General features: G+C 64.8%; 106 protein-coding genes and 3 tRNA genes (2 of these 109 only partly in view). 54 read left to right on the top strand and 55 right to left on the bottom strand.

Features of this window, described 5'->3' with window-relative positions:
- Positions 1–1350 carry the 3' portion of an acyl-CoA dehydrogenase gene (locus ACIGJG_RS13110; protein ID WP_220630948.1) on the top strand. It extends 435 nt beyond the left edge of the window, so the window shows 1350 of its 1785 coding nt (coding positions 436–1785); its start codon lies off the left edge, out of view; its stop codon occupies positions 1348–1350.
- 77 nt (positions 1351–1427) lie between these two features.
- On the opposite strand, the gene ACIGJG_RS13105 is transcribed toward ACIGJG_RS13110, so the two are convergent.
- Positions 1428–2732 (bottom strand): D-amino acid dehydrogenase, encoded by a 1305-nt coding sequence (locus ACIGJG_RS13105; protein WP_011298696.1) that lies wholly within the window; start codon positions 2730–2732, stop codon positions 1428–1430.
- Positions 2733–2842: 110 nt separating this feature from the next.
- Here ACIGJG_RS13105 and ACIGJG_RS13100 point away from each other — a divergent pair, with 110 nt between their 5' ends.
- Positions 2843–3346 (top strand): Lrp/AsnC ligand binding domain-containing protein, encoded by a 504-nt coding sequence (locus tag ACIGJG_RS13100; protein WP_011298695.1) that lies wholly within the window; start codon positions 2843–2845, stop codon positions 3344–3346.
- Between the two features lie 2 nt (positions 3347–3348).
- Positions 3349–4602: a PA0069 family radical SAM protein gene (locus ACIGJG_RS13095; protein ID WP_011298694.1), complete on the top strand. Its 1254-nt coding sequence runs from the start codon at positions 3349–3351 to the stop codon at positions 4600–4602.
- Between the two features lie 335 nt (positions 4603–4937).
- Here ACIGJG_RS13095 and ACIGJG_RS13090 read toward each other — a convergent pair whose 3' ends face one another.
- The 5 genes from ACIGJG_RS13090 to ACIGJG_RS13070 form a co-directional block, all read right to left on the bottom strand.
- Positions 4938–5846, bottom strand: a complete 909-nt coding sequence (locus tag ACIGJG_RS13090) for a LysR family transcriptional regulator (RefSeq protein WP_011298693.1) — start codon at positions 5844–5846, stop codon at positions 4938–4940.
- 24 nt (positions 5847–5870) lie between these two features.
- Positions 5871–6365, bottom strand: a complete 495-nt coding sequence (locus ACIGJG_RS13085) for a TM2 domain-containing protein (protein WP_011298692.1) — start codon at positions 6363–6365, stop codon at positions 5871–5873.
- A 139-nt stretch (positions 6366–6504) separates the two neighbouring features.
- Positions 6505–6663, bottom strand: coding sequence for a hypothetical protein (locus ACIGJG_RS13080; protein ID WP_220630947.1), 159 nt, complete (start codon positions 6661–6663; stop codon positions 6505–6507).
- A 221-nt stretch (positions 6664–6884) separates the two neighbouring features.
- Positions 6885–7289, bottom strand: a complete 405-nt coding sequence (locus ACIGJG_RS13075; protein WP_011298691.1) for a hypothetical protein — start codon at positions 7287–7289, stop codon at positions 6885–6887.
- 143 nt (positions 7290–7432) lie between these two features.
- Positions 7433–8560 carry a PQQ-dependent sugar dehydrogenase gene (locus ACIGJG_RS13070; RefSeq protein ID WP_041680026.1) on the bottom strand — a complete coding sequence of 376 codons (1128 nt, stop codon included), beginning with the start codon at positions 8558–8560 and terminating at the stop codon, positions 7433–7435.
- A 142-nt stretch (positions 8561–8702) separates the two neighbouring features.
- Here ACIGJG_RS13070 and rpsP point away from each other — a divergent pair, with 142 nt between their 5' ends.
- The 5 genes from rpsP to ACIGJG_RS13045 all read left to right on the top strand — a co-directional run bounded on the left by rpsP (position 8703) and on the right by ACIGJG_RS13045 (position 11766).
- The gene (gene rpsP, locus ACIGJG_RS13065; RefSeq protein WP_011298689.1) at positions 8703–8957 is read left to right on the top strand and encodes a 30S ribosomal protein S16; all 255 of its coding nucleotides are present in this window, start codon (positions 8703–8705) and stop codon (positions 8955–8957) included.
- 48 nt (positions 8958–9005) lie between these two features.
- Positions 9006–9671, top strand: a complete 666-nt coding sequence (gene rimM / locus ACIGJG_RS13060; RefSeq protein WP_011298688.1) for a ribosome maturation factor RimM — start codon at positions 9006–9008, stop codon at positions 9669–9671.
- Positions 9672–9706: 35 nt separating this feature from the next.
- Positions 9707–10489, top strand: coding sequence for a tRNA (guanosine(37)-N1)-methyltransferase TrmD (trmD, locus tag ACIGJG_RS13055; RefSeq protein WP_011298687.1), 783 nt, complete (start codon positions 9707–9709; stop codon positions 10487–10489).
- A gap of 75 nt (positions 10490–10564) precedes the next feature.
- The gene (gene rplS, locus ACIGJG_RS13050; RefSeq protein ID WP_011298686.1) at positions 10565–10948 is read left to right on the top strand and encodes a 50S ribosomal protein L19; all 384 of its coding nucleotides are present in this window, start codon (positions 10565–10567) and stop codon (positions 10946–10948) included.
- Between the two features lie 137 nt (positions 10949–11085).
- On the top strand, positions 11086–11766 hold the full coding sequence (locus ACIGJG_RS13045; RefSeq protein WP_011298685.1) for a CoA pyrophosphatase: 681 nt from the start codon (positions 11086–11088) through the stop codon (positions 11764–11766).
- An 11-nt stretch (positions 11767–11777) separates the two neighbouring features.
- Here ACIGJG_RS13045 and ACIGJG_RS13040 read toward each other — a convergent pair whose 3' ends face one another.
- Positions 11778–12626: a sulfurtransferase gene (locus tag ACIGJG_RS13040; protein WP_483672431.1), complete on the bottom strand. Its 849-nt coding sequence runs from the start codon at positions 12624–12626 to the stop codon at positions 11778–11780.
- Between the two features lie 183 nt (positions 12627–12809).
- On the opposite strand from ACIGJG_RS13040, the gene dnaE reads away from it, so the two are divergent.
- The 3 genes from dnaE to ACIGJG_RS13025 all read left to right on the top strand — a co-directional run bounded on the left by dnaE (position 12810) and on the right by ACIGJG_RS13025 (position 18998).
- The gene (gene dnaE, locus ACIGJG_RS13035; protein ID WP_483672430.1) at positions 12810–16328 is read left to right on the top strand and encodes a DNA polymerase III subunit alpha; all 3519 of its coding nucleotides are present in this window, start codon (positions 12810–12812) and stop codon (positions 16326–16328) included.
- A gap of 286 nt (positions 16329–16614) precedes the next feature.
- On the top strand, positions 16615–18324 hold the full coding sequence (gene msbA / locus ACIGJG_RS13030; protein WP_258234460.1) for a lipid A export permease/ATP-binding protein MsbA: 1710 nt from the start codon (positions 16615–16617) through the stop codon (positions 18322–18324).
- A gap of 83 nt (positions 18325–18407) precedes the next feature.
- Positions 18408–18998: a peroxidase-related enzyme gene (locus ACIGJG_RS13025; RefSeq protein ID WP_011298681.1), complete on the top strand. Its 591-nt coding sequence runs from the start codon at positions 18408–18410 to the stop codon at positions 18996–18998.
- Between the two features lie 28 nt (positions 18999–19026).
- On the opposite strand, the gene ACIGJG_RS13020 is transcribed toward ACIGJG_RS13025, so the two are convergent.
- The gene (locus ACIGJG_RS13020; RefSeq protein WP_140949062.1) at positions 19027–19536 is read right to left on the bottom strand and encodes a hypothetical protein; all 510 of its coding nucleotides are present in this window, start codon (positions 19534–19536) and stop codon (positions 19027–19029) included.
- Positions 19537–19898: 362 nt separating this feature from the next.
- Between ACIGJG_RS13020 and alr the strand changes: the two genes are divergently transcribed.
- Together alr and ACIGJG_RS13010 are read left to right on the top strand one after the other, a co-directional pair.
- Positions 19899–20999, top strand: a complete 1101-nt coding sequence (alr, locus tag ACIGJG_RS13015) for an alanine racemase (protein ID WP_483673080.1) — start codon at positions 19899–19901, stop codon at positions 20997–20999.
- A 444-nt stretch (positions 21000–21443) separates the two neighbouring features.
- Entirely contained in the window at positions 21444–22724 is a 1281-nt protein-coding gene (locus ACIGJG_RS13010; protein ID WP_483672429.1) for a glycosyltransferase family 87 protein, read from the top strand.
- Between the two features lie 89 nt (positions 22725–22813).
- On the opposite strand, the gene rng is transcribed toward ACIGJG_RS13010, so the two are convergent.
- The 8 genes from rng to ACIGJG_RS12970 all read right to left on the bottom strand — a co-directional run bounded on the left by rng (position 22814) and on the right by ACIGJG_RS12970 (position 30226).
- Positions 22814–24274, bottom strand: a complete 1461-nt coding sequence (gene rng, locus ACIGJG_RS13005; RefSeq protein ID WP_011298678.1) for a ribonuclease G — start codon at positions 24272–24274, stop codon at positions 22814–22816.
- Between the two features lie 74 nt (positions 24275–24348).
- On the bottom strand, positions 24349–24951 hold the full coding sequence (locus ACIGJG_RS13000) for a Maf family protein (RefSeq protein WP_011298677.1): 603 nt from the start codon (positions 24949–24951) through the stop codon (positions 24349–24351).
- An 89-nt stretch (positions 24952–25040) separates the two neighbouring features.
- On the bottom strand, positions 25041–25520 hold the full coding sequence (gene rlmH, locus ACIGJG_RS12995) for a 23S rRNA (pseudouridine(1915)-N(3))-methyltransferase RlmH (RefSeq protein ID WP_483672428.1): 480 nt from the start codon (positions 25518–25520) through the stop codon (positions 25041–25043).
- Positions 25521–25567: 47 nt separating this feature from the next.
- Positions 25568–26293 carry a ribosome silencing factor gene (gene rsfS / locus ACIGJG_RS12990; RefSeq protein WP_011298675.1) on the bottom strand — a complete coding sequence of 242 codons (726 nt, stop codon included), beginning with the start codon at positions 26291–26293 and terminating at the stop codon, positions 25568–25570.
- Between the two features lie 42 nt (positions 26294–26335).
- Positions 26336–27055 (bottom strand): nicotinate-nucleotide adenylyltransferase, encoded by a 720-nt coding sequence (locus tag ACIGJG_RS12985; RefSeq protein ID WP_011298674.1) that lies wholly within the window; start codon positions 27053–27055, stop codon positions 26336–26338.
- A 10-nt stretch (positions 27056–27065) separates the two neighbouring features.
- The gene (gene hemF, locus ACIGJG_RS12980; RefSeq protein WP_011298673.1) at positions 27066–27977 is read right to left on the bottom strand and encodes an oxygen-dependent coproporphyrinogen oxidase; all 912 of its coding nucleotides are present in this window, start codon (positions 27975–27977) and stop codon (positions 27066–27068) included.
- 176 nt (positions 27978–28153) lie between these two features.
- Positions 28154–29422 carry a phosphoribosylamine--glycine ligase gene (purD, locus tag ACIGJG_RS12975; RefSeq protein ID WP_140949065.1) on the bottom strand — a complete coding sequence of 423 codons (1269 nt, stop codon included), beginning with the start codon at positions 29420–29422 and terminating at the stop codon, positions 28154–28156.
- A gap of 78 nt (positions 29423–29500) precedes the next feature.
- Positions 29501–30226 (bottom strand): YebC/PmpR family DNA-binding transcriptional regulator, encoded by a 726-nt coding sequence (locus ACIGJG_RS12970; RefSeq protein ID WP_011298671.1) that lies wholly within the window; start codon positions 30224–30226, stop codon positions 29501–29503.
- A gap of 197 nt (positions 30227–30423) precedes the next feature.
- On the opposite strand from ACIGJG_RS12970, the gene ACIGJG_RS12965 reads away from it, so the two are divergent.
- Positions 30424–31959 (top strand): helicase HerA-like C-terminal domain-containing protein, encoded by a 1536-nt coding sequence (locus tag ACIGJG_RS12965; RefSeq protein WP_483672427.1) that lies wholly within the window; start codon positions 30424–30426, stop codon positions 31957–31959.
- A gap of 6 nt (positions 31960–31965) precedes the next feature.
- On the opposite strand, the gene ACIGJG_RS12960 is transcribed toward ACIGJG_RS12965, so the two are convergent.
- From ACIGJG_RS12960 to ACIGJG_RS12935, 6 genes are all read right to left on the bottom strand, one after another.
- On the bottom strand, positions 31966–32148 hold the full coding sequence (locus ACIGJG_RS12960) for a DUF3149 domain-containing protein (protein WP_011298669.1): 183 nt from the start codon (positions 32146–32148) through the stop codon (positions 31966–31968).
- A gap of 147 nt (positions 32149–32295) precedes the next feature.
- Positions 32296–32946, bottom strand: a complete 651-nt coding sequence (upp, locus tag ACIGJG_RS12955) for a uracil phosphoribosyltransferase (protein WP_011298668.1) — start codon at positions 32944–32946, stop codon at positions 32296–32298.
- 115 nt (positions 32947–33061) lie between these two features.
- Positions 33062–34375 (bottom strand): MFS transporter, encoded by a 1314-nt coding sequence (locus ACIGJG_RS12950; protein WP_011298667.1) that lies wholly within the window; start codon positions 34373–34375, stop codon positions 33062–33064.
- Between the two features lie 543 nt (positions 34376–34918).
- Positions 34919–37825: a c-type cytochrome gene (locus tag ACIGJG_RS12945; protein ID WP_483673079.1), complete on the bottom strand. Its 2907-nt coding sequence runs from the start codon at positions 37823–37825 to the stop codon at positions 34919–34921.
- A 20-nt stretch (positions 37826–37845) separates the two neighbouring features.
- Positions 37846–38343, bottom strand: coding sequence for a (2Fe-2S)-binding protein (locus ACIGJG_RS12940; protein ID WP_041680023.1), 498 nt, complete (start codon positions 38341–38343; stop codon positions 37846–37848).
- A gap of 128 nt (positions 38344–38471) precedes the next feature.
- On the bottom strand, positions 38472–39632 hold the full coding sequence (locus ACIGJG_RS12935) for an FAD-dependent oxidoreductase (RefSeq protein WP_011298664.1): 1161 nt from the start codon (positions 39630–39632) through the stop codon (positions 38472–38474).
- A 366-nt stretch (positions 39633–39998) separates the two neighbouring features.
- Here ACIGJG_RS12935 and ACIGJG_RS12930 point away from each other — a divergent pair, with 366 nt between their 5' ends.
- Genes ACIGJG_RS12930 through ACIGJG_RS12915 form a run of 4 tightly spaced genes read left to right on the top strand, consistent with a single transcriptional unit; the run spans position 39999 to position 43338 of the window.
- Positions 39999–40751 carry a maleate cis-trans isomerase family protein gene (locus tag ACIGJG_RS12930; protein WP_011298663.1) on the top strand — a complete coding sequence of 251 codons (753 nt, stop codon included), beginning with the start codon at positions 39999–40001 and terminating at the stop codon, positions 40749–40751.
- Positions 40752–40761: 10 nt separating this feature from the next.
- Positions 40762–41592 carry an alpha/beta fold hydrolase gene (locus tag ACIGJG_RS12925; protein WP_483672426.1) on the top strand — a complete coding sequence of 277 codons (831 nt, stop codon included), beginning with the start codon at positions 40762–40764 and terminating at the stop codon, positions 41590–41592.
- A gap of 23 nt (positions 41593–41615) precedes the next feature.
- Positions 41616–42695, top strand: coding sequence for a 2,5-dihydroxypyridine 5,6-dioxygenase NicX family protein (locus tag ACIGJG_RS12920; protein WP_220630941.1), 1080 nt, complete (start codon positions 41616–41618; stop codon positions 42693–42695).
- Positions 42688–43338, top strand: a complete 651-nt coding sequence (locus ACIGJG_RS12915; protein ID WP_011298660.1) for an N-carbamoylsarcosine amidohydrolase — start codon at positions 42688–42690, stop codon at positions 43336–43338. The genes ACIGJG_RS12920 and ACIGJG_RS12915 overlap by 8 nt, the downstream gene beginning before the upstream one ends.
- A 39-nt stretch (positions 43339–43377) precedes the next feature.
- On the opposite strand, the gene ACIGJG_RS12910 is transcribed toward ACIGJG_RS12915, so the two are convergent.
- Positions 43378–44115 (bottom strand): TetR/AcrR family transcriptional regulator, encoded by a 738-nt coding sequence (locus ACIGJG_RS12910; protein WP_140952317.1) that lies wholly within the window; start codon positions 44113–44115, stop codon positions 43378–43380.
- A 95-nt stretch (positions 44116–44210) separates the two neighbouring features.
- On the opposite strand from ACIGJG_RS12910, the gene ACIGJG_RS12905 reads away from it, so the two are divergent.
- A complete protein-coding gene (locus ACIGJG_RS12905) occupies positions 44211–46490 on the top strand; it encodes a xanthine dehydrogenase family protein molybdopterin-binding subunit (protein ID WP_483672425.1) in 2280 nt (759 codons plus the stop codon).
- Positions 46491–46563: 73 nt separating this feature from the next.
- On the opposite strand, the gene ACIGJG_RS12900 is transcribed toward ACIGJG_RS12905, so the two are convergent.
- Together ACIGJG_RS12900 and ACIGJG_RS12895 are read right to left on the bottom strand one after the other, a co-directional pair.
- Entirely contained in the window at positions 46564–47040 is a 477-nt protein-coding gene (locus tag ACIGJG_RS12900; protein WP_011298657.1) for a MarR family winged helix-turn-helix transcriptional regulator, read from the bottom strand.
- A 52-nt stretch (positions 47041–47092) separates the two neighbouring features.
- Positions 47093–48103, bottom strand: a complete 1011-nt coding sequence (locus tag ACIGJG_RS12895; protein ID WP_483672424.1) for a Bug family tripartite tricarboxylate transporter substrate binding protein — start codon at positions 48101–48103, stop codon at positions 47093–47095.
- Positions 48104–48350: 247 nt separating this feature from the next.
- On the opposite strand from ACIGJG_RS12895, the gene ACIGJG_RS12890 reads away from it, so the two are divergent.
- The 4 genes from ACIGJG_RS12890 (at position 48351) to ACIGJG_RS12875 (ending at position 51578) form a co-directional block, all read left to right on the top strand.
- Positions 48351–49250, top strand: coding sequence for a DMT family transporter (locus tag ACIGJG_RS12890; RefSeq protein WP_011298655.1), 900 nt, complete (start codon positions 48351–48353; stop codon positions 49248–49250).
- A 74-nt stretch (positions 49251–49324) separates the two neighbouring features.
- Positions 49325–50113: an SDR family oxidoreductase gene (locus tag ACIGJG_RS12885; RefSeq protein WP_011298654.1), complete on the top strand. Its 789-nt coding sequence runs from the start codon at positions 49325–49327 to the stop codon at positions 50111–50113.
- A 62-nt stretch (positions 50114–50175) separates the two neighbouring features.
- On the top strand, positions 50176–50568 hold the full coding sequence (locus ACIGJG_RS12880; RefSeq protein WP_011298653.1) for a methylglyoxal synthase: 393 nt from the start codon (positions 50176–50178) through the stop codon (positions 50566–50568).
- Between the two features lie 32 nt (positions 50569–50600).
- Positions 50601–51578, top strand: a complete 978-nt coding sequence (locus ACIGJG_RS12875; protein WP_041679680.1) for a quinone oxidoreductase family protein — start codon at positions 50601–50603, stop codon at positions 51576–51578.
- A gap of 67 nt (positions 51579–51645) precedes the next feature.
- Here ACIGJG_RS12875 and ACIGJG_RS12870 read toward each other — a convergent pair whose 3' ends face one another.
- The 6 genes from ACIGJG_RS12870 to ACIGJG_RS12845 form a co-directional block, all read right to left on the bottom strand.
- Complete coding sequence (locus ACIGJG_RS12870) at positions 51646–51939, bottom strand: YkvA family protein (RefSeq protein WP_011298651.1); 294 nt, start codon at positions 51937–51939, stop codon at positions 51646–51648.
- 181 nt (positions 51940–52120) lie between these two features.
- Complete coding sequence (locus ACIGJG_RS12865) at positions 52121–53266, bottom strand: BMP family ABC transporter substrate-binding protein (RefSeq protein ID WP_483672423.1); 1146 nt, start codon at positions 53264–53266, stop codon at positions 52121–52123.
- Between the two features lie 67 nt (positions 53267–53333).
- Complete coding sequence (locus ACIGJG_RS12860; RefSeq protein WP_011298649.1) at positions 53334–54254, bottom strand: ABC transporter permease; 921 nt, start codon at positions 54252–54254, stop codon at positions 53334–53336.
- A gap of 17 nt (positions 54255–54271) precedes the next feature.
- Positions 54272–55381, bottom strand: a complete 1110-nt coding sequence (locus tag ACIGJG_RS12855; protein WP_011298648.1) for an ABC transporter permease — start codon at positions 55379–55381, stop codon at positions 54272–54274.
- A complete protein-coding gene (locus ACIGJG_RS12850) occupies positions 55374–56948 on the bottom strand; it encodes an ABC transporter ATP-binding protein (protein WP_483672422.1) in 1575 nt (524 codons plus the stop codon). Before ACIGJG_RS12850 ends, ACIGJG_RS12855 begins: the two co-directional genes overlap by 8 nt.
- 300 nt (positions 56949–57248) lie before the next feature.
- Complete coding sequence (locus ACIGJG_RS12845; RefSeq protein ID WP_041680021.1) at positions 57249–58178, bottom strand: pirin family protein; 930 nt, start codon at positions 58176–58178, stop codon at positions 57249–57251.
- 692 nt (positions 58179–58870) lie between these two features.
- On the opposite strand from ACIGJG_RS12845, the gene ACIGJG_RS12840 reads away from it, so the two are divergent.
- The 5 genes from ACIGJG_RS12840 to ACIGJG_RS12820 are packed head-to-tail and all read left to right on the top strand — an operon-like array spanning position 58871 to position 62781.
- Positions 58871–59587: an ABC transporter permease gene (locus ACIGJG_RS12840; protein ID WP_483672421.1), complete on the top strand. Its 717-nt coding sequence runs from the start codon at positions 58871–58873 to the stop codon at positions 59585–59587.
- A gap of 22 nt (positions 59588–59609) precedes the next feature.
- Complete coding sequence (locus ACIGJG_RS12835) at positions 59610–60557, top strand: glycine betaine ABC transporter substrate-binding protein (RefSeq protein ID WP_011298644.1); 948 nt, start codon at positions 59610–59612, stop codon at positions 60555–60557.
- 10 nt (positions 60558–60567) lie between these two features.
- A complete protein-coding gene (locus ACIGJG_RS12830) occupies positions 60568–61218 on the top strand; it encodes an ABC transporter permease (RefSeq protein ID WP_483672420.1) in 651 nt (216 codons plus the stop codon).
- Complete coding sequence (locus ACIGJG_RS12825) at positions 61215–62381, top strand: osmoprotectant ABC transporter ATP-binding protein OsmV (protein ID WP_011298642.1); 1167 nt, start codon at positions 61215–61217, stop codon at positions 62379–62381. Before ACIGJG_RS12830 ends, ACIGJG_RS12825 begins: the two co-directional genes overlap by 4 nt.
- Before the next feature lie 31 nt (positions 62382–62412).
- Positions 62413–62781, top strand: a complete 369-nt coding sequence (locus tag ACIGJG_RS12820) for a hypothetical protein (protein ID WP_011298641.1) — start codon at positions 62413–62415, stop codon at positions 62779–62781.
- Between the two features lie 6 nt (positions 62782–62787).
- On the opposite strand, the gene ACIGJG_RS12815 is transcribed toward ACIGJG_RS12820, so the two are convergent.
- Positions 62788–64185 (bottom strand): heavy metal sensor histidine kinase, encoded by a 1398-nt coding sequence (locus ACIGJG_RS12815; protein WP_011298640.1) that lies wholly within the window; start codon positions 64183–64185, stop codon positions 62788–62790.
- Entirely contained in the window at positions 64185–64871 is a 687-nt protein-coding gene (locus ACIGJG_RS12810; protein WP_011298639.1) for a heavy metal response regulator transcription factor, read from the bottom strand. The genes ACIGJG_RS12815 and ACIGJG_RS12810 overlap by 1 nt, the downstream gene beginning before the upstream one ends.
- 188 nt (positions 64872–65059) lie before the next feature.
- Here ACIGJG_RS12810 and ACIGJG_RS12805 point away from each other — a divergent pair, with 188 nt between their 5' ends.
- From ACIGJG_RS12805 to ACIGJG_RS12785, 5 genes are read left to right on the top strand one after another with little or no spacing between them, the layout of a single operon-like run.
- Entirely contained in the window at positions 65060–66856 is a 1797-nt protein-coding gene (locus ACIGJG_RS12805) for a copper resistance system multicopper oxidase (protein WP_483672419.1), read from the top strand.
- The gene (locus ACIGJG_RS12800; protein ID WP_220630933.1) at positions 66856–67869 is read left to right on the top strand and encodes a copper resistance protein B; all 1014 of its coding nucleotides are present in this window, start codon (positions 66856–66858) and stop codon (positions 67867–67869) included. The genes ACIGJG_RS12805 and ACIGJG_RS12800 overlap by 1 nt, the downstream gene beginning before the upstream one ends.
- 44 nt (positions 67870–67913) lie before the next feature.
- Complete coding sequence (copC, locus tag ACIGJG_RS12795) at positions 67914–68300, top strand: copper homeostasis periplasmic binding protein CopC (protein WP_011298636.1); 387 nt, start codon at positions 67914–67916, stop codon at positions 68298–68300.
- Positions 68301–68304: 4 nt separating this feature from the next.
- On the top strand, positions 68305–69216 hold the full coding sequence (gene copD / locus ACIGJG_RS12790; protein WP_220630932.1) for a copper homeostasis membrane protein CopD: 912 nt from the start codon (positions 68305–68307) through the stop codon (positions 69214–69216).
- Between the two features lie 41 nt (positions 69217–69257).
- Complete coding sequence (locus ACIGJG_RS12785; protein WP_011298634.1) at positions 69258–69740, top strand: DUF411 domain-containing protein; 483 nt, start codon at positions 69258–69260, stop codon at positions 69738–69740.
- On the opposite strand, the gene ACIGJG_RS12780 is transcribed toward ACIGJG_RS12785, so the two are convergent.
- Both ACIGJG_RS12780 and ACIGJG_RS12775 read right to left on the bottom strand, forming a co-directional pair.
- Positions 69725–70789, bottom strand: coding sequence for an ATP-grasp domain-containing protein (locus ACIGJG_RS12780; RefSeq protein ID WP_011298633.1), 1065 nt, complete (start codon positions 70787–70789; stop codon positions 69725–69727). The genes ACIGJG_RS12785 and ACIGJG_RS12780 overlap by 16 nt on opposite strands.
- Before the next feature lie 285 nt (positions 70790–71074).
- Positions 71075–71734: a sugar transferase gene (locus ACIGJG_RS12775; protein ID WP_011298632.1), complete on the bottom strand. Its 660-nt coding sequence runs from the start codon at positions 71732–71734 to the stop codon at positions 71075–71077.
- A gap of 325 nt (positions 71735–72059) precedes the next feature.
- Between ACIGJG_RS12775 and ACIGJG_RS12770 the strand changes: the two genes are divergently transcribed.
- Positions 72060–73400, top strand: a complete 1341-nt coding sequence (locus ACIGJG_RS12770) for an NAD(P)-binding domain-containing protein (protein WP_011298631.1) — start codon at positions 72060–72062, stop codon at positions 73398–73400.
- A gap of 72 nt (positions 73401–73472) precedes the next feature.
- Here the strand turns inward: ACIGJG_RS12770 and ACIGJG_RS12765 are convergent, their stop codons facing one another.
- Both ACIGJG_RS12765 and ACIGJG_RS12760 read right to left on the bottom strand, forming a co-directional pair.
- On the bottom strand, positions 73473–74054 hold the full coding sequence (locus ACIGJG_RS12765; RefSeq protein ID WP_140952352.1) for a DUF1294 domain-containing protein: 582 nt from the start codon (positions 74052–74054) through the stop codon (positions 73473–73475).
- Positions 74055–74159: 105 nt separating this feature from the next.
- Positions 74160–74249: transfer RNA gene (locus ACIGJG_RS12760), tRNA-Ser, on the bottom strand.
- A gap of 244 nt (positions 74250–74493) precedes the next feature.
- Between ACIGJG_RS12760 and ACIGJG_RS12755 the strand changes: the two genes are divergently transcribed.
- A complete protein-coding gene (locus ACIGJG_RS12755) occupies positions 74494–75027 on the top strand; it encodes an outer membrane lipoprotein (protein ID WP_140949872.1) in 534 nt (177 codons plus the stop codon).
- A 79-nt stretch (positions 75028–75106) separates the two neighbouring features.
- On the opposite strand, the gene hemW is transcribed toward ACIGJG_RS12755, so the two are convergent.
- The 5 genes from hemW to ACIGJG_RS12730 all read right to left on the bottom strand — a co-directional run bounded on the left by hemW (position 75107) and on the right by ACIGJG_RS12730 (position 79825).
- Positions 75107–76348, bottom strand: a complete 1242-nt coding sequence (gene hemW / locus ACIGJG_RS12750) for a radical SAM family heme chaperone HemW (RefSeq protein WP_483672418.1) — start codon at positions 76346–76348, stop codon at positions 75107–75109.
- A complete protein-coding gene (rdgB, locus tag ACIGJG_RS12745) occupies positions 76345–76962 on the bottom strand; it encodes an RdgB/HAM1 family non-canonical purine NTP pyrophosphatase (RefSeq protein WP_140949870.1) in 618 nt (205 codons plus the stop codon). Before rdgB ends, hemW begins: the two co-directional genes overlap by 4 nt.
- A 15-nt stretch (positions 76963–76977) precedes the next feature.
- On the bottom strand, positions 76978–77697 hold the full coding sequence (gene rph / locus ACIGJG_RS12740; protein ID WP_140949868.1) for a ribonuclease PH: 720 nt from the start codon (positions 77695–77697) through the stop codon (positions 76978–76980).
- 82 nt (positions 77698–77779) lie between these two features.
- On the bottom strand, positions 77780–78694 hold the full coding sequence (locus ACIGJG_RS12735; RefSeq protein WP_011298626.1) for a PP2C family protein-serine/threonine phosphatase: 915 nt from the start codon (positions 78692–78694) through the stop codon (positions 77780–77782).
- 66 nt (positions 78695–78760) lie between these two features.
- The gene (locus tag ACIGJG_RS12730) at positions 78761–79825 is read right to left on the bottom strand and encodes a serine/threonine protein kinase (RefSeq protein ID WP_011298625.1); all 1065 of its coding nucleotides are present in this window, start codon (positions 79823–79825) and stop codon (positions 78761–78763) included.
- A gap of 156 nt (positions 79826–79981) precedes the next feature.
- Here ACIGJG_RS12730 and ACIGJG_RS12725 point away from each other — a divergent pair, with 156 nt between their 5' ends.
- From ACIGJG_RS12725 to ACIGJG_RS12710, 4 genes are all read left to right on the top strand, one after another.
- The gene (locus ACIGJG_RS12725) at positions 79982–80917 is read left to right on the top strand and encodes a YicC/YloC family endoribonuclease (RefSeq protein ID WP_011298624.1); all 936 of its coding nucleotides are present in this window, start codon (positions 79982–79984) and stop codon (positions 80915–80917) included.
- 62 nt (positions 80918–80979) lie between these two features.
- The gene (gene gmk, locus ACIGJG_RS12720; RefSeq protein ID WP_483672417.1) at positions 80980–81630 is read left to right on the top strand and encodes a guanylate kinase; all 651 of its coding nucleotides are present in this window, start codon (positions 80980–80982) and stop codon (positions 81628–81630) included.
- A 91-nt stretch (positions 81631–81721) separates the two neighbouring features.
- Positions 81722–81925: a DNA-directed RNA polymerase subunit omega gene (gene rpoZ, locus ACIGJG_RS12715; RefSeq protein WP_006578656.1), complete on the top strand. Its 204-nt coding sequence runs from the start codon at positions 81722–81724 to the stop codon at positions 81923–81925.
- Between the two features lie 196 nt (positions 81926–82121).
- Positions 82122–84545, top strand: coding sequence for a RelA/SpoT family protein (locus ACIGJG_RS12710; protein ID WP_011298622.1), 2424 nt, complete (start codon positions 82122–82124; stop codon positions 84543–84545).
- Positions 84546–84562: 17 nt separating this feature from the next.
- Here the strand turns inward: ACIGJG_RS12710 and greB are convergent, their stop codons facing one another.
- A complete protein-coding gene (gene greB / locus ACIGJG_RS12705) occupies positions 84563–85129 on the bottom strand; it encodes a transcription elongation factor GreB (RefSeq protein WP_011298621.1) in 567 nt (188 codons plus the stop codon).
- A 133-nt stretch (positions 85130–85262) separates the two neighbouring features.
- On the opposite strand from greB, the gene ACIGJG_RS12700 reads away from it, so the two are divergent.
- The 4 genes from ACIGJG_RS12700 to ACIGJG_RS12685 all read left to right on the top strand — a co-directional run bounded on the left by ACIGJG_RS12700 (position 85263) and on the right by ACIGJG_RS12685 (position 86509).
- Positions 85263–85339 (top strand) — tRNA-Arg (locus tag ACIGJG_RS12700).
- A 241-nt stretch (positions 85340–85580) separates the two neighbouring features.
- Positions 85581–85868: a hypothetical protein gene (locus ACIGJG_RS12695; protein ID WP_011298620.1), complete on the top strand. Its 288-nt coding sequence runs from the start codon at positions 85581–85583 to the stop codon at positions 85866–85868.
- Positions 85869–86081: 213 nt separating this feature from the next.
- A complete protein-coding gene (locus ACIGJG_RS12690; RefSeq protein WP_011298619.1) occupies positions 86082–86321 on the top strand; it encodes a hypothetical protein in 240 nt (79 codons plus the stop codon).
- A gap of 112 nt (positions 86322–86433) precedes the next feature.
- Positions 86434–86509: transfer RNA gene (locus ACIGJG_RS12685), tRNA-Met, on the top strand.
- A gap of 146 nt (positions 86510–86655) precedes the next feature.
- On the opposite strand, the gene ACIGJG_RS12680 is transcribed toward ACIGJG_RS12685, so the two are convergent.
- Positions 86656–86925, bottom strand: a complete 270-nt coding sequence (locus ACIGJG_RS12680; RefSeq protein ID WP_011298618.1) for a hypothetical protein — start codon at positions 86923–86925, stop codon at positions 86656–86658.
- A gap of 96 nt (positions 86926–87021) precedes the next feature.
- Complete coding sequence (locus ACIGJG_RS12675; RefSeq protein ID WP_140949862.1) at positions 87022–87324, bottom strand: hypothetical protein; 303 nt, start codon at positions 87322–87324, stop codon at positions 87022–87024.
- Between the two features lie 358 nt (positions 87325–87682).
- Here ACIGJG_RS12675 and ACIGJG_RS12670 point away from each other — a divergent pair, with 358 nt between their 5' ends.
- The 3 genes from ACIGJG_RS12670 to lpxO all read left to right on the top strand — a co-directional run bounded on the left by ACIGJG_RS12670 (position 87683) and on the right by lpxO (position 90493).
- On the top strand, positions 87683–89095 hold the full coding sequence (locus ACIGJG_RS12670; RefSeq protein WP_011298616.1) for a DUF2252 domain-containing protein: 1413 nt from the start codon (positions 87683–87685) through the stop codon (positions 89093–89095).
- Positions 89096–89142: 47 nt separating this feature from the next.
- A complete protein-coding gene (locus ACIGJG_RS12665) occupies positions 89143–89448 on the top strand; it encodes a hypothetical protein (protein WP_011298615.1) in 306 nt (101 codons plus the stop codon).
- A 142-nt stretch (positions 89449–89590) separates the two neighbouring features.
- The gene (gene lpxO / locus ACIGJG_RS12660; protein ID WP_011298614.1) at positions 89591–90493 is read left to right on the top strand and encodes a lipid A hydroxylase LpxO; all 903 of its coding nucleotides are present in this window, start codon (positions 89591–89593) and stop codon (positions 90491–90493) included.
- Between the two features lie 69 nt (positions 90494–90562).
- Here lpxO and ACIGJG_RS12655 read toward each other — a convergent pair whose 3' ends face one another.
- The 3 genes from ACIGJG_RS12655 to ACIGJG_RS12645 all read right to left on the bottom strand — a co-directional run bounded on the left by ACIGJG_RS12655 (position 90563) and on the right by ACIGJG_RS12645 (position 93907).
- On the bottom strand, positions 90563–92038 hold the full coding sequence (locus tag ACIGJG_RS12655) for a sensor domain-containing diguanylate cyclase (RefSeq protein ID WP_041679678.1): 1476 nt from the start codon (positions 92036–92038) through the stop codon (positions 90563–90565).
- A 154-nt stretch (positions 92039–92192) separates the two neighbouring features.
- The gene (locus ACIGJG_RS12650; RefSeq protein WP_166487015.1) at positions 92193–92366 is read right to left on the bottom strand and encodes a hypothetical protein; all 174 of its coding nucleotides are present in this window, start codon (positions 92364–92366) and stop codon (positions 92193–92195) included.
- 104 nt (positions 92367–92470) lie between these two features.
- A complete protein-coding gene (locus tag ACIGJG_RS12645; RefSeq protein ID WP_011298611.1) occupies positions 92471–93907 on the bottom strand; it encodes an aminotransferase-like domain-containing protein in 1437 nt (478 codons plus the stop codon).
- A gap of 177 nt (positions 93908–94084) precedes the next feature.
- Between ACIGJG_RS12645 and ACIGJG_RS12640 the strand changes: the two genes are divergently transcribed.
- Together ACIGJG_RS12640 and ACIGJG_RS12635 are read left to right on the top strand one after the other, a co-directional pair.
- Positions 94085–94450 (top strand): hypothetical protein, encoded by a 366-nt coding sequence (locus ACIGJG_RS12640; protein ID WP_140949861.1) that lies wholly within the window; start codon positions 94085–94087, stop codon positions 94448–94450.
- Between the two features lie 120 nt (positions 94451–94570).
- Positions 94571–96187: an NAD(P)/FAD-dependent oxidoreductase gene (locus tag ACIGJG_RS12635; protein ID WP_011298610.1), complete on the top strand. Its 1617-nt coding sequence runs from the start codon at positions 94571–94573 to the stop codon at positions 96185–96187.
- Here the strand turns inward: ACIGJG_RS12635 and ACIGJG_RS12630 are convergent.
- Complete coding sequence (locus ACIGJG_RS12630; protein WP_483672416.1) at positions 96174–97448, bottom strand: TIGR03862 family flavoprotein; 1275 nt, start codon at positions 97446–97448, stop codon at positions 96174–96176. The two genes, ACIGJG_RS12635 and ACIGJG_RS12630, sit on opposite strands and share 14 nt — an antisense overlap.
- Positions 97449–97533: 85 nt before the next feature.
- On the opposite strand from ACIGJG_RS12630, the gene ACIGJG_RS12625 reads away from it, so the two are divergent.
- Positions 97534–98124, top strand: coding sequence for a DUF1415 domain-containing protein (locus tag ACIGJG_RS12625; RefSeq protein WP_011298608.1), 591 nt, complete (start codon positions 97534–97536; stop codon positions 98122–98124).
- A 9-nt stretch (positions 98125–98133) separates the two neighbouring features.
- On the opposite strand, the gene ACIGJG_RS12620 is transcribed toward ACIGJG_RS12625, so the two are convergent.
- A complete protein-coding gene (locus tag ACIGJG_RS12620) occupies positions 98134–98967 on the bottom strand; it encodes a class I SAM-dependent methyltransferase (RefSeq protein WP_140949856.1) in 834 nt (277 codons plus the stop codon).
- A gap of 259 nt (positions 98968–99226) precedes the next feature.
- Between ACIGJG_RS12620 and ACIGJG_RS12615 the strand changes: the two genes are divergently transcribed.
- The 4 genes from ACIGJG_RS12615 (at position 99227) to ACIGJG_RS12600 (ending at position 103867) form a co-directional block, all read left to right on the top strand.
- A complete protein-coding gene (locus ACIGJG_RS12615; protein WP_483672415.1) occupies positions 99227–100843 on the top strand; it encodes a DUF342 domain-containing protein in 1617 nt (538 codons plus the stop codon).
- A gap of 320 nt (positions 100844–101163) precedes the next feature.
- Positions 101164–101511: an ArsR/SmtB family transcription factor gene (locus tag ACIGJG_RS12610; RefSeq protein ID WP_011298605.1), complete on the top strand. Its 348-nt coding sequence runs from the start codon at positions 101164–101166 to the stop codon at positions 101509–101511.
- Entirely contained in the window at positions 101501–101974 is a 474-nt protein-coding gene (locus tag ACIGJG_RS12605; RefSeq protein WP_011298604.1) for an SRPBCC family protein, read from the top strand. Before ACIGJG_RS12610 ends, ACIGJG_RS12605 begins: the two co-directional genes overlap by 11 nt.
- A gap of 336 nt (positions 101975–102310) precedes the next feature.
- Positions 102311–103867 (top strand): methyl-accepting chemotaxis protein, encoded by a 1557-nt coding sequence (locus ACIGJG_RS12600; RefSeq protein ID WP_483672414.1) that lies wholly within the window; start codon positions 102311–102313, stop codon positions 103865–103867.
- A 20-nt stretch (positions 103868–103887) separates the two neighbouring features.
- On the opposite strand, the gene ACIGJG_RS12595 is transcribed toward ACIGJG_RS12600, so the two are convergent.
- From ACIGJG_RS12595 to ACIGJG_RS12580, 4 genes are all read right to left on the bottom strand, one after another.
- The gene (locus ACIGJG_RS12595; RefSeq protein WP_011298602.1) at positions 103888–105618 is read right to left on the bottom strand and encodes an acetyl/propionyl/methylcrotonyl-CoA carboxylase subunit alpha; all 1731 of its coding nucleotides are present in this window, start codon (positions 105616–105618) and stop codon (positions 103888–103890) included.
- Positions 105615–107276 (bottom strand): 5-oxoprolinase subunit PxpB, encoded by a 1662-nt coding sequence (gene pxpB / locus ACIGJG_RS12590; protein ID WP_483672413.1) that lies wholly within the window; start codon positions 107274–107276, stop codon positions 105615–105617. Before pxpB ends, ACIGJG_RS12595 begins: the two co-directional genes overlap by 4 nt.
- 18 nt (positions 107277–107294) lie before the next feature.
- On the bottom strand, positions 107295–108107 hold the full coding sequence (locus ACIGJG_RS12585) for a putative hydro-lyase (RefSeq protein ID WP_140949849.1): 813 nt from the start codon (positions 108105–108107) through the stop codon (positions 107295–107297).
- Between the two features lie 63 nt (positions 108108–108170).
- Positions 108171–109460 carry an MFS transporter gene (locus tag ACIGJG_RS12580; RefSeq protein WP_011298599.1) on the bottom strand — a complete coding sequence of 430 codons (1290 nt, stop codon included), beginning with the start codon at positions 109458–109460 and terminating at the stop codon, positions 108171–108173.
- Between the two features lie 372 nt (positions 109461–109832).
- Here ACIGJG_RS12580 and ACIGJG_RS12575 point away from each other — a divergent pair, with 372 nt between their 5' ends.
- Entirely contained in the window at positions 109833–110501 is a 669-nt protein-coding gene (locus ACIGJG_RS12575; RefSeq protein WP_011298598.1) for a GntR family transcriptional regulator, read from the top strand.
- Between the two features lie 273 nt (positions 110502–110774).
- Here the strand turns inward: ACIGJG_RS12575 and ACIGJG_RS12570 are convergent, their stop codons facing one another.
- Positions 110775–111035, bottom strand: partial view of a hypothetical protein gene (locus ACIGJG_RS12570; RefSeq protein ID WP_011298597.1) — the 3' portion only. Its footprint extends 72 nt past the window's final position; the window shows 261 of its 333 coding nt (coding positions 73–333); its start codon lies off the right edge, out of view; it ends in the stop codon at positions 110775–110777.

The raw sequence follows: 111035 nt of genomic DNA, 5'->3' as shown, positions 1-111035 counted from the left end.
GCTACCTTCCTGCCCAAGCTGATTTCCGGCGAGTGGACCGGCACCATGAACCTGACCGAGCCGCAGGCCGGTTCGGACCTGGCCGCGGTGCGCACGCGTGCCGAACCGCAGGGCGACGGTACGTACAAGGTATTCGGCACCAAGATCTTCATCACCTATGGCGAGCACGACATGGCGGACAACATCGTCCACCTCGTGCTGGCGCGTACGCCGAATGCGCCCGAAGGCGTGAAGGGCATCTCGCTGTTCATCGTGCCGAAGTTCATGGTCAATGCAGACGGCTCGCTCGGCGCGCGCAACGACGCGCATTGCGTGTCGATCGAGCACAAGCTGGGCATCAAGGCCAGCCCGACCGCGGTGCTACAGTTTGGCGACCACGGCGGTGCCATCGGTACGCTGGTGGGTGAAGAGAACCGCGGCCTCGAGTACATGTTCATCATGATGAACTCGGCGCGTTTCGCGGTCGGCATGCAGGGCATCGCGGTCTCCGAACGTGCTTACCAGCAGGCCGTGGCCTATGCGCGCGAACGCGTGCAAAGCCGCCCGGTCGACGGCTCGGCGCGCGAGGCGGTGACGATCATCCATCATCCCGACGTCAAGCGGATGCTGATGACGATGCGCGGCCTGATCGAAGGCGCGCGCTCGGTGGCCTACGTGGCGGCCGCTACCTGCGATGCCGCGCACAACCATGCGGACGAAGCCGTGCGCACGAAGAACCAGGCGCTCTACGAGTTCCTGGTGCCAATCGTGAAAGGCTGGAGCACGGAGCTTTCGATCGATGTGACGAGCCTGGGCGTGCAGGTGCATGGCGGCATGGGCTTCATCGAGGAAACCGGGGCGGCCCAGCACTACCGCGACGCACGCATCCTGCCGATCTACGAAGGCACGACGGCCATCCAGGCCAATGACCTCGTCGGCCGCAAGACGGTGCGTGATGGCGGTGCCGTCGCGCGTGCCTTCTGCGCCAGCATTGCCGAAACCGAAGCGGCGCTCGGCAAGCATGGCGGTGCCGCGTTCACGGCCGTTCAGGCGCAACTGGCCAAGGGCCGTGCTGCGCTGGAAGCGGTTGTCGAGTTCGTGGTTGCCAATGCCAAGTCAGACCCGAACGCAGTGTTCGCCGGCAGCGTGCCATACCTGAAGCTGTGCGGCATCGTGTTCTCGGGCTGGCAGTTGGGCCGCGCGATGCTGGCGGCCGATGCAAAGCGCGCTGAAGATCCTGGCTTCCATGATGCCAAGATCGCGACGGCGCACTTCTTTGCGGAGCACATCCTGTCGCAGGCGTCCGCGCTGCGCGATGCCATCGTCGCGGGTGCCGCGCCGGTGAATGCTGTCTCGCCCGATCAGTTCTGATGCGGCGGTTCTCTGCAAATAAAAAGGGCGGCCCGTCGGGTCGCCCTTTTTGCTGGTGTGGCGCGCTGCGCCGAAGGTCAAGCCGTAGCGGGACGCGGGGCGCCCTGCATGCGCTGCGGCTTCAGGTAGCGCCCGACTGACAGGTCATCGGCGCGGATCGCGGGCGAGCGGCCCGATACCAGGTCGGACAGCAACTTGCCCGAGCCGCACGCCATGGTCCAGCCAAGGGTGCCGTGACCCGTGTTCAGCCACAGGCCGCGCACCTGAGTCGGGCCGACGATCGGTGTGCCGTCCGGCGTCATTGGGCGCAGGCCGGTCCAGAAGGTGGCCTCGCTGACGTCGCCGGCGCCCGGGAACAGGTCGGTCACGACGTGCTCGAGCGTGCGGCGCTTGGCCGGATCGAGCGAGCGGTCGTAGCCAACGATCTGCGCCATGCCGCCGACGCGAATGCGGTCCTCGAAACGCGTGATCGCCACCTTGTAGGTTTCGTCGAGCACGGTCGACACCGGGCTGCGCGCGGCGTCAGTCATCGGCACCGTGATTGAGAAGCCTTTGAGCGGATAGACCGGCAGGTTCGACATGCCATGCAGGAACGGCTTGACGAGCTGCGTCGACCAGCTGCCGAGTGCTACCACGACGAGGTCGGCCGCGATCGGCTCGCCGTCCACCACGGCGCCGGTTACGGCGTCGCCCTGGGTCATGAGGCTGTTGATCGAACGGTTGTACTGGAATTTCACGCCCAGCGCCTCGGCCATGGCTGCCAGCTGTCGGGTAAACAGCTGGCAGTCGCCGGTTTCATCGTTGGGCAGGCGCAGGCCTCCGGTCAGCTTGTGGCTGACGGCGGCCAGCGCCGGTTCGCTCGCGGCGAGTTCTTCGCGCGAAAGCAACTGGTAGGGCACGCCGGCTTCTTCAAGCACCGCGATGTCCTTGGCGGCGCCATCAAGCTGGTCCTGCGTGCGGAAAACTTGCAGCGTCCCGTGCTGGCGGCCTTCATACGCAATGCCGGTGTCGGCGCGCAGCGCCCGGATGCAGTCGCGGCTGTATTCGGCCAGACGGACCATGCGCTCCTTGTTGACCGCGTAGCGCTCGGCGCTGCAGTTCTGCAGCATTTGCCACATCCACTGCAACTGGAACAGGGTCCCGTCCGGGCGGATCGACAGTGGGGCATGTTCCTGGAACATCCACTTGATCGCCTTCAGAGGCACGCCAGGAGCCGCCCATGGCGACGCATAGCCGGGCGAGATCTGCCCGGCATTGGCAAAGCTGGTGCCAAGCGCGGGCCCCGCCTCGCGATCGACAACGGTCACTTCGTGACCGGCTTTGGCCAGATACCACGCACTGGTGACGCCGATAACGCCACTACCAAGTACGAGAACGCGCATGTTTCGGGGGCTCCTAACCAGGATGTCAGGGTATTGAAGGATTTGTCTCTATACTATTGAAACTAATCCAGTCATAGTTATTGAATTTCTCAGAAAAACAGGAATAAGTCATGAGAACGAGTCGCCAGCCCGTCCGCGCCCTTGACCGGCTCGACCGCAAGATCCTCGCGCTGCTGCAGGCTGACGGCCGGATGTCGATGAAGGACCTGGCCGAGGCAGTCGGGCTGACCATCACGCCATGCATCGAGCGCGTCAAGCGCATGGAGCGCGATGGTGTCATCATGGGCTACTACGCACGGCTCAATCCGACTCTGCTGGGCAGCGCGCTGCTGGTGTTTGTCGAGATCTCGCTGGGGAACAAGTCGGGCAATATGTTCGAGCAGTTCCGCCGCGAAGTGCTGCGGATTCCCGAAGTGCTCGAGTGCCACCTGGTGTCGGGCGATTTCGACTACCTGATCAAGGCGCGCATCCGGGAGATCGGCGAATACCGGCGGCTGCTCGGCGACATCCTGCTGCAGTTGCCCGGTGCGGCGCAGTCGAAGAGCTATGTGGTGATGGAAGAGATCAAGGAGACGCTGGCCATTTCCGTGGAGGAGAAGGCCCAGTCAGCCTGACGATGAGACGTTCCCCGCCGGATTCCGCCCCCGATACCCGCCGTGAGAGTCGACGCGAACGCGATGCCGATGACGTTGGCATCGCGGAAGGCACTCGTGCGCCCGTGGCACGCAAGGGGCGCGGCGCGGTCAGCAATATCCAGGGCCGATATGAACGCGATCAGCGCGAGCCGTTCGATGATGGCTGGTGCGCGGCCAGCTACGACGAGGGTGCCGAAACCGGTGATCCCGTTGAAGCTACCAGGCCAGTCATTCCAATCGTACCGGCCGACGCGGAGACGCCCCCGCCGCTGCGCACCGAAGTCACGATCGAGCGCGCACGGTCAATTCTTACGCGCAACGCGTCGCCGGATATCCCGTTCGACGTTTCGCTGAATCCATATCGCGGTTGCGAACACGGGTGCATTTACTGCTTTGCGCGGCCCACGCATGCCTACCTCGACCTCTCGCCGGGACTCGATTTCGAGACCCGGCTGTACGCCAAGACCAACGCCGCCGAACGGCTGCGGGAAGCGCTGATGCGGCCCTCCTACCGGTGTGAGACGATTGCACTGGGCGTCAATACCGACGCGTACCAGCCTATCGAGCGCGAGTATCGGGTGACGCGTGGGATCCTTGAAGTCTTGAGCGAGTGCAACCATCCTGTTGCCCTGATAACGAAATCGTCGCTGATCGAGCGCGACATCGACCTGCTCGCGCCGATGGCGTCCAAAGGGCTGGCCGTGGCCGCGGCGACGATCACCACACTCGATGCCGGTATCGCCCGTACGCTTGAGCCACGCGCGGCGACGCCATCGCGTCGGCTGCGCACCATCCGGACGTTGACGGAGGCGGGCATCCCGGTCGGCGTGAGCATTGCACCGGTGATCCCGTTCATCACCGAACCTGATCTGGAGCGCGTGCTCGAAGCCGCGCGCGAAGCCGGCGCGGTGTATGCGAATTACATCGTGCTGCGACTGCCCTGGGAAGTTCACCCGCTCTTCGAGGAGTGGTTGCAGGCCCATTTTCCGGACCGTGCAGAGCGGGTGATGAACCGTGTGCGCGACATGCGCGCGGGCAAGGCCTATGACGCGAGCTTTGCCACACGCATGCGCGGGACTGGGGTGTGGGCCGACCTGATGCGCCAGCGCTTCTATAAGGCGGCAGACCGGCTGGGATACCGTTACAACCGGTTCGAACTCGATACGTCGCGTTTCCGCGTGCCGCCCAGCTGGACGACCGTCGCGGACGACGACGCGCAAGGCACCTTGTTCTGACTGCTCGCGGCCGCTTCCTGGTCGCCGATCATGCTGCTTGCCAACTCCAGCGCGGCCCTCGCGCGGGCCGCGGGCAGGCCCGAAGACAGCGCCAGCCTGACGGCGATGGCCGCCAGGCGTCCTTCTTCATACGTAGGCATGTCAGTCTTGCTCCTTTGCACAGTCGGTGTCATGGCCGGCCGGGCTGGTTACCGCCAGAAGCCAGCGGGGTGCTTCCAGTATGGGCGATTTGCACGGAAGAGGAACCTGACATCGGCGGGGTTTGCGCGCGGACAAGTTGGAAGGGGATCGCACTGGACATTGCCAGAAGCGCCAGCGCCGTGTGGCGTGGCGTCTCAGGCGCGGTCCCGGTCCCAGTAGGGCGGATTGCCGAAGCGTGCCGCAAAGAAGTCGACGAAGGCTCGTGTCTTGGCGGGAACAAGATGGCGGCTCGGATAGACCGCCCAGATGGAAACGGCCGGCAGGACCGGATACTCGTCGAGCACGGTCACGAGTTGTCCGCTTCGCAGCAGGGCGCCCACATCCCAGGTCGACTTGAGCGCGATGCCCATGCCTGCCACCAGTGCATCGCGGATGACTTCGCCGTTGTCCACGCGCAGGTTGCCATGCACGGTGACCGCGGTTTCCCCGAGCGGCGTGTCGAAGCGCCAGGCGGACTGGTCGCCGAGAATGAGGCAATTGTGCGTGCGCAGGTCATCGGGATGCTTTGGGATGCCGTGCGCGGCGAGGTAAGAGGGCGCCGCACAGATCACCCGGCGGCTTGGCGCAAGCGCGCGGGCCACGAGCGAGGAGTCTGGCAAAGCGCCCATGCGCAACGCCACGTCGATGCCTGCGTCGACAAGCGGCACGACCTGATCGCTGAGGCGGAGGTCGAGCCGTATCTCAGGATACGTTTCGAGAAAAGCCGGAATGGCCGGCGACACATGCTGCCGCCCGAACGAAGCTGGCGCGGTGACGCGCAGCAACCCGTGCGGTGCCCGCGCCCCTTTGCCGACCGACTGTTCGGCGGCCTCGGCGGTGGCTAGCAGCTGCTGCGCGTGTTCGATGAAGCGCTCGCCATCGGCGGTCAGCGACAACCGGCGCGTGGTCCGGTGCAGCAGGCGTGTGCCGAGGGTTTGTTCGAGCCTGGCGAGGCGCGCGCTCGCCGTGGAGGTGGACAGTTGCAGGTCGCGCGCGGCGGCGGACAGGTTGCCCAGCGACGCCGCGCGCGTAAAGACCGCGACGTCGAGCAGGTCGAAGTACATGGCTGCCCGACGCCGCTGGAATGGCTACTGGGACAGCGCGCGTGCCGCTTCGACCTGCGACTCGAAGAAGGTCTGGAAGCTGATGGCCAGTCCGGCCATCAGCAGGCCCGTGCCGATCAGCAGCGACAGGATCACCAGGATCACCACGGGCCAGCCCGAACGCGTGGGCGGGCCACCCGGATTGAAGCGGGCATCCCATTTGTCATCGGGCCGCAGTCCAAAGACGATCGCGGCGAGGAACGCGCTAATCACCGACGCGCCGCCGGCCACGGCGAAGGTCCAGTTCAACGCGGGCGAGCCGGTCTCGGTCACCATCGAGGCAACACCGATCACGCCGGCCAGCGTGGACAGCAGATGAAGCCAGCCGTACTGGTCGCGCAGTCCGCCGAGGTAGAACCGGTGCGCACCGAGGCTGCCCAGCAGGAAGGCCAGCGCCACCGTCAGCAGCTTCGATCGGGACCGCGTGGAGGGCAGGGCGGTTGAACGGGATGCTTGGGACGCTTGGCTGGCTGCAGGCATGGGGCAACGTGGCGAAGGGTTGCCTGCGTACGCGCCGGCAACGATCAATGGGATTCGGCAGGCAGCAGGTGCCAGCCGGGACACATTGTACGACGCCGTCCCGACAGCTTGCGCGAAGGAGATTTACTGCGGAGGCCAGCTAACGCCAGCCGGAGGAGAAGAGGTGATGGAAGAGGTTGCTGGTGTGTTCGCTGATATGGGTTTCGCCATACAGGACCAGCGTCAATAACAGCATGAAAAGTAGCGATAGCGACAGTTGTCCGGCGTGCTCAGCCAGGTCGCTCAACAGGCGGGTCATGACAGGCCTCGGCAGTTTGCGGGGTTTTTGCTCTGGAGGCTGCGCCCGGCGGGTTTATCCCGGCCTGCAGGAGGTGCCGGGCAGAGGCAGGTCAGTTTGGTATGCCGTCTGCACAAGGCGGTACGCTGCAGGAATCCGCGCAGCGTCGGGCAGCAGCCTGTGCGCGCGTTGGGAGCGCACTCAGATAAAGACAGCGATATACGGGGCGAGTTCCGGAGCGCTCAGCGGCCACCGTCGCGGCCGCGTGCCTGCCAGCCCGGTCCGACGCTGGTCGGCCGGTTGTCATTGCGGTTGGCGTCGCTTTGGCTGGTGCGTTCGGTCTGGCGCGGACGGTTTTCGTCGCGGGCGTTCGGCCCGCTGGGCCCGTTCGGCCGACCGCTCAGCCGGTCATCGGCCCGCGCCCGCGCCTCCATGCGATCGATCTGTGCCTGCACGTGGTCGCGGCTCTCGGCACGTACGCTGGCCATCTGCCAGCCTCCTGCGGCTTGGACACGCGGGCCGCGGGCCTCGGCATTCACGCGAGGCCAGAACGTGACTTGTGCATGGCTTGCGGCGACGGCGCCGATCAAGCCCGCAGCTGCGAGGATGCCAGCCACCAAGTCGCGCAGGAGTGAGCGGGTGAACATGCGGAATCCCAGGGTCCTGACGCGCAGCGTAGTAGTTTCAAAGTTGGGTTCATGGTACGCATGGGGCATCGGCGCGCCTATGCCAATCGCGTTACCGGTGTAACGGATTGTTTCGCCGGTTTTTACGGGCCCTGCAGCGGGTTTCAGGGCGCGTAGCGTATCCGGTAAACGGCGCCGGCAAGGTCGTCGCTGACAAGCAGCGAACCATCCGGAGCGACCAGTACATCGACCGGTCGGCCCCATGGCGTGCCATGCTGGAGCCAGCCTTGCGCAAAGACATCCTGGTGCACGGCTTTGCCGTCGGCATCCAGTGTCACACGCACGATGCGGTAACCGACGCGCTCGCTACGATTCCAGCTGCCGTGTTCGGCAATGAAGACGTTGTTGCGATACCGGGCCGGAAACTGCGTGCCGGTATAGAAGCGCATGCCGAGCGCCGCTACGTGCGCGCCGAGCTTGGCGACAGGCGGGACGAACTCGGAACATGCGCGTCGCTTGCCGAACTCGGGGTCGGGGATGGTTCCCGCATGGCAGAACGGATAGCCGAAATGCTGGCCGGCCTGCGTGACGCGGTTCAGTTCGTCGTCGGGCTGGTCGTCGCCGAGATAGTCGCGACCGTTGTCGGTGAACCACAGTTCGTGCGTCCCGGGATGCCAGTCGAAACCCACCGAGTTGCGCACGCCGCGGGCCACCACCTGCAGGTCGGAGCCGTCGGGCTTCATCTTCATGATGTTGGCGTAGCGGTTCTCGTCCGGCGCGCAGATATTGCACGGCGCACCGACCGGTACATAGAGGAAGCCGTCGGGGCCGAACGCGATGAATTTCCAGCCGTGGCCCGTTTCTTTGGGGAACCGGTCCGTGACGACGACTGGTGCAGGAGGGTTGTCCAGCCGGGCTTCGATGTCATCGAGGCGGACGATGCGGGAGGTTGACGACGCGTAGAGGCTGCCTTCGCGGAATGCCACGCCGACCGGCATGCTAAGGCCGGTAGCTACGACGCGTACCGACGGCTTGCCGTCGAGCGCAGCCGGTAACGCATAAACTTTACCTGCGGAACTGGAGCCGACGAATAACGTGCCGGAAGGTGTCATCGCCATGCCGCGAGCATTGGGCACGGCATCACTGACAACTTCGATGCGGAAGCCAGGGGGCACCTGGATCTGCTCCAGCGGCAGTGCTGCACGGCTCTCGCCGGTGCCGGCCCCAAGAACAATGCTGACCAGCGCCGCAACGCGCGCAGTGCGTTCGATCAAGTGCCGGACGATTCCCATGGAGTGCCCCCAGTCGCCGATTTCGCCACGATGCGCGCGCCCGAACATCGCGTCAACCACCTAAGTGTTTGTTTGACCACGGTAATTGGGCTATACTCTTGCGTTTCGTGTTCGAACACCAAGTTTTCTGAGGAATCATCTCATGGTCGTCATCCGTCTGGCTCGCGGCGGCAGCAAGAAGCGCCCGTTCTTCAACATCGTCGCCACCGATTCGCGCAACCGTCGCGATGGCCGCTTCATCGAGCGCGTTGGCTTCTACAACCCGCTGGCTTCGGAAGGCGAAGAAGGTCTGCGCGTTGTGGCTGACCGTCTGGCCTACTGGCAAGGCGTCGGCGCACAACTGTCGCCGACCGTTGCTCGCCTGGTCAAGCAGAACGCCGCCAAGGCCGCTGCCTGATAGCAGTCTGTTACGCGCTCCCTGGCGGGGCGCGTTTTCATTGCACACGTGACTGAACGAAAGCAGGGCGCCGCTGCGCCGAGGCCATTGAACCGGCCCCAAGGCGAGTCGCCGAAGGCGACCAAGCTGCCGGCGACGCTCTTGTATGCCGATCCGCTGCCAGATGATCTGGTGGAGGTGGGCTATGTCGGTGCTGCCTACGGCATCCGTGGCTGGATCAAGGTCGAGCCGCATGCCAACGATGCATCCGCATTGCTGCATGCGCGCCGGTGGTGGCTGCTCACGCCGCCGCAGGCTGGCCTTGTCGCCACCGCGGAAGCATCTCGCGCGCAGGCGGTCTGCGTCCGGGTTGCGCAATCGCGCGAGCACAGTGGAACTGTGGTTGCGCAGGCGACCGGCGTATCGGACCGCAATCTGGCCGAGGCGCTCAAGGGCCGTCGCGTGTGGATCCGGCGTGCGGACTTTCCCGCGCCGGAAGAGAATGAGTTTTACTGGGTAGACCTGATCGGCTGCGCCGTCAGCAACGAGCAAGGCGAGTTGCTTGGCGAGGTGTCCGGTCTGATCGATAACGGGGCTCACCAGATCCTGCAGGTGGCTTACGCATTGCCCGACGGCAAGGCCGGTGAACGGCTGGTTCCGTTTGTCGATGCGTTCCTGCGCACGGTCGACACCGCGGGCAAGCGCATCGTGGTGGACTGGGGGCTCGACTACTGAATTGCCGAAGCCGGCAGTTCGGACGGGGAGGGCGGATGCAGTTCGATGTAATCACGCTGTTTCCCGAAATGTTTCGCGCGCTGACCGACTGGGGTATCACCAGCCGGGCAGCCAAGCAGCAGCGGTATGCCCTGCGCACGTGGAATCCACGCGATTTCACCACGGACAACTACCGCACGATCGATGATCGTCCGTATGGTGGTGGTCCCGGCATGGTCATGCTGCCCAGGCCACTGGACGATGCGATCGATGCCGCTTCGGCGGCGCAGTCGCAGGCCGGCGTAGATACGCCGCATGTGGTGCTGATGTCGCCACAGGGCGCGACGCTGACGCACGAGAAGGTCATGTCGCTCGCGCAGCGGCCGGGTCTGGTGCTGTTATGTGGCCGCTATGAGGCCATCGACCAGCGCCTGATCGACCGTCGCGTGCATGAGGAAATCAGCCTTGGCGATTTCGTGCTGTCCGGCGGCGAATTGCCGGCCATGGCGCTGATCGATGCAGTAGTGCGCCACTTGCCCGGTGTGCTGGGCGATGCGCAGTCGGCAGTGCAAGACAGTTTCGTCAACGGGTTGCTTGATTGTCCGCATTACACGCGGCCCGAAGAGTACGAGGGTGTGCGGGTACCCGAGATCCTGCTCGGTGGCCATCATGCCGAGATTGAAAAGTGGCGGCGCCAGCAGGCGTTGGCCAATACTGCGAGAAAGCGCCCCGATCTGATCGAAGCGGCTCGCAAGCAAGGTTTGCTGACACGTGCCGACGAGAAATTCTTGTCGGAATGGTTGGTGAAAGAAGGGCGGGAGATGTCTCCCGCCAGGTAAAACCCCATCCTCTGCCGGGGCCCGGGCAATGCCTGGGGCATACAACGCTGGCACGATGGTTACGGAGAAAAAACGATGAACATCATCGAGCAGATCGAGAAGGAAGAGATCGCGCGTCTGACCGCGAACAAGACCATCCCCGCATTCGCACCTGGCGACACCGTGATCGTCAACGTGAACGTGGTGGAAGGCAACCGCAAGCGCGTGCAGGCTTACGAAGGCGTGGTGATCGCCAAGCGTAACCGTGGCCTGAATTCGTCCTTCATCGTGCGCAAGATCTCGTCGGGTGAAGGCGTGGAACGTACGTTCCAGCTGTACTCGCCGCTGATCGCCGGCATCGAAGTAAAGCGTCGCGGCGACGTGCGTCGTGCGAAGCTGTACTACCTGCGCGAGCGCTCGGGCAAGTCCGCACGTATCAAGGAAAAGCTGGTTTCGAAGGCAGCCAAGGCTGCTCAGTAAGCCGGATATGCCGGCCGGTTCTACCGGCCGGATGTTTCCTCAGGAAGGGCACCGCAAGGTGCCCTTTTTGCGTTTTGGCAACTGTGCAGGATTGCTGCGCTGCCGGAATGCGGGCATCTGTCATACTTGAGCCTGTTATGCGCCCCGCCTTTGATCCCGAATCTCTCCCGGTCGTCGATACCGACACGCAACGCCCAGCCCTGAGCGCGCCGCGTCTGCAGTCGGAATTCATCCGCCACCGGCTGCAGGTGCCGCCCGCCTGGGCACCCGAACTTACCGACGAATCACGCGTCTACGACCGCAGCCGCGGCTTGCGCGATGCCGCGGTGCTGGTGCCGATCGTCGAGCGCCGCGATGGCCTGACCATACTGCTCACCGAACGCAATGCCAACCTGAGCGCGCACGCAGGACAGATCAGCTTCCCGGGCGGTCGCCAGGAAAGCTATGACGTGAACCGAATCGATACGGCCTTGCGGGAAACCGAGGAGGAGGTAGGCCTGGCGCGGGACTACGTGGAAGTGCTGGGCGCGTTGCCGGACTACATCACAGGCACCGGCTTTCATGTCAGTCCGGTAGTAGGACTCGTACGCGATGGTTTCACGCTGCGGCCGGATGCCTCAGAGGTGGCCGATGTTTTTGAAGTGCCGCTGGCCTTCCTGATGAATCCTTCGCACCATGAGCGGCGGCTGTTCCGCTGGGTCGATGGCGAACGGATGTTCTACGCGATGCCGTTCCCGCGCGAAGGTGGTGGCCATCGCTTTATCTGGGGTGCGACGGCGGGCATGCTGCGTAACCTCTACCACCTGCTCGCCGCATAACCCTCGGGTAATCAGGCCGCTGCCTGATCGTGCCGCCCGACGCAATGCGGGCAGCTCTTGCCGACCACGTAGTGCGGGCTTTGCTGCTCTTCGGCCGTCACCACGGCGCGGCAGGCGAAGCACTGCTTCGGGCCGGCGGGTTCGAGGTTCGGATTGAGTGCCGTGCGATAGTCGAAAACAAAGCAATCGCCGCGGTAATGATCGCCGCCGACTTCCTCGAAATACTTGAGGATGCCGCCTTCAAGCTGGTAGACGTGGCCGATGCCGACTTCCTGCATGTGGATCGCGGCCTTCTCGCAGCGGATGCCGCCCGTGCAGAACGACACCACGGTCTTGCCCTCGAATTCCGCCTTGCGGGCTTCGATCACGTCGGGAAATTCGCTGAACTTCGTGAGGTTGTACTCGACCACGTTGTCGAACGTCCCGACCGCCACTTCGAAATCGTTACGCGTATCGAGCATCACCACGGGGCGACCTTCATCGTCGTGTCCCTGGTCGAGCCAGCGCTTGAGATCCACCGGCCGCACCGACGGCGCGCGCCCTTCCTCGGGACGGATCAGTGGGCGCTTCATCGTGATGATTTCCTTCTTCGCGCGCACCAGCATGCGCTTGAAGGGCTGGTTGTCCGACAGGCTTTCCTTCGGCGCGATATCTGCGAAGCGCGTATCGGCGTGCAGCCATGCCATGAAACCGTCGATGGATTCGCGCGGGCCGGCCAGGAACATGTTGATACCTTCCGGCGCGAGCAGGATGGTGCCCTGCAGCTCGAGATCCTCGCAGCGCGAGCGCATTTCCGGCCGCAACGTCTCGATGTCGTTGAGTGAGACGAACTTGTAAGCGGAGATGTTGACGATCTGCATGAGAAGGGCCGCGCTGCCGACACGCGCGCAAGCGCGTGATAACTGCCTGATTGGAAAGGCGAAATTATAGCGCGTCGGGCTGCAGCCGGCCCGCATTTCCCACCACGCTCGTCAGCTATCGCGGTGCGTCAGCGATGTGCGATAACCGGGCCGCCACCATGTCGAGCCGCTACAATGTCGCGCATGTCTGCCCCCCGTTTCGTACACCTCCGCGTCCATTCCGAGTATTCCGTCGTCGACGGCATTGTCCGCCTGGATGATGCCGTCAAGGCTGCGGCGTCCGATGGCATGGGCGCGCTCGCCCTGACCGACCTCGCCAACGCCTTCGGCCTGATCCGCTTCTACAAGGAAGCGCGTGGCGGCGGCGTCAAGCCCGTGGTCGGCGCCGACGTCTGGCTCGCCAACGAAGACGACCGCGACAAGCCCGCGCGGCTGCTGCTGCTCGTGCAGGACCGCGTCGGCTACCTGAACCTTTGCACGCTCTTGTCGCGCGCGTGGCTGACGAACCAGCATCGCGGCCGTGCCGAGATCGAGCCTGGCTGGTTCGAGGAGCCAGGCGAGGGCGGACAGCCGCTGGCAACGGGGCTGATTGCGCTGTCCGGTGCGATGGGCGGCGACGTCGGCATGGCGCTCGCCAACGGCAACGTCGACGCGGCCCGCCGCGCCGCCGCGCACTGGGCGGCCGTGTTCCCGCAGCGCTTCTACATTGAACTGCAGCGCGCCGGCCATCCCGGCACGGACGCCTACGTGCAACAGGCCGTGCACCTGGCGGCCGAGATGCAGCTGCCAGTGGTGGCCACGCACCCGGTGCAGTTCATGACACCGGACGACTTCACCGCGCATGAAGCGCGCGTGTGCATCGCCGAAGGCGAACTGCTGGCGAACCCGCGCCGCACGCGCCGTTTCACCACGGACCAGTATTTCAAAACGCAGGACGAGATGTGCGCGCTGTTCGCCGACATTCCGTCCGCGCTGCAGAACGCCGTCGAGATCGCGCGCCGCTGCAACCTGACGCTGGAACTTGGCAAGCCGCGCCTGCCGCTGTTCCCGACGCCGGACGGCATGTCGCTCGACGACTACCTGGTCTTCATGGCCAAGGATGGTCTCGAGAAGCGCTTGTCGGTGCTGTTTCCCGATGAGGCGGAGCGCGAGGCGAAGCGGCCCGAATATTACGCACGGCTGGAATTCGAGACCGGCACCATCATCAAGATGGGCTTTCCGGGCTACTTCCTGATCGTGGCGGACTTTATCAACTGGGCCAAGAACAACGGCGTGCCGGTCGGTCCGGGCCGGGGCTCGGGTGCCGGTTCGCTGGTGGCCTATGCGCTCGGCATTACCGATCTCGATCCGCTCAAGTACGCGCTGCTGTTCGAGCGTTTCCTGAACCCGGAACGGGTCTCGATGCCCGACTTCGATATCGACTTCTGCCAGCACGGACGCGATCGCGTGATCACGTACGTGAAAGAGAAGTACGGCAAGGACGCGGTGTCGCAGATCGCCACGTTCGGCACGATGGCGGCCAAGGCCGCGGTGCGCGACGTGGGCCGCGTGCTTGACCTCGGCTATGGCTTCGTCGACAGCATCGCCAAGCTGATCCCGTTCAAGCCCGGCAAGCTCGTCACGATCGAAGAGGCCAAGAAGGAAGAGCCGCTGCTGACCGAGCGCGAGAACAACGAGGAAGAGGTGCGCCAGCTGCTGGAGCTGGCGCAGCGCGTCGAAGGCATGACGCGTAACGTCGGCATGCACGCCGGCGGCGTGCTGATCGCGCCGGGCCGCCTGACCGACTTCTGCCCGCTGTACACGCAGGGCGGTCAGAACGACGGCATGAGCGGCGTCGTCAGCCAGTATGACAAGGACGACGTGGAAGCCGCCGGCCTGGTCAAGTTCGACTTCTTGGGCCTGACCACGCTGACCATCCTCGACTGGGCCGAGCGCTATATCCGCCGGCTGGACCCGAGCAAGGCTGACTGGAACTGCAGCCATATCCCGCTCGACGACGGCCCTGCGTTCGACATCCTGAAGACGGCCAACACGGTCGCCGTGTTCCAGCTGGAAAGTCGCGGCATGCAGGGCATGCTGAAGGACGCCAAGCCTGACCGCTTCGAGGACATCATCGCGCTGGTGGCGCTCTACCGCCCGGGCCCGATGGACCTGATCCCGAGCTTCTGCGCGCGCAAGCACGGCCGCGAAAAGGTCGAGTACCCGGATCCGCGCGTCGAACCTGTCCTGAAAGAGACCTACGGCATCATGGTCTACCAGGAGCAGGTGATGCAGATGGCGCAGATCATCGGCGGTTACTCGCTCGGTGGCGCCGACCTGTTGCGCCGTGCCATGGGCAAGAAGAAGCCCGAGGAAATGGCGCAGCATCGCGTGATGTTCCGCGAAGGCGCCGACAAGAACGGGCTCAATGCCGAGCAGGCCGACGACATTTTCGACCTGATGGAGAAGTTCGCGGGCTACGGCTTCAACAAGTCGCACGCGGCCGCGTACGCGCTGCTCGCGTACTACACCGCGTGGCTCAAGGCCCATCACCCGGCCGAATTCATGGCAGCCAACATGTCGCTCGCCATGGACGACACCGACAAGGTCAAGATCCTCTACGAGGACTGCAAGCTCAACAAGATCGCGGTGCTGCCGCCGGACGTCAACGCGAGCGAATACCGCTTTGCGCCGACCGATGCGAAGACCATCCGCTACGGTCTCGGCGGCATCAAGGGCTCGGGCCAGGGCGCGATTGAGGACATTCTGCGCGCACGCGAAGAACGGCCGTTCAAGGACCTGTTCGATTTCTGCGAGCGTGTCGATCGCCGCCAGGTGAACCGCCGCACGATCGAGGCGCTGATCCGCGCCGGCGCGTTCGACAGCCTGAACAACAACCGTGCGCAACTGCTGGCGTCGGTGTCGATCGCCATGGAAGCGGCGGACCAGAAGGCAGAGTCGGCCAACCAGGTGTCGTTGTTCGACCTGATGGACGACGCCGGCGAAGCCCACCGCCCCGAACTGATCGACGAACCGGCCTGGACCCCGAAGCGCACGCTGCAGGAAGAAAAGCAGGCGCTCGGCTACTACTTCTCGGGCCACCTGTTCGACGCGTGCCGCGATGAAGTGCGCCGGTTCGTGAAAAGCACGCTGGCCGGGCTCGAGAAGGAAGTGCAGGGCAATGGCGGCGGTTTCGGCCGCGACGTGCGCGGCAAGACCATCGCGGGCGTAATCGCCGGCGTGCGCACGCAGATGACGCAGCGCGGCAAGATGATCATCGTGCAGCTCGACGATGGCACCGGCGTGGTCGAGATGACTGTCTTCAACGAACTGTTCGATGCCAACCGGCATATGTTCCGCGAGGACGAGTTGCTGATCGCGACGGGCAACGCACGGCACGATACCTTCACCGGCGGCGTGCGCTTCACGGCGGAGTCAGTGATGGACCTGGCAATGGCGCGCAGCGCGTATGCCAGTGCGCTGAGCATTGCGCTCGCGCCGGAAGATTCGACCATGGACCGCCTGCGTACCGTGCTTACGCAGTACCGTGCCAAGCCGCGCGACGCTGGGCCAGCAGGCCTTGGCCTGCTGGTGCGCTACCGCAACCCGAGCGCCGCATGCGAAATCCATCTCGGCCCGAACTGGCGCGTGGAGCCGGACGAGGCGCTGCTCGGCGAACTGCGGCAGTGGCTCGGCAACGACGCCGTCGAGCTGATGTATTGAGGCCGGACGTGGCGCCAACGTACGGCGCCACGGTGCTTTCCATGCATTCCGGCACGCCTGCCGCGCCGGAGAGTGCGGTGGCGAATGCGGTTACAATGGCTGCGTTTTTTGCGCCCCATTGTGGCGCTTTCGCCATGTGGACAGCCTATTCCGGTAATCCATTGGCGATTCTCGTGCCACCCGCCCCCGGGTGCGCGTCGCATCTTTCACATTAAGGGCGGTAGTGAGTAATCCAGCTAAGTCCGAACAATCGGCCGGACACGACGTAAAGGTGGGCAAGCGCCTGATGGGCTATCTGCGGCCCGAACTGCGCATCTTCATTGCCGCCATCCTGGCCATGGCCGTGGTCGCGGCCAGCGAAGGCGTGATCCCGAAGGTCGTCAACGACCTGCTCGACAAGGGCTTTGGCGGCGAGTACGCCGGCAAGCTGTGGCATGTCCCGGCGATCCTGACTGGCGTGGCGCTGATCCGCGGCGTGGCGCAGTTCGCGTCGGGTTACCTGCTGAGCCTGATTTCGAACCGCGTGCTGCTGAAGATGCGCATGCAGATGTTCGACCGCATGCTGCATGCGCCGGCGCACTTCTATCACCGCAATACCGCGGCGTCGCTGATCAACGCCGTGATCTTCGAAGTCAACCAGGTGCTGTCGATCCTGACGAGCGTATTCATCACGCTGGTGCGGGATTCGCTGACCGTCGTCGCCCTGCTGATCTACCTGTTCTACACGAACTGGCGCCTGACGCTGATCGTGTCGGTGATCCTGCCCGTGATCGGCTACCTGATGTCGAAGATCAACCGGCGGCTGCGCCGCCTCAATCGCGATCACCAGACGCTGACCAACAGCGCCGCATACGTCGTCGAAGAGGCAGCCGGTGGCTACAAGGTCGTGAAGCTGCACGGCGGCGAAGCCTACGAGATGAACCGCTTCCGCAACATGGCGGACCGCCTCAAGAACTACTCGATGCGCATGGCGGTTGCCGGTGGCCTGAACCAGCCTGTGACGGCATTCCTGGCCGCGCTCGCGCTGTCGGTCATCATCACCATCGCCATGATCCAGGCGCAGGGCAACCAGACTACGATCGGCGGCTTCACCGGCTTCGTGATGGCCATGCTGCTGCTGATCTCGCCGCTCAAGCACCTGACCGACATCAACCAGCCGCTCACGCGTGGCCTGACCGCGGCCGAGCTGATCTTCCGGCTGATCGACGAGCCGGTCGAGCCGCAGGACGGCGGCGTGCGCCTCGAACGCGCCAAGGGCGACCTCGTGTTCGAGCGCGTGGGCTTCCGCTACGGCGAAGGCACGCGGCCGGCGCTGGAGGGCATCGATATCCGGGTACCCGCCGGCGAGGTCGTGGCGCTGGTCGGTCCGTCGGGCAGCGGCAAGACCACGCTGGTCAACCTGGTGCCGCGCTTCTTCGATCCGACCGACGGCCGCATCCTGCTGGACGGCCATGCTATCGGCGATATCGCGCTGCGCGAACTGCGCAATCAGATCGCCTTCGTGAGCCAGGACGTGGTGTTGTTCAACGACACCGTTGCCGCCAACGTGGCCTACGGCGCCCGTTCGGAAGAAGAGATCGACATGGCGCGCGTGGAGCGTGCGCTGCAGGCTGCCTATCTGACCGATGTGGTGAAGAACCTGCCCGAAGGCGTCAACACGAATATCGGCGACAACGGCATGAAGCTTTCGGGCGGCCAGCGCCAGCGCCTGGCCATTGCGCGCGCGATCTACAAGGATGCGCCGATCCTGATCCTTGATGAGGCGACTTCGGCGCTCGATTCGGAATCCGAACGCCAGGTGCAGGCCGCCCTTGAAGCACTGATGGTTGGCCGCACGACGCTGGTGATCGCGCACCGCCTGTCGACGATCGAGAACGCCGACCGTATCGTCGTGCTCGACCATGGCCGCGTGGCGGAGCATGGCACCCACGAAGAGCTGCTGGCCGCCAACGGTCTGTACGCCGGGCTGCACCGGATCCAGTTCGCCACGCACTGATTCTTCTGGCCGGGCGGCTGCCCGGCTCGCGCGTTGCGCCTTCGTTACAATGGGGCGACAACAACGACGTGAGTGAGACAGCCATGACCCGCCCGGCCCATCCCATCAGCCGTTACCCTGTTCCCGAACTGGCGGCGCTGCCCGACGACATCCGGCAGCGCATCCTGGAAGTCCAGGACAAGGCCGGCTTCGTGCCCAACGTCTTCCTGACGCTGGCTCATCGTCCTGACGAGTTCCGTGCGTTCTTTGCGTATCACGACGCGCTGATGCTCAAGGACGGTGGCCTGACCAAGGGTGAACGCGAGATGATCGTGGTCGCCACATCGGCGGCCAATCAGTGCCTGTATTGCGTGGTCGCGCATGGCGCGATCCTGCGCATCTACGAAAAGAAGCCGCTGGTCGCCGACCAGGTCGCGGTGAACTACCTGAAAGCCGATATCCCGCCGCGCCAGCGCGCCATGCTCGATTTCGCACTCAAGGTCTGCAAGGCCTCGCACGAGGTCAACGAGGCGGATTTCGAGGCGCTGCGCGAGCACGGCTTCACCGACGAAGATGCGTGGGACATCGCCGCCATCACGGCTTTCTTCGGCTTGTCGAACCGGATGGCCAATACCATCGGCATGCGCCCGAACGACGAGTTCTTCCTGATGGGCCGCGTGCCCAAGAGCAAGTAAGTGCGTCCTTTCCCGCCGAGGTGCGCAATCAGCGGATCTCGGCGCAGTCTCCGTTCCTCGGATTGAACAGGACCGGCCACGCCTGCTCATAGATGCCCGGCGTGCAGCGCTGCTGGCAATTGGCGTGCGCTAGCGTCACGCGTCGCGGGTCCTGCCAGATCAGCAGTTTGCATTGCGTGCCGTCGGTCGCTTCCAGCACGATGTGCGGCGTCTTCTGGACTTGCTTGAAGTCCGCCAGGTCGAACTGGCACGTACCGCGCTTCGATACCCACAGCTTCCACTTCAGGCTCTTCACGTCATTCGAGACCACACGCATCACGGCGTCTTCGCGGAAGCCATCATCCTCGGTCCGCCGGCATGTGCCGGCGAGGCTGATATCGTGCGCGGCGATCGGTGTGGGGCGGGGCTGTTCGGCGGGCTTTGCTGCAGTTGATGCTGGCGGCGGTGGCGGGGGGGCCTTACGGGCGATCGGCAACTGCTCGCAGGCAGTGCACAGGAGCATGGCCATCAAACAGGGGGCCAGGTTCGCGGCTTTCATGCGGGTACCTCACTACGGAACGCCTGCGGCATGCGAACTGCCGGACCGGGGGGCTTGCGGATCGGATGGCGTTTACTGAGTTATAGCGGATCGCCAAAAACGTGTGGGGCAGCGGAGCCGTTGCGCGCATAGGTGGAAATACTAACCCTCGGGTCATGCGGAGTTCGTGGCCTTGGCGCATCGCCAGACATCGTAAGGCTTGGCAGAGGTTACTGAAAACTGGCGGAATTTCAGTAACAAAGCCTTTAAGGTGGCCGATACGATAGTCACTGTTGCCGGATCCGGATGAATTGTCAGTCAATTGTCCGGTGATCTGGCTACTGCGCGCTTCGCGGCGCTTTTCCGGCTATCCCGACAAAGACATGCCACGCCCCATCTCCGTCACTATTCACCGCGCTGCGCTCGCAAACAATCTGGCCGTTGCGCGGCGTCTCGCTCCCGCCTCGAAAGTCTGGGCCGTCGTCAAGGCCAATGCCTATGGGCACGGCATCGCCCGAGTCTACCCGGCCCTCGCGTCCGCGGACGGTTTCGCCTTACTGGATCTGCATGAGGCGGTGCAATTGCGCGAACTCGGCTGGACCGGACCGATCCTGCTGCTCGAGGGCTTCTTCGACGAAAGCGACATCGCGTTACTCGCTTCTTTGCGCCTGACCACGGCGGTGCATGGCGAGGAGCAGCTGCGGATGCTAGAGATCGCGTCGCGCGATGGCCGGCTGCCGCCACGGTCGATCGATATCTGCCTGAAGCTGAATTCAGGCATGAATCGACTTGGCTTTAGTCCCGAGAGTTACGGCGCGGCCTGGCGCCGCCTGCGCGATGTCGCGGCAGTGAAGTCGGTGACCCACATGAGCCACTTCTCGGACGCTGATACGCAGAAGGGGGTCGCCGAACAGGCGGCGATATTCCGTGCCGTTACACGTGGTCTGCCCGGTCAGATATCCATTGCCAATTCGGCGACCACCATGCGGCACGCGGATTGCCACGCCGATTGGGTGCGCGCCGGGATCATGCTATACGGCGCCGCGCCATCGGGCTGCGCGGCAGACCTGAGCGGCACCGGACTGCAGGCCGCTCAGACGCTCACGAGTCGCATACTCGGCGTGCAGGACCTGCTGCCCGGCCAATCGGTCGGCTATGGATCGCACTACGTGGCGACGCGCCGCCAGCGCATCGGCATTGTCGCGTGCGGCTATGCCGACGGTTATCCGCGTACAAGTTCGTCGCATGCGGATCACTTTGCGCCCGTTCGTGTGGGCGACCGGCTCACGCGCACGGTCGGGCGCGTATCGATGGACATGCTGGCCGTCGATCTCAGCGAGTGTCCTGAAGCTAACGTTGGCACGCCGGTCGAACTCTGGGGGCGGCATGTTCCGATCGACGATGTTGCCGCGGCGGCGGGGACGATCGGGTATGAGCTGATGTGCGCGGTAGCGCCGCGTGTGCGGGTGGTTGTGGCGGAGTGAATGAAGTGAGCGGCGGCGCCGTGCGGACTACATCAGGATGATGTCGTATTGCCCAAAGCCGATGCGTTTGCCGGAGGCATGATTGCCTCGCACTCCTTTTAACTACCCATCTGGATGCCAATTCTGCGTGCGCTAGGATCATTGGTACGGAAATGGCAACCATTCGTCTCAGCCTCAACGCGATGCCTTCATGCGGCACATTCAAAGGGGCCACACAAAGCTCGGCGTTTTTTGCCCGTTCTTAGACTTGCACCGAATCAGAGGAGACCTTTTCAATGCACATGAAGCTGATGACTGAATTGCTTTGAAAACCCTTCTTTCGTGGGATGTATATCAATTTCGACGGCAGTAAAAGTAATGCTATTGTGCGGTCGATGAACCTCCGGCCTTCGGAGATTTTGTAGCCCTTACCTTGTCGCCAAGAAAATCGAGGATCGGTTGCCCATGACGACTAACTCGACAATTGCAGACGAACCCGCGAGGCGCCGGTGGCTGACGCGGGAGCGGGTCGTCATCTACAGTGGGGCATTTCTGGCCACACAGGTCATTTTGCTCGTGATCTGGGCAGTGGCCCACTGGGGTTTGCATGTTCCGGCTGTCCCGCCATTAGGGGTCGATTTCAGGGTCTATTGGAGCGCGTCCTACGTTACCCTCTATGAAGGAGCTCTCGCAGCTTTTGATCATAATAAGCTGCTGTCCGTAGAGGCCCAATTGCTCGCCGGCGTTGCGATGGAGCCCCCTTATGCCCCATGGGTTTATCCACCAAGTTTTCAACTATTGATTTACCCCCTGGCATTGTTGCCGTATCCGGCATCGTACGTGCTATTTATATCGGCAGGTCTTGCGTGCTGCCTGCTTGCTTGCACACCGATGGTAAAGCCGGGTGCGTTGCCATGGGTGTCCGTCATAGCATTTCCTGGCATCTGGATTGCCATCATGACCGGCCAGAATTCTTTGTTGACTCTGGCCCTGACGATGGCAGCACTTACCCTGCTCGAGCGACGTCCATTGTTGGCGGGCCTATGTGCCGGGTCACTTGCGATTAAACCTCAACTCGCCGTGCTTTTTCCATTGTTGTTTATTTGTGGCGGGCATTTCCGGGCACTAGGCGCAATGGTGGTGATGTGCATCTTTTCCTGTGCACTGAGCGGATTGATCTTCGGCCCTCAACTGTGGTTCAGGTTCTTTGAGGCGGCGTCATGGTTCAGCTCTGCCATAGTGGAGCGTGGCGAGGGCGGTATGTGGAACGGGATGTCCACCGTGTTTGCTTTCGCACGGCAACTAGGTGCGAATATTCCAGTCGCCTATGCGATTCATGCCGCGATTGCCCTGCCCGTCGTCGCAACGACCGCTTTTCTGTGGACCCGTAACTCTCGCTGCAACTTCGAGCTGCGCGCTGCCGCATTTGGAACTTCGACGCTACTTGTTCAACCTTATCTTATGTATTATGACCTCGCGTGGCTGATTTTTCCGCTGGGTTATTTGGCTATTGACCATGCCAGGCGTGGCACATGGAATAACGTCGATCGCGCGATAGTGATAATTGTCTGGGCATCGCCGATGGTGGTATTGCTGGCAGTTTTTGGACCACCGGTTGGAAAATTGGGTCTCATGCTGCTGTCGAAATGGGGCGTTCTGGGAATGCTTCTTCTTTTTATCGCCACATCGCGGCACGCTCTGGTGCGTACCCGGCCATCGGTGCAGGCCGTTCCAGTCGTGCGGTGATATGGCGAGTGAACCCCGCCGAACGAAGCTAGGTCAATAGGTGCGCCGGACAAGAGGCGCTTCAACCGGCTTTGTAATAGCCTGACAGGTCACATAAGAATAATGTCGTACTGCTCCTGATGGAACGTAGATTCCACCTGCAGCGAAATCGGCTTGCCGATGAAGTCCCCTAGCATCGCAAGGTGCTGGCTTTCCTCTTCGAGGAACAGGTCGATGACTTCCTGCGACGCCAGAATGCGGAACTCGCGCGGATTGAACTGGCGCGATTCGCGCATGATCTCGCGCAGGATGTCGTAGCACACCGTGCGCGGCGTCTTGACCTGGCCCTTGCCCTGGCACACCGGACATTGCTCGCACAGCACGTGCGCGAGGGACTCGCGCGTGCGCTTGCGTGTCATCTCGACCAGGCCGAGCTGCGAGAAGTTATTGACCGTGATGCGCGTGCGGTCGCGCGACAGCGCGCGCTTGAGTTCCGACAGCACCGCTTCGCGGTGCTCGACATTCTCCATGTCGATGAAGTCGATGATGATGATGCCGCCGAGGTTGCGCAGCCGCAGCTGGCGTGCGATGGTGTGCGCGGCTTCGAGGTTGGTCTTGAAGATCGTGTCGTCGAAGTTGCGCGCACCGACGTAGCCGCCGGTGTTGACGTCGATCGTCGTCATCGCCTCGGTCTGGTCGATCATCAGGTAGCCGCCCGACTTCAGATCGACTCGCCGCGACAGCGCTTTCTCGATCTCGGCGTCGATATTGAACAGGTCGAAGATCGGCCGCTCGCCGGTGTAGTGCGACAGCCGCGCCAGCACCGCCGGCGTGTATTCCTGCGCGAATTCCACGAGCCGCTGGTAGTTCTCGCGCGAGTCGATCTGAATCACGCCGGTGGCGTCGTTGATGAAGTCGCGCAGCACGCGCTGGGCCAGGTCCAGGTCCTGATAGAGCAGACTAGGCGCGGGCTGCGTGGTCGCGTTCTGGCGGATCGTCGCCCAGATCTTGCGCAGGTAGGCGATGTCGTTGCCGAGTTCTTCGTCGCTCGCTTCCTCGGCGATCGTGCGCACGATGAAGCCACCGCGCTCGTCCGCCGGCACCAGGCCCTGCACGCGGCTGCGCAGCGCCTCGCGGTCGACCTCGCCTTCAATGCGCTGCGAAATGCCGATATGCGGATCCTGCGGCAGATAGACGAGCGTGCGCCCGGCGATGCTGACCTGCGTGGACAGGCGCGCGCCCTTGGTGCCGATCGGATCCTTGATGACCTGCACCATCAGCGCCTGGCCTTCGAACAGGGTCTTTTCGATGGCGAGCTGGGTGCCGTTCTTGTCGGGATCGCGCGGATGCCAGATGTCGGCGACGTGCAGGAACGCGGCCCGTTCGAGGCCAATGTCGATGAACGCGGACTGCATGCCGGGCAGCACGCGCACGACTTTGCCCAGGTAGATGTTCCCGACTAGCCCGCGCGTCAGCGTGCGTTCGACATGCAATTCCTGGACAGCAGCCTGCTGCACGATGGCAACGCGCGTCTCTTGGGGCGTGATGTTGACGAGGATGTCTTCAGTCATGGCAGATGAAACGCGTTGCCGGTGTACCGGCGATGTATTGTGTGCCCCGGCTGGCCGGCCTCGGGACGTGCCGTTCAGAACCGCAGGCGGGCCTGTCTGAGTAACGCAGCCGTCTCAAACAGGGGCAGTCCCATGATACCTGAATAGCTGCCTTCAATCCGCTCGACGAACTCGGCAGCGCGGCCCTGGATGCCGTACGCGCCTGCCTTGCCGAGCGGTTCGCCGCTGTCGACGTACCGCTCGATCTCGGCCGCGGTCATCGCTCGGAATGTGACGCGTGAGATCGACAGCGCGTGATGCATGCCGAGCGTCGAGACCACGGTCACGGCGGTCAGCACGCGGTGCGTGGAGCCCGACAGCGCCTTCAGCATAGCTGAGGCATCAGCACCGTCGCCTGGCTTGCCCAGGATCTCGCCGCCGAGGCAGACCGTGGTGTCGGACGTGAGAATTGGCGCGTCGGGCAGCGCGCGCCTTTCGCGGCGGCGCAGCGCGGCCTCGGCCTTTAGTGCGCAGACGCGCTGGACGTAGTCGTCGGGCGTTTCGCCGGGCTGCACGACTTCCAATGCCTCCGCATCTTCTTCATCGTCGGCGAGCAGCAGTTCGTAGCGCACGCCGAGCTGCGTCAGCAGTTCGCGGCGACGCGGGCTCTGGGAGGCGAGGTAAAGGTAATCGTGCATCACGGCGGGCGAGTAAGATTTGGGGCGCGAGGAAGCCAGGGCGGCTGCTCAAGGCCCGCATTGTACTGCCGGCGCCGGGCCTGACCGGATCAGGCCCGATGGTAGGGATGGTTTTGGGTGACGGACCACGCGCGGTAGAGCTGCTCGGCCAACAGCACGCGCACCATGCCGTGCGGCAGCGTCAGGCTGGACAGGCGCAGCAGCGTCTGGGCCCTGGCTTTCAGTGCCGGATCGAGGCCATCCGCCCCGCCAATCAGGAATGCCACGTCGCCGCCTTCGCGCTGCCAGTCGGTGAGCTGCCCCGCGAGCTGCACCGTGGTGAAGTCGCGGCCGCGCTCGTCGAGCGCGACGATGCGGCACTGTCGCGACAGCGAGCCGAGCACCGCGTCAATGCGTGCGGCTTCGCGCTGCATCACGGTGGCGGCGTTGTTGGACGACGAGCGGGTTTCGGGCTTGACCTCGCGCAGTTCGATGCGCAGTTCCGGTGGCATGCGCTTGGCATACTCGTTGAAGCCGGTTTCGATCCAGCCAGGTATCTTGTGGCCGACTGCCACGATGACCAGTTGCATGGGTGCGTTGCAGCGCGGCCATGGCCGCGCGAGCTATCGGATCAGGCTCAGGCCGAGCGCGTGGTGCGCTTGCGGGCGGCCGGCTTGGCAGCGGTGGTCTTGGCCGCCGCGGTACGCGTGGTGGTCTTGCGTGCCGTGGTAGTGCCTGCAGCCGTCTTGCGGGGGGCGGAGGCACGCGTAGCGGCAGTCTTCGTAGCCGTCTTGGTGGCAGTGGTCTTGGTCGCCGTGGTCTTGCGGGCCGGCTTGCGGATGGTGGCGATGGCGTCCGGATCGGTGTCCTCGTGGCCCATCGGCGGCGAGGGTTCCTTCATGCCTTCGGGCAGGCGGGCCAGAGCCGGGCGCAGGTTGCTCGCGCGGCGTGCGCGCGGGGCCGGCGCTTCGTCCTCGTCGTCGTCCATCGGCTCGCTGGCCCTGGGGAGGCCCTTGGCGGCGGCCAGCTTCATGCGCACCGGCTTGTCGCCCCAGATCTCTTCGAGGTTGTAGTACAGGCGCAGTTGCGGCTGCAGGATGTGCACGACGGCGTCGCCACAGTCCACGAGCACCCATTCGCCGGTTTCCAGGCCTTCCACCGCAACGATATGGCCGCCGGCTTCCTTCACCGTGTCACGCACCGACGCTGCCAGCGCCTTGGTCTGACGGTTGGATGTCCCGCTGGCAATCACCACCCGATCGAACAGCTCGGTCAGGTGGGTGGTGTCGTACACCTTGATGTCCTGCGCTTTGACATCCTCGAGGCCGTCGACGATGGCGCGTTGCAGTTTGCGAATATCCATGGTGCGTTCTTGTTCAGCTGAAATCGTTGGGGAGCGGCCAGGTCAGGACTGGCCTGAGGCGGGGCGGTAGAGCCCGTGGCTCGCAATGTAGTGTGCCACGCCGGCTGGCAGTTGGTCATCCGCAGGCTGGCCGGCGGCAAGGCGCTGGCGCAGGTGCGTGGAGGACAGGTCGACGGCTAGGGTCTGGTCGATCCACATCCGGCCGGAGGGCGTGCATTGTATCAGTTGCGTGTCCCCCTGGCGCGTTGCCAGCGCTTCCAGCACCGGGCCTTCGAGCTCCGACAGGTCGAAACGCGGGCGCGTGGCCGTGCACAGGTGCACGTGGGCGAACAATTCCTGCCAGCCGTGCCAGGTATGCAGGCGCAGCAGCTGGTCGGCGCCCATCAGCCAGCACAGCGAGGCTTCGGGGCCGTATTCGTCGCGCAGTTGCCGTACCGTGTCGATGGTGTAGCTGGGCCCCTCGCGATCCACTTCCATGCGGCTCACGCGGATCTTCGCGGCCGTGCCGGTCAGTGCGGCGGCCGCGAGCTCGGTCATGGCGAACCGGTCCGCGGCGGGCGTGACGTCGGCACTTTTCTGCCAGGACTGGCCGGTCGGGATCCACACGAGTTCATCAAGGCCGAGATGGTCGATGCACAACGTGGCGAGTGCCAGGTGGCCAATATGAGGAGGGTCGAAAGTGCCGCCGAGGATACCCAGGCGGTAGGGGCGGGCGTCTTTGTCGGCTACGGCCGGCACGGCGTCTTGGTCGGTATGTGCCATACGGTTGCCGTCAGGCCCAGTCGCGCGCAGGCAGGAAGTCGGTGTACAGCGCGCTTTCCGCGCTGCCGGGCTCCGGCTTCCAGTCATAGCGCCATGACACCTGCGGCGGCATCGACATCAGGATCGATTCGGCGCGGCCGCCGGACTGCAGTCCGAACAGCGTGCCGCGGTCGAACACGAGGTTGAATTCCACATAGCGGCCGCGGCGGTACGCCTGGAAGTCGCGTTCGCGCGCCCCGAACGGCGTGTCCTTGCGGCCCTGCAAGATGGGAAGGTAGGCGTCCAGGAAGGCATCGCCCACGCTGCGCATCATCTCGAAGCTACGGTCGAAACCCAGCGCCGAAAAGTCGTCGAAGAAAATGCCGCCGATACCGCGCGCCTCGCCGCGGTGCTTGAGGAAGAAGTACTCGTCGCACCACTGCTTGAAGCGCGGGTACAAGTCATCGCCGAACGGTGCGAGCGACTGCTTGCAGGTGCGGTGGAAATGCGTGCAGTCGCCGGCATTGCCATAGTACGGCGTCAGGTCCATGCCGCCGCCGAACCACCAGACGGGATCGGCATCGGGCTTGACCGCGATGAAGCAGCGCACGTTCATATGCACCGTGGGCACGTACGGGTTGCGCGGATGGAAGACCAGCGACACGCCCATGGCTTCGAAGCTGCGGCCCGCCAGTTCGGGCCGGCTGGCGCTGGCCGACGGGGGCAGGGTGTCGCCCATGACGTGCGAAAAGCCCACGCCGGCACGCTCCATTACGGCGCCGCCTTCCAGGATGCGGGTGCGGCCGCTGCCGCGCAGGCGCTCGGTGGGCGGCTTTTCCCAGGCGTCGGTCAGGAACGGCTGTCCGTCGATGGCAGCGACGGCGTCGGTGATGCGGTCTTGCAGACCGAGCAGATAGGCACGGACTGCCTGGGAATCGATCATGGCGTGTAGGGGCGCGAGCCCCGGATGCAAGGGCGGCCGGGCTGGCAGTTGGCCAGCCCGGCCGTCATGAGGGTGTCACGATTGTAACGGCTGGCGAGCCTCTGGCCCGCGCGTGCCGTCGGAACGTGACCGGCCGCCCGGAGCCGCCCGGCCCCATGGCGGCGCCATATCGGCGGTCAGCGCTTGATGGCGCGGTAGCCGATGTCGGTACGGTATTGCATGCCATCGAAGCGGATCTGCTCCACGGCGGCGTAGGCGGCGCGTTGCGCAGCCTTGACGGTATCGGCCAGGCCGACCACGCACAGCACGCGTCCGCCCGTGGTCAGCAGCGTGCCGTCCTTGAGCGTGGTGCCGGCGTGGAAGGTCACGCTGTCGTCGGTTTCGGCTGGGATGCCGGTAATAGCATCGCCCTTGCGCGGCGCATCCGGATAGCCGTAAGCGGCCATCACGACGCCCAGCGCGGTGCGGCGGTCCCAGTCCAGCTCGACTTCGTCAAGCTTGCCCGACACGGCGGCGTCCATCACGTCGACCAGGTCGGTCTTCAGGCGAGCCATGATCGGCTGGGTTTCCGGATCGCCCATGCGGCAGTTGAATTCCAGCGTCTTCAGGTTGCCGTCCTTGTCGATCATCAGGCCTGCGTACAGGAAGCCCGTGTACGGAATGCCGTCCTTCTCCATGCCGCGCACGGTCGGCATGATGATCTCGCGCAGCGCGCGCGCATGCAGGGCCGGCGTGACCACCGGCGCGGGCGAGTAGGCGCCCATGCCGCCGGTGTTGGGGCCGGCGTCGGCGTCCAGCAGGCGCTTGTGGTCCTGGCTGGTGGCCAGCGCCAGCACGTTCTTGCCGTCGACCAGCACGATGAAGCTCGCTTCCTCGCCTTCGAGGAATTCCTCGACCACCACGCGCGCGCCAGCGTCGCCGAGCTTGTTGTCGGCCAGCATCATGTCGACCGCCGAGTGCGCTTCTTCCAGGCTCATGGCGACGACCACACCCTTGCCGGCGGCCAGGCCGTCAGCCTTGATCACGATCGGCGCGCCCTGCGCGTCGATATAGGCGTGCGCCTGGGCGGCATCGGAGAAGGTCTGGTAGGCCGCCGTCGGAATGCCGTGACGATGCATGAAGGCCTTGGCGAAATCCTTCGACGACTCGAGCTGCGCGGCAGCTTTGGTCGGGCCAAAGATGCGCAGGCCCTTGCCGCGGAACACGTCCACGATGCCCGCAGCCAGCGGCGCTTCGGGGCCGACCACGGTAAAGGCCACGCCTTCGCGCTCGGCAAACGCGGCCAGCACTTCCGGATCCGTCAGCGGAACATTCTGCAGGCGCTTGTCGAGCGCGGTCCCGCCGTTGCCCGGTGCCACGTACACCACCTGTAGCTTGGGGGATTGGGCCAATTTCCAGGCCAGCGCGTGTTCACGTCCACCCGAGCCGACAACCAATACTTTCATGATCCACTGCCAGAAAAGAAACGCATGCAAAAGGGCGGCAGCGTGAGTGTGCTGCCGCCCGGGGCTAATTCAGTCTAGTTATTCTTCAATGACCGCGTTGGTGAAGACTTCCTGCACGTCATCGAGGTTTTCGAGGGCGTCCAGCAGCTTCTGCATCTTCACTGCGTCGTCACCCGTGAAATCGACTTCGTTCTGCGGCTTCATCACCACGTCGGCCACTTCGGCCTTGAAGCCGGCCGCTTCCAGTGCCGCCTTGACCGCGGAAAAGTCGTTCGGCGGGCAAGTGACTTCGATCGAGCCGTCTTCATTAGTGACAACGTCGTCGGCGCCGGCTTCGAGCGCGGCATCCATCAGCTTGTCTTCGGGCGTTCCCGGCGCGAACAGGAACTGGCCGCAATGCGTGAACATGAACGCCACCGAGCCTTCGGTGCCCATGTTGCCGCCATGCTTCGAGAATGCATGGCGTACTTCGGCGACGGTGCGGGTGCGGTTGTCGGTCAGGCAGTCGACGATGATCGCGGCGCCGCTGAGGCCGTAGCCCTCGTAGCGGATTTCCTCGTAGTTCACGCCTTCCAGGCCACCCACCCCGCGCTGGATCGCGCGCTGGATGTTGTCCTTGGGCATATTGGCGTCCATTGCCTTGTCCATGGACAGGCGCAGGCGCGGGTTGGAGTCGGGGTCACCGCCGCCAAGCTTCGCGGCAACGGTGATTTCCTTGATCAGGCGGGTCCAGATCTTGCCGCGCTTGGCGTCAGCGGCGGCTTTCTTGTGCTTGATATTGGCCCATTTCGAGTGACCGGCCATGATTCTCTCCGAAGCGGAAAACGTGAAGTTATGCGGGAAGGCTGCAGCTTGCGCGCGCCGGTGTACACGGCAACGAACGGGCGCGCCGGGTGACGGATAGGCCCGGCTGCTGGCTATAATCAGCCCATGATTTTATCACGCGGCCCTGTTCGCGCCGCGCCTGTGGCCGCCTGCCACGCTTCCCGTTCCGAGACACCATGGCCGAACCTATCCTGATCGCCAAAAATGCCGAGCTTGAACTGGCCTTGCTGCCACAAATGGGCAACCGGCATGGCCTGATCACCGGCGCCACCGGCACCGGCAAGACCGTGACGCTGCAGACGCTCGCGCAGGGGTTCTCCCGGCTCGGCGTGCCAGTCTTCATGGCTGACGTCAAAGGTGATCTGACCGGCATTTCTCAGCCGGGACAGCCCAGCGACAAACTCAAGGCGCGGCTCTCAGAGCTGAATCTGCCCGAACCGGCCTGGGGCGGTTGCCCTACCACGTTGTGGGACGTATTCGGCCAGAAGGGGCACCCGGTCCGGGCGACGATCTCGCACATGGGCCCACTGCTGCTGTCGCGCATGCTGGAACTCAACGACACGCAGCAGGGCGTGCTGAATCTGGTGTTCCGCATTGCCGACGCGAACGGCCTGCTGCTGCTCGACGCCAAGGACCTGCGCGCGATGCTTCAGTATGTGGGCGACAACGCGGCCCAATTCACGACCGAGTACGGCAATATCTCGGCGGCTTCCATCGGTGCCATCCAGCGCGGGCTGGTCGCGCTGGAGTCGCAGGGCGCGGACGTGTTCTTTGGCGAGCCCATGCTCAACCTGGAAGACTTCATCCAGACCGAGAAGGGCCAGGGCGTGGTCAACATCCTGGCGGCCGACAAGCTGATGAACTCGCCCAAGCTCTATGCCACGTTCCTGCTGTGGCTGCTGTCGGAGCTGTTCGAGAAGCTGCCAGAGGCCGGCGACCTCGACAAGCCCAAGCTGGTCTTCTTCTTCGACGAGGCGCATCTGCTGTTCAACGACGCGCCCAAGGCGCTGCTCGACAAGATCGAGCAGGTGGTGAGGCTGATCCGCTCCAAGGGCGTCGGCGTGTATTTCGTCACGCAGAACCCCGTCGATATTCCGGACACCGTGCTGGGCCAACTCGGCAACCGGGTGCAGCATGCGCTGCGCGCGTTCACGCCGCGCGACCAGAAGGCAGTCAAGGTCGCGGCCACGACCATGCGCGCCAATCCGAAGCTCAATCTGGAAACGGTCATTGGAGAGTTGGGCGTGGGCGAGGCGCTGGTGTCGCTGCTCGACGCCAAGGGCACGCCGGGCGTGACCGAGCGCGCATGGGTACTGGCACCGGGCAGCCGCATCGGCCCCATCACGGAGGACGAGCGCAAGCAGCTGATCGCGACGTCGCTGGTGGCAGGTACGTATGAAAAGGCGATCGACCGGGAATCGGCCTACGAGAAACTGCGCGGCGGTGTGGCGTCGGCGGCAAACGGTGGTGGCAACGGCGGCACTTCCGTGCAAAAGCCGACAGGCGGCGCGCCGGCCGAAGAGGGCGGCTGGCTTGGTACCGCCGGCGAGATCTTCGGCTCGCTGACCAAGGGCACGGGCAAGACCGGCCGTGGCGATTCCATCCTCGAGTCGATGGCCAAGTCCGCCGCACGCACCGTCGGTTCTCAGGTCGGCCGCGAACTGATCCGTGGCGTGCTGGGCAGCCTGCTGGGCGGCGGCAAGAAGAAGTAAGCCCGTTCAGTGCGAGCCGGCCTGCGACGCAGGCCGGTTTCCCGCGGCGGCCTTCGCTGCTGCCGCGTCTTCGCGCATCTTGCGGCTGAACATCCGCGCGAAGAACCACGCCATGCCAATGATGAAGACGATCACCCCGAGGCTCATCAGCCCGGTACCGGTCGTGAACAGGATCTTGAAGGCTTCCATGCGGGTCTCCCTTTGAGATGGTGACGTTTTGCGGCGATAGCCGTATCACGTCGAGTGTAGGGAGCCGCACCGGGTGGGCTATTGAGTAGGATCAAGCCACGCCGGCATGGAAAAAAATCAGGCGGGCCTTTCCGGCCCGCCGCAATATCAGTTCTTGGTACCGAACAGCCGGTCGCCCGCGTCGCCGAGGCCCGGCACGATGTACGCGTGGTCGTCCAGGTGGCTGTCGAGCGACGCCACGTACAGCTTCACGTTCGGATGCGCCTTGTGGAATACCTCCACGCCTTCGGGCGCAGCGACCAGTGCGACGAAAGTGATGGCTTCGTCCTTCACGCCGCGGCGCTTTAGCACGTCCACGGCATGTGCGGCCGAGTAACCGGTGGCCACCATCGGATCGCACAGGATAAAGCTGCGGTCTTCCACGTCGGGCAGGCGCACCAGGTATTCCACCGGGCGGTGCTGCTCGTCACGATACACGCCGATATGGCCGATGCGTGCCGACGGGATCAGTTCGACCAGGCCATCGCTCATGCCTACGCCCGCGCGCAGCACTGGCACGATCGTGAGCTTCTTGCCTGCGATCACCGGCGCTTCCAGCGGCACCAGCGGCGTCTCGATATGCCGCGTGGTGAGCGGCAGGTGGCGCGTGATCTCGTAGCCCATCAGCAGCGTGATCTCGCGCAGCAATTCGCGGAAGGTGCGCGTGGACGTGTCCTTGTCGCGCATATGCGAGAGCTTGTGCTGGATCAGCGGGTGGTCGAGGATGTACAGGCTGGGGAAACGCGGGTCTTGTTTCATGGCGGCGGCGATGGCTCGGCGGCAGGAGGGGGAAGCGGGCGGCCCCGATCTTGTGGACCGGGGCGCCGCGCCGTTGTAGCGGGATTGTAATGGAAGCCGACCGCCGCGCCGTGCGTCAATCGAGCGCGCGATCCTTCGACTCGATATCGACCATGTAGATCGCGAGTGCTGCCACGGCCAGGCACGTGGACAGCAGCACCAGCGCAAGCGTGAACTGCGTGGCCATGACCGGCGCGACGATGGCCGGTGCGAACAGGCCGCCGAAACGTGCCATGGCGCCTGCGGTGCCCATGCCGCTCGCGCGCAGGTCGGTCGGATACACCTCTGGCGTGAAGGCGTAGAGCGCGCCCCAGGTGCCGAGCAGCGAAAAGCTCATCAGCAACGTGGAGCCGACGACAAGCGCCGGGGACTGGCCCAGGCTGTACAGCATGCAACCAGCGGCGCTGAGCAGCAGGAAGCCGATCAGCGTCGGCTTGCGGCCCCAGCGTTCGACACCATGCGCAGCCAGCGCGAAGCCCGGCAGTTGTACCAGCGCGAGCAGGATCAGGAAGACCTGGCCGCGCATGAAGCCGAAGCCCTGGCCCGCCAGCTTCACCGGCAGGTAGACGAAGACGCCGTAGTAGGCGATCGAGATCAGCGCCCAGGCCACCAGCAGGCTGATGCTGCGGCGACGGAAGCCGCTCGCGAACAGCGCCAGCACCGACTTGCGCTCCATCTGCTGGGGCTCCAGCGCGCCGATTTCCACTGAAACGCGATTGGCGGTGGCCACGCGCTGCAGCACCGCGCGCGCCTCTGCGGAACGTCCCGACTTGTTCAGGTAGAGCGGAGACTCCGGTACGAAGAAGCGGCACACCACGCCGACGAGTGCCGGGATGCCGGTGACGAGAAAGATCAGGCGCCAGGCCGCATCGCCGCGCGAAACAGCGATCAGTGCCAGCACGGCAAGCAGGATCGTGCCGATCGCCCAGAACGATTCCAGCAGCACCAGCCAGCGGCCACGACGGTCGGACGGCAGGAACTCGGCCATCATCGTGTAATCGACGGGCAGTGTGCCGCCGACGCCGATGCCGGTCAGGAAACGCAGCACCAGCAGCCACTGGAAATCAGGCGCGAACGACGAGGCCACGCCGCAGATGGCGTCGATGACCACGGCCATCATCAGCACGGGGCGGCGGCCGATCCGGTCCGCCAGGCGGCCGAACACGAATGCGCCGATCAGCATCCCGACAAAGAACATCGTGCCGGATTGCAGTGCCGTCGGCACGGGAATGCCGAACGTCTTGGCGATGGACGGCGCCGTGAAGCCGATCGACAGCACCTGCATTGCGTCGGCAAGCCACACGAGGCCGAAGATCACGAACAGCCGGTACTGGAACCGGCCGACGCCGGCCGCGCGGATGCCCTGCTCGATGGTGATGGTTGGAGACATCGCTGCCCTCGTGCTTGGCTGTGGGGCAGAGCTTATCGCAGCTTCGGCGATGGGCGTGGATGGCATGGATGAAATGGATGACGACATGTTGTCTACCTGTCTGTAAAGGCTGATTCCTGAACTCGGAAGCGCACGTCTGTCGAAGCAGGGCCGGATCGCGGCTACGGATGCGTGGTGCGCATTGACTGCGGGATGCAGTCGCGCCGGTTTGCTGCGAAGCGTGGGGGCTACTTGAATCTGGCGAAGCGAGAACTATGCCGGGAGTCCTCGCGCCCTGCGGGCTTGGTACGAATACGTCATCGTCGCTCCTGTTTGTCTACCCTGGGTGGATTTCTGGTCTTGTATTCATCGTCGCGCGCGGTTCACGGTGGCTCCGTTCTTGTGCCCGAATGCACCGCCGCACGCTGCTGTCGCACTCATGTAGTGCGCACTACATGATCGTTCAGCGTAAGCTACATGAAAAGGGCCGGCAAGGCCGATGTGCGGTTTTCTCCTTGGGGTTTTCCCGCGCGACGTAACGTGCGCAGGAAGGTCTCGGCTAACTCAGTGAGCAGGCGCTGCGCGCAGGCGCGCGACGGTGGCTTCCACGTCCTGCCACGCGGGTTTGTCGGGGGCAAAGCGCGCGCGCAGGTATTGCGTAAGCGCCACGATTTGCTGGTCATCCAGGCTGTCCGAGTAGGACGGCATGGCGCCGAGCGTGCTGTTCGGCGGTGCCGGCATGCCTTGCAGCAGCACCTGGATCACGTTGTCGGGCCGGTCGCTGTGCAGGTTCGTGTTGAGTGCCAGCGAAGGCTTCACGCCAAACTGCCGCATGCCCTGGTCGGACTGGTGGCACACCGCGCAGGCGCTCTGGTAAAGGCGCGCAGCGGGACCGCCAAGCGTAGTGGCTGCCTCTGCGCTGCGCCGTTCGTATTGCATGGCCTGCGCGGTAATCTCGGCGGGTGCCGGCGGCGGCGCGCTGAACGATGCAACGTAGTGCGCAATGGCCCGCACATCGGATTCGGGCAGCAGTGCGAGTTCTTCGACCACGGGTGCCATCGGCCCCGCAGCGGCGCCATGATGCACGGCGTAGCCGCCGCGCAGATAGGTGAACAGTGCATCTTCGGTCCACGGCACCGGCGCGCGCGACAGCGCGGTCAACGCAGGCGCTTCCCAGCCTTCGGCCGTGCTGCCGGTCAGATAGTGTCGGCCGCCTTTTTCACCGCCAAGCGGGTTGCGTGGCGAATGGCACGCGCTGCAATGGCCGAGGCCTTCGGCCAGGTAGGCGCCGCGGTTCCATTGCGCCGACCGCGCAGCATCGGGTTGAAACTGCTCGTTGCGATGGAACAGCAGGTTCCAACCCGCCAGCAGCGGACGAATATTGAACGGGAAGGCCAGTTCGGTGCGCGGCACGTCGGCCTTCACCGGCTCGGACGACATCAGGTAGGCATACAGCGACTGCATGTCGGCATCGCTGATCTTCGCGAACGCGGTGTACGGGAACGCGGGATACAGGCGGCGGCCATCGCGGTGTATGCCTTCGCGCATTGCGCGCTCGAATGCCGCGAACGACCAGTTGCCGATGCCGGTTTCGACATCGGGCGTGATGTTGGTGCTGTAGACCGTGCCGAACGGTGTTTCCAGAGCCAGACCACCTGCGTTTTTGACGCCGCCTGGTGCCGTATGGCAAACCGCGCAATCGCCTGCCGCAGCAACCAGTCGGCCACGTTCCAGTGTGGCGGCAGAGTAGAAGCCCGGTTCCTGTGGCGTCACGGGCGCGATCGGCGCGCGCCACGGCAGTACCGTAGCGCACAAGCCAGCCGCCGCGGCAGCCGCTGCGGCGAACCAGCCACGTTTGCTGCGCCGCTTCTCGGGTTGTTGCGCGTCCAGCGCCAGCCGGATCCGGTCTGCGCTGAAAGGCGGTTCGCGCAGGCGCACGCCGGTGGCATCGTAGATGGCGTTGGCGACTGCCGCCGCAGCAGGCAGCGTGGCGGCGGGACCGGCAGCCAACGTGTTGCCCATAGCCAGCGTCCCGGCCACGCGGATCTCCGGCACGTTGATGCCGGTCACGGCCGGCAGTGCGCTGTCCGATGTTTCGGGCAACTCGGCAGGCCATGCATCGAAGTCCGGCGATTGCGCTGTCAGTTGCCGCGCGGTTTGCGCGACCATGGCTTCCAGCGCCGGCGATACAGGCGTCGAGCGTGCGGGCACGGCTGCTTCACTGTCGTGTCCCACGGTCACGCGCGTCACGGCGAGTTCGCCAGTGTTACCGTCGACCTCGACTTCCGCAACCCAGGCAGACCAGCTTTGCGCAGTATCGCTTTCGGCCGTTTGCGCATAGGCGAAGCCGCGCCCACGGCGCACATTGCCGCCGCGCGATGTCCTGGCTCCCGGCGCCGACGGTACCCATCCCGCGCGATCCGCGACTTCGCGGACAAGCGCCGCGCCCCGCGCGTCGTCGAGGTGTCCGAGTCGCAGCGCTACCGGATCGGTGCTGGCGCTGGCGGCAATCTCATCGAGATGCGATTCCCGGGCGAACACTTGCGCGCGGGCGTCCGCGAGCGACGCGCCGGCTGCATAGGGCCCGGCAGCGCCAATGTCGATATTGGGAATGCGATAGGGCGGAAGCACGTGATCTGCGGCTTCGGTGTCGGCGGCTACATCGGCCACCGGCGCGGCCGTGCGGGTCAGCCACAGCGCGAGCGGCACGGACGGGGCAATGGTGCCGCCCAGCGTTGCGGCGTAGGCGTCGATGTTGGCGCCGCCGCGCGCGCTGTCGATCTGCCAGTGGAGCATGGCGTCGGCCAGGCCAACGTCGTCAGCGGTGATGGTCCGGCGAACGCAAGCGCCTGTGGCATGCGCGAGCAGCGCGGCGTCGGCGGCAGCGTGATGCGCAAGCAAGCCGGCGTCGGCGGTGTCGTCCGCATCTTGCCAGCACACCAGCGTGATCTGTTGTTCAGTGATGCCAAGCAGCGCGGCCAGTTCGGCACGCAACCCGCCCGGGCGAGTGCTCGGCAGCCAGACGCGCAGCGCGCCGTCTTGCCAGTCGGCGATCGCCGTGCACGTTGCAGTGGTCGCCTGCATGCCCGCCAACGGCCATTGATAGTGCTGCGCTTGCCGGGCGTGCGATTGTTCGAGCGCGGCGGATGCATTGCCCCGCTGCGCCAGCGTCTCTCGACGAACGGGGGAGTTTTCCGCCGCAGGCGGCGCCGCCCAACGCGCCTGCAATGCAGCGATCCCCTGTGCAGCTTGTTCTGCCGAATCCGCTACTGCGGCGGCGAAATTGTTGCGTATGACCACGGCACGCACGCCCGGCATGCCGGCTGCAGCGTCGCGGTTCGCTTCGAGCAGCCGCGCTACCAGCGGCTGGCCACCGGCCCAGCGCAGTCCGGGCGGTCGCAACACATGTGCGGCCAGGCATTGCGCAAAGGGTGGCCGACTGTCCGTCATCGCAGGCGTGGCGGCAGTCATGCGGGGCGCCAGCGCGTCGGTCACCGTTGTGCTCCTTGCGCATGCTCGCGCTGCAGCACGGCGGCGCGCTGCACCGCACGCACGATTTCCACGTGTGTGCCGCAGCGGCACAGGTTAAAGCGCAGCGCCTCGAGGATCTCCGCTTCGCTCGGGTCGGGGTTGTCGGCCAGCAGCGCCTTGGCGGTCATGATCATGCCGTTGAGGCAATAGCCGCACTGCGCGGCCTGCTCGTCAATGAATGCCTGCTGCACGGGGTCGGCTTGTGCGGCTGTGCCGAGACCCTCCAGCGTGGTCACGGCGTGGCCCACCACCGCCTTCACCGGCAGCACGCACGATCGCGCGGCGGTGCCGTCCACCAGTACCGTGCACGCGCCGCACTGCCCCAGTCCGCAGCCATACTTCGGGCCATTGCAGGCCAGGTCGTTGCGCAGGATATAGAGCAGCGGCGTGTCTGGCGCCACGCAGAGCGTGTGCTCGGCGTGGTTGACATGGAGCGTCAGCGGGCGGGGCGCGTTCATCGGGGGCAGGGGGCGGTTTTGAACATCACGCATCGCTGCGTCGCGCCCCTTCATGGCGAGGGGCTGCGGCGCTTCGGACCCGCACGGCGGCAAGGCCGCCATGCAGGCAGTTCGGTTTCAGGCGGACATCATGCCGCCGCCGACAGCGGCGTGCGTCCGGCCGAGACCAGCGGCACGTTGTACACATCGTAGCCGAAACACCAGTCGGGATTCTCGTTGGTGCGCAGCCACGTGTTGTTGTGCGAGACCAGCTGGACCTTGCTGGCGCGTTCCGAGCGGTTGGCTTCGTACAGCGCGAACGCGGCGGCGAAGTCGTCCGTGCCGGCCTCGGTAAAGCAGCGGGTCAGCATGGCCGCGTCCTCGATCGCCATCGCGGCGCCTTGCGCCATGTGCGGCTTCATCGGGTGGCAGGCGTCGCCGAGCAGCACCAGGCGGCCGCGGCTCCACAGCGGCAGCGGATCGCGCTCCAGCAGCGGCCACTTGGTCACTTCGACGGTGCCTTCGATCAGCGACTGCACGCCCGTATGCCAGCCGTCGAACGCCGCGCGCATTTCCTCGATGCTGCTGGACACCCAGCTCTTGCTCATGTCCCACTCGGGCTCCGGCACGCCGGTCACGTAGTAGATCTCGTCGAGCTTGCTGGTGTCGAAGTACACCATCATGTGGCGGTCATCCGACCACCACTTGGTGCAGCGGTCATGCGTAAAGCCCTTGACGCGCGAGATCGGGAACACCGCACGATGCGCCACGTAGCCCGTGTACTTGGGCGGTTCCGCGCCGAGCAGCGTTTCGCGGATGCGCGAGTTCACGCCGTCCGCGCCGATCACGATATCGGCCTCATCGACCGTGCCGTCGGTGAAGCGCAGCTGCACGACATCGCCGTGGTCGGTCACGCTTTCGAGCTTCTTGTTGAAGAACAGCGTGCCCGGCGCCACGGCATCGGTAAGCAGCTTGTGGAAGTCGCCGCGGTGCACGGTCAGGTAGCTCGCGCCGTAGTGCTTCAGTGCGTAGTCGCCCAGCGGAATCTGCGCGACCACCTCACCGCTGTCCCAGTCGCGGCTGTACCAGAAGTCCGGGTGGCAGCCCATGTCATTGAGCGCGTCCTCGATGCCGATGCGCCGCATGATCTTCATGACGTTCGGCCCCACGTGGATGCCCGCACCCAGACGCGAAAACGCCGGCGCCTGTTCATAGAGCCTGACCTGGAAGCCTGCCCGCTGCATCAGGGCGGCGGCGGCCGTCCCTCCGAGTCCGGCGCCGATGATTGCGATTCGCGTTTTGCCTTGCACGTTCTTTCTCCTGGCAATGACACATGGGTCGATGAGTGTGAGGGCCGTTCTCGGCCAGTTGTTGAAAACGAGTGTACACACTCAAAAATGCGAGGTAAAGATAGATTTTCTTGAACCTATGGAAAACCCTTAGGTTGATGTGATGGAAATAGCATGATGCTCTGAGACGGCTAAATCATGCGCGAATATGGGGATTTATATGTTCAGCGTGCACTGAATGAGTGCTCTTGGCCACGCGCAGAATCTGTTTGCGGATATAGAGTGTGTACACTACAATCAATCGCAACCGCGGACGTCCGGCGCAATCGATGCCGGGAGCGGCGGGTAGACAGGCATTCCCCAGACACTCAGATGACGGAGTCGACAGTGCAGAAAGTTTTCCGAATCGGCCAGATCGTGCCGAGCTCCAACACCACGATGGAAACCGAGATCCCGGCCATGCTGACCGCACGGCAGCAGATCCGCCCCGAACGGTTCACCTTCCATTCGAGCCGCATGCGCATGAAGAAGGTGGTCAAGGAAGAACTGGCCGCGATGGATGCCGAATCCGATCGCTGCGCCGTCGAGCTTTCCGATGCGCGCGTCGACGTACTCGGCTATGCCTGCCTGGTTGCGATCATGGCGATGGGCCACGGCTACCACCGCACGTCCGAGCAGCGCCTGAAAGCGCACACGACTGAGAACGGCGGTGATGCGCCGGTGATTACCAGTGCTGGCGCGCTGGTCGATGCACTGAAGGTGATCGGTGCGAAGCGTATCGCTGTTGTGGCGCCGTACATGAAGCCGCTGACCGAACTGGTCGTCGACTACATCCGCAATGAGGGTTATGAAGTCGTCGACTACCGCGCGCTCGAGATTCCGGACAACCTGGAAGTCGGTCGCCATGATCCGGCGAAGCTGCCCGGCATCGTCGCGCAGATGAACATTGCCGATGTCGATGCCATCGTGCTGTCGGCCTGCGTGCAGATGCCTTCGCTGCCGGCTGTGGCGAAGGTCGAAGCGATGACCGGCAAGCCGGTGATCACCGCGGCCATTGCCACGACCTACGCCATGCTTCGCGCGCTGGACCTCGAGCCGGTCGTGCCGGGCGCCGGTGCGCTGCTGTCCGGCGCCTACTGAGGCCTGCGCCATGAGCACCTTCCTCTACGGCGGCAATGTCAATGCCAACGGCATCCGCCAGCATTACCTGCGCTATGGCGGCAACGATGGCGAACGGGCATCGCGCGATGCCGTGATCATCGTGCCGGGCATCACGAGCCCGGCTATTACGTGGGGCTTCGTCGGCGAGCAGTTCGGCCAGCGCTTCGATACCTATGTGCTGGATGTACGCGGCCGTGGGTTGTCTGAGGCCAGCGACACGCTCGACTACAGCCTGGACGCCCAAGCTGCCGACGTGATTGCGTTTGCCGAGGCACTGGGCCTACAGCGCTATGCCATCGTTGGTCATTCGATGGGCGGTCGCATTGGCGTGCGTGCCGCGCGCCAGCATCCAGCAGGACTTACGCGTCTGGTGATGGTCGATCCGCCTGTCTCCGGCCCCGGCCGACGCGCCTATCCCGCGCAACTGCCGTGGTACATCGATTCGATCTGCCTTGCCCGCGCAGGTATCGACGCCGAAGGCATGCGCCGCTTCTGCCCGACGTGGACCGAAGATCAGTTGCGCCTGCGCGCGGAATGGCTGCACACGTGCGACGAGCGCGCCATCCTCGCCAGCTTCAATGGCTTTCACGAAGACGACATCCACGCGGACCTGCCGCACGTGAGGGTACCCACGCTGCTGATGACTGCCGGGCGTGGCGACGTAATCCGTGCCGAAGACGTCGAGGAAATCCGCAAGCTCGTGCCCGGCATACTGGTGAGTCACGTGCCAGATGCGGGCCACATGATCCCGTGGGACGACGAGGCCGGCTTCTACCGTGCCTTCGGCGATTTCCTCGGCGCCGCGTTGCCTGCGGCCTGATATCCGCGATCGGAGGAGCGAACATGCCCGTAAGCGATTACGACCTGACCCAGGCGTGGAAGCAGGTGCTCACGCTGTCGAAGCTCGAAGCCGGCCAGACCGTCACGGTGCTGACCGGTGCCGCCACGCATCCGCAGACGCTGCGCACCGCCATGGTGGCGGCGGCGTCGATGGGTGCCATCGTCAACCGGCTCGACCTGCCGCCCGTCAATGGCGAGAAGGCGCTGAGCCGCGATGCGCTGGCCTATCTCGGCACCACGCCGCTGACCGGTAACCCGGCCGCGATCGCCGCGCTCAAGGCGAGCGATCTTGTGCTCGACCTGATGACGCTGCTGTTCTCGCCCGAGCAGCATGACATCCTGAGCAGTGGCACGAAGATCCTGCTCGCGGTGGAGCCGCCTGAGGTGCTCGCGCGCATGGTCCCGACGGAAGCCGACCGCAAGCGCGTAAAGGCGGCAACGGCGCGGCTTTCGCGCGCGCGGGAAATGCATATCGTGTCCCACGCGGGCATGGACCTGCGCTGCAGCCTTGGGGAATTCCCGGCGATCAGCGAATATGGCTTCGTCGACGAGCCCGGCCGCTGGGACCACTGGCCGAGCGGCTTCGTGCTGACGTGGCCGAACGAGGGCGGCACCCACGGCACTATCGTGCTGGATCGTGGCGACATCCTGCTGCCGATGAAGTCGTATATCCAGCAGCCGATCCGCATCACGCTCGAGGCCGGTTACGTGAGGGCCATCGAAGGCGGGCTCGATGCCGAGCTGCTGGCCAACTACATGGCGTCGTTCAACGATCCGGAAGCCTATGCGATGTCGCATATCGGCTGGGGCCTGCAGCCGCGCGCGAGCTGGTCGGCGCTGGCCATGTACGACCGCGAAGCCACCATCGGCATGGATGCGCGTGCGTACGAGGGCAACTTCCTGTGCTCGTTCGGCCCCAACAACGAAGCCGGTGGAAGCCGTACCACGGCCTGCCATATCGATATTCCCGTACGCCACTGCACCGTCACGCTCGACGGCGAGCCGGTGGTGGTTCGCGGCAAGGTGACGGACGGCCACCACGCCACGGTCAACACACTGTTCAAGGAAGCACGCCATGCATGACGAAGTCCAGACCTACCAGCGGCAAGGCTTCGGCACCGCCATGGAACTGCGCCCGCCATACGGGCTGCTGATCATCGATTTCGTCAACGGCTTTGCCGATCCGGCGGTGTTCGGCGGCGGCAATATTCCGGAGGCGATCCGCAATACGCAGCCACTGCTGCGCGCGGCGCGCCAGGAGGGCTGGCCGGTCGCGCACAGCCGGATCGTGTTTGCCGATGACGATGCGGACCACAACATCTTCACGCTGAAGGTGCCCGGCATGCTGACGCTGAAGGAAGACAGCCACAACAGCGCCATCGTGCCGGAGCTGGCACCCGCTGCGGGCGAGTATGTAGTGCGCAAGACCGTGCCCTCGGCGTTCTTCGGCACGTCGTTGGCGGCGTGGCTCACGCAGCGTGGCGTGCAGACGCTGCTGGTCGCCGGTTGCGTGACCAGCGGATGTGTGCGCGCGAGCGTGGTCGACGCGATGTCGCTCGGCTTTCGTCCGCTGGTGGTGTCGGACTGCGTGGGCGACCGCGCGCTCGGGCCGCATGCGGCGAACCTGTTCGACATGGGGCAGAAGTACGCCACCGTGCTGACCCGGGATGAAGCGCTCGCGCAGATCGCCAAGGCGGCGCCGGCCGGCGTGAGCGCGGCAGCCTGAGTCGCGTTGCGACCCGCGGCCGTGCGCCTGATGCGACGCTCAGCCTGCGGCGGCGCGCCTGGCCTTCGCCGGTTTGCCGGCAGGCGGCGCGGGCGGGGCGTCGGGAACGGCGCCCGGCACTGCCACCGCGCGCAGCACTGTCTGCTGGATCACATCGCGCCAATGCGCGAGCGCGGGCGCGCCCATCATCGGCTCGCCCAGGAAGGCGCTGAGCGTATGATGGTTCGAGTTGTAGAAGTAGCCGAGCGAGGCGATGACCATGTAGACGTCTCGCGCGCCGGCGTCGGGCCGGAACAGTCCCGCCGCCTTGCCGCGCGACAGAATGCCGTCGAGCACGGACAACGCGTAGCTGGAGATCTCGCGCAACCGCACCGACTTGCGCGCGTGCTTGCCCTGGCTGATGTTCTCGCTGGTCAGGATCGCGACGAACTCCGGATGCTCCAGGTAGTAGTGCCAGATGAAGTCGATCAGTTGCGACAGGGCGCGCACCGGATCGGCAGCGTCGAGTTCGCCTTCGAGTTTCTGCTCGGCTTCGTTGAGCTGCAGGTAGATGGTCTCGAGCACTTCGACGAACAGCTTTTCCTTGCTGCCGAAGTAGTAATAGATCATCCGGTCGTAGGTCTTGGCGAGCGAGGAAATGCGTTCGATGCGCCCGCCGTCGTAACCGCGCTGCGCAAAGACCTTGATGGCCGCCTTCAGGATCCGGTCACGGCTGTCCTGCGCCTGCCGGGCGCGCGTTCCGACTGCCGCGCGCTGGGTTGCGGTCTTGATGGTCATGTTGGATGGCTCGGCATCATGATGTCTGTTGGAAGGCAGTATAACGGTGGCATAGCGGGTGCCGCCCCACGCAAAGCGGCAAAAATAATCGACCCATGACTTCGACCATCCTCGATACCGTTCGCGAGGCGGAGGCCCCCACCCCGCGCGTGCAGCGCCTGGCGCTGCTGCAGGCGCGTGGCGTGCTGCTGATCACGCGTGCGCCGCAGGCCGCGGCGCGACCGGCGGCGGGCCAGCCCGGTGCGGCTTCCGACTATGTGCCGGCGCTGCCCGATATCTTCGTGGCCGTACGTGACACCGGCGAAGTGCTGGCTTTCAATGGCCACGTGGATCTGGGCACTGGCATCCGTACCGCACTCGCGCAGATCGTCGCAGAAGAACTCGACGTGCCGCTCGCGCGCGTGCGCATGGTGCTCGGCCATACCGACGCGACGCCCAACCAGGGTCCGACGATCGCGAGCGCATCGATCCAGATTTCGGCAATTCCATTGCGGCGTGCAGCGGCCCAGGCTCGCGCGTGGCTGCAGGCGCGCGCGGCGAACCAGCTCGGCGTAGCAGCGGATGCGCTCGAAGCCGACGACGGTGTGTTCCGCGTGAAGGGGACGCAGCACGGTATCGGCTTCGGTGCGTTGGTGGCCGACGAGCACGTCGAGCTGCCACTCGCGGATGATGTACAGACCAAGCCTGTCGAGTCGTACCGTATCGTCGGCCGCGGCGCAGGCCGTGTGGATATCCCCGACAAGGCGCGCGGCGTGCTGACCTTCGTGCATGACGTGCGCGTGCCCGGCATGCTGCACGGCCGCGTGGTGCGCCCGCCGTACGCCGGCCGCGACAGCGGCGATTTCGTCGGCACGAGCTTGCTCGACGTCGATCGCAATTCCGTGCGCGATGTACCGGGGCTGGTGGACATCGTGGTGCAGGGCGACTTCATCGGCGTGGTAGCCGAGCGCGAGGAATATGCGGTGATGGCCGCGCGCCGCCTGCGCGTGCATTGGAAGCCGGTGCCCCCGTTGCCTGCGCTCGACGATCCCGAGCCCGCGCTGCGCGCCAACCCTGCCACGCGCCGTGAACTGCTCGATGATGGCGAGATACCCGCACCCGACGCTGGCACCACGCTCGAACGCCACTACACCTGGCCTTACCAGATGCATGGCTCGATCGGGCCGTCATGTGCCGTAGCCGACTGGCGCGAAGATGGCCTGACCGTGTGGTCCGGCACGCAGAATCCGCATGTACTGCGTATCGATCTGGCGCGCCTCTCCGGGCTGGGCGAGGGCAGCATCGAGATCGTCCGCATGGATGCCGCCGGCTGCTACGGTCGCAACTGTGCCGACGACGTTTGCGCCGATGCCGTGCTGCTGTCGCGCGCGGTCGGCCGTCCCGTACGCGTGCAGCTATCGCGCGAGCAGGAACACCTGTGGGAGCCCAAGGGCGCAGCGCAGCTCATGGATGTCAGCGCCACGCTCGGTAGCAATGGTGAACTGCTTGGCTACGACTTCGTCAGCCGCTATCCGTCCAACGATGCACCGACGCTCGCGCTGCTGCTCACCGGACAGTTGCCGAATGCGCCGCGCATGCTTGAGATGGGCGATCGCACCGCGGTACCGCCGTATGCCTACTCCGGCCGCCGCATCCACTGCGACGACACCCCGGCGATCGTGCGCGCATCGTGGTTGCGTGGCGTATCGGCGCTGCCGAATACGTTCGCGCATGAATCCATGATCGATGAACTGGCGGCCGAAGCGGGTGTGGACCCGGTGGATTTCCGCTTGCGACATCTGCCCGACGATCGCGCGGCTGACCTGCTGCGTGCCGTGGCAGAGGCCGCGGGCTGGCAACGCGGTGCGAACGGTTCGCGCGGCGTGCCCGATGCGAACGGAAAACTGCACGGCCGCGGCGTCGCGTATGCGCGATATATCCACAGCCGTTTCCCAGGCTTCGGCGCGGCATGGGCTGCGTGGATTCTCGATCTGTCGGTCGATGTCGCCAGCGGACAGATCGTCGTCAGGAAGATCTTCGTGGGTCAGGACACCGGTATGATGGTCAACCCGGACGGCGTACGTCACCAGATCCACGGCAACGTCTTGCAGACGCTGAGCCGCGTGCTCAAGGAGCAGGTGCGCTTTGATGGCGACGGTGTGGCCAGTCGCGAATGGGGCGGCTATCCGTTGCTGACCTTTCCGGAGATTCCACCGATCGAGGTGCTGCTGATGCCGAGGCAGTCAGAGCCGCCGATGGGAGCGGGCGAATCGGCATCATTGCCGGGAGCGCCGGCGATTGCGAATGCGCTGTTTGATGCGACGGGTGTTCGGCTGAGACGGCCGCCGTTTGTGCCGGAGACGGTGTTGGCGGCGCTACAAGGCCGACGCCCCTAGCAATCCGCTGTCTTGCTCCCTTCCCCGCTGGCGGGAGAGGGGAGCAAACCGGCGGCACTACTAGCGGGGCTGCTCAACTCCCACCGTTCCCCTCATCAATCTCGCTCATCTTGCGCAGCAGATAAGTCACCGCCACCCGCTCCGCCGGATTCAGGGCACCAAACGTCTGCTCCGAGATCTGCTTCGCAAACGGCACCGTCTCGTCGATCAATGCGAGGCCATCGTCCGTCACCGTCACCACCACCTTGCGCCGGTCATTCGGATCGTGCGACACCGAGATCAGCTTGCGTGCCTTCAGCCGCTCGATGATGCCGCGCACCGTCGCCTGGTCGATCGCCGTGGCGCGTACCACTTCATTCAGTGAACACGGTTGCCGGTCCCTGACCGCGCACAGCACGACGAATTGCGCAGCCGTAAGCTGCGAATCGGGAATGGTCTGCTGGAAGATGGCCACGTGGCGCTGATACGCGCGGCGCAGCAGATGGCCCACCTGTTCGGTGAAGTCGTAGCCGGTGTCGCTGCCGGCAGGCTGGTCGGAAGAGGAGGGCACGTCGATCGTACTGCGATGGAAAGTGTGCCCCCGAGTATACCGGCGAACCTGCTTATTCGACCGTGATGGCAGCGGATTTCGCCACCTTGCCGAAGCGGTCGTACTCCTGCAGCGTCAGGGTCTGGAGTTCCACGGCGCTCGAGCCCTTCGGGTTGAAGCCGGCCTGCGTGAGTTTTTCGGGCACGTCGGCGCGGCCCAGCGCTTCGACGAAGGCGGCGTTGAGTGCCTGCACCACGGACGCGGGCAGTTTGGCCGGACCATAGACGCCGAACCACGGTTCCACCGCATAGCCGGACAGGCCGGCTTCCGCTAGCGTGGGCACGTCAGGCAGCGACGGCGAACGGCTCTTGCCAGCGACGGCCAGCGCGCGCAGCTTGCCTGCCTGGATATGCGGCAACGAAGCGGGCAAGTTGTCGAACATCACGCCGATATGGCCGCCCAGCATGTCGTTGATCGCCGGACTGCTGCCCTTGTACGGCACGTGCGTGAGGCCCGTCTGCGTCATCTGCGAGAACATCGCGCCGGCCAGGTGCATCGACGTGCCGGTGCCGGCGGTTGCGTACGTGAGACCCGGATGCGCCTTGGCGTAAGCGATCAGCTCGGGCACAGTCTTGACCGGCAGCGACGCGCTCACTTCCAGCACGATCGTCGACGTGCCGAGCAGGCTGATGGCCGTGAAGTCCTTGCGCGGGTCGAACGGGACGTGCTTGTAGATATGCGGATTCAACGCGTTGGTCGAGATCGCACCGAAGCCAATGGTGTAGCCATCGGCCGGGGCCTTGGCCACGGCTTCCATGCCGATGTTGCCACCGGCGCCTGGCCGGTTCTCGATGACCACGGGCTGGCCCAGTTTTTCCGCGACGCGCTGGCCGACGGTGCGTGCCACGAGATCCGTGGTGCCGCCGGCCGCGTACGGGACGACAAAGCGGATCGGCTTGGACGGAAACGCGTCGGCCGCGCTGGCAGCCAGCGGCAGGGTGCCGAGCGTGGCGGCCGCGGCGGCACCGAGCGACAGGGCGATCAGCGTAGTGCGGCGGCGGCGAAGGGCAGGGCGTTGCGGCATGGTGCGGGAATCTCCTCGTACGGGTTGTGTTGTTCTGCCCGCGCGTGGCCGCTTGCCGGCCGCGCGCGGAAGCGCCCATTGTAGGCAAATGCGCCCGCGCGGAGGCATACCCGGTGGTAGGCCGATGCCAATGCCTCTTTTCGCATACAATCGTCTGGTCGTCTTTGCCGACCCGGCCGGCCACGGCTGCGGCGGCCGCTTTGTCCCCTCGTATTTCCCCGTGCCAGCTTCACAGAAATCCCTTGCCATGCCCGCCGCGCTGCCGTCGTCGCAGCGTTCGGGCCTGGCCATCGCGGCCATTGGCGCCATGCTGTTTTCCGCCAAGGCCATCGTCGCCAAGCTGATGTACCGCTACAACGTCGATGCCGTCATGGTGATCACGCTGCGCATGCTGTTCGCCGTGCCGCTGTTCATGGCGATCGGCTGGTGGCAGTCGCGGCGCCTGCCCGCGCTGTCGTGGGCGGACCGTGCGCGTGTGGTGTTCCTCGGCTTCATCGGTTATTACCTGTCGAGCTTCATGGATTTCCTGGGCTTGCAGTACATCACCGCAGGGCTTGAACGGCTGATCCTGTTCCTGACGCCGTCGTTCGTGCTGCTGGCCACGGCGCTGCTGTTCCGGCGTCCGATCGCCGCGCGCCAATGGATATCGCTGCTGCTGGCCTATGCGGGCATTGTGCTGGTGTTTGCGCATGATCTCGATGTCAGCGGCGCCAGGGTGTGGCTTGGTGGCGCGCTGGTGCTGGGCAGCGCCTTGACGTATGGTATCTACCTGATCCTGAGCGGCGAGCTGGTGCAGCGCATTGGCTCGCTGCGGCTGGTGGCCTACGCAATGTGCGTGTCCACGGCATGCTGCGTACTGCAGTACCTGGCGCTCGGGCGCCCCGTGGCCGAACTCGCGCAGCCGGCGCCAGTGATGTGGCTGTCACTCGTCAACGCGGTGTTCTGCACCGTGCTGCCCGTGTCGATGACGATGGTGGCCGTGGCCCGCATCGGCGCGCCGATGGCCTCGCAGGCCGGCATGGTCGGCCCGGTGTCGACGCTGTTCCTCGCGTTCTGGCTGCTCGACGAACCGGTCAGCGGCGTGCAGCTCGCGGGCAGTGCACTGGTATTGGGCGGAATGTACCTGCTGTCGGCGCGCAAAGCGTGATAACGCACCAAGCCGCGCGACGACAGCGAACCTGAAAGCTATACAAGCAAACAAGCCAACAAGGAGAGCGAGAAATGGATCTGGGACTGCGTGGCAAGCATGCACTGGTGTGTGGCGCGAGCAAGGGCCTTGGTTTCGCCTGCGCGGACGCGCTGGCGGCCGAAGGCGTTGATGTCGTGATCGTGGCGCGCGGCGCCGAGGCGCTGGAAAAGGCCGCCGCGGGCCTGCGTGCACGCCATGGCCGCCGCGTGGTCGCCGTGGCCACGGACATCACCAAGCCGGAAGGCCGCAAGGCCGCGCTGGACGCCGTGGCCAAGCTCGGCGACCTCGATATCCTCGTCAACAACGCCGGCGGCCCGCCCCCGGGCAACTTCCGCGACTGGGACCGCGAAGCGTGGCTGGCCGCGCTCGATGCCAACATGCTGACCCCGATCGAATTGATCAAGGCCACCGTCGACGGCATGATCGCGCGCAAGTGGGGCCGCATCATCAACATCACGAGCGGCGCGGTGAAGGCGCCGATCGATGTGCTGGGCCTGTCCAACGGCGCGCGCTCGGGCCTGACCGGCTTCATCGCCGGCCTGGCGCGCGAAGTGGCGCAGCACGGCGTGACCGTCAACAACCTGCTGCCGGGGCCGTTCAATACCGACCGCCTGTTCAAGACCATGGAAGGCGCCGCCCAGAAGGCGAACCTGACCGTGGATGAAGTCGCGCAACGCCGCGCCGCGCTGAACCCGTCGCGGCGCTTCGGCGACCCGGCCGAGTTCGGTGCAACGTGTGCGTTCCTGTGCAGCCGACAGGCCGCGTACATCACGGCGCAGAACATCCTGCTCGACGGCGGCGCCTACCCCGGCACGTTCTGAACCCGGCGCGGCCCCGCTACTGGCCGCACTCCACCCGCAGTCGCTTACCGCAACAAGGATTCTTGATGACCCGCCCACGTATCGCCCTGATTGCACACGACCACAAGAAAGACGACATCGTTGCCTTTGCCACGCGTCACCGCGAATTCCTTTCGCAGTGCGAACTGCTCGCGACCGGCACCACCGGCGGCCGGCTGATCGATGAAGTCAAGCTCGATGTGACCCGCATGCTGTCGGGGCCGTGGGGCGGCGACCTGCAGATCGGCGCGCAACTCGCGGAAGGGCGCGTGCGTGCCGTAATCTTCCTGCGCGATCCGATGACGCCGCAGCCGCACGAACCGGACATCAATGCGCTGGTGCGCGCCTGCGACGTGCACAACGTGCCGTGCGCGACCAACGTGGCCACGGCCGACCTGCTGATCGCCGAGCTGAGCCGCGTCGAAGCGCAGCCCTGAACGAAGCCCATATCGAGACAGAAGACATGCCAATGACCAAAGCCATCCGGATCGAACAGACCGGCGGACCGGAAGTGATGCAGTGGGTCGATGTGGAAGTGGGCGAGCCCGGCCCGGGCGAAGTTCGTGTGCGTCATGAAGCGGTGGGCCTGAACTTTATCGACGTCTATTTCCGCACCGGCCTCTACAAGCAGCCGCTGCCTGGTGGGCTGGGCATGGAAGGCGCGGGCGTGGTCGAAGCGGTGGGCGAGGGCGTGGCACACCTGAGCGTGGGCGACCGCGTGGCCTACGCTGGCCGCCCGAACGGCGCCTATTCGCAGGTGCGTGTGATGCCGGCCGATATCGTGGTGCGCCTGCCCGAATCGATCTCGTTCGAGCAGGGCGCGGCGATGATGCTGCAGGGTCTGACCGTGCAGTACCTGATTCGCGACAGCTATCGCGTTCAGGCTGGCGACACGGTGCTGCTGCATGCCGCGGCCGGCGGCGTCGGGCTGATCGCTTGCCAATGGCTGAAGGCGCTTGGCGTCACGGTGATCGGCACGGTCGGCAGCGACGAGAAGGCGGAGCTGGCGCGCGCGCATGGCTGCACGCATACCGTCGTCTACACGCGTGAATCGTTCGTGGATCGGGTAAAGGAAATCACTGGCGGCAAGGGCGTGCCGGCCGTGTATGACTCGATCGGCGCGGACACCTTCCGTGGCTCGCTGGATTGCCTGGCGCCGCGTGGGACGATGGTGAGCTTCGGGAGTGCTTCCGGACCGGTGCCCCCGTTTGATATCTCGGTGCTTGGCAACAAGGGTTCACTGCGGCTGACGCGGCCAACGTTGATGACGTATGTGGTACATCGTGAATTGCTGGAGCCGATGGTTGCGGATCTGTTTGATGTGGTCAGCAGTGGCAAGGTGAAGATCGATGTGCGGCAGCGGTATGCGCTGGCGGATGTGGCGCAGGCGCACCGTGATCTCGAATCGCGCAAGACGACCGGATCGACCATTCTGCTGCCGCGCTGAAGCATCACGCACTGCATGAGAAAGCCCCCGGACGGCATGCCGTCCGGGGGCTTTTCCGTCCGGGCGCTCAGCGCGCGCGGACGGTGGTGGCAGTCGCGCGCGCCTCGGCCTGCCGGAGGATATGCGGGGGCAGGCGCTTGAGGATCAGGTGGATCGCGAGCGGGATCAACACGACATCATCGACGATGCCTAGTCCGGCAATGAAGTCGGGAATCAGGTCGATGGGCGAGATCGCATAGAACAGCAACCCGAACGCCGCCGGCTTCAGCCACGCCGGCGCATCCGGATGCCGCAGCGCATACCAGAACAGCCGACCATCGCGACGCACCAACGTCCACAGGGCCGAAAAACGCTTCCACATGAGAGGCCTCCTTCACATTGCAGGCGCCAGCCATCGGCGCATGCACAGATAGCTTGGGCCGATCCGATCGGCTTCAAGTTCCGCAGGAAAACGGGGGCGGGGAAAGAGACGAGGGGTGCGCCCCGGCAGGGCCGGGGCGGGCCGGCACGCTAGCACGGCATGCCGGAAACGGACCGGAAAATCAGCCCGGAATCTTACCTTCCACGCCTTCGACGTAGAACCTCACGCCGTGCAGGAAGTTGTCGTCGGCGGTCTGGTCCTTGGCGATCTGCTCCTTGCCGGTATTGTCCTTGATCGGACCCTTCCAGATCGGCGCGGAACCGTCGACGATGCCCTTCTTGCGCTCTTCGACCAGTGCCTTCACGTCGTCAGGCACGACCGTGTTGAAGTCCTTCAGGTCGATCATGCCTTCCTTCAGGCCCCACCATGTGGTGTTGCTCTTCCACTGGTTCTTCAGCACGTCGTCCACGACCTTGTTGTAGTAGACGCCCCACTGGATCTCCGATGCGGCAAGGTGAGCCTTCTCGCCGAACTTGCTCATGTTGCTGTCCCAGCCGAATGCGTAGACCCCCTTCTCCTGCGCAGTCTGCACCACGGCGGCGGAGTCGGTGTTCTGCATCAGCATGTCCACGCCCTGGCCGATCAGCGTGGTGGCGGCTTCACGCTCCTTGCCCGGATCGAACCACTTGTTCACCCAGACCACCTTCACGGTGGCCTTCGGGTTGACGCTGCGCGCGCCCAGCGTGAACGAGTCGATGTTGCGGATCACTTCGGGAATCGGTACCGAAGCCACCACGCCCATCTTGCCCGTCTTGCTCATCTTGCCGGCGACGACGCCGGCGAGGTAGGCGCCTTCATAGGTGCGCACATCGTACTGGGCCAGGTTGTCGGCGGTCTTGAAGCCGGTGGCGTGTTCGAACTTCACGTCCGGGAATTCCTTGGCGACTTTCAGCATCGATTCCATGTAGCCGAAGGTGGTGCCGAAGATCAGCTTGTTGCCCTGGCTGGCCAGGTCGCGGAACACGCGCTCGGCGTCAGCGGCGGACTCGGGTACGTTTTCGACGAAGGTGGTCTTGACCTTGTCGCCGAACTTCTCTTCCACGGCCTTGCGGCCGGCGTCGTGCGCGTATGTCCAGCCCGCATCGCCGACCGGGCCGATGTAGACGAAGGCGACCTTGAGCGGTTCGGCCTTCTGTTCAGCGGCGGGCGCGGAGGCCGGGGCGGCCGTCTCGGCCGGCTTCTCGGCTTCCTTCTTGCCGCAGCCGGCCAGGGCCAGCAGCGCGGTGGCGGCCAGGGCCGCCAGGGTCTTCCTGCGCGTGACGATCATGATTTCTCCTTGTGATGAATATTGACTGCGTTCGATGGCTCGTTGAAATGGGTGTGCGGCAGCGGCATCAGGCATTGCCCGGACGGAACGGCTTGCCCAGCGACGCAGGCATGTTGAGCCGGATCCAGGCCGGGTTGCGCGAGATCAGCGCCAGCACGACGATGGTGGCCGCATACGGCAGCATCGACAGGAACTGCGACGGCACCGACACGCCGATGCCCTGCAGGTAGAACTGCAGAATGGTCACGCCGCCGAACAGCCACGCGCCCACGAGTACGCGGCCCGGTCGCCAGGTGGCGAACGTGGTCAGCGCAAGCGCGATCCAGCCGCGGCCGGCGACGAGGTTCTCGACCCACATCGGCGTGTACACCAGCGACAGGTACGCGCCTGCCAGGCCGCAGCATGCGCCGCCGAACAGCAGTGCGCCGAAGCGGATGGTGCGCACCGGATAGCCGAGCGCATGCGCGGATTCTGGCGATTCGCCGATTGCGCGCAGCGTCAGGCCGGCGCGCGTGCGGAACAGGAACCACATGATCGCAAAGCACAGCAGCAGGCTGAAATACACCATCCAGTGGTGCTGGAAGAATGCGGGACCGATGAACGGAATGTCGGCAAGGAACGGGACCGATTTGGCCTGAGCCGGCATCGCAAAGCCGACGAAGCGCTGGCCCATGAAGGCCGACAGGCCCGTGCCGAAGATCGACAGCGCGAGGCCCGTGGCCACCTGATTGGTCGCGAGCACGAGCGCGAGCCACGAGAACAGCGTGGCCATCAGCATGCCGGCCACGGCGCCGGCAAGAAAGCCGAGCAGCGGCTGCTGCGTCTGGTAGCCGACCATGAATCCGGCCACGGCGGCGACCAGCATCATGCCTTCGGCGCCGAGATTGAGCACGCCGGAGCGTTCGTTGATAAGCAGGCCCAGCGCGGCCAGCAACAGCGGTGTGCCGGCGTTGATCGCGGTGGCGATCAGGGGAGCGAGTTGTTCCATGTTTTACGTTGCTCCGCTCAGGCTGCCGTGGCGCGCCAGCGCAGGCGGTTTTCGATTAGGGTGTCGCAGGCGAGCAGGAAGAACAGCAGCATGCCCTGGAACACCCAGCCGATGGCCGACGGCAAGCCGAGGCGCGATTGCGCCATCTCGCCGCCGATATAGAACAGCGACATCATGATGCCGCCGAGCACGGTGCCGACCGGATGCAGCCGGCCGACGAATGCGACGATGATCGCGGTGAAGCCATAGCCCGGTGAAATCGACGGCAGCAACTGGCCGATCGGACCGGTGACTTCAAACGCGCCAGCGAGTCCCGCCGTAGCGCCCGAAATCAGCAGCGCGCTCCACAGCGCGCTGCGCGATGAGAAGCCCGCATAGCGCGCCGCAGCCGGTGCCGTGCCGCCGACCTGCAGCCGGTAGCCAGCAAAGCTGCGGAAGATGAAGACCGTCATCACGACGACCAGCACCAGCATCACGGCAAAGCCCGCATGCAGGCGCGAACCCGACATCAGGTTGGGCAGCAGGTATTCGGACGAGAACACCTTCGACTGCGGGAAGTTCATGCCGTTGGGATCCTTCAGCGGCCCGTTGACGACCCACAGCATCAGCTGCTGCGCGATATATGTGAGCATCAGCGAGACCAGGATCTCGTTCGCGTTGAAGCGGTCCTTGAGCAGCGCCGTGATCGCGGCCCAGAACATGCCGCCGATCACGCCGGCGAGCGATGCCAGCATCAGCACGACCGTACCGTTCAGCGTCTGGCCAGGCACGTCGAAGTACAGCACCGTCGCCCCAGCGAAGATGCCGCCGAGGATCAGTTGTCCATCCGCACCGATGTTCCAGACGTTGGCCCGGTAGCAGACCGACAGGCCCAGCGCGCACAGCACCAGCGGCACCGTCTTTAGCAGGACTTCGCCGATGGCGCGCTTGTCCCGCAGCGGATCGGCCAGGAAGACCTTGAGCGCAGCCATCGGATCCTTGCCGAGTGCAATGAACAGCAGCGCACCGAACAGCAGCGTAAGCGCGAGCGCGATTACTGGCGAGGCATAAGCCATGGTCCGCGACGGCAAGCCGCGCGGCGCGAGCGTGATGGGGGAGAGGGGTAGGAGCGAGCGCAGTTCAGCCATGGTTCACCTCCGCTACGTAGGCGTCGCGCGACTGCGCGGGGCCGCCTTCCCACAGGCCGCTCATCCACAGCCCGATTTGTTCGCGCGTGGCGGTCTCGGTCGGAATGGACGGCGACAGGTGGCCCTTGGCGATGACGTACAACCGGTCGCAAATCGCGAACAGCTCGTCGAGTTCTTCCGATACCACCAGGATTGCGCAGCCCGAGGCCTTGAGCGCGAGGATCTCGTTGTGGATCTGCGCGGCGGCGCCGACATCCACGCCCCATGTCGGTTGGGCAACGATCAGCACCTTCGGGCCGCTTTCGATCTCGCGGCCGACGATGAATTTCTGCAGGTTGCCACCCGACAGGCTGCGGGCCAGCGCTTCGGGCCCGCTCGCTTTTACGCGAAAGCGGCCGATGACCGCGGCGGCCAGACCAGCCGCCGCCTTCGGCGAGATCATGCCGTTGCGCACATACGGTGGCGTCTGGTGCGACAGCAGCGTGTTCGAGGCCAGGCTCATGCCTGGCACCGCACCGCGCCCGAGCCGCTCTTCCGGCACGAAGGCGAGGCCGGCGCGTCGGCGCTGGCGTGCATCGAGCCGGCCGACCGGCTTGCCCGCGATGTGGACTGCGGTGCGGTCCACGCGCATGTCCTCGCCGGACAGCGCGGCCAGCAGTTCCTGCTGGCCATTGCCCGACACGCCGGCAATGCCGACGATCTCGCCGGCATGCACGTCGAGTGAAATCTGCTGCAGCTCGGTCGCAAACGCATGCGCGCGCGGCAGCGACAGGGCTTCCACGCCCAGACGCACCTCGCTGCGCTGCGTGGCCACGCGCGCTTCGCGCGGCGGCTCGCCACCGATCATCAGGCGCGACAGCGAGGCCGCGCTTTCCTGGCGCGGATCGCACACGCCGGTGACCTTGCCCATGCGCATCACGGTGGCGTGATGGCAGAGTGCGCGGATCTCGTCGAGCTTGTGGCTGATGTAGAGGATGCTGGTGCCTTCGGCCGCGAGCTGGCGCAGCGTGACGAACAGCGTTTCCACGGCCTGCGGCGTCAGCACCGAAGTCGGCTCGTCCAGGATCAGCAATTGCGGGTTGGCCAGCAGCGCGCGCACGATTTCCACGCGCTGCCGCTCGCCCACCGACAGCGTGTGGACATGGCGGTTCGGCTCCAGCGGCAGGCCGTAGCGCTCGGCGGTCGCGCGGATGCGTTCGGCGAGCTGCTTCATGCTGCTGCCTGCGCCTTTGTGTCCGCCGGGAAGGCCCAGCGCGATGTTCTCGGTCACGGTCAGCGTGTCGAACAACGAGAAATGCTGGAACACCATCGCAATGCCCAGGTTGCGGGCGTCGTGCGGACTGTTGATCGTGACAGGGGCGCCGTTGAAGTGCATCTCGCCGGCGTCCGGACGGACTGCGCCAAAGATGATCTTCATCAGCGTGGATTTGCCGGCGCCGTTCTCGCCAAGCACGGCGTGGATCTCGCCGGGGGCGACGGTAAGGCTGATGTCATCGTTCGCGATGACGCCGGGATAGCGCTTGCTGATATGGGCTAGCGCCAGCCTGGGGGGGAGTTGTGATGTCACTGAGGCGGCTCGGGTTGTTATGGCAGCAACGTGGAAGGCAGGCAGTCAGCGGCAGTGCGTGGCGCAGCATCGCCGCGACGCATTGCAGCATTCATCATGATTTCTTGATGCCGGATATTGGTTACGAATTATATAAGTGTGCGGCTTTGTGGCGGCCGGTTTGCGGCGTTTGTCCAAGCCGCGCAACGGTTGGCGGGTAGTTGCAAGTCGCATGCCGGGGGAGGCAAAAGAAAAACCGCCGCCCTCCTTTCGGAGGACGGCGGTCCGGTGTGGCAGCGGGTTCCCGGCTAAGCCTCGCCTTCAGCCTCCCGTGGACGCCGCAATCGTCGCAAACCGACCATCGCGGAAATCCGCCAGCGTCTGGTAGATCTGCTCCTGCGTGTTCATCACGAACGGGCCGTACTGCGCGATCGGCTCGCCCAGCGGCTGTCCGGCGATCAGCAGGAAGCGCACCTCGGACTCGGCATTGACGATGACGCCGTCTGCGTTGTCCGCGTTGTCGAGCACGCCCATGCGTTGTGCGTCGACCACCGCCTTTTCGCTGCCTTCACCGATCGACAACTCGCCGCGGTACACATAGACGAAGGCGTTATGCCCCGCCGGCAATGCCTGCCGGAACTGCTGGCCCGCCGGCAAATGCACGTCGAGGTAGATCGGTTCCGTCACCGGGCGCGTGACCGCGCCAGCCACGCCGTGCGAGGCGCCGGCCAGCACGCGCACCGTGCCGCCGTTATCCAGCGCCACCGTCGGAATGGCATCGGCGGGCATGTCGCGATACCACGGCGCCGTCATCTTGTCGGCGGCCGGCAGGTTCAGCCACAGCTGGAAGCCTTCCATGCGGCCGTCTTCCTGCTCGGGCATTTCCGAGTGCACGACGCCCGCGCCAGCCACCATCCACTGCGCGCCGCCGTTCTGCAGCAGGCCTTCGTTGCCGGCGCTGTCGCGATGGCGCATGCGGCCTGCCAGCATATAGGTGATGGTCTCGAAGCCGCGGTGCGGGTGATCGGGGAAGCCGCCGATGTAGTCGTCCTTGCTGTCGGTGCCGAAGGCGTCGAGCATCAGGAACGGGTCCAGCCGGCGTTGCAGGTTCTGGGTCAGCACGCGCGTCAGCTTGACGCCGGCGCCGTCCGAGGTAGCGATGCCGCGCACGACGCGATCCACCGTGCGCGAACGCTGCACGGTTTCCTGCGCGGTGGCCGGAACGGTGGGCAGAGCGGTGCGGGTTTCCATCATTCTTTCTCCGGTTCGCGGGGCCATTGTGGCGGCATTGGAGCTGCCGTCATCGGGCCACGTCGTGTTCAGGTACTCCGACAATGTAGAGGTTTGGTGGGGAAAGAGTAGAGGGTGGGTGGAGAACAGATTGTTCTATCCATCAGTGCAATCTGTCCGGATTCAAGACGCCGATGGTGATGATCATGGGCGGCCCTCAGGCGAGTCTTTCGGTCTGCTCCGGGCTCGCCCAAGCTGCGGCAAAAAGCCCCCGAAAAAGCAGCAAGATAGGCGAAAATGACAAGATCGATGAAGATGAGTATAATAGCGCTCTCTTTGTCATCCGTTGCTGTGGATTGATTCGCCGGGCGATCCCGCCGGGCCTTGTCAGGCAACGGTTCATGAATTCGGCGGCGCGCCCATTTGTTCACTTTTTTGCGCCGCCCTGGCCACTCGCTCACCGGTCCCAGACCGAACCGGGTGCGCCGCTACAGGGAGCGCCCGGACACAGTGCCGTGGCATCCCGTCAATCGGTCTTCCCGCCTCTGGCGTGGAGGTCCAAAAGCCCGTCCGCTGGCAATCGTGCCGGTCATGGCGGCAATGTAATCTGAACCGGGACGGCGGCTCCCCACTTCACGGCCGCCTAGCCCATTTTGTTTTCCGTGATCGGAAAGTGCTGTTTTGCGCGCTTTTCAGACGGAGCGAGAGGCAATATGTCAAAGCAATCCGTGCGGGTCGCCGCCTGGGGATGCCTGACCGTGCTGGCATTGGGCGGACTGGCCGCCTGGATCGGCGTGGACGTCATCCGTCAACATCAGGACCGCCTGCTCTACGACGTGGCCGACCACATGCGGCTGGTCGTGTTTTCGATGGCGCTTGCGCTCGCCACCGGCATTCCGGCCGGCATCGCGCTGAGCCGGCCGCGCATGCGCCGCTGGGCCGACCGCCTGATGCAGATCTTCAACGTCGGCAACACGGTGCCGTCGCTGGCGGTACTCGCGCTGGCGCTCGCGTTGCTGGGCATCGGCGAGCGGCCCGCGATCCTGGCGCTGTGGCTCGCATCGCTGCTGCCGATCGTGCGCAACACCTACGAGGGTCTTCGCAATGTTTCGCCGACGCTGCTCGAAGCCGCGCGCGGCATCGGCATGACGCCGTTCCAGCGGCTTCTGCGCGTGGAGCTGCCGAACGCGCTGCCGGTGATGCTGGCCGGCATCCGCATCAGCCTGGTGATCAACGTAGGCACGGTGCCGCTGTCGTTCCTGATCGGCGCCAACAGCCTCGGCGAACTGATCTTCCCGGGCATCTACCTGAATAACCAGCCGCTGCTGCTGCTGGGCGCCGCCGCGACCGCGCTGCTGGCGCTGGCGCTCGACGCGCTGTTTGCCGGCGCCGGCAGCCTGTACCTGCGCCGGCGCGGACTGGCGCGCTGAGCGGCGGCCGAGAGGAAAACCAATGCAATCGAAACGAGACCGCGAAGGCCGTGCCTTCTGGGCCTTCATGCTCTTGGGCACCATCGTGGCCGCCGTGCTGCTGAGTTCCGCGCCGGCCCGTGCGCAGGCGCCAGCAGCGAATGCCGCGCCGGTGCGCGTGGGCGGCAAGAACTTTACCGAGCAGCTGATCCTGTCGTCGATGACGTCGCAGTACCTGCGCGCCAAGGGCCTCGGCACCGAGCTGACCTCGGGCCTGGGCAGCACGCTGATGCGCCAGGCGATGGAGAACGGCCAGCTCGACGTGGTGTGGGACTACACCGGCACGGCGCTGATCGTCTTCAACAAGGTCGAGGAAAAGCTCGACGCAAAGGCAAGCTACGCGCGTGTGAAGACGCTGGACGCCGCACGCGGCCTGGTCTGGCTGGAGCCGTCGCGCATCAATAATACCTATGCGCTGGCCATGCCGAAGCAGCGCGCGCAGGCCAGCGGCGTCACCACGCTGTCGGCCTATGCCGAGAAGATGCGCAAGGCCGGCGAGGACGCGCAGCATCCGTTTGCCGTCGACATGGAATTCGCGGCGCGCCCTGACGGGCTGGAGCCGCTCAAGGCCCAGTACAAGCTGCCGTTCAAGCGCCGCGACGTGATCCAGCTTGATCCTGGCCTGGTCTATACGGCGCTCAAGAACAATCAGGTCGACATGGGCCTGGTGTACACGACCGATGGCCGCGTGAAGGGCTTCGAGCTCGTGCTGCTCGAAGACGATCTGCACTTCTTCCCCGACTACAGCGCGGTGCCCGTGGTGCGCAAGGCCGTGCTGGACAAACATCCGGAACTCGCCACGCTGCTCGATGCGCTGTCGGCGAAGCTGGACAACGCATCGATGACCGAGATGAACTACCAGGTGGACATCGGCCAGCAGCCGGTGGACAAGGTGGCCGCAGACTTCCTGCGCAGCCATGGCCTGATCTGAGGAGGCACGCATGGACTTGCTGACCTACCTCCAACATAGCTGGCCGACGCTGCTGAAGCTCACTGCCGAGCATCTGGCGCTCGTCGGCTCGGCCGTGGGCATGGCGATCCTGATCGGCGTGCCGCTGGGCATTGCGATCACGCGCTTCCGCTGGCTGGCCACGCCGCTGCTGACGCTCGCGACGATCGTGCTGACGCTGCCGTCGATCGCGCTGTTCGGGCTGATGATCCCGATCTTCGCGCGCTTCGGGCATGCGCTGGGCTATCTGCCCGCCGTGACCGCGGTGTTCCTGTATTCGCTGCTGCCGATCATGCGCAACACCTACACGGCGCTGGTCAATATCGACCCCGGCATCCAGGAAGCCGGGCGGGGCATCGGCATGACCACGTGGCAGCGCATGCGCCGCGTGGACCTGCCGCTGACCGTGCCCGTGATCCTGGGCGGCGTACGTACCGCCGTGGTGATGAACATCGGCGTGGCCACCATTGCCGCCATCATCGGCGCGGGTGGCCTTGGGGTGCTGATCCTGCAAGCGATCAGCCAGAGCAATATGAGCAAGCTGGCCGTGGGCGCGGTCCTGGTCAGCGTGCTCGCCATCGTGGCGGATGCCTTCCTGCAATGGTTGCAGAAGGTGCTGACGCCAAAAGGAATCCGACTATGATCGAACTCGACCGACTCACCAAGGCCTTCCCCCAGAAAGACGGCACTGAAGTGCGGGCAGTGGATGCTGTCTCGCTGACAGTGCCGCGCGGGGAAATCTGCGTGTTCCTGGGGCCGTCCGGCTGCGGCAAGACCACCACGCTGAAGATGATCAACCGGCTGATCGAGCCCACGTCGGGCACGGTGCGCATCGATGGCGAGGACACCATCGGCATCGACGGCGTGGCGTTGCGCCGCAAGATCGGCTACGTGATCCAGCAGATCGGCCTGTTCCCGAACATGACCATCGAAGAGAACATCATGGTCGTGCCGCGCATGCTCGGCTGGAACAAGAAACAGTGCCGTGAACGCGCGCGCGAACTGATGTCGATGGTGCAGCTCGACCCCGACCGCATGCTGTCGCGCTATCCGCGCGAACTGTCCGGCGGGCAGCAGCAGCGTATCGGCGTGATCCGCGCGCTCGCGGCCGACGCGCCCGTGCTGCTGATGGACGAACCGTTCGGCGCGGTCGACCCGATCAATCGCGAAAGCATCCAGAACGAATTCCTGCAGATGCAGCGCCAGCTCGGCAAGACCGTGATCATGGTCTCGCACGATATCGACGAGGCCATCAAGCTGGCCGATAAGATCGCGGTGTTCCGGGGCGGCAAGCTCGTGCAGTTCGATCATCCCGATGCGCTGCTTGCGCAGCCGGCCGACGAGTTCGTGCAGGCCTTTGTCGGCCACGACAACACGCTCAAGCGCCTGCTGCTGGTGAACGCCGGCGATGCGGCCACCATGCCGCCGAGCTGCGATCCCGACATGGCCCTGTCCGATGCACTCGGCGTGATGGACGATGCCGACGTGCGCCACCTGCCGGTGGTCGACGACTCGCAGCGCACGCTGGGCTATGTCACGCGGCGCGATGCCCGGGCGGGCAAGGGCCGCTGCAGCGATGTGGTGCGCGAATTCCCCGCGACCGCCACGTCGGACGAGCATCTGCGCATCCTGCTGTCGCGCATGTACCAGCACAACACGAGTTGGCTGCCAGTGGTCGACGCCGATGGCGCCTATCTGGGCGAAGTGACGCAGGATTCGATCGCGGGCTATCTGAGTTCTGGCCGCTCGCGCGGCGGTGCGACCACCATCCAGCGGCCGCAGGAGGCACTGCGCGCCGCGGCGTGAGCGTCAGCCCGATTCGCGCTATGCTCGGGCCATGGTCCGCAAAGTGCGCTATTGCCGCTCACCCCTGTGCCTGATGATCGAAACCCGCTGGCTCGTGCCACGCGGGTTTGATGGCTTCACGCCCGGGCCGCTGATCCTGCTGCGGCCCGGCGCGAGCCACGCGCTGATCGAGCATGAGAAGATGCACGTGCGCCAGTTCTGGCGCAGCTGGGGGCTGATGGGCGTGCTCTATCTTCTGAGCCGGCGCTGGCGCCTGCGCTACGAAGTCGAGGCTTATCGCGAGCAGCTCCGGCACTGCCCGCCCGGCACCGCGCATTCGATGGCCCGGATGCTGTCCACCAAATACCGCTTGAGGATTACCGAAGACGAGGCGTATCGCCTGCTGACCGGCAGCGAATGACGCGTCTCAGGCCGTCGCTGCAGCAGGCGCCGCCTGTCGTCGGAACGCGAGCGTAAAGCGCGTCTTGCCGCTCGCGGACTGCACGGCGATGGTGCCGCCATGTGCGGCCATGATCGCGCGCGTGATCGACAGCCCAAGCCCCACGCTGTCCGACTCCGGCCGCACCCGCGATTTATCGCCGCGCGAGAAGCGGTCGAAGATCACGGGCAGCAAATCCGGGCGGATGTCCTGACCATCATTCTCTACCGAGACCGTAATGGTATCCGCGCTGCCGCCGATCTCGATCACGATAACGCCACCGGGCGGCGTATAGCGCAGCGCGTTGGACAGCAGGTTGCTGAGCGCGCGGCGCAGCATCAGGCGGTCGCCGACGATATGCCCTTCGCCGCGCAATTGCAGGCGCACCGCCTTGTCTTCGGCCAGCGCATCATAGAATTCGAACAAGGCATGGACCTCGACCGCGACGTCGATCGGCTCGGCGCTGGGCAGTGTCAGGCCGTGTTCCATCTGGGCCAGGTACAGCATGTCCGACACCATGCGTGAAAGGCGTTGCAGCTCCTCGGCGTTGGACGCCAGCACGTCGCGGTACTTTTCGGCAGCGCGCGGCTGCGAGAGCACCACGTGCGTCTGCGTCATCAGGTTGGTGAGCGGGGTGCGCAACTCGTGCGCGATGTCGGAAGAGAAATCGGATAGCCGTTGGAAATCGCTCTGCAGGCGCTCGAGCATCGCGTTCAGCGTACCTGCCAGGTCTGCCATTTCTACCGGCACTGCGTCCACAGGCATGCGCGCGTCCAGCTTGTGTGCGGTCACGGCACGCGCGCGGCTGGCCATGGTGCGCAACGGCGCCAGCCCGCGACGTGCCGCCCACCAGCCGAGCAGGCCGCTGGCCAATGCGGCCAGCGTGACGTAGAAGGTCAGCGAGCGGCGGAACGCTCGCATGAAATGCGCGTGGATTTCCGTGTCCATGCCGACCACGATGGTCAGCGGCACCTGCTTGTCGCCTGTTGCCTGCACGGTGGCGCGCATGCCTCGATACGACTTGCCGTCCTGTTCCCAGTCAAAACTTTCGCGCCCGGCCGGCAGTACCGAAGCGGTGCCCAGCACCGTGCGGAAATCAAAACCGTTGCTCGCATACAGTAGCGTTCCGTCGGCCGCGCTGACATGCGCGATGAATCCGGGATGATGCTCGAGTGCCACGGCCAGCCGTTCGGACACGGACGCTGCCGCGTTCTCGGTGGCGATCCGCTCGATCAGCCGCACGTTGTCGCCAAGGCTCGCGAAGTCCTCTTCCGCAAAGTGCTGGTCCATGGCCGTCGCGATCAGGATGCCGAGGCCCAGCAGCACGCCGGCCGACGACAGGCAGAACAGCGCGGTCAGTCGCGTGGTCAGCGAGAACCGGCGCATCACACCGTGTCCTCGGGACCTTCCAGCACGTAGCCCATGCCGCGCACCGTCTGGATCAGCTTGGTGTCGAAGTCGTCGTCGATCTTCGCGCGCAGGCGGCGGATGGCGACGTCGATCACATTACTGTCGCTGTCGAAGTTCATGTCCCAGACTTGCGACGCAATCAGCGAGCGCGGCAGTACTTCGCCGCGCCGGCGCACGAGCAGCTCGAGCAGCGAGAACTCCTTGCTCGTCAGCACGATGCGGCGCCCGCCGCGCGACGCACGCCGGCGCGCCAGATCCAGTACCAGGTCGCCGACCTGTACGCGATCCACGCTCGCCTGCACGCTGCCACGGCGTAGCAACGTGCGTACGCGCGCAAGCAGTTCGGCGAACGCGAATGGCTTGACCAGGTAGTCGTCCGCGCCCAGCTCGAGCCCCTTGACGCGGTCCGCCACGCTGTCGCGCGCAGTCAGGAACAGCACCGGCACGCGGTTGCCGGCCGCGCGCAGCGTCTGCACGATGCGCCAGCCGTCCACGTCCGGCAGCATCACGTCGAGGATGATCAGATCGTAGGCCTCGCTCATGGCCAGATGGTGGCCATCGAGTCCATTCGCGGCCAGGTCCACCACGAAGCCGGCCTCTGTCAGGCCCTGCCGCAGGTATTCGCCGGTCTTGGCCTCGTCTTCCACTACTAGCAGTTTCATCTGCACTTTCCTTGTTGCCGGCCCGCGCCGCAGGCGAGCGGCGACTGTAGCGCAGGGCAATGAACATCAAGATGACGTCAAGATTACCGGATTGTAATTTCGGGGTCATGTGCAAGTTCGCCGGCATTCCGTATGCTTTGCCTGCCGTCGTCATGTGCGGCGATCGACTCTTCAAGGACTGACTTTCGATGCGACGCGATCCCACGACCGGCTTGCTGCTGCCCAACCTGTCCCGGCGCCGCTTCGTGCAAGGGCTGGCGGCCGGTGGCGTGCTGGCCGGTTTGCGGGTGTGGCAGGGGAGCGCACACGCGCAGCCGGCGGCGACGGCATTCGGCACGGCGCCCGTGCTGCGTGGCACCGAATTCGACCTTGTGGTCGCCGAATCGATGGTCAACTTCACGGGCAAGCCTGCCCTGGCCACGACCATCAACGGCATGTTGCCGGGACCGACACTGCGCTGGCGCGAGGGCGATACGGTCACCATCCGCGTGACCAACCGCCTGCGCGAACACACGTCGATCCACTGGCACGGCATCATCCTGCCGTACCAGATGGACGGCGTGCCCGGCATCAGCTTTGGCGGCATCGCGCCCGGCGAGACCTTCACCTACCGCTTCAAGGTCGCGCAAAGCGGCAGCTACTGGTACCACTCGCATTCCGGCTTCCAGGAGATGATCGGGCTGTACGGCGGCATCATCGTCGACCCCGCCGGGGAAGATCCTGTGCGCGCCGACCGCGACTACACCGTGTTGTTGTCCGACTGGACCGACGAAGACCCGATGCGCGTGCTGTCGAAGCTGAAGGTCCAGAGCGATTACTACAACTACAACCAGCCCACCGCTGTCGATTTCTTCCGCGACGTGTCGAACGACGGCCTGAAGGCCGCGCTCGACAAGCGCCGCATGTGGAACCAGATGCGCATGAACCCGACCGATCTCGCGGACATGTCGGGTGCAACGCTGACATACCTGACCAATGGCCTCACACCGGCGGGCAACTGGACGGGCCTGTTCCGGCCAGGCGAGCGCGTGCGGTTGCGATTCATCAACGGCGCCGGCAATACCTTCTTCGACGTGCGCATTCCGGGCCTGGAGCTTCGGGTGGTGCAGGTCGATGGCATCAACATCGAGCCGGTCACGGTCGATGAATTCCGCTTCGGACCCGGCGAAACCTGCGACGTCGTGGTCGAGCCGCGCGACGACGCCTACACGATCTTCTCGCAGTCGATGGATCGCACCGGCTATGCCAGGGGCACGCTGAGCGTGCGCGACGGCTTGCCGGCACCGGTGCCGGCGCTGGACAAGGCCGAGTGGCTGACGATGGGCGACATGATGGGTGACATGGCCGGCATGCATGGCGCAGACCATGGCGGCATGGCCATGGATCACAGCCAGCACGCGATAGACCACAGCCAGCATGCGACGCACGGCGCGGCAGCAGACAACCCCCTCAAGGTCCCCGGCAAGGCCGTGCGCCACGCACGCACGGAATACGGCGCCAGTACCGACATGCGCGTGGACACGCCGCGCACGAATCTCGACGACCCCGGCATCGGCCTGCGCAACAATGGCAGGCGCGTGCTGACGCTGGCGGACATGCACACGCTCGGTGGCCCGCCGGATCCGCGCGGGCCGGGGCGAGAGATCGAACTGCATCTCACCGGCAATATGGAGCGCTACACGTGGTCGTTCGATGGCGTCGAGTTCGGCAAGTCGACGCCCGTGCATTTCCGCCATGGCGAGCGGTTGCGCGTCATTCTGCACAACGACACGATGATGACCCACCCGATGCACATGCACGGCATGTGGAGCGATCTTGAAGCGCCAGACGGCACCTTCCAGGCACGCCGTCACACGATCCCGGTGCAACCGGCGCAGCGCATCAGCTTCCTGGTCACGGCGGATGCGCCCGGCCGCTGGGCCTGGCATTGCCACCTGATGCTCCATATGGATGCGGGGATGTTCCGCGAAGTGGTGGTGTCGTGATGACAAGAACCGCTGCACGCTTTTCGGCCTCGCATGCGTACGCAAGGAACCTGCTTGCGGCGATCCTCGCTACGGCAGGAATCGGATCGGCCTGGGCGCAGGACCCGCATGCCGGACATCACGGCCACCAATCGTCCGACGCCGCAACTGTTTCGCCGGCTGCAGAAGATGACGGCATGCAGGGCATGGAAGAGGGTCCGGCACCTGCCGCTGCCATGCCGCAGTCCAATGCAGCGCCGGTCATGGACCATGGCGACATGAAGATGCAGGGCGGCAGCGCGCCACCCGATGCGCGCGACCCGCACGCGTACGCCGATGGCTATCAGCTCGGAGTCGGCCAGTATGCAGTGGGTTCCGCACGCCACCTCCACATGGCCGACGAGCATACGTTCGCCGCGGTTCTGGTCGACCGGCTGGAATGGGCGCATGCAAACGGCGCGAACGCTGCGAATTGGGAAGCACAGGCGTGGTTCGGTGGCACCTACAACCGGCTCGTCATCAAGACCGAGGGCGAAGCCGCTGGCGGCAAGGTGCACGATGCGCGTACCGAACTGCTGTGGGGCCACGCTATCGCCCCGTACTGGGACACACAACTCGGCTGGCGCAATGATGTGGGCAGCGGACGCCCGGCGCGAAACTGGCTCGCATTCGGCGTGCAAGGCTTGGCGCCCTACTGGTTCGAAGTCGATGCCACGGCCTACGTGGGCGACAGCGGCCGCACTGCGCTGCGCCTGTCGGCAGAGTACGAACTGCTGATCACGCAACGCCTGATCCTGCAGCCGCGCATCGAGGCCAATCTCTATGGCAAGAACGATCCCGAGACCGGCACGGGCAGCGGCCTGTCCAACGGTGCCGTTGGCCTGCGCCTGCGCTATGAGATCAACCGGCAGTTCGCGCCGTATATCGGCGTCGAGCGGTACCAGACGTTCGGCAACACGTCCGACATGGTCAGGGCATCCGGAGGCCGCAGTGGCGAGACGCGTTTCGTGGCTGGTGTGCGGCTCTGGTTCTGAACCATGCGAAAGCAGTCCATCCAATCCCCCATCAAGGTACCCCTATGACCCCCATTCGTACCACAGCAGCTGCGCTGCTCGCCGCGTCGGCGCTGCTCGCTGCCGGGCAGGCTCTCGCCCATCCGCAATTGCTTGCCTCCACGCCTTCAGAGAACGCCGAGATCGCGGCGCCGGCGCGCATCGAACTGCATTTCTCGGAGACCCTGGTAGCGCGTGTCTCGGGGGCGAAGCTCGTCATGACGGGGATGCCTGGCATGGCCGACCATGCGCCGATGAACGTGACGACGCGGGTATCTGCCGGCGACGACCCGAAGACGATGGTGATCACGCCGGCCAACCCGCTTGTGCCGGGCACCTATCGCGTGGACTGGCGCGCGGTATCGGCCGATACGCATCCGATCACCGGCAAGCTCTCCTTTACCGTCAAGTGATCGCATGGAGGCCGACTGGGCAACCATCGCCGTGCGCTTTGCGCTCTATGCGGACATGATGCTGTTGTTCGGTGTACCGCTTGCCGCGAAGTTGTGGTTGCGCGTCGAGGGGCGTCCCGGCTGGCATTGCGGTCGGGTTGCCGCAGGGGCGGCGGGGGCGGGCATTGTGCTGTCGGTCGCCAGTCTGGTGCTCGCTGTGAAAACGATGACCGGTGTGGAGTCATACGGGGCGATCGACAGCGATACTGTCTGGATGATCGCGACCGAGACCGGCTTTGGCGTTGCGTGGCAAGTGAGGGTGTTCGCACTGCTGGCGTGCCTGCTTGCCACCTTGGCCCCGTGCCTTCGGCGGGGCAGGGTCATTCAGTTGCTGGCTGCCGCGATCGCACTGTCCACGCTGGCTTGGGGTGGACATGGCGTCATGGACGAAGGCACTCGGCACACCGTCCATTTGAGCGCCGACATCATCCATCTGCTGGCGGCGGGCGCGTGGGTCGGTGCGCTGGTCACCTTCGTACGGATGTCATCGCCGGACTGCACGGCGACGGACGACGGCGTTGCCGAACTGAGCCGGGCCGCGAACGGCTTTGCGCACATCGGTACCGGCATCGTGGTTGCGCTGGTGCTGACAGGGACTGTCAACTACGTCATGATCGCAGGCCCGACATTGTCCGGCCTGCTGACCACGCGCTACGGCGCGTTGCTGCTGGCCAAGCTCGCGCTGTTCGGTGCCATGCTGGCGCTGGCAGCCGTCAATCGCTACCGCCTGGGCCCGCGGCTCGCGCACGACGTGCGCACCGGCGATAACAGGACCGCCCTGGCTGCATTGCGCCGAAGCCTGCGGTTCGAGTCTGGTTGTGCCATGCTTGTGCTGTTCCTTGTGGCATGGCTCGGCACGCTGTCCCCCTTGCCCTGATCTAGCTGCCGATTTTCTGAACCCGCTATCCATTTCCATCCATGACCACTGAATCTGTTGGTGCCGATTCCCGACGCAGAACCATTCTTGCTGCCCTGGCGCTGTTGCCCGCCGCCGCGTGGGCCGCTTCGCCCCAGTCGGCAACTACCGTTAAAGTCTGGAAGAGTCCGACGTGCGGCTGCTGCAAGGACTGGGTCGCGCATCTGCAGTCGAACGGTTTCGATGTCACGACGTACGAAGTGGACGACCTTACCGCCGCACGCAGTAAGGCGGGCATGCCCGACCGCTACGCCTCATGCCATACGGCGGTGGTCGAAGGCTATGCGCTTGAGGGCCACGTGCCGGCACGCGAGATCCGTCGCCTGTTGCGCGAGCGGCCGACGGCTGTCGGACTGGCCGTGCCCGGCATGCCGTTGGGGTCGCCCGGCATGGACGGGCCCGAGTATGGCGGGCGCAGGACGCCGTACGACGTCCTGCTGGTGATGGGAGACGGAAGGGCCAGGGTGTTTCAGGCGTATCCCTGACCTTCGCAGGTCACCGATTCGGCGGCTTGCGGCCGTTGCAGCACCGGCGGCTCCACGCTGGCCAGGATATCGCATTTCGCGAACTCGAGGCCGCTCTGGTAGCGGACTTCTTCTCCGTTGTAATCGCCGCGCAGGCAACTCAGCAAGACGCGTATCAGGTTTGCTCCTGCGATATGGCTAAAAGGGTAGCCGCCGCCGAACCTCGGGTTCATCTCGAGCAGGTAGAGTCGCCCATCGCGCTCAATGACATCGCAGTCGACGTTGCCGATATGGCGCAGGGCTCGGCTGATCCGGGCCGCCATGTCGCTGAACGGTCCGTTTTCGACGGTAATGGCACGGTCGGTTTCGCCCGCCCGCATCGACAGTTTCAATCGCGCTGCCAGTCCGAGGGGCTGACCCTCCAGATCGTTGAAGATGTCGAGTCCATACTCCTGGCCCACGATCATTTCCTGGACCAGCACGAGCGCATCAGCCTCCCCCATCCGCGTGAATTTGGACTGCTTCCAGATGCGAGCGCAGTAAGCGTGAGCAAACCGGAGTTCGTCGCGGTTTTCGACAAAGAAGATGCCGAAACTGGCACTGCCCCATCGTGGCTTGACCACGAGGGGAAACGAGACCTCGCCCGTGTCGAGTGCCTCCTCGGCGCTTTGGAGTGTTGCGTAGCTGCGTGGGGTGGCTATGCCAATCGACTCCGCGAATTGCGACGTCACGAACTTGTCGGCGCAAAGATGGACGACCTCCGGTGACGAGACAATCGGGACTGTGCCGATTTCGCGCAGGCGCTGGGCATGTCGAGCGATCAGTGGCAGCTCAAGATCGTTCAGCGACAGCAGGGCGGAAATCCGATGATTGCGGCAGACATCGACGAGGAAATCGATGTAGCTCTCCGCATAAATGTCCGGCGCGACGAGAAACGCGTCACACACGTTCGCCGCAGGGGCGCTGCGTTGGTTGTCCACGCCAAACACCATGCCGGCGCCATTCAGCTCGGACTTGAAGTAATCCACCAGATAGCGCCTTCTACCTACGCATGTCAGCAGCACATTCATGATTACCTCAGCGCCATTAAGATCACATGATCCTGTCCCTTTTGGTCAGGCTCAGCTGTACTTCTTTTCGATGCTCTCGTCGAGCGGCTTGCGGCAGTTACTTTTGCTTTGAATGCTGCACATCTTTCTGCGGTTAACTCAGATTGCAAGCATTCTGCACACCCAACAAAGACAGGAGTCATCTAACCAGAACGGCTTGTAAAAAAGTAGTGCGATATGTTGGGTGGTCCACCCAGACAAGGAACCTGTGTTGCCTCTACGTCATTTGCTGAATGGCGGCGATTGTCAGAGCATGGAATGGCTCTGGAGGTCTTCGTTCTGTGCCAGCGCAGCTTCACCCGTTGCCGATTGCGGCGCATGGCTGCCAGTGAAGTCAGGAACGGTGGCATCGCCAGCAGCGTTGATTCCCTGTCGTTGAATGACGGTGCCGATCGTCAGCCAGATGATCTTCAAGTCCAGCCAGAGAGAGCTGTGATCGACGTACCAAGTGTCAAGGCGAAATTTTTCCTCCCAACTCAGTGAATTGCGCCCGTTGATCTGGGCCCAGCCGGAAACTCCGGGTTTGACAAGGTGGCGGCGTGCCTGCTCTGGCGAATAAAACGGCAGGTACTTCGGAGGCAATGGGCGGGGCCCAATCACGCTCATGTCTCCGATCAGCACGCACCAGAACTGCGGCAATTCATCAAGACTGGAGCGGCGCAGGAAACGTCCGAACGGCGTGAGCCTCGCCTCGTCCGGCAAGAGTTCGCCATCGGGGCCGCGATCGTCGGTCATGGTGCGGAATTTCACAACCTTGATTGGCTTGTTTCCGAGCCCCACACGTGTTGGTCGGAACAGCACGGGTTGTCCCAGTTTCCAGCGTACCGCGAATGCCAGGATCAGCAGCGGGATGGCCAGCGTCAGCAGGGCAGTGGCCGAGAAAAATATGTCGAACAGGCGCTTCATGATCGATTCGTCCGGAGCGTAGAGATAGCGGAAATTGCGGTCGTCCGCTGACTGAGCCCGAATTTCGCCACCGTCTATCTAACCAAGATGCGGTATCCCTTGGAAGCGCCCAATGTGGTCACGCGAACATTTCGAAGTGCCGGCCATGCTTCGTTGCGTCGTACCAATTAATTCCAGACGCCGCTTGCCTGTCCCTTGGGGTGGGCCAATCCACCGAAAGCAGAAGAGCCAGTGTGCGGGTCCGTACGGACTGTACGACGCGCCGGTTTCAGACTGCGGCCACCTGGTTGCGTCGTGCCGGGCAAATTTATCGGGAAGAGCAATAATGATCTCGTCCACAGATACTGTCATTGTCGGGGCAGGGCCCTACGGGTTGTCGACTTCGACCTATCTGACAGAGGCTGGGGTGCCCCATCAGATCCTGGGGCATCCCATGCATGCCTGGAAGAACTTCACGCCGCCCGGGATGCTGCTGCGCTCCGAGGCTTTTGCGTCGAACCTCTACGCGCCGTGGGCTGGCTATACGGTCGAAGACTACTGCCGGCACAATCGTATGGAATACAAGCCGGTGGGCCTGCATCTGCCGGTGGAAACGTTCGTGGATTACGGCCAGTGGTTCCAGTCGGAACTGGTCGGGCATATCCGCCCCGTGGAAGTGGCGGACCTGTGCCGCAAGGATGGGTACTTCCGGCTGGGCCTCAGCGATGGAAGCACGCTCGTGGCGCGGCGTGTGGTGCTTTCGCTGGGCCTGAAATCGTTCGGTCAGGCACCTTCCGCGCTGCGTACGGTGCCCAAGCCCTACGTACTGCATTCCGGTGATTTTGGCGATCTGATGTGGTCGAAAGGCAAGGAGATCATTATCGTCGGTGGCGGGCAGTCGGCGATCGGACTGGCTGCGCTGATGAGCGAAGTCGGTGCGCGAGTGAGGTTGCTCGTGCGCGGGGACGCCGTCAACTGGAGCCGGGAGCCGCGGACGTCCAGCGGGTTGGTCTCACGCCTGCTCAGAGCCCGTGTCGGCCTCGGGCGTGGATGGGATTCGAACAGGCCCTGGCTGCTCGCGATGTCCTACCTGTTGTCCGAGTATCCCGCGACATTCCACAAGCTCAGTCTCGCGCAGCGACAGAGGATTCTCGAGACATCGTGGGGTCCGTCCGGGGCATGGTGGCTGCGCAATCGCGTCGAAGGCAAGCTCGAGATCTCGACGCAGACAGAAGTGAGGAGCGCTGAGGTCAGGAACGGCCGGATCGTGATCGAGGTCGATTCCGCAAATCGCACTTCTGCCCTCAGCGCCGATCATGTCGTGCTTGCGACTGGCTTCAAGGTCGACATGGCCAGGCACCCGTTCATGTCATCGGAAATCCTGAGCTCGCTGTCGCTCATCGATGGCTCGCCAAGCCTGACATCGAACTTCGAAACCAGCGTGCGTGACCTGTATGTGCTTGGACCCGCCGCCGCGATGAGCTTTGGTCCTGCGTTGCGCTTTATCTACGGCGCGCGATACGCCGTTCCCCATGTGTCACGGCATATTGCCGCGCGCTTCAAACAGGAAGCCGGAAGATTCGTGACGCCGCCGCAAGCCATCACGCCTGAGCTCGCCAATGGTCGAACAGGCGGCAGCCTGCATGCGAGAAGCGTTCTCCAGGCCGCGGAGCACAATGCGGAGTAGGGGCATTGGACACGCGTATGTGGCTCGCAGGCAGATTCGCTGACCTGCGGGCCCATGGCACGGCGCGCCTGGCTACGTCGATACGGTGGTTCTCCAAAGGGCCAGCGCGCCAATATGCAGGGCGACCGTCGCCCAAAAAACGATCTGGAATTCCTGCTTCCGATTTTTGTGCCGCAGAAGATGCTGGGCGGCAAGGGCGCCCGGCCAGCCGCCGCACAGCGCAAGCAGGTGTAGATGAGCCTCAGGTATGCGCCAGGCGCTACGGCTCGCTCGCGCCTTGTCTGTGGCGTAGGCGAGAAATGCGACGGCGCTGGCTAGCGCGCTGGCAATCGCGGCAGGCCGGGGCAGGTAACCGGCAAGCGCGCCTCCCACCATGATCGCCAGGGCCAACAGCCCCACCAATGCCGGCCGCCAGCTTGCGCTGGACGGTGCCCGAGATTTCGGTGCGCCGGCTATCGCTACATTCAGAGCCTGCATTCGGCCATCCTTGCCCTTAGCCAGTTCGAAGCTCACGCGGTCGCCCGGCTTCGGCGCAACGGCGCGCGTTTGCAGTGCCGAAACATGGAAAAAGACGTCTTTCATGTCCGCGTGGATGTCGATAAAGCCATAGCCCTTATCGGCATGCCATGACTTGACCCGACCTGCTTTCTTCATGGTGGATGGAGTGGGGTTGAGGCAGGGGGCAGTCGTTGTCTGGTCCGCGTGCAGGATTGGCACGCCAGGCTGTCCAGCCGATACAACGACGCAGGAGAAAGAAACTGGCGGAAGCGGTGAGATTCGAACTCACGGATGGGTCACCCCATCGGCAGTTTTCAAGACTGCTGCCTTAAACCACTCGGCCACGCTTCCTTGGAGTGCCGGCATTGTAGCGCGGATTGCGCGACATGCCGCTGGCGCAAGGACCAGTACGGCCGCGCATTATACAAGGCCGTGCGCATCGTTGGGCAAATCTGCTGATCCTGTTGTCGGTGGCTGTCCGACACGGCGGAACCTTACCGCCGTGGCATGGCTCATACCGGTGTGCCGGGAATTGCGCTCGTTCGCATCAAGTGCCGCATTCCCGGCTTCACCTGGCAACAGAGGAGAACCCCAGATGCAAAGCAAGTCGAAGAATCGGATCGCGATCGTGGCGGGGCTGGCCGCGATCGGCCTGGCCGGTTGCGCGGCCCCTTACAACAACGGCTACGACACGGGCTACAACACAGGCTATAACAACACCGGCTACAACGCCCCCCCTCCGCCGCCGGCGAGCAACGGAGGCTACACCACGCAGGCACCGTCAGGTTCCGTCTATTACGGCCGTGTGGAGTCGATTGAGCCGATCACCAACACCCAGAACAGTTCGGGCCTGCTGGGCACCGTAATCGGTGGCGCAGCCGGTGGCCTGCTTGGCCATCAGGTCGGTGGCGGGCGCGGACAGACTGCGGCAACGATCGGCGGTGCCGTGGTCGGCGCGGTGGCCGGCAACCAGATCGAGAAGCGTGCCGGCAGCAATACGCAGACCGCATACCGCGTCAATGTTCGTCTTGATGATGGCCGTGTTGCTACGGTGACGCAGAGCAACCTGGGCAACCTGCAGGTCGGCATGCGCGCCCGCGTGGCGAACGACATGGCGGTGCCGTACTGATCCTGGATCGGGTCCACAAAGCAACGAAGGCCACGGCAATGCCGTGGCCTTCGTGCTTTCGTGCCCCTGTCTTGACGCTTCAGTCCTTCAGGAACATCTCCTGCAAGTCGTTGAGGAAGCGCCGGCCGAGTTCGGTAGGGCGGATCACCGTCGGATCGGCATCGAGCAATCCCTTCTTCTCCGCCGCCGCGAGCTGCCGGCTGATCGCATGCAGCGGCAGGCCGGTCATGTCGTGGAAGCTGGAGGCCGGCACGCCATCAGTGAGGCGCAGTGCGTTAAGCATGAACTCGAACGGCAGTTCGTCCGCGCCGACTTCGCGCGCTTCCTGCACCGCATTGCCGGCCATCGCCTGCGCCATGTAGGTGGCAGGGTGCTTGTGCCGCATCTGGCGCAGGATGCGGTTGGGGAACGACAACTTGCCGTGCGCGCCGGCGCCGATCCCAAGGTAGTCGCCGAAGCGCCAGTAGTTCAGGTTGTGCCGCGCCTCGCGATGCGCGCGTGCATAGGCCGAGGTCTCGTAGTGCCGGTAGCCGGCTTCTGTGGTGCGGGCCTCGATCAGGTCCTGCATCTCGTAGGCGAGGTCATCGTCTGGCAGCGCGGGCGGGAACTTCGCGAACAGCGTGTTTGGCTCGAGCGTCAGGTGGTAGAGCGACAGGTGTGTGGTGCCATACGACAACGCGCTTTCCAGGTCGCTGCGGCACTGTTCCAGCGTCTGGCCGGGCAGCGCGTACATCAGGTCAAGGTTGACGTTGTCGAAGCAGCGTTGCGCGATATCGATGGCCGCTCGTGCCTCGCGTTCGCCATGGATACGGCCGAGAGCCTGCAGGTGGCTGTCGTTGAAACTCTGGATGCCGATGGAAAGCCGGTTCACACCGCTCGCGCGATAGCTCGCGAAACGCTCGGCTTCGAAGGTGCCGGGGTTGGCCTCCATCGTGATCTCGGCATCGGCATCGAGCGGCAGCAATGCCCGGATATCCGACAGCAGCCGGTCCATGCCAGCTGCAGACAGCAGACTCGGTGTGCCGCCGCCGATAAACACGGTATGGACCGGACGGCCCCAGACCAGCGGCAGCGACTGCTCCAGGTCCGCACGTAACGCGTCGAGGTAAGCGTCTTCCGGAATGTCGTGGCTGCCGTCCTTGCCCGGCACGGCATGCGAATTGAAATCGCAGTACGGGCACTTGCGCACGCACCATGGCACATGCACATAGAGCGACAGTGGCGGCGAGCCCGGTAGTGCGATCTGACCGGGCTTGAGCCAGAGCTGCGTGTTGTCGGGCGTGGTGGCCGGCGCGGCGCCGGCCGGTACGATCGGGATCATCGCGCGGCCTTGCCGCGGCCTTCGGCCTGCAGGCGCGCTACCAGCGAACGCAGCGCGAGCGCGCGATGGCTGACAGCGTTCTTTTCTTCGGCCGGCAGCTCTGCTGCGGTCTTGCCGAGGTCCGGCAACATGAAGTGCGGGTCGTAGCCGAAGCCGCCCGCACCGCGCGGCGCATCGACGACTTCGCCATGCCATACGCCTTCGGCGATGATCGGGCACGGATCGGCGGCATGGCGCACGAACACCAGCACGCAGTAGTAGTGCGCGCGGCGGTTCAGCTTGCCGGCGAGCTGCGAGATCAGGTGCAGATTGTTGGCCTGGTCGGACTTGGGCTTGCCGGCCATCTGCGCGTAGCGCGCGGAGTAGACGCCGGGCGCACCGTCCAGTGCCTGCACGCAGATGCCGGAGTCGTCCGCAAGTGCCGGCATGCCTGCCAGCAGGCTCGCGTGCCGGGCCTTGGCCAGTGCGTTCTCGACGAAGGTGGCGAAGGGCTCTTCGGCTTCCGGGACGCCGAGTTCACCCTGCGGCACTACGTCAAAGCCGAGCGGGGCCAGCAGCGCGCCGAATTCGCGCAGCTTGCCGGCATTGTTGGAGGCCAGAACCAGGCGTTGCATGGCGACTTCCGTCCTTCAGGCCAGGCCCAGCGCCTGGCGCTGGTGGCGGACCAGTTGCGCGATGCCGTCTTCGGCCAGGCGCGTCATGGCGTCCAGATCGGCGCGGCTGAAGGGGGCGCCTTCGGCCGTGCCCTGCACCTCGACAAAACCGCCGCTGCCGGTCATGACGACGTTCATGTCGGTATCGCAGTTGCTGTCTTCGGCGTAGTCGAGGTCCAGCAGCGGCACGCCGTCGACCATGCCGACCGAGACGGCGGCGACGAAATCGCGGATGGGGCTGGCGGCGATCAGGCCATCGCGCAGCATGGTCGAGATGGCATCGTGCGCGGCCACGAACGCGCCGGTGATGGCAGCGGTGCGGGTGCCGCCGTCGGCCTGCAGCACGTCGCAATCGAGGTGCAGCGTATATTCGCCCAGCGCGGCAAGGTCGAACACCGAGCGCATGGCGCGGCCGATCAGGCGCTGGATTTCCTGGGTGCGGCCGGTCTGCTTGCCGCGCGCGGCTTCGCGGTCCGAGCGCGTATGCGTGGCGCGGGGCAGCATGCCGTACTCGGCCGTGACCCAGCCTTCGCCGCTGCCTTTCTTGTGTGGCGGCACCTTGGCCAGCACGCTGGCGGTGCACAGAACCTTGGTGTCGCCAAAGGCGCACAGCACGGAGCCCTCGGCGTGGCGGGTGTAGTGACGGGTCAGGCTGATAGAACGCAGCGCATCGGCTGCGCGTCCGCTGGGTCGCATGGGAATGGTTCGCTCGAATCGGGTAGAGACCGCGATTCTAACGCCGGCGGGCCTCACGTGCCCGCCGTCCCGGGGTTTGCGTTCAGCGCATCAGGTTGCTGGTCTTGTCGATGGCCGCACGGATCTCGGCGATCGAGCGCTCGATTTCTTCCTCGGAGAGCAGGTCGTTCTCCGCGCCGGGACGCTCCAGGATGGAGGTCGTGAAAGCGTTCAGCGGCAGCGTGTCGGTCATGACGGATTCGTCACCCGTGACGCTCGCGTCCAGTTCCCACATCATGGCGATGCCGGTGGTGTTGTCGGCGCCTTCGCCAGCCTTTTCGAGGGCGCGCGAAATCAGTTCGGGCACGGCCTGGACGACCGACAGCCGCGTGAGCCTGTCGACGATCTCCGGCTCGTCGAGCGGTCCCCACAAGCCGTCGGAGCCCAGCAGTGCAACATCGCCCGGTTCCAGCCGCAACGGGCCGCCGATGTCGATCAGCGGCAAGTTCGGCGAGCCCAGGCAGTTGTAGAGCTTGTTGCGCTCCGGGTGGTTGGCGACCTCCATCGGCAATACGCGTTCCTGCTGCAGCAGGTTTTCGATCTTCGAGTGATCGCGCGTGCGCGTCAGCAGCCGTCCTTTGCGGACCAGGTAATAGCGGGAATCGCCGGCATGAGCCCAGTGGATGTGGCCTTGCTGCACCAGGCAGCAAACGACCGTCGTCCGGGGCACATCGGAAAGCCGGTGGGCTTCCGCGTAGCGGTGGATCTCGCGGTGCGCGAGCATGATGGTGTCTTGCAGGAAATCCGCCGGATTGCGGATCGTCGGGCGGGCCTGGGTCTGGAACTGCCGCGCCAGGGTCTGCAGCGCCTGCTGCGCGGCGACTTCGCCGAGCGCGTGGCCGCCGAGGCCATCTGCCAGCACCATCAGCAGGGCGTCACGCGTAAAGCAGTAGCCCATGCGGTCCTGGTTGATGCGGCGGCCGCCTTTCCTGCTTTCCTGATAGACGGAGAATCGCATGTTGGCTGTCTGGCTATTCGGATGGGTTTGGGGCGGAAGTACGCTAACGCCGTGAAGTGGGGTGACTCAATCGCCGCTTGTCTTGGCGGGCTGTCGCGGGGGCGGCGCCACCGTATCGTCGCGTCGGCGCAGCAAGGTCAGGAAACGGCTCGACGGGCCGGTACGCTCGGGCCGCTCCAGCGGGGCCGTCGGCGCTGCCTGAGCCGCTTGTTCGCCAAGCGCATTGGTCTGCTCGCGCAGTTCCTTCTGCAAACGGAACACACTCTGCGGCCGTTCCGAAGGAACCAGTCGCAGGCACCATTCGACCAGGTCGACCAGGCCATTGGTATAACTGCTGCGCAGGCGCGCGATAGCATCGCCCATGCGGTCGTCCTTCTCGCGCTGGTTGGCTTCCTGTGGCGGCATGCCCGCCATGCATGCGTAGAGCGTTGCGCCGAGGCTGTAGACGTCCGTCCACGGACCAAGCTCATTATGCTTGCCGTAGAGTTCGGGCGCGGCAAAACCGGGCGTGTACATCGGCTGGAAGCGCTTCGCTTCCATGGTGAGCGTCTGCCGCGCGGCGCCGAAATCGAGCAGGATCGGCGACTCGTCTTCGCGCAGGTAGATGTTGCCGGGCTTGATATCCAGGTGCAGCAGCTTGTGGATATGGACTTCGCGCAGGCCGCTCATCAGGTCATGGAAGACCTTGCGGATGAAATGCTCGCGCAGGACCTTGGCGCGGCCTTGCTGGCGCGCGGCCAGGATATGTTCCTGCAGCGTCTTGCCCATCTCATAGTTCATGACCATGTAGACGGTGGAATTCTCGCGGAAGAAGTTCACGACGCGCACCACGCTCGGGTGCGAGATGCGGGCCAGCGAGCGGCCTTCTTCGAAGAAGTACTTCAGGCCCAGGCGGAACGACGCGGCGTTTTCTTCGGGCACTACCGGGATCAGTTCGCCGGGGCTGCGACGTGCCAGCGACGATGGCAGGTATTCCTTGATGGCGACGGGGGCGCCGGTCTCGTCGGTGGCCAGGTAGACGAAACTGAACCCCCCGCTGGCCAACTTCTTTACAATACGATAGTTGGACAACAGCGTGCCGACGGGCAGCGGTGCACTCTTGGGTTGTGTAGCGCCCTTGGGCTCTGTCATAGGAATCGGACCGGATATGCCTCGGGATTGTCACGGCTAATCGGTCACTTGTAAAGAACACAATAGCGGGCATTGTTGCCCCTTTTCGGCGGATACAAGACGCCTTTGCGGCGGGCCAGCCTACCCCCGGCCCGCGCCATTTCGCGAGAACATTCAATGATCCACAGCATGACAGGTTATGGCCTGGCTACCCGCCAGGCGCCGCTGACAAACGCGCAGGGTGAGCCCAGCGGCAGGACGGCTTCCGTTTCGGTGGAATTCCGGACTGTCAATTCGCGTTTCCTCGACCTGTTGTTCCGTGCCCCTGAAGAGTGCCGTGCGTTCGAGCCAGCGCTGCGCGAGATGCTCATGGCCGAGTTGTCGCGCGGCAAGCTGGAGTGCCGCATCAACCTGCAGCGCACCGACACCGGCGGTGCCACGCTTGCGCTCAATGAAGGCCTGCTCGGCCAGATCCGCGCGCTGGAATCGACGGTCGCGAACACCTTCCCGACGGCTGGCACGCTGCGCATGGGCGAGATCCTGCGCTGGCCGGGCGTGCTGGTCGAGCCGGAGCTGTCGCAGGATTCGCTGCGCGAAGCCGTGACGGGCGCCGCGCGCGAAGCGCTGGACCAGCTGCGCGAGGCGCGCCGCCGCGAAGGCGATGCGCTCAAGGCCACGCTGATGGAACGCATCGACACCATGCTCGGCATCGTCGAACGGCTCACGCCGACCATCCCGCAGCTGATCGCGCACCATCAGGAAAAGCTGACGGAGCGCCTGCAGGAAGCATTCAACCTTGCAGCGCCGACCGGCATGCCGTCGATGAGCCGCGACGAGATCGCCGAGCGCATTCGCCAGGAAGCCACGGTCTATGGCATTCGGATCGACATTGCCGAAGAGCTGTCGCGCCTGCAGGCACACCTGAACGAAACCCGGCATATCCTGAAGAAGGGCGGCCAGGTCGGCAAGCGCCTCGACTTCATGATGCAGGAGCTTAACCGCGAGGCCAACACGCTTGGTTCCAAGGCCGCCGCCAAGGAACTGGCCGATGCCTCGATGGAACTGAAGCTGCTGATCGAGCAGATGCGCGAGCAGGTCCAGAACCTCGAGTAACGCCCCGTTCAACGCATCCGTTTCACCCGGCGCTACGGCGCCTGAAGAACCAAAGAATTCACATGAGCGATACGCCTCACACCGCCATCGATACCGTCTACCCCGGCAACCTGTTCATGGTGGTGGCACCTTCCGGAGCCGGCAAGTCGACGCTGGTCAACGCGCTGCTCGCGCAGGACGCGGCGATCCGCCTGTCGATCTCCCATACCACGCGTGCGCCGCGCCCCGGCGAACAGGATGGGCGCGAGTATCACTTCTGCACAGTGGACTCCTTCCGCGCTGCGCGCGACCGCGGCGAGTTCCTCGAGTGGGCCGAGGTCCACGGCAATTACTATGCGACGTCGCGCGTGTGGATCGAGGAGCAGATGGCGCAGGGCAATGACGTGCTGCTCGAGATCGACTGGCAGGGCGCGCAACAGGTGCACCAGCGGTTCTCGAACGCGGTCGAGATCTTCATCCTGCCGCCGTCGCTGACTGCGCTGGAAGACCGCCTGAAGAAGCGTGGCCAGGACGAGCCCAACGTGATCGTGCGGCGCCTGCTGGCGGCTGGCAGCGAGATGTCGCATGCGTCCGAATCGGACTACGTCATCATCAACGAGGTCTTCGACAACGCGCTCGAGGAACTGCGCAACGTGGTGCGTGCCACGCGCCTGCGCTTTTCGTCGCAAAGAGCGCGCCATACCGAGCTCTTCATCGAGCTTGGCATTCACTGAGCGCCAGTGCGCGCGGGGGCCCTGCCGGGCGATTCGCGCGCGGTGCTGTAAAATAGCAACCCAACAGGTTTTGTCCCAAGGTGGATTTGATATGGCGCGTATTACCGTCGAAGATTGTCTGAAACACATCCCGAACCGCTTTGAGCTCGCCCTGGCAGCCACGTACCGTGCGCGCCAGCTGGTGCAGGGCCACACCCCGAAGGTGGAAGCGAAGGACAAGCCCACTGTGGTTGCCCTGCGCGAAATCGCCTCGGGCCAGGTCGGCATCGAGATGCTCAAGAAGGTCCCGACCTGATTCCCCGGGCGGCCTGTGGTTCGTCCTTGCATCGTGTGCATACGCATCCAGCAACCGGATTCCAGGGGCCGTCCCCATGCCTTCGTCACAGCCATCCTCGTCAACCGACTCCCCCGGCGCGCCAGCGCGCGGCGAGACGGGCAGCGATGCCGGAGCGGCGTCCGCGCGTAAGCGCTCTCATTCCGGCCAGGCATCCGTGAACGCGCGCACCGGCGCTCCCAATCTTCCCGATCCGCTCGGCAACGATGTTGTCGGGGAACGTGCCGTCGTGCCGCCGATTGCGCAGGGCAAGGCACGCATGGCCGCATCGGCCATGCACGACGAGCTGACGGCCGTGGAGGAGGCGCCGGCGGCACTGGCAGCCGATAGCCTGTTTATCGATGCTGTGCTGGCGCAGTCATACCGGCATTTCTTCGGGCCGACGTCACAGCCCGCGGTGCCGCCGCGCCAGCAGGTCATCTCCATCACGCGGCTGATGGAGAAACTGGCCTATCTGAAGGCACCCGACCAGGCCCGCGTGCGCGAGGCCTTCCAGTTTTCCGACGAGGCCCACCTGGGCCAGTACCGACAGAGCGGCGAGCCGTACATCACCCATCCGGTGGCGGTGGCCGAGTTGTGCGCGGACTGGCGGCTCGATGTGCAATCCATCATGGCGGCGCTGCTGCATGACGTGATGGAAGACCAGGGCATCACCAAGAGCGAGCTGGCCGAGAAATTCGGTCCCAAGGTTGCTGAACTGGTCGATGGCCTGACCAAGCTGGACAAGCTCGAATTCCAGAGCCGCGAGCAGGCGCAGGCGGAGAGCTTCCGCAAGATGCTGCTCGCGATGGCGCGCGACGTGCGCGTGATCCTGGTGAAGCTGGCCGACCGTACGCACAACATGCGCACGCTCGACTTCGTGCCGCCGGAGAAACGCCGCCGTATTGCGCTGGAGACCATGGAGATCTATGCGCCGATCGCGCACAGGCTCGGTCTCAATACGATTTACCGCGAGCTGCAGGAACTGTCGTTCAAGGTCGGCTCGCCGTTCCGCTACGCGACGCTCGAGAAGGCCGTGAAGGCCGCGCGCGGCAACCGCCGCGAGGTGGTCAAGCGCATTCTCGAGGCCGCGCAGAAGGCGCTGGCCGATGCGGGCATCGTCGCCGAACTCTCCGGCCGCGAGAAGACGCTCTACAGCATCTACCGCAAGATGCACGACAAGCAGCTGTCGTTCTCGCAAGTGCTCGACGTGTACGGTTTCCGCGTGGTCGTGGAAACGCAGATGCACTGCTACATGGCGATGGGCGCGCTGCACAGCCTGTACAAGCCGATGCCCGGCAAGTTCAAGGACTATATCGCGATTCCGAAGATCAACGGCTACCAGTCGCTGCATACGACGCTGGTGGGTCCGTTCGGCACGCCGGTGGAGTTCCAGATCCGCACGCGCGAGATGCACCAGATCGCCGAGGCCGGCGTGGCCGCGCACTGGATGTACAAGACGCAGGCGGACCATGCCAACGATATCCAGCAGCAGGCGCACCAGTGGCTGCAGTCGCTGCTCGATATCCAGAGCCAGACTGGCGATTCACAGGAATTCCTCGAACACGTCAAGATCGACCTGTTCCCGGACGCGGTCTACGTGTTCACGCCCAAGGGCCATATCCGCGCGCTGCCGCGCGGCGCCACGGCGCTGGATTTTGCCTATGCGGTGCACAGCGACCTGGGCAACCAGTGCGTCGCGGTGAAGATCAACAACGAGCTGCTGCCGCTGCGCACGGAGCTCAAGAGCGGCGACATCGTCGAAGTGGTGACGGCGCCGTACTCGAAGCCGAACCCGTCGTGGCTGTCGTTCGTGCGCACCGGCAAGGCACGCGCGGCGATCCGCCACTACCTGAAGACCACGAAACTCGACGAAGCGATCCAGCTTGGCGAGCGGCTGCTGGAGCAGTCGGCGCGCCAGCTCGGCATCGAACTGAAGGCCGTGCCGCAGACCGTGTGGGATCGCATGATCCAGTGGACCGGCAACAAGCACCGCGAAGACATCTTCGCCGACCTGGCGCTCGGCCGCCGCGTGCCGGCCGTGGTGGCCAAGCGCATGGAGATCCTGCTGCAGGAATTGTCAGGCGATGTCGACAGCGCGCTTCTGGCCGCCGTGCAGACATTCTCGGGCGAAGAAGCGCCGGCCGTGCCGATCACGGGCGACGAGGGCATGTCGATCCTGTTCCCGGCATGCTGCCGCCCGATTCCCGGCGATCCGATTGTCGGCTACCTGGGCAAGGGCGAAGGCCTGCAGATCCACGTGCAGGACTGCAAGGTGGCCAAGCGCCTGCACAGCAAGGATCCGGAGCACTGGATCGACGTCATGTGGGCGAAGAAGACCGCGCGCGCATTCGACGTGTCGATCAAGGTGATGGTGCGTAATGTCAAGGGCATCGTGGCCCGCGTGGCCGCGGATCTGACCTCGGCGGATGCAAACGTCGCGCACGTGTCGATGGAGCAGCAAGACGCCGGCCATCAGGAGGCGACCTACATGCAGTTCATCATCCAGGTACAGAACCGCCTGCACCTGGCTAACGTGATGCGTGCCCTGCGGCGGAACCCGGACGTAATCCGCATCTTCCGCGACCGCAACGACGGCTGAGCGCCGCCGTTGCGTGGTCAGCCCGCCTTGCGCGGCGGATAGCTGACATCCAGGATATCGATCTGTTCAACGCCGGCCGGGGTGCGTAGCGCCACGGTATCGCCTTCACGCGCCTTGATCAGCGCCTTGGCGATTGGCGAGATCCAGCTCACGTGGTTCGTGTCGAGATCCACTTCATCCATGCCGACGATCGTGATGGTCGTTTCTTCGCCGGACTGGTTCGCGTACGTGACGGTCGCGCCGAAGAAAATCTGATCGTTGTCGCCTTGCAGGGATGGGTCGACTACTTCGGCCTTGTCCAGTCTGCGCGTCAGGAAGCGAATGCGGCGGTCGATCTCGCGCAGGCGCTTCTTGCCGTAGAGATAGTCGCCGTTCTCTGAGCGATCGCCGTTGGAGGCGGCCCACGACACGATCTGCACGACATCGGGGCGATCGACATCGATCAGGTGCATCAGCTCATTGCGCAGGCGGTTGTAGCCGTCGGCGGTGATGTAGTTCTTGCTGCCGGCAGGCAGCGGCGCCGCGCCTTCGGGAAGATCGTCTTCGTCGTCACCGGACGACTCTTTGACAAATGCCTTGTTCATGGTCGGGATCACATCTTCGGTCAGCCATTATAGAAAACCGCGCGGGCAGGCCACGATTGCGAGAAAAAACGAAAAAATGTGCCGCAGGGGGTTCACAAAAATCAAAACTCAGATATAATCTCATTTCTCGAGTGCGGCTGTAGCTCAGTTGGATAGAGTACTTGGCTACGAACCAAGGGGTCGTGGGTTCGAATCCTGCCAGCCGCGCCACCTATGCAGAAAGAAAAGGGCTTCCGGAAACGGAAGCCCTTTTTATTTCCGCGTTCCCATCGGTTTCTCTTCATTATCGCGCTCTCGCGGCCTGCTTTGCTCGCCGCGCATCTCGCGCCACATCTTTGGCATCGATGCAGTCCACGCGCTTGTCTTGCGCGTGGAGGGGCTAGTCTTGCGATCTGTCACGTGTGCGCATAGGCTCGAACATCAGGGCGTAGCATCGCGAAAGGAGACCGGCATGGCCCAGACCGAATGGCGTGTGGAGGCGTATCGCGACATGGATGTGTACGTCCTCGTGACGCAGCAGCATGAAAGCGATGATGGTGTGGTCAGTGTGGGGTCATCATCGACGTACTGGGGATATGAGGTTCGCGTGGGCCAGGAGGGCGCGGACCCCGCCGATGCCGGCGACATGGAGCTGCTTGTCAGCGGCACGCAGCACTTCGCGACGCGCCATGCGGCGGAGGTTGCCGCATTCAGTGCGGGCTATGCGCTTGTCGATCGGATCATCGGCTCCGCGAGGTAACGCTTGCTCGCACGTGTTGCTTGTGCGCAATCCATGCGCACCGTCCGGCGCATCTTTGTATTATTCCGATGCTGGCAATGGCTTATATCATGCCGTGATCTACCTTGATCGTCGGCTATTGATGCAGATCATTTTTGTCTTCGGGGTGCACTCCTACTCTGGATGTGGAGGCGGGCGATGTCCGGTCCGCCACGCAGTAAAGGAGTACACGTCATGCCGGAATTTGAAGGCTACAAGATCGTCTATGAAGTGATCGCCTTGCCGAAAGGCAAGTGGTCGATCATGGTGGAGATTATCCGCAGGCTGGACGGCGAGGCACTGGCACCACGGCACAATCCGTTTCCCAATCATCCTTTCGACACGAAGCTTGAAGCGCTTGACCAGGTGAACCAGTACATCGAAACCGTGCTTGCTGAAGCAGAAGCTGAAGGCAAGCAGCGGCGCATCGCATGATGCGTGGATCGGTCGCGAAGGCGCTTACGTATGCCTTGTATGAGAAATTCCCGCGTAGGCAAGAAAGAGCTTGCCAACTGCGTGCGAACCCTGCATAATCTCATTCTTCAGACGCGGGGTGGAGCAGTTGGCAGCTCGTCGGGCTCATAACCCGAAGGTCGCAGGTTCAAGTCCTGCCCCCGCAACCAACACCCTTCAGGGTGTCTGGGTCCTCAGGCCGATCGGCCAAATTTCCCAAAAGCAATTCGCGTAAATCCCGTCCTTGCTTGCATAGCAAGAGCTGATGCCATTCGCCTTGTCGCATGCGCACAGAACGAGCGAATCTGCTTTTCTTCTACTTCAATGGAATCAGCCTTGCCGCCTGTACGAAGGTATCGCGCACGAGCGGCTGGCCTTCCCGATCGGCGGCTTCGGCGCGCTCGCGCAGCCGGCTTGCGAGCACGCTCAGCGTGCCGCTGTCTCCGCCGCTGCGTGACGTGGCTTCACGCATGACTTCATCGAGCTCATTACTGACATCGGCCCCGTCGAACGCGCTGACCGACAGCGCCGAAATACGTTCGAGGTAGAGATTGACCAGCGCTTCGTCATGTTTCGGTTCGGGCATGTCCGCTCCTTGTCTACGACGGGAACACAACAGTCATTGTAGTGAAGGGGCGAGCCCCTTCCAGTCCGCGTGATGCCGAGGCCCGAAGGCCTGCGTTCAGTCGTCCCGTCTGCGCTGCATGTACTCGAGCGGCGTGGGCTGTACGCGCCGGCGCGCCGGACGCAGAGCGCGGCCGGGCCAGAGCACATAGTTCGTATGCGGATCCAGCGGCTTGCCGAAGTACGACACCCAGACCTGAACACCGTGTTCGGTCTCGGAAATCACGGCGGCAACGGCGCGTGCCGCGGCAGAAGGGGATTTGAGCAACTCGGCCAGGGCTTCGACGCCTTGGACGACATGGTGCTTGACACCGGTAAACCATGCGTACTGACGCATGGCGGACAACAAACGCTTGGTCATGGACGCGACTCTTCGTGTGGAAAGCGAATGAGACTGCAGCTCGCTCGCTTTGTTCAGTGCATCTTTTGATGCGCTCGCAAAAGGCGCGGAAATTCCTGATACGCAACACCGCCGCCAACTTAGTGCGGAGTGCGTCATGTCCCGGCCTGGCGGTCTCGGGAACAGCGCGCAGAGTACCATCTGCCGCGCGAAGTGGAGAGAGTGATATCCCTGAGAAGGACGTTCGTTGGCCGTGCGAGTGGCTTTCTCTTCGCGTTGTCCCATCCTCCATGCAATTGACAAGCCGCAGGGCGTGAACTAGTTTCTGTTGCAGATGCTGCACAAATGGCGATGGCCGGCCCCCCGGCATGGAGGCATTGTGGCGACAACGGTAGATACCGGCGATCGGCGTGACAACGGCAAGTCCGTACGCCGCAAGTTGCCGCGCGGCGCGCACGCGGAAATCGGCAATGTGGACCGCGATCCGGTCGAGTTGCTGAAGATCAGCAGCGAAGGCCGGGTGCGGCGACTGGTGCCGCTGCGCTACGGGCGCATGATTGAATCGCCGTTCGCGTTCTACCGCGGCAGCGCCATCGTGCAGGCGCACGATCTGGCGGGTACCCCGAACTCTGGCCTGCACATCCAGATCTGCGGCGACTGCCACCTCGCAAACTTCGGCGGCTTTGCCACGCCCGAGCGGGCCTTGCTGTTCGACCTCAACGATTTCGACGAAACCAGCCGCGGGCCGTGGGAATGGGATCTCAAGCGCCTGGCCGCCAGCTTCGTCGTGGCGGCCAGGCATCTGCGCCACAAGCAGGGGGTTGCCGATGACCTCGTCTACCAGCTCGTGCGCAGCTACCAGGCACGCATGCAGGGCTATGGCGAGATGGGCATCCTCGACACCTGGTACGACCACATCACCTTCGAACGCCTGCTTGGGGAAGAGACGTCGCCCAATATCCAACGCCGCATCCGGCGGGGAATGGAGCGCGCAGCGGATCGCACCAGCGAGGCGCTGCTGCCCAAGCTGGCGGAGCGCGTGGGCGATAAATGGACCATCCTCGATGCGCCGCCGGCCGTCTTCCACGTGCGCGGTGCCCATACGCTGTTCGATGCGGACGATGACTGGATGACCGCCAAGGACATCCAGGCAGCCGCGGAGAAAGTCTACAAGGAGTATCTCGGCACGCTGGCCCCTGACCGCCAGCGCCTGCTCAGTCATTTCACGCTCCATGACCGGGCCTTCAAGGTGGTGGGCGTGGGCAGCGTCGGCACGCGCTGCATGATCCAGCTGATGATCGACAGCCATGGCAAACCGATGTTCCTGCAGATCAAGGAAGCGACGCGCTCCGTCGTCGCGCGCTATTTTAAGGGCCCTGCGGTGTCGCACGATGGCCGCCGCGTCGTGGAAGGCCAGCGCCTGATGCAGGCCGCGAGCGATCTCTTCCTTGGGTGGACCAAAGGCCCCTTCGGCCGCGACTTCTATGTGCGCCAGCTACGCGACATGAAGTTGTCACCGCAGATCGAGCTGATGGATGTCGAGGCGCTCGGCAGATACGGCGCGCTGTGCGGCTGGGTGTTGGCACGCGCGCACGCCAAGGCAGGCGGCCTGGCCGCGGAAATCAGCGGCTATCTCGGCACCAGCGACCGCATGGCCGAAGTGATGGTAGGCTACTCCAACAGCTATGCCGATCAGGTCGAGAAGGATTACGAGCGCTTCGTGGCCGCCTGCCGTTCCGGCCGGCTCGAGGCGCGCACCGATGCCGACATGGCTGCGGATTTCCGCGTGTGACGCGGATGCATAGTGGATCAGAAGTGGATTGCCGGGAGCGCTTGCCGATGACCGAAGACATCCTGATGCAACTGATGGTCGAGGTGGAAAAGGAAGACCCCATCGACTACGCCAACCTGCCGTTCGATGATGCCGCACTGCGCCAGCTCGCGTGCCGGCTGATTGCCGAGCGTTCGAACGAGCTTGAGGCCTCCGGCATGCCCGCCGAAGTGCAGTTGGCGACAATGTGGGCCTCCACCGCGAAGCTGGTGCTGGAAAACCTTGTACTCAACGCAAGACTGCTGACCCTGCAGGGCATGCCCGACGATGCGCGCGCGCTGATCGAGCGCATTTCGCGCCAGTCGCGCGGCTAACACGCCGCCTGCCAGCAAGGTAGCTATGTTGCGCCGCGGTATCACGGTGCGGCGGGCCTGCCATTTCGCTTAAAATACGCGTTTTGGCCACGGCCGGCGGCGTGACTACGCGCGCGGTCCCTGGCTCCTTGGAGAACTTCGGGTGATCAAGTGGATAATCGTCGCCGGGTATCTCGGCGCCATCCTGTATGTGCATTTCCGTGGCAAGGCCCGGCTGCGCATCTGGCGACAGCTGCTCGACCATTCGGCGCTCGTTGCGCCGGTCAACTGCTTCATGTACGCGTTTTCGGGCGTGCCGCGCACGCCGTATATTCCGGTCGAACGCTTCCCCGATCTGGAACGGATCCGTGCCGCCTGGCCGGAGATCCGTGACGAGGGCCTGGCCCTGGCCGCGATGCGCAAGATCAAGGCTGCCGAGAAGAACGACGACGCTGGCTTCAACTCGTTCTTCAAGAACGGTTGGAAGCGCTTCTACCTGAAGTGGTACGAAGCCCAGCATCCGTCGGCCGAAGTGCTGTGCCCCAAGACGGTGTCGCTGCTGCGCGATATCCCCAGCGTGAAGGCCGCGATGTTCGCGGAACTGCCGCCGGGCGGCAAGCTCAACCCGCACCGCGACCCGTTCGCCGGTTCGCTGCGCTATCACCTGGGCCTGGCCACGCCGAACGACGACCGCTGCTTCATCGAAGTCGATGGCGAGCGCCATAGCTGGCGCGACGGGCAGGGCGTGGTGTTCGACGAGACCTACCTGCACTGGGCCGAGAACAAGAGCGATGCCAACCGCCTGATCCTGTTCTGCGATATCGAACGCCCGATGCGTTTTGGCTGGGCCAGCAAGATCAACCACTGGCTGGGCCGCAAGGTCATGACCGCGGCAAGCTCGCCCAATGACGAGAACGACCAGACCGGCATGATCAACAAGCTGTTCCGTTTCGTCTGGCTGGCCGGGCAGTATCGGCGCCGCTACAAGGCGTGGAACCGCAAGCTGTACTACGTGACGAAGTTCGGGCTGATCATCGCGGGCATCGCGCTGATCATCTACCTGTAAGCACCGGCAGACCGGTGCGGATACGAAAAGAGCCGGCATTTGCCGGCTCTTTTGCGATGAGGCTGCCGATCAATCCCCCCGGCGATCCCCCAGGCCTTCGTAGTGGGCGCGCTTGGCCTCGTACATGCGGCTGTCGGCGATCTTGACCGTGTCGCTCAGGCGTTCGCCCTGGTGGCAAGTGGCATGGCCGATCGAGAAACTGAGCGCTGTTCCCGGGTAGAACTGGTTGTTCAGTTCCACAACCTTTTCGATCTGCTCCACCACCGTCGCCGCGCCGCGTTCGTCGCGGCCGGGCAGCAGGACCATGAACTCGTCGCCGCCAATTCTGGCCACGCAGACCTGTTCGCCCACGGCCTTCTTGAGTACCTCGCCGGTGCGCCGCAGCAGGGCGTCGCCATCGCCATGGCCGAACTGGTCGTTGACCGTCTTGAGCCCGTTCAGGTCCACGGCAACCACGCTGACCGGCCACGGGCCCTTGCGGCCCAGGCGGGCCAGTTCATCTTCGTAGAAAGCGCGGTTGTACAGCTTGGTCAGGACGTCGTGCTTGCCCAGGAATTCGACATAGGCCTCCGCCTTCTTGCGGGCCGTGATGTCGGTCAGCGACACCAGCACCTGGTCCCACTCCTGCTCGCATCCGGGGAACACCGACCATTGCATGAAGACGTCGACAGAACGACCGTCCAGCGCGTAGTTGATGACCTCACGCTGCTGCCACAGCTTCTCGTGCCACAGGTCGATGAGTTGCTCGGCAAAGTGGATGCGCATGTCGTCGCGAAACACGTCGCCCAGCCGCGAGAGCAGGATTTCCTTCGATTCGGCGCCGAACATCAGCAGCGTCTGCTGGTTGACGTCGAGCACGCGGATTTCCTGCATGCAGCGCGAGACGAAATCCGGATGCACGTTGAGAAAAGTGCGAAAGTCCGTAATGCCGGCCGCGCGCACTTCGTCGAGCAGCATCTTCACGACGCTGAAGTCCTCCACCCACAGCGACACCGGCGAATGCTCGAATAGCCCCAGCGCGTATTGCTCGCTGCGGCGCAGGTCGCGTTCGGTGCGCACGCGCGCCGTGATGTCCTCGATCGACAGCAGCACACGTTCCCACGTGGCTTCATGCCCGGGCATGACGGTGGCTTCGAGCCGGATGTCGAGGCGCTCGCCTTCGAGCGTGTAGTTCACGGTCTGGCTTGCGAAGCGGTTGCCGCCGTCCCAAAGCTGGCCGAGTTCCTCGACGTGCTGGTCGAACATGTCGTCGCGGAACACGGTGTCGAGATTGGCGACCAGGTCGGCTAGGTCGGCCGCGCGGAACAGGTCGAGCGTACGGCGGTTCACCGCGATCACGCGGATCAGCGACGAGCAGTGCGCGACTTCATCCGGATTGGCCCGCAGGTAGGCCCGCAAGTCCGTCACGCCTTCGGCGCGCAACCGCTCGAAGTGCTGGCGCACGGCGCTGAAGTCTTCCAGCCAGAGCGAGACCGGCGCGAGTTGAAACAGGGTTTGGTAGTCATCGTCGACGCACGACGCGGCGGTTGCACTGCGCAAGGCCATTCTCCCTTCTTCTTGTATTCCCGTTGATCGCTGTGGTGCTGCGGCGGCCCCGTCAGCCGCGCCAGCGGACAAGGATAGGGCAGCGCAAACGAAAAAGGGAGCGGTGTTGCAAAAAGGGGAGGGGCACGCCGCGGGCCACGGCAGTGCCGCTGAATCAGGCGGCCAGGACGTGCTCGACGCGGACGATCACCTGCCGGCTGGCAGCCTGTTCGCTTTCGGCGAGCAACTGGAGGGCGATGGCTTGGAGCAGGGAGCCCTCGGTCAGCACCGGGGCAAGGGCACGCAATTCGTTCTGAAGCAAGGAGTGGGGGGCGTCGGGTTCGTACATGGCGCGGCCTGGTCAAGCCGGGAAGGGGATCACGCGATGGTATCGGCTTGCCCGCCAGACCGACTTGTCCTGCATCAGGGTCTCGTGAGATTCCGACGCACCGACTATGCCGCCAGCCGATGAACCACTGCAGCCAGGGTAGCGAGCGCGTGCTCGACTTGTGCGGAACGCGGCGTGCCGCAATTGATGCGGATAAAGCCGTCGCAGCGCGGGGAATTGGAGAACATCAGGCCCGGAGCGACGTAGACGCCCTCCCGCAGTGCGTGCTCGAACACGGCTTCCGACGCTACGCCTGGCGGCAGCTCTACCCACAGGTGAAAGCCGCCGCGCGGCAGCGTCAGCCGGGTGCCGGTGGGGAAGCTCGCCGCGATCACCTGCGCTGTCCATTCGCGCTGCTGGCGCAGGGCCACGCGCAAGCGCCGCAGGTGCCGCTCATAGCCGCCAGCGGCCATGAACTCGGCGACCGCCGCCTGCGACAGCATTTCGTTGGGACGCGACAGCGCGAACTTCAGCATCTCCACGCGCGCATGCCATTTGCCGCCGGCGATCCAGCCCAGCCGCACGCCGGGTGCCAGGGTCTTGTGAACGGACGAACAGTAGATCACGTTGCCGGTGCGGTCCCATGCTTTCGCCGCGGCCAGCGGCGTGTCGAAGTCGGCGGTGCCGGACAGGCAGTCGTCCTCGATCAGCGGCACGCCGTGATCCTCGCACCATTGCACGAGCCGGCTCTTGTGCGCGTCCGGCATGATCGAGCCTAGCGGGTTCTGCAAATTCGGCATGGCGACCACGGCGCGGATGTTGTCGTAGGTGCGCACGGCCAGTTCCAGCGCTTCCAGCGAGAGTCCGGTCTGCGCGCTGCACGGAATCTCCAGCGCGCGCATGCCCAGGCTTTCCAGGATCTGGAGCAGGCCGTAATAGGTCGGAGATTCCACGGCGATCACATCGCCGGGACCGGCGACGGCACGCAGCGCCAGTTGCAAGGCCTCGGTACAGCCGTGCGTGATCAGCACTTCATCGGGCGACAGGGTGAAGCGGTGCCGCAGCGCCAGCCGCGCCAATGCGGCGCGCAATGCTGGGTGGCCGCCTGGGGCGGCGGCTTCGCCGAAGAGCGTGGGATCGCGCCGCAGGATGCGTCCGGCCGCTTGCTGGAGTGCGGCAAGCGGATAGAGCGCCGGCGCGCCGCGGGCGCCGCCGAGGCTGAAGGTCGACGGATCCTGCTGGCTGCGCGCGAGTACGGACGAGATCCGCTGGTGCATGCCGATGTACTGCGCCGGATCGGGCAGCGTGGGCGCCGGTTCGGTGATGGGCGCCAGGCGCAGCGGCGTAGTCGTCCGCACGAAATAGCCCGAGCGAGGCCGGGCTTCGAGCAGGCCGTCGCTTTCGAGCAGCCGGCACGCCTGCAGCGCGGTCGACAGGCTTACGTCATGGGTAGACATGAGCGCACGCACGGACGGCATGCGATGCCCCGGCGCCAGCGTGCCGGCGCGAATGGCGTGGCGGTACTGGTCGGCGAGTTGCTGGTAGAGCGGGGCGGAGTCCATGCGGCATGATCGCCCGGCGGGCGGGCGCGTGAACAGATACAGACGGCAGGCATCTGCATCGTAACAGACAGAAAAAATCTGCACTGTTCCGGTCCGCGGCTGAGTCTGTTGTGGCTGTGTGGGGGAAGGGGGCGCCGATACGCTGGACCCTGTCTGAACCCTGCCCAGGAGCCGCTCATGCCAGCCCCGACTTCCCACCCTATGCCTCCGCTTCGCTACACGCTTGGCCCGGGGCAAGCCCTGCGCCGCCATGCTGCACGCGGCACCGTCCTCCATGTGGCCCAAGGACGAGTCAAGATCACATTGCCGCCGCAGTGGGCCGCTGTCGGAGCCTTCGCGCTGAGGCACTCGCTGACTGCCGGCGACGTGATCGTCGTCAGCGAGAGCGGATGGATCATTGTTTCCGCATCGGGTGCCGCAGAGGTGATGTTGCATGCACCCGGGCCGGGCGCCTGGCAGCGCTTGTGGAATGGACTGCTTGCACGACTACACCGCCGCCAATGGCAGGCCACCACCAGCCCTGTCGAAGCGGAAACCCGATAGAATGGCGCACCGGCCGGCTTTGCACGGCCGGTGCCCTTTTCTGGCCCGCTCCTGATGCCACGTGGCACGGGTGACGCGGTCGTTCCGGCCACCACTGTGGTCGCATCCTCGCAGGTTTCCATGCTTCGCCTTTCCGAACTCAAGCTCTCCCTCGAACACACCGAAGACGATCTCGATCGTGCCGTGCGCAGCGCGCTGGCCCAGATCGGCGTGAAGGGCGATGGGCTTGTGCAATACACCGTGTTCCGCCGCGCGCACGACGCGCGCAAGCGCGCCGATATCAAGTTCACCTACATCATCGACATCGAGGTGAAGGACGAGCCCGCCGCCATCCGTCGCATGGCGGGCAAGCCGAACTGGAGCGTCACGCCCGATATGGCGTACCGCTTCGTTGCGCAGGCGCCGCAGGGCGGTAACACGCCGCGTCCGGTCGTGATCGGCATGGGCCCGTGCGGCCTGCTTGCGGGGCTGCTGCTCGCGCAGATGGGCTTCCGCCCGATCATCCTCGAACGCGGCAAGGAAGTGCGCGAGCGCACCAAGGACACCTTTGGCCTGTGGCGCAAGAGCGTGCTCAACCCGGAGTCGAACGTGCAGTTCGGCGAGGGCGGCGCAGGCACGTTCTCGGACGGCAAGCTGTACAGCCAGATCAAGGATCCGAAGCACTATGGCCGCAAGGTGCTCAACGAGTTCGTGCGCGCCGGCGCGCCGGAAGACATCCTGTTCAAGGCGCGCCCGCACATCGGCACGTTCCGACTGGTCAGCATGGTCGAGAAGATGCGCGCGGAGATCCGCGAGCTTGGTGGCGAAGTCCGCTTCGAGACTCGCGTCGATGACTTCGACATCGAACAGGGCAAGCTGCGCGGCCTGAAGCTTTCCACCGGCGATTACCTGCCGGCCGAGCACGTTATCCTGGCCGTCGGCCACAGCGCGCGCGATACCTTCCACGTGCTGCATGACCGCGGCGTGTTCATGGAAGCCAAGCCGTTCTCGCTGGGCTTCCGTATCGAGCATCCGCAAGGGCTGATCAACCGCAGCCGCTTCGGCAAGTTTGCCGGCAACAAGCTGCTTGGAGCGGCCGACTACAAGGTCGTGCATCACTGCAGCAACGGCCGTGCGGTCTACAGCTTCTGCATGTGCCCGGGCGGCACCGTGGTCGCGGCAGCTTCGGAACCGGGCCGCGTGGTGACCAACGGCATGAGCCAGTACAAGCGCGCGGAGCGCAATGCGAACGCGGGCATCGTGGTGGGCATTACGCCGGACGATTATCCCGGCGGCCCGCTGGCCGGCATCGAGTTCCAGCGCAAGTGGGAAGAGCGCGCGTTCGAGCTTGGCGGCCGCAACTACAGCGCACCGGGCCAGCTCGTCGGTGACTTCATCGCGCGCCGTCCGTCGACCTCGCTCGGTTCGGTGGAGCCGTCGTACAAGCCGGGCGTGACGCCGACCGACCTCAGCACCTCGCTGCCCGACTACGTCATCGAAGCGATCCGCGAGGCGCTGCCCGAACTCGACAAGAAGATCGCCGGCTTCGCGATGCACGACGCGGTGCTGACCGGCGTAGAGACGCGCACGTCGTCGCCGCTGCGCATCGAGCGCAAGGCGGACTACCAGAGCGTGAATGTCGAAGGCCTGTATCCCGCAGGCGAGGGTGCCGGCTATGCAGGCGGCATTTACTCCGCCGCGATCGACGGCATCGAAGTGGCCGAGGCCGTGGCCCTGGCCATCGTCAACGGCCGCTGATCAGCCAGTCGGCCGCGCCCTGACCGGCGGTGCGGCCGCTCGCGAAGCACGCCGTGAGCAGGTAGCCGCCGGTCGGCGCTTCCCAGTCCAGCATCTCGCCGGCGCAGAACACGCCGGGAAGCGCATTGAGCATCAGGTGCGGGTTCATCGCTTCAAAGCGAACGCCGCCTGCGCTGCTGATGACTTCATCGATGGGCCGCGCACGCAACAGGCGCAGCGGCAAAGCCTTGATAGCGGCCGCCAGCGTGACCGTGTCATGCATTGCTTCCTTCGACAGGCACTCGCGCAGCAGCCCGGCCTTCACGCCCGTAATGCCTAGCCGGCTCTGCAAATGGCTCGACAGCGAGCGCGAGCCACGCGGATGCGATACCTCGGCCAGCACGCGCTGCGCGTCCCGGTCGGGCAGCAGATCCAGGTGAACCACCGCTTCACCATCGCGCTCGATCAAATCACGGATCGGCGCGGACAGCGCATAGACCAGGCTGCCTTCGATGCCACCGGCGCTGATCACGAACTCGCCCTGCCGGTAGTGCGCGTTGCCGTTCACGTCGGTCACGGCGAGCGCGACGGGTTTGACCGGGTTGCCGGCATGGCGCTCGGAGAACATCGCGCTCCACGCCACGTCGAAACCGCAGTTCGCCGGCCGCAGCGCGGCGATATCGACGCCATGCTGCGCCAGCAGCGGCACCCATGCACCATCCGAACCGAGTCGCGCCCAGCTTGCACCGCCGAGCGCGAGGATCACGGCGTTCGCCTGCACGTGCTGTTCGCCTTGCGGCGTGGCGAAGCGCAGCGCGCGCGATGCATCGTCCGTCCAGCCGACCCAGCGGTGCCGCATATGGAACTCCACGCCGCTGTCGCGCAGGCGATGCAGCCACGCGCGCAGCATCGGCGCGGCCTTCATGTCGGTCGGAAAGACGCGGCCTGAACTGCCGACGAAGGTTTCGATGCCGAGCCCGTGTACCCACTCGCGCAGCGTTTGCGCGCCGAAATCCGCGAGCATTGGCGCGATGACATCCGCACGTTCGCCATAACGCCCGGTGAATGCCGGCTCGGGCTCGGCGTGCGTGAGGTTCATGCCGCTCTTGCCGGCCATCAGGAACTTGCGGCCCACCGACGGCATGGCATCGAACACATGCACGCGCACGCCGCGAGACGCCAGCACCTCGGCCGCCATCAGGCCTGCAGGGCCGCCACCGATCACGGCGGCTTCGACCGGAAGGATGGTGGGCGTGGAGGACGGGATATCGGTGGACGGCATGGCAATAGAGAGGAGGGCGCACTACGCCGCGGATTATAGAGCGTGCGCGAGCGCTAAAATGGTGCTTTGTCCCTGCCTTGCCGCCATGCCGTCCTCCGCCAGCCATCCCGACGCCGTCATTGCCGCCACGCGCCACTGGCTCGCGCGCGCGGTGATCGGGCTCAATCTCTGTCCGTTTGCCAAGAGCGTGTATGTGAAGGAGCAGGTCCGCTACGTGGTCAGCACCGCGACGGAAGCGCCTGATGTGCTCGACGACCTGGAACGCGAACTGAAGCTGCTGGCCGAGACCGACGCGGCGCGGGTCGATACCACGCTGCTGATCGTGCCCGATGCGCTGGCCGATTTCATCGACTACAACGACTTTCTCTATTTCGCCGAACGCCTGCTGAAAAGCCTGCGCCTGGAAGGCACGCTGCAGATTGCGAGCTTCCATCCCCAGTACCAGTTCGACGGCACGGAGCCGGACGATATCGAGAACTACACCAACCGCGCGCCGTATCCGATCCTGCATCTGCTGCGCGAGGACAGCATTGCGCGTGCGGCCGACGCATTCCCCGACGCGGCCGATATCTACGAGCGCAATATGGAAACCGTGCGCCGCCTTGGCCATGAAGGCTGGCAGCGCTGGATGGATGGCGACGACGACGCAGCCGCGCCGCGCAAGACGGACGAGTAACGCTGCGGCCTACGCAGGCGCAGTGAAGAACCGCTCGCGCATCTCTTCGAGGCCGAGCGTACCCAGCACGTTTTCGAGCCGCTCGGCAGGGCGGCGGCGCGGCAGGTCTTTGAACTGGGCGATGATCAGCTCGTTCTTCATCGAGTGTTCCCAGCCGACCAGCTCGGTCACGCTGACCTGGTAGCCGTGCGCCTCAAGCTGCAGGCAGCGCAGCACGTTGGTCACCTGGCTGCCGAATTCGCGCGTATGCAGCGGATGCCGCCAGATTTCGGTGAGCGGATTGCCGGCGAGCAGGCGGCCCTTGTTCTTGCGCAGCACGCTTGCTACCTCGGCCTGGCAGCACGGCACCAGCACGATGTGCCGAGCGCGCTTGGCCAGCGCGAAGCGGATCGCATCGTCAGTCGCTGTGTTGCACGCGTGCAGCGCCGTGACCACGTCGACGGTCTCGGGCAGCGCCGGCGAGGTGATGGAGTCCGCCACGGACAGGTTCAGGAAGGACATGCCCGGAAAGCCGAGGCGCTCAGCCAGCGCCTTCGAGCTTTGCACGAGTTCCTCACGCGTTTCGATGCCGAAGATGTGCGACTGGTCGTGCAGGGTCTTGAAGAACAGGTCGTACAGGATGAAGCCGAGATACGACTTGCCGGCGCCGTGGTCGACAAGCGTGACGGCGTCGCGCTCGGCCTTGACCTCCTGCAGCAGCGGTTCGATGAACTGGAACAGGTGGTAGACCTGCTTGAGCTTGCGCCGGCTGTCCTGGTTCATCTTGCCGTCGCGCGTCAGGATATGGAGTTCCTTGAGCAGCTCGATCGACTGGCCGGGGCGGATTTCGTGGGTATTTGGCATGACTGCGGGGAATGCGGGAGGCGGCAAACGCCTCGAAGACCGACAGTTTACCGAAAACGCCGGCACAGTCCGCGCATCTGGTGACGGCAGGGCCGCAAGTCCCGGGTTTGTTTTGCCTCAAGTTTTATTGTGAATTGCCGTAGGTAATCCATTGACAACAAGCGGGGGTGGCGCACGTCCACGCCAGCCTGCGCCGCTGCGCCTTGCCAGCGGCGACAGAGGACTGGCCCGCTGCACAAAAGAACAGTTTGGGGGACTCATGAGTCACGAGTCGGGGTTGCGCCTGGAGCTTAGCGAGCCGGGCGAGCAGGTGCGTGCGTGCTACGTGCCCGAAGCGGGGAGGATGCCGCCCGATCACACCGCATTCCGCGAATGCCTGGCCAGCCATGGCTGGAGCGAAGCCAGGCTGGACCAGCGCGCCGTCGCGCAATTCCTGAGCCAGTGCCAGCAGGCCGACCGCGAAATCGATGCCACGGTCGGCGCGCTGATTGACGGTGCCTTTGAACTCGACATCAGCGACGACGGCCTGGCCGTTCGCCTGACGCTGATGCGCCCCGAAGGTGGCCGCCCGGTGACCGAGGCCGAGATCCGGAGCGCCGTCGCCGAACGCGGCGTAACCGCCCAGATCAAGGCGCTGGTGCTCGAAGCCGCGTTGGCGGAACGGAGCTGCGAGCTGCGTGAGATTGCCGCGGGCATGGCACCCAGGCAGGGCCAGCCGGCGCGCTTCGTCAACCTGCTGGAGCCGCGCAAGCCGGTACAGTCCGACGACGACGCCCCCATGGATCTGCGCGAGCTGGGTAACCTGATGCTGGTCAGCCCCGGCACGCCGCTGATGCGCCGGATACCGGCCGAGCCGGGCAATGACGGCGTCGACGTCTTTGGCAAGCCGCTGCCTGCCGATCCTGTCGAGGACACGCCGTTTGCCGAAGGCCTGACCGGCGCCGCTGCTGATCCCAACGATCCGAACCTGCTCGTGGCGGTCCTTGCCGGTGCTCCGGTGGTGGGCATGCATGGCATCGCCGTCAGCCCCGTGGTGCAGGTGGAATCCGTGGACTTGCATTCGGGCAATGTGGCGTTCGACGGCACGCTGCGCGTCTCCGGCGATATCCGCACCGGCATGTCGGTGAAGGTCACCGGCGACGTGCTCGTGGAGGGCACGATCGAAGCCGCGACGATCGAGGCCGGCGGCAGCATCGTGGTCAAGGGCGGCATCATCGGCAAGTCCGAAACCGGGCATGCGGAACCGAGCGGCACCATCAGCCGCGCGAGCGTGCGCTGCCAGGGCGCCGTCCAGGCGCGCTTCATCGAGAACGCGGTTGTCGAGGCCGGCACCGAGGTGGCCGTGGAAAGTGGCATCCGCCAGAGCGATGTGGCGGCGGGCGAGCGCATCGTCGTGGGCGGCACCAGCGGCATGGGCAGCATCAGCGGCGGGCGCAGCCGTGCGCTGCTGGGCGTGCGTGCGGCCGTGCTCGGCGCGCCCGCGGGAAGCGCCACCATCGTGCAGGTCGGACTGAACCCTTATGCGGATGCCCAGCGCGCCGCGCTGGAGGCGGAGCGCCGGCGCCTGCTGGAAGAGCAGAACAAGGTCAAGCAGCTGGTGGCCTTCTTTGCCAAGCACCCGGAACGCGCGGTGGGCGATCTGCGCGAGAAGGCGCGCGCCACGCTGTTCAAGTCATCGAGCGACCTGTTCGAACTCGACGCGAAGATCGCCGAGTTGGGCGCGCAGATGAACCCCGCCGCTGGCGCGGTCATCGAGGCCGGCCGGCGTATCCACGGCGGCGTTACGCTGCAGGTTGGCAACCGGGTGCTCAAGGTGATGGAAGACAAGCCTGGCGGCAACATCCGCCTCGTGGATGACCGCATCGCAGTGACCTGACCGGCATGGCGGCATCCGATGGATACCATCTGCCGGAATTTGTACTAAGCTGCAGTCGTGTCCTGGGGTGCCGCAGGATAGGCGATGGCTAGTGTTGGGCAGTGAATGCAGAAGCGGACCAGCAATCTGTAGAAGCGTTACACGGAACCGACTCACGTGGCACTGAATCATGGAAGGCCAGCCCACGGGCTGGCCTTCGTACTTCTGCGCGTTGCCCGCCTGGCCAACGTGCGGTTGCCTGATCTTCGCTGACTCCCGCATTTTCGCTGTCGGCCATCGCCGACCTTGACGTCGATGTGTTTGCCTATATAGTTAGCCTTATGGCTAACTGTTTTCCGCTCGACCAGGTCTTCCTCGCGTTGGGAGACCCCACGCGTCGCGCCGTCGTCACACGGCTCGGACTGGGCGCCGCCTCGGTCAAGGAGCTGGCGGCGCCGTTTGCCATGGCGTTGCCATCGTTCCTCAAGCATCTGAGCGTGCTCGAGCGCAGCGGGCTGGTGCGCTCGCACAAGCAGGGCCGCGTGCGCATGTGCGAGCTGGAACCGGCAACGTTGCAGGCCGCCGAGACCTGGATGGCGGAACAGCGGGCGATCTGGGAAGCGCGCACCGATCGCCTGGCTGACTACGTGGAAGCGCTGCATGCCAAGGAGACTCGTAATGAGCAGTAAGCAGGATCTCGACCTCGAAATTTCGCGCTTGCTGAAAGCGCCGCGGGACCTCGTCTGGAAAGCCTGGACCGACCCGAGCCACCTGAAGGAATGGTGGTGCCCGAAGCCGTGGACGACTGAAGTCCTGGCCTTCGACCTCGTCCCGGGCGGCGCCTTCCACACGCTGATGCGCGGCCCCGATGGCGGCATCAGCGACAACCCGGGTTCCTTCCTTGATGTGGTGCCGCGCTCGCGCATCGTCTGGACCACGGCACTGGTTGCGCAGTGGCGCCCGGCGGATAACCCGTGGCTGCCGATGACCGCTTACATCACCATGGACGACGAGGGCGAACATACGCGCTACGTGGCCAGGGTCCTGCACAAGGACAAGGCTTCGCGCGACCAGCATGAGGAGATGGGATTCTTTGACGGATGGGGAACCTGCATCACCCAGCTCGAAGCGTATGCGCAGTCGTTGAAATAGCGGCTGAGACAGCACTGGCTTCAGTGCTGGTGTTGGTTGCCGCAGACAGAGAAAGGCCTTGGTAGCTTCGTGCTTCCGAGGCCTTTTTCTTTCCATGTGCCGGTGTTCCAGTCCGGTCAATGCGCGCGTGAATGCAATCCGTCGGAAGGGGTAGGTGTTGCGTTCCTTTGCGCACCGTCAAACCGCGGCGATGTTCGAAGCGGACCTATCGTCCTGAGGCAGTCCTTCGGGAATACTCGCCCGCGGCCAGGCAATGCCGGCCGGGCGGGAACTATCAGGGGCGACTTCCGCAGCGAAGTCGGAGTCAAGGTTGCAACAGCACAGACAACCAGCATCATGAGATTGAATCTTCCGGTCACCGACAACGAATACCGCTTGCCATCGGACGAAGTCATCATCACCAGGACCGATGCGCAAGGCAATATCGAATACGCCAACCAGGCGTTCTTTCGCAGCAGCGGCTACGACCGTGCCGAAGTCATTGGCCAGCCGCAGAACATTGTCCGCCACCCCGACATGCCGGCTGCCGCATTCGCCGATATGTGGGCCACGATCCGAGGCGGGACGCCGTGGACTGGTGTGGTCAAGAACCGGCGCAAGGACGGCGGCTTCTACTGGGTGCTGGCCAATATCACCCCTGTGTTCCAGGACGGCAAGCCATCGGGTTACCTGTCGGTGAGAACGGCGCCCACGAAGGCACAGGTCACGGCGGCGGCCACGCTCTATGCCGACCTGAAGCGTGACGCCCAGTCGCGCTGGCGGTTGTCGGGCGGCGAGGCCTTCCGCAAGGGCGCAGCCGGTGTCGTTCAGCGGGTATTGAGGCTGCCTGTGGTGGCACGCTTGCTCGTGGTACAGGCCGCGCAAGTCGTCCTGATCGCGCTGGCCGCGGCGAGCGCAACGCTCTGGACGGCGCCGCCCATTGTTACGTGGTCGCTCGCGGGCGCGGCAGTGGCGATGTGCGGCGCTGCCGCTTGCTACCTCGCCTTCAACATCCTGCAGCCCGTGATGCGCCTGAACCGCAGCGCGCTGGCCGTGTTGTCCGGACAGTTGCAGCACCGCTTCCCCGAATGCGGCGACGCGCAGACACGACTGCTCGGCCGCTTCCTGAACCAGATGAACGCGCGGCTCGTGGGCGTGCTGCTGGACACCCGGAATTCGATCGAACGCGTGTGGCAGTCTTCAGTCGGCCTTGCCAGCGGCAATGCCGACCTGTCGGAGCGTACCGAACAGCAGGCGAGCGCCATCGAGCAGACCACGGCGACGCTCGCGCAGATCACCGAAACCGCGCGGCAGAATGCGAGCGATGCGGAGCGTGCGCATCAGGAAGGTCGCAGTACTGCAGACGCCGCGTCGGCGGCGGCAGGCGGCGTGCGCCGCTCGGCTTCGCTGATGGAGCAGGTGACCACGCAGTCCCGCAGGATCGCGGAGATCACATCGGTGATCGACGACATCGCCATCCAGACTAACCTGCTCGCGCTGAACGCTGCGGTCGAGGCCGCGCGCGCGGGTCAGCACGGCCGTGGCTTTGCCGTGGTAGCGGGTGAGGTGCGATCGCTCGCGCAGCGCGCCGAAGCGGCTGCCAAGCAGATCAAGGCGCTGATCGAGAACTCGCTCGAAGTCGTGCAGGCCAGCAGCGATGCTGCCATCAGCGCGGGCAGCGAGATGGACCGCGTGGAGCAGTCGGTGTCGGCGCTGACGCGAACGATTTCCGCGATCGCCAACGCCAGCCGCGGGCAGAGCGTGGAGATCGAGCAGACCAGCGCGGCGGTGGAACAGATGGCGCACATCACGCAGATGAACGCGGCCCTGGTCGAGGAATCGGCCGCGGCGGCGACAGGGCTGAAGCAGCAGGCCCAGGCGCTGGAGGATGCGGTGAACGTGCTGGCGAGCTAGTCCACCGGATCGGCGGTGGCTCAGCCAATCGTCGCGATCGGCACGCCCGCGGCCATGAAGATGCCCGCTGCGGCGCGCAGCACGATGCGGCCGGCACGATGCGCGTGGACTTGCATCTCCATCTTCATGGCTTCCATGACGGCGATGAGATCCCCTTCCTTGACCTCGTCGCCGTCGGCCACCTTCCAGGCGTGCACGGTGCCGGCGACCGGGGCCGGCACATCCCTGACGTCGGCTTCGGCGGCCTCGGCCGGCGCAGTGGCCGGGCTTGCCGCCTGCGCATTGGCCAGTCCGCCCAGCAGTTGAGCCGGCAGGCCCAGCATGACGCGCCGGCCATCGATCTCGATGGCAGTGCGAAGCAGGCTGCTGTCGGGCTGGGGCTCCGCACGGACGGCGGCGGCCAGCGGCTCGGCGAAATCGGATTCGATCCAGCGCGTGTGCACGTTGAAGCCATGGGTGCCCACGAAGTCGGCGTTGTCGATCACGGCGCGGTGGAACGGCAGCACCGAGGCGACGCCTTCGATCCGGAATTCGCGCAGCGCGCGGCGGGCACGGGTCAGCGCCTGTTCGCGCGTGGCCCCGGTGACGATGAGCTTGGCCATCAGCGAATCGAACGTGCCCGGTACGACGGAGCCCGATTGCACGCCCGCGTCCACGCGTACGCCCGGGCCGGACGGCGGCTCGAAGCACTGTACCGGGCCCGGCGTCGGCAGAAAGCCACGGCCGACATCTTCGGCGTTGATGCGGAATTCGATCGAGTGGCCCAGCGGTGCGGGCGTTTCCGTGATCGTGAGCGGCAGGCCGTCTGCCACGCGCAACTGCTCGACGACGAGATCGATGCCGGTGGTCTGCTCGGTCACCGGATGCTCCACCTGCAGGCGGGTGTTGACCTCCAGGAAGGAGATCGCGCCTCCCGCGCTAAGCAGGAATTCCACGGTGCCCGCACTGGTGTAACCCGCCGCGGCGCAGATGTCGCGGGCGGCGATGTGGATACGCGCGCGTTGCGCATCGGTCAGGAACGGCGCAGGGGCTTCTTCCACGAGCTTCTGGTTGCGGCGCTGCAGGGAGCAGTCGCGCGTGCCGAGCACCACGACATGGCCGTGGGTGTCGGCCAGCACCTGGGCCTCGATATGGCGGGGCTTATCGAGAAACTGTTCGACGAAGCATTCACCCCGGCCGAATGCGGCAACGGCTTCGCGTACCGCCGAGTGATAGAGCTCCTCGACCTCATCCATGCGCCAGGCGATCTTCATGCCCCGACCGCCTCCGCCGAATGCGGCCTTGATGATGATGGGCAGGCCGTGCTGCTCGGCAAAGGCCAGTACCTCACCGGCATCCTTGACAGGATCGGGCGTGCCGGCCACCAGCGGCGCGCCGACCTGCAGCGCAATCTTGCGCGCTTCGACCTTGTCGCCCAGCTTGGCGATGGTGGCCGGAGACGGGCCGATCCAGCGGAGGCCCGCGTCGATCACGGCCTGGGCAAAGGCCTCGCTTTCCGACAGGAAGCCATAGCCGGGGTGCACGGCATCGGCACCGCTCTTGCGTGCGATCTCCAGCAGCTTGGCGATATTCAGGTAAGTGTCCGCCGGGCGATCGCCATCGAGCCCGTAGGCCTCGTCGGCCATGCGCGCGTGCAGGGCGTCGATGTCGGCGTTGGCGTACACGGCAACGGACTGCACGCCGTAGTCGGCACAGGCGCGGACGACGCGGACGGCGATTTCGCCGCGGTTGGCAATCAGGACTTTTTTCATCGGAGATCTCGGAAGGTGCCGGCTTCGCGCTGGGCGGCGGCCGGAGAGAGTGCTTCAAACGCGCGGATCGGGTTGAAGCGCAGCCAGGCGCCCACGGGGATCTGACCAGCGCGGTCGAGGTGATAGGGGGCGACCGTGGCAATCACCGGGTAGCCGCCGGTGAGCGGGTGGTCGGCCAGGAACAGCACCGGCTGGCCGCTCGGTGGCACCTGCAACGCGCCCAGGGCCGTGCCTTCGCTGGGCAGTTCGCCGCCGATGGCGCGGTCGAGCGGCGTATCGCCGGCCAGTCGCAGGCCGACACGGTTGGATTGGGGCGTCACCTGCCAGCGCTGCGCGGCCAGGCGTGCCACGGCTTCAGGCGTGAACCAGTCGGTGCGGGGGCCCATGACCACATCGAGCAGCACCTCGTGTTCCAGCGTGGGCAGATCCGCGGCAGGCAGGGCTGGCTCGCTCACCACCATGCCGGCCGATGCGGGGTGCAGGCCCAGGACATTTCCCACGGCCAACGGCAAGGGGCCCACGCCGGCGAGCGTGTCGGTGGCGCAACTGCCCAGCACGGGCGCGACTGCAAAGCCGCCGCGCGCGGCCACGTAGCTGCGCGCCCCGGCGGTGGGCTGGCCAATGCTCAGTACGTCGCCGTCGGCGAGCGCGAGCGCCTGATGGGAAGGCGGATTCCACTGGCGGCCATCCGCCGTGCGCAGCGTCAGCGGCGCGTCGGCACCGGTCACGGCAACCACGGTCTCGCCGAGGCTTTGCAGTTGCAGGCCACCGCCCACGGTCTCGAGCGCAGCAATGTCGCTGGGATTGCCCACGAGCCGGTTGGCCAGCTTGAGGGCGGCCTGATCCATGGCGCCGGAGGCCGAGACCCCCTGGCCTGCCTGGCCGTGGCGGCCCAGATCCTGAAACATGGTCATCAGGCCGGTCGCTTTGACCTGCAGAGCGGTCTGCCCTGGCGCCAGCGCGTCGCGGGTGCGGTCGCTGGCGGGCGCGGGGACGGTGCCTTGCAATGTCTCGGCCCGGATGGCGGCTTCCGCCGTGGCATCCAGCGTGGCGATATCGACGAAGCGCACGCGGTAGCCGGGCTGCAACAGCGCGGGCTGCTCGCGGCCCAGGTCCCACATGGCGACGGGCGTCACGCCGATGATCTGCCAGCCACCGGGGCTAGCCTGCGGGTACACGCCGCTGAAGGTGCCGGCCAGGCCCACCGCGCCGGCCGGAATGCGCGTACGCGGGGTACTGCGGCGCGGCACATCGAGGCTTGGGTGACCGCCTGACAGGTACGCAAAGCCCGGTGCAAAGCCGGTGAAAGCGACGGTGTATTCGCTGCCGGTGTGGCGCCGCACGACTTCTTCTTGCGTGATGCCCAGCAGTTGCGCGACTTCTGCCAAATCCTCGCCGTCGTAGCGCACGGGGATTTCGATCAGCGTACTGCCGCGCTGCGCGCGCGATGCCACATCGCGCGTGGAGATGGCGTGTACTAGCTGTGACAGGCCACAGGATGCGGGGCGAAAGCGCACGAGGATCGTGCGCGCGGCGGGGACCAGTTCTTCCACGCCGGGAAGCGGATCGCGCTGCAGCGAGGCCAGCAGGGCCAGCGTTTGGTCCAGGTCGGCCAGCTCCACCAGCACGGCGTTCAGTGAGACAGGAAGGAAACGCAACTGAGACTCCGCAAGCGATCAGACGTGATAGGTACTGTCGGGCACGTCCGTGACGAACATATGGCCCGGGGCATGGGTCACGGCGAACGGAACACCCGAAGCCATCACCGCGGCCTGCGGCGTGACACCGCAGGCCCAGAAGACAGGAATCTCGCCGGATTCGATGCGCACCGCATCGCCAAAGTCTGGGCGGTGGATGTCGGCGATGCCCAGCGCTTCGGGGTTGCCCACGTGCACCGGTGCGCCATGCACCGACGGAAAGCGTCCGGAAATCATGGCGGCATCGGCGATGCGGCTGGCGGCAATGGGCCGCATGGACACCACCAGCTCGCCATGCAGGCGCCCGGCGGGGCGGCACTGGCGATTGGTGCGATACATCGGCACGTTGGACCCGTCCGTGATGTGGCGCACCTCGATGCCCGCTTCCAGCAGCGGTGTCTCGAAGGTGAAGCTGCAGCCGATCAGGAACGTGACCAGGTCGGGGTGCTCCTGCCACAGCGGCGTGGCGTCGGCGACCTCTTCCACGAGCCGGCCATTGCGCCACACCCGGTAAAGCGGAATGTCGGTGCGGATGTCGGCGCCTTCGGCCAGAACGGTGTGATGCGCACCGGCTTCGATCACGTCGAGCACCGGGCACGCCTTGGGATTGCGCTGGGCGTAGAGCAGGAAGTCCCACGCCCAGTCGCGCGGCAGCGCGATCATGTTGGCCTGCGTCATGCCGGGCGCGACGCCTGCCGTGGGCTGGATCTTGCCGGCGCGATAACTCTCGCGCGCGGTCCTTGCCGCCGCGACAGCGGCCGAGCGGACCTCGTCAAGCATGTGGTTTGTCATGGTGATATCCGTTCTTCGTGTTGCGGGCAGACATGGGTCAGCCGAATCGCGTGCCGTCCCGGGTCAATGCTCGGCGGCTTGCGTGGCGCCGGCCGGTGCCAATTGCGGATTCGACGGCTCCGAGTCGTTGGTCAGATCGCGTCCCTGGGTTTCCGGCAGCAGCAGGCAGGCAATCACGACCAGCGTGTAGGCGCCGGCGGCCAGGTAACCGATGGCCGTGCCCAATGGCATCGACGTGCTCATGTGGCCGATCATCGCGGGAAATACCGCGCCCACGGCACGCCCGAAGTTGTAGCAAAAGCCCTGGCCGGAGCCGCGAATATGGCTGGGAAACAGTTCCGTGAGATAGGCCCCCATGCCCGAGAAAATGCCCGACAGGAAGAAGCCGAGCGGGAAGCCCAGCACCATCATGGCTCCATCGGTAATCGGCAACTGGGTGTAGCAGGTCACGAGCACCGCGGCACTCACGGCAAACAGCATGAAGCAGCGCTTGCGGCCAAGCTGGTCGGACAGCCATGCGCTGGTCAGGTAGCCCGCGAACGACCCCGCGATCAGCACCATCAGGTAGCCGCTGGTGTTGAGCACGGAGAGATGGCGCTCCATCTTGAGGTAGGTCGGCAACCAGGTCGTGACGGAGTAGTAGGCGCCCTGCATGCCGGTAGCCAGCAGGCTTGCCATCAGCGTGACACCCAGCACGCCCGGCTTGAAGATCAGCATGAAGCTGTTACTTTCGCCTGTGCGGGCGAGCTTGGCCTTGGTCTCGCGGTACACCTCCGGCTCGCTGATGTTGCGGCGGATATAGAGGATGAACAGGGCCGGCAGCGCGCCGAGCCAGAACAGCACGCGCCACGCATGTTGCTGATCGATCAGCGCGTAGACCGCCCAGAAGGCGATGGCGGAAATCCCCCAACCCACGGCCCAGCTGCTTTGCACCAGCCCCACGGCCTTGCCGCGATGGCGAGCGCGGATCATCTCGGCAATCAGGACGGAACCCACGGACCATTCGCCGCCGAAGCCGAGTCCCTGCAGCATGCGCGTGATGAACAGCTGGTCGGGCGACTGGGTGAAGCCGCTCAGGAACGTGAACAGGCTGAACCAGAGCACCGTGAGCTGCAGGATCCGGACCCGGCCGTACTTGTCGGCCAGGATGCCGGCCAGCCATCCGCCGATCGCGGAACTGATGAGGGCGCCGGTGGCAATGTAGCCGGCCTCGGCCTTCGTCATGCCCCAGACCAGGATGAAGGTCGGGATCATGAACGTGTAGATCATGTAGTCGAAGGCATCGACGCCATAGCCGACGAAGGCGGCGAAGAGCGTCCTGCGCTCCTCTCGGTTTGTTTCCTTAAGCCACATGGTTGCGTTCTCCTTCCAGGAAGACGGCGGATGTAGGGAGGACGTCGTCGTGCACCCACTTTCTCAACGATGTCCGGGTCAGCCTGCGGCGCCGGGTAACAGCGCTGCGGTCATGTGGTCCGGTTTAGCAATCTGCGTGCCATGTTGGTCTATCACTCACATATAGCTCAACCAGAGTGAATATATTGTTGAACAATCTAGAGCGATTTTCAGTTGTGGTATACACCTAGCCAGACAACGCGGGCCGCTTTGTCACCGAAGTGGTGCATTCCGTTCATCAAAGCGGGGCGGTGGGATCATGGAGGTGCGCTAACATGCCGAGGATCGGAGCCCCGCGCAGGGGCTGATCCGCCAACGTGAATTCCACCCGAAATGACATCCAGTCCTGACACGAAGAACCTGACCGAACGTGTGGCCGAAGACATTCGCCAGAAGATCGTGCATGGCGAGTTTTCTCCCGGACAGCGCTTGTCGGAAGCGGCGTTGAGCGACAGCCTGCAGATTTCGCGGAATACCTTGCGCGAGATCTTCCGGCTGCTGACCAAGGAAGGGCTGCTCAAGCATGAGCCCAATCGCGGTGTCTCGGTGGCGATTCCCAGTATTGCGGCCATCATCGATATCTACCGCGTGCGCCGGCTGATCGAGTGCCAGGCGTTGCGGCAGGCGTATCCGCGGCATCCGGCCGGGAAGCATCTGCGCAAGGCGGTGGAACTGGCGGCGCAATGCCGAGACCAGGGCGACTGGATGGGGGTAGGGTCGGCCAATATGGAATTCCATATGGCCATCGTGGAACTGGCGGACAGCGAGCGCTTGAATGAGATGTTCTCGCGCCTGCTCGCAGAACTGCGACTGGCCTTCGGGATGCTGCAAGATCCCGAGTTCCTCCACGCGCCTTATGTGGACATGAACGGTCGCATCCTGCAGCTGTTCGAGGCCGGCAAGCTCGACGAGGCGGCCACGGCGCTTCACGACTATCTCGGACAGTCGGAGCGGATCGTGCTCGCGGCCTGTGCGCGGCATCCGGTGTTCAACGCGCGCTGAAACGGAGCTGGAGACGGTTCCTTCAGGGGGCGGCAGGGGGCTGCAGCGCACTAGAATGAAGGCAGGCCACTGAAGTCACGAGGGTGGCTGCCATGCTTGAGTTGCTACTGTACCTGGGCGCAATCGTTGTCGCCCATTGCCTCATGGAGCGGGCCGGCTGCTTTGACCGGCCGGTGCTCTATCCGGACCTCGATCATCCCTTCCGTTACTGGTGGGCGCGTCGAGTACGGCAATAGCTTTGCAGTGATTTCGGGGGGGGGGCATCACGGCGAATCAGTCGTCGTCCCAGTGGTGCCCGTGCTTCCCGTGGCCATGCCCGTGCCATTTCCGCCCGCCCCGGTCATCATCATCGTCGTAGTCGCGCCCGCGCTCGCGCCAATAGGGCGCATAGACCGGCGCCGGTGCGACGACAACCGGCCGCGGCGCAACATAAACCGGTTGAGGCGCGACGTAGACCGGTTGGGGCGCTACATAGACGGGGGCAGGTTCGGCGTAGACGACGCCGGGGATGCCGATGCCAATATCCACATTCAC

It is taken from the genome of Cupriavidus sp. C1SS-2L (assembly GCF_057073735.1).
Note: the sequence above shows the minus strand (reverse complement) of the source record. Positions and strands in the feature narration are given on the sequence as shown.

Bases quoted from the DNA above. Each gene is read 5' to 3' on its own strand.
- ACIGJG_RS13105 (WP_011298696.1), bottom strand. From the start codon at position 2,732: ATGCGCGTTCTCGTACTTGGTAGTGGCGTTATCGGCGTCACCAGTGCG.
- ACIGJG_RS13100 (WP_011298695.1), top strand. From the start codon at position 2,843: ATGAGAACGAGTCGCCAGCCCGTCCGCGCCCTTGACCGGCTCGACCGC.
- ACIGJG_RS13095 (WP_011298694.1), top strand. From the start codon at position 3,349: ATGAGACGTTCCCCGCCGGATTCCGCCCCCGATACCCGCCGTGAGAGT.
- ACIGJG_RS13090 (WP_011298693.1), bottom strand. From the start codon at position 5,846: ATGTACTTCGACCTGCTCGACGTCGCGGTCTTTACGCGCGCGGCGTCG.
- ACIGJG_RS13085 (WP_011298692.1), bottom strand. From the start codon at position 6,365: ATGCCTGCAGCCAGCCAAGCGTCCCAAGCATCCCGTTCAACCGCCCTG.
- ACIGJG_RS13080 (WP_220630947.1), bottom strand. From the start codon at position 6,663: ATGACCCGCCTGTTGAGCGACCTGGCTGAGCACGCCGGACAACTGTCG.
- ACIGJG_RS13075 (WP_011298691.1), bottom strand. From the start codon at position 7,289: ATGTTCACCCGCTCACTCCTGCGCGACTTGGTGGCTGGCATCCTCGCA.
- ACIGJG_RS13070 (WP_041680026.1), bottom strand. From the start codon at position 8,560: ATGGGAATCGTCCGGCACTTGATCGAACGCACTGCGCGCGTTGCGGCG.
- rpsP (WP_011298689.1), top strand. From the start codon at position 8,703: ATGGTCGTCATCCGTCTGGCTCGCGGCGGCAGCAAGAAGCGCCCGTTC.
- trmD (WP_011298687.1), top strand. From the start codon at position 9,707: ATGCAGTTCGATGTAATCACGCTGTTTCCCGAAATGTTTCGCGCGCTG.
- rplS (WP_011298686.1), top strand. From the start codon at position 10,565: ATGAACATCATCGAGCAGATCGAGAAGGAAGAGATCGCGCGTCTGACC.
- ACIGJG_RS13045 (WP_011298685.1), top strand. From the start codon at position 11,086: ATGCGCCCCGCCTTTGATCCCGAATCTCTCCCGGTCGTCGATACCGAC.
- ACIGJG_RS13040 (WP_483672431.1), bottom strand. From the start codon at position 12,626: ATGCAGATCGTCAACATCTCCGCTTACAAGTTCGTCTCACTCAACGAC.
- dnaE (WP_483672430.1), top strand. From the start codon at position 12,810: ATGTCTGCCCCCCGTTTCGTACACCTCCGCGTCCATTCCGAGTATTCC.
- msbA (WP_258234460.1), top strand. From the start codon at position 16,615: ATGGGCTATCTGCGGCCCGAACTGCGCATCTTCATTGCCGCCATCCTG.
- ACIGJG_RS13025 (WP_011298681.1), top strand. From the start codon at position 18,408: ATGACCCGCCCGGCCCATCCCATCAGCCGTTACCCTGTTCCCGAACTG.
- ACIGJG_RS13020 (WP_140949062.1), bottom strand. From the start codon at position 19,536: ATGAAAGCCGCGAACCTGGCCCCCTGTTTGATGGCCATGCTCCTGTGC.
- alr (WP_483673080.1), top strand. From the start codon at position 19,899: ATGCCACGCCCCATCTCCGTCACTATTCACCGCGCTGCGCTCGCAAAC.
- ACIGJG_RS13010 (WP_483672429.1), top strand. From the start codon at position 21,444: ATGACGACTAACTCGACAATTGCAGACGAACCCGCGAGGCGCCGGTGG.
- rng (WP_011298678.1), bottom strand. From the start codon at position 24,274: ATGACTGAAGACATCCTCGTCAACATCACGCCCCAAGAGACGCGCGTT.
- ACIGJG_RS13000 (WP_011298677.1), bottom strand. From the start codon at position 24,951: ATGCACGATTACCTTTACCTCGCCTCCCAGAGCCCGCGTCGCCGCGAA.
- rlmH (WP_483672428.1), bottom strand. From the start codon at position 25,520: ATGCAACTGGTCATCGTGGCAGTCGGCCACAAGATACCTGGCTGGATC.
- rsfS (WP_011298675.1), bottom strand. From the start codon at position 26,293: ATGGATATTCGCAAACTGCAACGCGCCATCGTCGACGGCCTCGAGGAT.
- ACIGJG_RS12985 (WP_011298674.1), bottom strand. From the start codon at position 27,055: ATGGCACATACCGACCAAGACGCCGTGCCGGCCGTAGCCGACAAAGAC.
- hemF (WP_011298673.1), bottom strand. From the start codon at position 27,977: ATGATCGATTCCCAGGCAGTCCGTGCCTATCTGCTCGGTCTGCAAGAC.
- purD (WP_140949065.1), bottom strand. From the start codon at position 29,422: ATGAAAGTATTGGTTGTCGGCTCGGGTGGACGTGAACACGCGCTGGCC.
- ACIGJG_RS12970 (WP_011298671.1), bottom strand. From the start codon at position 30,226: ATGGCCGGTCACTCGAAATGGGCCAATATCAAGCACAAGAAAGCCGCC.
- ACIGJG_RS12965 (WP_483672427.1), top strand. From the start codon at position 30,424: ATGGCCGAACCTATCCTGATCGCCAAAAATGCCGAGCTTGAACTGGCC.
- ACIGJG_RS12960 (WP_011298669.1), bottom strand. From the start codon at position 32,148: ATGGAAGCCTTCAAGATCCTGTTCACGACCGGTACCGGGCTGATGAGC.
- upp (WP_011298668.1), bottom strand. From the start codon at position 32,946: ATGAAACAAGACCCGCGTTTCCCCAGCCTGTACATCCTCGACCACCCG.
- ACIGJG_RS12950 (WP_011298667.1), bottom strand. From the start codon at position 34,375: ATGTCTCCAACCATCACCATCGAGCAGGGCATCCGCGCGGCCGGCGTC.
- ACIGJG_RS12945 (WP_483673079.1), bottom strand. From the start codon at position 37,825: ATGACTGCCGCCACGCCTGCGATGACGGACAGTCGGCCACCCTTTGCG.
- ACIGJG_RS12940 (WP_041680023.1), bottom strand. From the start codon at position 38,343: ATGAACGCGCCCCGCCCGCTGACGCTCCATGTCAACCACGCCGAGCAC.
- ACIGJG_RS12925 (WP_483672426.1), top strand. From the start codon at position 40,762: ATGAGCACCTTCCTCTACGGCGGCAATGTCAATGCCAACGGCATCCGC.
- ACIGJG_RS12920 (WP_220630941.1), top strand. From the start codon at position 41,616: ATGCCCGTAAGCGATTACGACCTGACCCAGGCGTGGAAGCAGGTGCTC.
- ACIGJG_RS12915 (WP_011298660.1), top strand. From the start codon at position 42,688: ATGCATGACGAAGTCCAGACCTACCAGCGGCAAGGCTTCGGCACCGCC.
- ACIGJG_RS12910 (WP_140952317.1), bottom strand. From the start codon at position 44,115: ATGACCATCAAGACCGCAACCCAGCGCGCGGCAGTCGGAACGCGCGCC.
- ACIGJG_RS12905 (WP_483672425.1), top strand. From the start codon at position 44,211: ATGACTTCGACCATCCTCGATACCGTTCGCGAGGCGGAGGCCCCCACC.
- ACIGJG_RS12895 (WP_483672424.1), bottom strand. From the start codon at position 48,103: ATGCCGCAACGCCCTGCCCTTCGCCGCCGCCGCACTACGCTGATCGCC.
- ACIGJG_RS12890 (WP_011298655.1), top strand. From the start codon at position 48,351: ATGCCCGCCGCGCTGCCGTCGTCGCAGCGTTCGGGCCTGGCCATCGCG.
- ACIGJG_RS12885 (WP_011298654.1), top strand. From the start codon at position 49,325: ATGGATCTGGGACTGCGTGGCAAGCATGCACTGGTGTGTGGCGCGAGC.
- ACIGJG_RS12875 (WP_041679680.1), top strand. From the start codon at position 50,601: ATGACCAAAGCCATCCGGATCGAACAGACCGGCGGACCGGAAGTGATG.
- ACIGJG_RS12870 (WP_011298651.1), bottom strand. From the start codon at position 51,939: ATGTGGAAGCGTTTTTCGGCCCTGTGGACGTTGGTGCGTCGCGATGGT.
- ACIGJG_RS12865 (WP_483672423.1), bottom strand. From the start codon at position 53,266: ATGATCGTCACGCGCAGGAAGACCCTGGCGGCCCTGGCCGCCACCGCG.
- ACIGJG_RS12860 (WP_011298649.1), bottom strand. From the start codon at position 54,254: ATGGAACAACTCGCTCCCCTGATCGCCACCGCGATCAACGCCGGCACA.
- ACIGJG_RS12855 (WP_011298648.1), bottom strand. From the start codon at position 55,381: ATGGCTGAACTGCGCTCGCTCCTACCCCTCTCCCCCATCACGCTCGCG.
- ACIGJG_RS12845 (WP_041680021.1), bottom strand. From the start codon at position 58,178: ATGGAAACCCGCACCGCTCTGCCCACCGTTCCGGCCACCGCGCAGGAA.
- ACIGJG_RS12840 (WP_483672421.1), top strand. From the start codon at position 58,871: ATGTCAAAGCAATCCGTGCGGGTCGCCGCCTGGGGATGCCTGACCGTG.
- ACIGJG_RS12835 (WP_011298644.1), top strand. From the start codon at position 59,610: ATGCAATCGAAACGAGACCGCGAAGGCCGTGCCTTCTGGGCCTTCATG.
- ACIGJG_RS12830 (WP_483672420.1), top strand. From the start codon at position 60,568: ATGGACTTGCTGACCTACCTCCAACATAGCTGGCCGACGCTGCTGAAG.
- ACIGJG_RS12825 (WP_011298642.1), top strand. From the start codon at position 61,215: ATGATCGAACTCGACCGACTCACCAAGGCCTTCCCCCAGAAAGACGGC.
- ACIGJG_RS12820 (WP_011298641.1), top strand. From the start codon at position 62,413: ATGGTCCGCAAAGTGCGCTATTGCCGCTCACCCCTGTGCCTGATGATC.
- ACIGJG_RS12815 (WP_011298640.1), bottom strand. From the start codon at position 64,185: ATGCGCCGGTTCTCGCTGACCACGCGACTGACCGCGCTGTTCTGCCTG.
- ACIGJG_RS12810 (WP_011298639.1), bottom strand. From the start codon at position 64,871: ATGAAACTGCTAGTAGTGGAAGACGAGGCCAAGACCGGCGAATACCTG.
- ACIGJG_RS12805 (WP_483672419.1), top strand. From the start codon at position 65,060: ATGCGACGCGATCCCACGACCGGCTTGCTGCTGCCCAACCTGTCCCGG.
- ACIGJG_RS12800 (WP_220630933.1), top strand. From the start codon at position 66,856: ATGACAAGAACCGCTGCACGCTTTTCGGCCTCGCATGCGTACGCAAGG.
- copC (WP_011298636.1), top strand. From the start codon at position 67,914: ATGACCCCCATTCGTACCACAGCAGCTGCGCTGCTCGCCGCGTCGGCG.
- copD (WP_220630932.1), top strand. From the start codon at position 68,305: ATGGAGGCCGACTGGGCAACCATCGCCGTGCGCTTTGCGCTCTATGCG.
- ACIGJG_RS12785 (WP_011298634.1), top strand. From the start codon at position 69,258: ATGACCACTGAATCTGTTGGTGCCGATTCCCGACGCAGAACCATTCTT.
- ACIGJG_RS12780 (WP_011298633.1), bottom strand. From the start codon at position 70,789: ATGAATGTGCTGCTGACATGCGTAGGTAGAAGGCGCTATCTGGTGGAT.
- ACIGJG_RS12775 (WP_011298632.1), bottom strand. From the start codon at position 71,734: ATGAAGCGCCTGTTCGACATATTTTTCTCGGCCACTGCCCTGCTGACG.
- ACIGJG_RS12770 (WP_011298631.1), top strand. From the start codon at position 72,060: ATGATCTCGTCCACAGATACTGTCATTGTCGGGGCAGGGCCCTACGGG.
- ACIGJG_RS12765 (WP_140952352.1), bottom strand. From the start codon at position 74,054: ATGAAGAAAGCAGGTCGGGTCAAGTCATGGCATGCCGATAAGGGCTAT.
- ACIGJG_RS12755 (WP_140949872.1), top strand. From the start codon at position 74,494: ATGCAAAGCAAGTCGAAGAATCGGATCGCGATCGTGGCGGGGCTGGCC.
- hemW (WP_483672418.1), bottom strand. From the start codon at position 76,348: ATGATCCCGATCGTACCGGCCGGCGCCGCGCCGGCCACCACGCCCGAC.
- rdgB (WP_140949870.1), bottom strand. From the start codon at position 76,962: ATGCAACGCCTGGTTCTGGCCTCCAACAATGCCGGCAAGCTGCGCGAA.
- rph (WP_140949868.1), bottom strand. From the start codon at position 77,697: ATGCGACCCAGCGGACGCGCAGCCGATGCGCTGCGTTCTATCAGCCTG.
- ACIGJG_RS12735 (WP_011298626.1), bottom strand. From the start codon at position 78,694: ATGCGATTCTCCGTCTATCAGGAAAGCAGGAAAGGCGGCCGCCGCATC.
- ACIGJG_RS12730 (WP_011298625.1), bottom strand. From the start codon at position 79,825: ATGACAGAGCCCAAGGGCGCTACACAACCCAAGAGTGCACCGCTGCCC.
- ACIGJG_RS12725 (WP_011298624.1), top strand. From the start codon at position 79,982: ATGATCCACAGCATGACAGGTTATGGCCTGGCTACCCGCCAGGCGCCG.
- gmk (WP_483672417.1), top strand. From the start codon at position 80,980: ATGAGCGATACGCCTCACACCGCCATCGATACCGTCTACCCCGGCAAC.
- rpoZ (WP_006578656.1), top strand. From the start codon at position 81,722: ATGGCGCGTATTACCGTCGAAGATTGTCTGAAACACATCCCGAACCGC.
- greB (WP_011298621.1), bottom strand. From the start codon at position 85,129: ATGAACAAGGCATTTGTCAAAGAGTCGTCCGGTGACGACGAAGACGAT.
- ACIGJG_RS12695 (WP_011298620.1), top strand. From the start codon at position 85,581: ATGGCCCAGACCGAATGGCGTGTGGAGGCGTATCGCGACATGGATGTG.
- ACIGJG_RS12690 (WP_011298619.1), top strand. From the start codon at position 86,082: ATGCCGGAATTTGAAGGCTACAAGATCGTCTATGAAGTGATCGCCTTG.
- ACIGJG_RS12680 (WP_011298618.1), bottom strand. From the start codon at position 86,925: ATGCCCGAACCGAAACATGACGAAGCGCTGGTCAATCTCTACCTCGAA.
- ACIGJG_RS12675 (WP_140949862.1), bottom strand. From the start codon at position 87,324: ATGACCAAGCGTTTGTTGTCCGCCATGCGTCAGTACGCATGGTTTACC.
- ACIGJG_RS12665 (WP_011298615.1), top strand. From the start codon at position 89,143: ATGACCGAAGACATCCTGATGCAACTGATGGTCGAGGTGGAAAAGGAA.
- ACIGJG_RS12655 (WP_041679678.1), bottom strand. From the start codon at position 92,038: ATGGCCTTGCGCAGTGCAACCGCCGCGTCGTGCGTCGACGATGACTAC.
- ACIGJG_RS12650 (WP_166487015.1), bottom strand. From the start codon at position 92,366: ATGTACGAACCCGACGCCCCCCACTCCTTGCTTCAGAACGAATTGCGT.
- ACIGJG_RS12645 (WP_011298611.1), bottom strand. From the start codon at position 93,907: ATGGACTCCGCCCCGCTCTACCAGCAACTCGCCGACCAGTACCGCCAC.
- ACIGJG_RS12640 (WP_140949861.1), top strand. From the start codon at position 94,085: ATGCCAGCCCCGACTTCCCACCCTATGCCTCCGCTTCGCTACACGCTT.
- ACIGJG_RS12635 (WP_011298610.1), top strand. From the start codon at position 94,571: ATGCTTCGCCTTTCCGAACTCAAGCTCTCCCTCGAACACACCGAAGAC.
- ACIGJG_RS12630 (WP_483672416.1), bottom strand. From the start codon at position 97,448: ATGCCGTCCACCGATATCCCGTCCTCCACGCCCACCATCCTTCCGGTC.
- ACIGJG_RS12625 (WP_011298608.1), top strand. From the start codon at position 97,534: ATGCCGTCCTCCGCCAGCCATCCCGACGCCGTCATTGCCGCCACGCGC.
- ACIGJG_RS12620 (WP_140949856.1), bottom strand. From the start codon at position 98,967: ATGCCAAATACCCACGAAATCCGCCCCGGCCAGTCGATCGAGCTGCTC.
- ACIGJG_RS12615 (WP_483672415.1), top strand. From the start codon at position 99,227: ATGAGTCACGAGTCGGGGTTGCGCCTGGAGCTTAGCGAGCCGGGCGAG.
- ACIGJG_RS12610 (WP_011298605.1), top strand. From the start codon at position 101,164: ATGGCTAACTGTTTTCCGCTCGACCAGGTCTTCCTCGCGTTGGGAGAC.
- ACIGJG_RS12605 (WP_011298604.1), top strand. From the start codon at position 101,501: ATGAGCAGTAAGCAGGATCTCGACCTCGAAATTTCGCGCTTGCTGAAA.
- ACIGJG_RS12600 (WP_483672414.1), top strand. From the start codon at position 102,311: ATGAGATTGAATCTTCCGGTCACCGACAACGAATACCGCTTGCCATCG.
- ACIGJG_RS12595 (WP_011298602.1), bottom strand. From the start codon at position 105,618: ATGAAAAAAGTCCTGATTGCCAACCGCGGCGAAATCGCCGTCCGCGTC.
- ACIGJG_RS12585 (WP_140949849.1), bottom strand. From the start codon at position 108,107: ATGACAAACCACATGCTTGACGAGGTCCGCTCGGCCGCTGTCGCGGCG.
- ACIGJG_RS12580 (WP_011298599.1), bottom strand. From the start codon at position 109,460: ATGTGGCTTAAGGAAACAAACCGAGAGGAGCGCAGGACGCTCTTCGCC.
- ACIGJG_RS12575 (WP_011298598.1), top strand. From the start codon at position 109,833: ATGACATCCAGTCCTGACACGAAGAACCTGACCGAACGTGTGGCCGAA.